The sequence below is a fragment of the Streptomyces sp. PsTaAH-137 genome, from assembly GCF_003259365.1.
Classification (GTDB): domain Bacteria; phylum Actinomycetota; class Actinomycetes; order Streptomycetales; family Streptomycetaceae; genus Streptomyces.
Genome location: NZ_QLLY01000027.1, coordinates 1 through 98,188, shown reverse-complemented (window position 1 = coordinate 98,188; position 98,188 = coordinate 1). Strand labels below are relative to the sequence as shown.

Sequence of the window (98,188 nt, the reverse complement as noted above, 5' to 3'; positions counted from 1 at the left end):
CAGTCGAGTCCGCCCTGAGCACCCAGTTCGTCCAGGACCAAGCGATGAAGCTTGGCCCACACGCGAGCCTCGGTCCACACAGTGAACCGGCGAAAGGCGGTCACACCCGACAGGCCGAAGCCGGGAGGCAGTTGGTTCCAGGTGCACCCCGAGGTGGCCACGAAGATGATCGCGGCCAGCACCTCGCGGTCTCCTCGGCGACGATGTCCTCCGCCTTTCGGGCGCTCCGGGGCCGGCGGGACCACCCGTTGGAACAACTCCCACAGATCATCCGGCGCCAACCGTTCGACAAGCGCAGCAGCCATCACCCCAGCCTGCCGCAAGATCACGCCAACTGAAATGGCGTCTTAGGCATGGCTGTACCAGTGTCGCAGACAAATGGCGGTGACCTGGGTTCGTCCCCCTGGGACTCTGTCACCGACGGTCGCCGTCAGTGACCGTCGAGCGGCGTCGGACGGCCCAGGGACGGCAGCAGGGCCCGGACCACGCGTCGTGGTCCGGGCCCTGCCCCGCGCGGTGCCGCCTCGCGGCGGTGGTGCGTCAGCTCTGCGCGGTGTCGTCGTCCGACTGCCCGGTGGCCTCGGCCGCGCCGGTCTTCTCGCGCATCTTGCGCAGCAGCTCGGCCTTCTGGTCGGCCGCGCGCCGGCGGTCGAGGTTGCGGTGCGGTCCGTGGTTCTGCCGTTCGGCGCGCGACTGCTTCTTGCGCTGGCCGCCGCCCTGGCCCACGGGGTTGTTGATGTTCTTGCTGTCGGTCACGGGTTCTCCCGGCGGTGATGTGAAGTGATCTGCGGATTCATCGGTGGTGACGCCGACAGGGCGGGCGTCCCGCAGGCGCCCGCCCCCTCGAACAGCTCGCTCGGCTCAGGCCGAACCGACGAACAGCACCAGCAGCAGCCACACCACCGGCGCCGTCGGCAGCAGGGAGTCGAGGCGGTCCATGATGCCGCCGTGGCCCGGCAGCAGGGTTCCCATGTCCTTGATGCCGAGGTCGCGCTTGATCATGGACTCGCCGAGGTCGCCCAGGGTCGCGCTGGCCGCGACGCAGGCGCCGATCACCAGGCCCTGCCACCAGGTCCCGTCGTCGATCAGGAACTGCATGCACAGGACGCCGGCCACCATCGCGAACAGCACCGCGCCGAAGAGCCCCTCGCGGGTCTTTCCGGGGCTGATGCGCGGTGCCAGCTTGTGCTTGCCGAAGCGCCAGCCGATCGCGTACGCGCCGGTGTCGCTGACCACCGTCAGGATCAGGAAGGTCAGGACCCGCCAGGCCCCGTCGTCCGCGGTGAGCATCATCGCCACGAACGTCGCGAGGAAGGGGACGTAGAAGGCGGCGAAGACCCCGGCCGTCACGTCCTTCAGATAACCGTCGGGCGGCTCGGTCATCCGCCACACCAGGACCGCGAGCGCGGTCAGCGCCATCGCCACCCACGCGCCCTCGGGCCCGCGCACGTACCCGGCGACGACCATCGCCGCGCCGCCGACCGCCAGCGGCACGAGCGGCGCCTTGATGCCCTTGCGCTCGTCGAGACGCGAGGTGAGCTCCCACAGGCCCACCACGACGGCGACCGCTATCACGCCGACGAACACCGCTTTGACGATGAACAGCGACGCGATGATCACGGCACCGAGCCCGACGCCGACCCCTATGGCCGCGCCGAGATCCCGCCCCGCGCTCTTCTTCTGCTGAGGCTGCGGCTGCGGCTCCGGCTCGGACTGCGAGTGAGGTGCTGCGCCGGTCATGGGCTCCTGCGGGGTCTGCGACGACGGCGCCGGCCGCTCGGCCTGCGGGGTCGCCTCGTCGCGGAACAGGGGACCGCTCAGCCGAGCAGCCCCCCGGTCGTCCTGGTGGTCACCGCCACCGGCGGGCACGTCGGGCATATCGGGCACGATGGGCATGGGCCGAGTCTCCTCAACCGCGTGCCGTTCGTACGCGGGACCCGCCGGAGCGTGTCCCTGGTCGTACGAGGGGCCCTGACCGTACGCGGGACCTGCCGGGCCGCGATCCTGATCAGCGGGCCCCCAGTACCCGGGCCCGGTCTGCGGCGCCCCCCAGGAAGAGTCGTTCACGGATTCCTCGAACCTCGATGTTCCGCTCGGCTCAGACTTCGAGCAGCTCGGCTTCCTTGTGCTTGAGCAGCTCGTCCACCTGGGCCACGTACTTGGCGGTGGTGTCGTCCAGCTCCTTCTCGCCGCGACGACCCTCGTCCTCGCCGATCTCGCCGTCCTTGATCGCCTTGTCGATGGCTTCCTTGGCCTTGCGGCGGACGGAACGGATGGACACCTTGCTGTCCTCCGCCTTGCCCTTGGCGACCTTGATGTAGTCGCGGCGGCGCTCCTCGGTGAGCTCGGGGAACGTCACACGAATGATGTTGCCGTCGTTGCTCGGGTTGACGCCCAGGTCCGAGTCACGGATCGCCTGCTCGATGTTGCGCAGGGCGCTCTTGTCGAACGGGGTCACCACGGCCATCCGCGGCTCCGGCACCGAGAAGGAGGCCAGCTGGTTGATCGGCGTCAGCGCGCCGTAGTAGTCGGCCACGATCTTGTTGAACATCGCCGGGTGCGCACGGCCGGTGCGGATCGCGGCGAAGTCCTCCTTGGCGACCACGACGGCCTTCTCCATCTTCTCCTCGGCCTCGAGGAGGGTCTCTTCGATCACCACTTGCTCCTGCGTGTCTTGAGTGAGGCCCGGCGTGCACGGGGGCGGCCGGCTGCGTCGCGTCTGTTGCTTCCCGCACGGTGTGCCCGCGCGGCTTCCTGCGGTGTCCTGCGGTCCTGCGGTGTCCTTGCACGGTGTCCGACCGGCAGGACATTGTCCATCCCCCGCGGGGTGTTGCGGACCTGAGGGTCAGGCGCGGGTGCCCTGCTCGCCCACCAGCGTCCCGATCTTCTCACCCTTGACCGCGCGCGCGATATTGCCCGACGTGAGGAGCTCGAAGACGAGGATCGGGAGCTTGTTGTCACGGCACAGGGTGATGGCGGTCATGTCGGCGACCTTCAGGTCGCGCGTGATGACCTCGCCGTAGCTGAGCGCGTCGAACTTCACGGCCCCGGGGTTGGTCTTCGGGTCCGAGTCGTAGACACCGTCGACACCGTTCTTGCCCATGAGCAGCGCCTCGGCGTCGATCTCCAGGGCGCGCTGCGCGGCGGTGGTGTCGGTGGAGAAGTACGGCATGCCCATGCCGGCACCGAAGATGACGACGCGGCCCTTCTCCAGGTGGCGTACGGCGCGCAGCGGGATGTACGGCTCGGCGACCTGGCCCATCGTGATGGCGGTCTGCACGCGGCTGTCGATGCCCTCCTTCTCCAGGAAGTCCTGGAGGGCCAGGCAGTTCATGACCGTACCGAGCATGCCCATGTAGTCCGAACGGGCCCGGTCCATGCCGCGCTGCTGGAGCTCGGCACCGCGGAAGAAGTTGCCGCCGCCGATGACGACGGCGATCTGGGCCCCGTCGCGGACGACGGCCGCGATCTCACGGGCGATGGCGTGCACCACGTCGGGGTCGACACCCAGACCCCCACCCCCGGCGAACGCCTCACCGGAGAGCTTCAGCAGAAAGCGCCCCGCGCCTTTGCCGTCGTCGCTCTTGTCGCCCTTGTCTGCTGCCTGGGTGCTGGTCATGGATTCTCGCCTCTTCTTGCTTGGCACACATACGAAGAAGGCCATTGCCGATGGGGTGTTTCGCATCCCATGTGCGGCAATGGCCTCCTCGTCACATCTGCGGTCGTCCGGTGCGTACCCGGACGACTGCTGTCGACCCTAGCCGGGTCTCGCGTCGGGCGCGGTACGGACTCAGATGCCGACCTTGATGCGCGAGAAGCGCTTCAGGGTGACACCGGCCTCCTGGAGGACCTTCTCGACCGACTTCTTGTTGTCGAGCGCGTACGGCTGACCGAGGAGGGTGGCCTCCTTGAAGAAGCCGTTGACGCGACCCTCGACGATCTTCGGGAGCGCGGCCTCGGGCTTGCCCTCGGCGCGGGTGGTCTCCTCGGCGACGCGACGCTCGGACTCGACGACCTCGGCCGGGACGTCGTCCTTGGTGAGGTACTTCGGCGCGAAGGCGGCGATGTGCTGCGCAACACCCTTGGCGAGGTCGGCGTCGGCCTTGTCCAGCTCGACCAGGACACCGATCTGCGGGGGCAGGTCGGGCATGGTGCGGTGCATGTAGGCCGTGACGTACGCGCCGGTGAACTGGGCGAAGCGCTCCAGGACGATCTTCTCGCCCAGGGTGGCGTTGGCCTCGTCGACGTACGCCTGGACGGTCTTGCCGGCCTCGATCTCGGAGGCGAGCAGGGCCTCGATGTCGGCGGGCGACGTCTTGGCGATGTGCGCGGCCAGCTCGTTGGCCACGGCCTGGAACTTCTCGCCCTTGGCGACGAAGTCCGTCTCGCACTTCAGCTCGACGATGACACCGGTGGAGTTGTCGTCGGCGATGAGGGAGACGACAGCGCCGTTCTCGGCGGAGCGGCCCTCGCGCTTGGCGACGCCCTTCTGGCCCTTGATGCGCAGCGCCTCGACGGCCTTGTCGACGTTGCCCTCGGCCTCGTCGAGCGCCTTCTTGCAGTCCATCATGCCGGCGCCCGTGAGCTCACGGAGCTTCTTGACGTCAGCGGCGGTGTAGTTCGCCATGATCCTGGTTTTCTCTCTACGAAGTCTGAGTGTCTGACGACGAAAGGTCACGCACGGACGGCCACGGGTGAACGGCGGGGGCCGATGAAGGCCCCCGCCGCGTCACTCATGAAACCGAATTCCGTGCGGGTCAGGCCTGCTCGGCAGCCGGGGCCTCGGCGGCCGGCGCCTCGGCGGCGGGGGCCTCGGCGGCAGCGGCGTCGGCGGCCGGAGCGGCCTCCTCAGCCTTCTCCTCGGCCTTCTCGTCGGCCTTCTTCTCGCCCTCGAGCAGGTCGCGCTCCCACTCGGCGAGCGGCTCGCCCTGGGCCTTCTCGCCCGGCTTCTGGTCGCCCGTGGCGACGCCGGAACGGGCGATGAGGCCCTCGGCGACGGCGTCGGCGATCACGCGGGTGAGCAGGGTGACGGAGCGGATCGCGTCGTCGTTGCCCGGGATCTTGTAGTCGACCTCGTCGGGGTCACAGTTCGTGTCGAGGATCGCGACGACCGGGATGTTGAGCTTCCGGGCCTCGCCGACAGCGATGTGCTCCTTCTTGGTGTCCACGATCCAGACGGCGCTGGGAACCTTGGACATCTCGCGGATACCGCCGAGGGTCTTCTCCAGCTTGGCCTTCTCGCGCGAGAGCACGAGAAGCTCCTTCTTGGTGAGACCGGACGCGGCGACGTCCTCGAAGTCGATCTGCTCGAGCTCCTTGAGGCGCTGCAGACGCTTGTAGACGGTCGAGAAGTTGGTGAGCATGCCGCCCAGCCAGCGCTGGTTCACGTAGGGCATGCCGACGCGGGTGGCCTGCTCGGCGATGGCCTCCTGCGCCTGCTTCTTCGTGCCGACGAACATGACCGTGCCGCCGTGGGCGACGGTCTCCTTGACGAACTCGTAGGCGCGGTCGATGTACGACAGCGACTGGAGCAGGTCGATGATGTAGATGCCGTTGCGCTCCGTGAAGATGAAGCGCTTCATCTTCGGGTTCCAACGACGGGTCTGGTGACCGAAGTGGACGCCGCTCTCCAGCAGCTCCCGCATCGTGACGACGGCCATGGCCGTACTCCTCTGAGTGTTCTCGGTTGTTTCCTGACGTCCCGAGCGCGCCTGCCTCGTGCGTGAGCACGGGACCGAAAGGCGCTGACACGAACCGGTGACGGCTCGGTGTCGGGGCGTGCGAAGTCGATCCGGTGGCCCGGATCGCCACATGAAGTGTACGGGACCCTGGAGGTACCGGGTGACGCCGCTGTCCACAACCGCCCGGTAGTCCACGTTTCCCGGCCAAGATCCCCCGGGACGAGCGCGGGCGCGGATCATCTCAGCCATGCGACGACTACTGTGCGTGATGTTTCTGCTGGCGGCGCTGTCCGTCGGAACCCCGGTGCACGCAGCCGATCTCTGGCCGGTGGGCGACCGACCCGCGGTGGTACGGGCCTGGTCCCCACCGGCGTCGGCCTACGGCCCGGGCCACCGCGGCGTGGACCTCGCGGCCCCGATCGGTGCCCCGGTGCGCGCCCAGGCCGCCGGCCGGGTCTCCTTCGCGGGCCGGGTGGCGGGCCGGGGCGTTGTCTCGGTGGAACTGACGGGCACCGGGGATCCGCCCCTGCGCACGACGTACGAGCCGGTGGCGGCGACGGTGCACAAGAACGTCGAGGTCACCCCCGGCACCATGCTCGGCACCCTGGAACTCCCCACGGGCCACTGCCCACCGACCGCCCCGTCGTGCCTGCACTGGGGCCTGATCAGGGGCGACACGTACCTGGACCCACTGTCCCTACTCTCCCCGTCCGCAACACGACGCCTCCCGCCACGCCTGCTGCCGGTATGGGGCATCGCCCCCGCGCCATTCTGGAACGGGGAGCCGCTCCCGACTCCCCCGCTCGTCTGGTCACAGACAACCCGGCTCGGCCCGCCTGCCTGGGGCAACCCGCCACCATCAGCGACCCTGCCGAGCCCGCCCGCCTGGGGCAATCCGCCGACAGCAACGATCCCACCCGGTCCGCCCGCCTAAGGCAACCGCCACCACTGACGACCCGGCCCAGCCCACCCGCCTTGGGCAACCCGCCGACAGCAACAATCCCGCCCGGTCCGCCCGCCTAGGACAACCGCCACCACCGAGGCCCCGGCCCAGCCCACCCGCCTTGGGCAATCTGCCGCCTGGGGCGGCAGGGTGGGCAAGGCGGCACCCCGGCGCGGGGTGAGCGCTCCGGGCACGGCCCCACCACGACCTGCCGGGCGCGGGACGACCACTCCGGGGGGGGCCGAGAAACGGCCGACATGGTGCGGGGTACGCCCTCCAAAAACGGGCCCCGCCACGACCACCCCGGCGCGGAAGCGCACAGCGGGCGTCAGCCCTGAACCCCCCGCAGCACCATGGCCACGGCAGCATCCACGATCGCACCCGGCTCCTCGGCGGCCCCGAGCTCGATCCGCCGCACCGCCGCATCGACAACCCCCTGCACCAGCATCGCCGCCAGCCGCGGCTGCCCGTGCCCCATCTCCCCGAGCGCCTCGACGATCATCGCGACGAGCCCCCCGTGCGCGGCCCGGATCTTCTCCCGGGCCCCGGCGTCCAGCTCACTCGCGGAGATGGCGACGACAGCCCGGTGCCGCCGGTCCCCGACCAGCGCCAGCTGCTCCCGCACATACGCCTCGACCTTGCCCTCGGGCGTCGCGGCCCGGGCCATCCCGGCCTCGACCTCGGCGGCCCACACCGGGAAGTCGACGGCGCACAGCTCCTCGACCACGGCCGCGCGGGACTTGAAGTACTCGTACACGGACGACCGCGCGAGCCCCGTCCGCTCCGCGAGCGCGGGGAACGTCAGCGCCTCCGTCCCACCCTCGGACAGCAGGGAACGCGCGGCATCCAGAAGAGCCGCGCGCTGCATCGACCGGTGCTCGGCCACAGAGGCCGCTCGAATCCTTGGCACACATCCACTGTACGGACGCGCCGCCCACTACGGGAGCCTCAGCGGCCACGGCTGCCGGTCACCGGGGCATGCGGCGGCCGTCACCCACGGCACGGCAGGGACGATTCGCCAGCGCCGGCCACCCGAAGATCCTCAGCGTCCGAAACTCGCCAGTTTCGCGCGCAGCTGCAGTACCGACTTCGTGTGGATCTGGCTGACCCGGCTCTCCGTCACGCCCAGCACGTTGCCGATCTCGGCGAGGGTGAGCCCCTCGTAGTAGTAGAGCGTGACGACGGTCTTCTCCCGCTCGGGCAGCGTATTGATCGCCCGTGCCAGAAGCCGCCGCAGCTCACGGTCCTCGGCGACCTCCACCGGATTGTCGGCGGCCTGGTCCTCCAGGGTGTCCATGAGGCTGAGCCGGTCGCCACCCTCGCCCCCGACATGCAGCAACTCCTCCAGCGCCACCACGTTCGCCAGCGACAACTGGCTGAAAACGGCGTGCAGTTCCTCCAGCGCGACGCCCATCTCCTCGGCCACCTCGCTCTCCGAGGGAGAGCGCCGCAGTTTGGCCTCCAGCGTGGCGTAGGCCCGCTCCACATTGCGTGCCTTCTGCCGCACGGAGCGGGGGATCCAGTCCAGGGCCCGCAGTTCGTCGATCATGGCGCCGCGGATCCGGGTGATCGCGTACGTCTCGAACTTGATCTCCCGCTCGATGTCGAACTTCTCGATCGCGTCGATCAGCCCGAACACCCCGGACGAGACGAAGTCGGCCTGCTCGACATTGGGCGGCAGTCCGACGCTCACCCGGCCCGCGACGTACTTCACCAGCGGCGAGTAGTGCAGGATCAACTGCTCCCGCAGGCGCTCGTCGCCCGTCGCCTTGTACGACCTCCACAGCTCATCGAGCGAGGAGGGGGCCGGTGGCCGCACGCTGGAGCCGCGGGCTGCGGGGGGAACCGCCGCCCGGTCGGATCCGGAGGTGTGCTGTGGCATGCGCCGCCTTGTGCCGTTCTGCTGCTTGCCGAGTGACTCGGAGAGGGTGCCCCGGGTCTGGGCCGGAGCCTGGACCTGTGCGCCCGTGGTCCGGGTCGTGGGAGCCGCTGGGATCTTTTTGCTGGTGAAGATGGAGTGTTGCCCGTCTAGTGATGACTGGTACCGAGCTGCCTGCCTGATTACGGATTGAGGTGACGAAACCCGAATCCTGGTGAGCGTAGCGTGACTGCGGCGTCGCAGTGTGCGAAGGGGCGGGGGTCATACGCGCGCAGATACGTTCCCTTGGGGGACTTGCGCGGACGGTTCCGGTACCGAACGCGATCGGGACAGAGCGTCAACTACCGGAATTGCCAAGGTCATCGAGGGGTCATCCGGACGGCGCAACACCGTGGGTCAGGATCCGCCTCCGTCCGCCGAGACCGACCGAATCGCCTGGCGTGTCAACTTCCAGCCGTCGCCGTGTCGTTCGACGAACCCCAACGAGCGCAGTTCGTACAACCGACCGGTCGTGTCGTCGTCGGTCGCACCGGCCTCCCGGGCGACCTCGGCGAGCGTCCGGGTCCCGCGCGCCGGCAGCGCCGCGAGTACGCGCGCGGTGGCCGGGGCCAGCAGGTCGCGCGGCACCACGGGTCCGCGTCGCTCCGGGGCGAGCTCCCCCATCTCACCGACCAGCTCGACGACTTCCTCGGCGTCCGTCACCAGCACCCCCTCCCTGCGCAACAGTTCGTGGACCCCGGCGGAGACGGCGCTGGTCGCGGGGCCCGGCACCCCCATCACATGCCGCCCCGTGCGCAGCGCCCAGCGCGCCGTGCCGAGCGCTCCGCTGCGGTAGGCCGCCTCGACGACGACCGTGCCGCGGGTGAGTGCGGCGATCACCCGGTTCCGCAGAATGAAGCGGCTGGGCGTGGGGTGAGCCCCGGGCGGCAACTCACCCACCACAAGACCCTGTTCCGCGACCCGGTCGATCAACTGCTCGTGTCCGCGCGGATAGGTGCGGTCGATGCCGCAGGCGAGGACCGCCACCGTGGCCCCGGTGGCGCCGAGGGCTCCGCGATGGGCCGCGGCGTCGATCCCGTACGCACCGCCCGACACGACCACCCAGCCGCGCTCGGCGAGCCCGGCGCCGAGGCTCGCGCCCATCCGCACCCCGTAGTCCGTGCAGGCCCGCGCGCCCACGACGGCCACCGAGCGCAGCGCCCACATCCGCAGGGACGGGCCGCCGCGCACCCACAGCCCGAGGGGCCGCGCGTCCCCCAGGTCGTCCAGCTGTCCCGGCCACTCGGGGTCCCCCGGGCACACGAAGCGCGCCCCGAGCCGGCCGGCCCGTGTCAGGTCGAGCTCCGCGGGCGGCGCTTCCCTGGCCCGCGCGACCAGGCCCGCCCAGCGCGCCTCGCGCACCCCGGGCAGCGCCGGATCCGCCGCCCCCTCGTCGGCCTCGTCGATGCGCCGGACCGTCTCCACCGCCCCGAACTCCCGCAGCCACCGACCGGCCGGTTCCCAGCCCGGCTCGACGATCCGGGTCAGCCGGGCCCGCGCGAGCCGCACCTCGTCCGGGACGCTCCGCCCGGTCATGTGCCGGACCCGATCGTCATGGGCGCCCCGCGCGAGATGCCGGTCCGCAGTTGCAGCGCGAGCGCCACGTCCTGTGCGCAGGGCCGGTCGCGTCCGCCGAGATCGGCCACGGTCCAGGCCACCCGCAGCACCCGGTCGAGCCCGCGTGCGGTCAGGAAGCCGCGCTCCAGGTCCAGTTCGGCCTCGTCCAGGGCGCCCGGGGCGGCCGGCCACCGGGTGCGCAGCGCGTGCCCCGGGACTTCGCTGTTGGTCCGCCACGGCGACTCCGCGAAGCGGGCCCCCGCCCGCTCCCTCGCCAGGCGCACCCGGTCGGCGACGACCTGGGTGGAGTCGCCGCGCGGCCCGTACCCCGCCAGTTCGTTGCGCGTGACGGGGTCCACCTCGACGCGCAGGTCGACCCGGTCGAGCAGCGGTCCGGAGAGCCGGGACTGATACCGCCGGACCATGGCCGGCGGGCAGTCGCACTCGCCGCCGTGGACCCGGAACTGCCCACAAGGACAAGGGTTCGCGGCGAGGGCCATCAGGAAGCGGGCGGGCAACCGCACCACTCCCGCGCTGCGGGCGATGACGACATGCCCCGCCTCCAGCGGCTGCCGCAGGGCATCGAGCGCCTGCCCGCTGAACTCCGGCGCCTCGTCCAGAAAGAGCACCCCGCGGTGGGACAACGAGACGGCCCCCGGCCGTGCCGTCCCCGGACCGCCGCCGACGAGGGACTGCATGGTCGCCGAGTGGTGCGGCGCGCAGTACGGCGCGACGTCGATCATCGACGTGCCCGGTGGCAGCATGCCCGCCACCGAGTGGATCGCGGTGACCTCCAGGGACTCCTCGCGGGTGAGCCGGGGCAGGATCGCGGGCAGTCGCTCGGCGAGCATGGTCTTGCCCGCGCCCGGCGGCCCGGACAGCATCACGTGGTGGCCGCCCGCGGCGGCGACCTCGATCGCGGTGCGGGCCGACAGCTGTCCGACGACATCGGCGAGATCGAGACCCGGCCCGTCGTGCGGCTGGCCGCCGATCCCGGTGCCCGCCCCGCTGCCGGGCATGCTCAGTCCGGCCAGCATGGGATCGGGGCGGCCGTGCGTCTCCGGCTCCTCGTCCGGCACCGGCTCGTCCGCGAGGACCGCGATGAGCTGGCGCAGGCTGCGCACGCCGAGGACGGAGATGCCCGGCACGAGCGCGGCCTCGCCCGCCGTGGACTCCGGGACCACCACCTGCTCGTAGCCCGCGTCGGCCGCGGCGAGCACGGCCGGGAGCACCCCGCGCACCGGCCGCACCCGTCCGTCGAGCCCCAGCTCCCCGATCATCACGATGTCGGAGAGGACCCGCGGGTCGATCCGCTCGGCTGCACCGAGTACGGCGCAAGCGACAGCAAGATCAAAGCCCGAGCCGCTCTTCGGCACGGACGCCGGACTGAGCCCCACGGTGAGCTTCTTCTGCGGCCAGTCCGCCCCGGAGTTGACCACGGCGGCCCTGACCCGGTCCCGGCTCTCCACCAGGCTCTTGTCGGGCAGCCCCACCAGCGTGAAGGCGGCGACCCCCGGCTCCAGGTCGGCCTGCACCTCGACGACGACGCCCTCGACACCCACCAGGGCCACGGAACACGTACGCGCGAATCCCATCAGGACACCCCCCGCACATGCTCGACGCGGGGCGCTCCGCGCTCCGGCAGCAGGACACCGACGAGATCGATGCGCACCCCGCCGGGTGGCGCCCCGCCGTGCTCCTGCACCCACCGCTCGGCGAGATCCCGCAGCCGCCGCGCCTTGACCGGCGTGATGGAGGCCATCGGGTCCTCGAAGGGGCTGCCCCGGCCTGATCCGCCCACGGCCCGGCGGGTCTTGACCTCGCACACGACGACGGCGTCGCCGTCCCGCGCCACGATGTCGATCTCGCCCGACCGGCCCGCACGCCAATTGCGTGCGAGCACCGTCATCCCGGCCTCGGCCAGCCGCCTCGCGGCCAGATCCTCGCCGTACTTTCCCAGTGCGCTCTGTGCGTTCACGTCGGCACCACCTCCGACGCCCACGCTGAGGCAGCGGCGACGATGAAGTGGATCTTGGTGAACTACCGGCAGGTTGTGGAAAACCCCGTCACCCGCAGGACGGGCAGCCGGTCGGACTCAGCTCCCCGGAAGCTCCAGGTCGCTCTTGTTCAGCTCCTCGATATTCACGTCCTTGAACGTGAGCACACGGACCTGCTTCACGAACCTGGCGGGCCGGTACATGTCCCACACCCAGGCGTCCGCCATCGACACCTCGAAGAACACCTCACCCTGGACCGAGTGCACCTGCATCTCGTAGTCGTTGGTGAGGTAAAAACGCCGCTCAGTCTCGATCACATATTTGAACAGACCGACGACGTCGCGGTACTCCCGGTAGAGCTTCAGCTCCATCTCGGTCTCGTACTTCTCGAGGTCCTCGGCGCTCATGGCATGTTCCCCTTCAGCCGTGCGTCCCCCTATTGTGCGCCAGTCTCTGGGGCCTCTAGACGATTTCCGTGTCGAGGACCAGCGGCCGGCTCGGGGGACCTTCGTCGAGCAGCCGGTTCAGCAGCTCGGCGAGTCTGGTCGGATACACCGTCTCATGCGCTTCGGTCAGTTCCCGGTACGTCCACCAGCGTGCTCCGACGACGCTGCGTCGTTCCAGGTCGGTCAGGCCCGATTCATTGATCATCGATCCCGCGTCCGAGGGCACCGGACGGCGGGTGCGGGCCAGGAAGTACCACTCGTCCTGATCCCAGCGCCGCCCGTCGAACGGGAAGGAGCACGAGCGCTGCCACAGCACCGGGCCCAGCTCGACGTCCGTCACGCCGGTCTCCTCGGCGAGTTCCCGCAGCGCCGCCTGCTCGCGCGTCTCGTCGCCCTCCAGGCCGCCGCCCGGGGTGAACCACCAGTCGTTCGCCGGGTCGTCCGGCTCGTGCCCGTGCAGCAGCAGAATGCGGTTCTCCGGGTCGAGCAGCACGACCCGGGCCACCTTGCGCAGTCCGTCGCCCGGCTCAGGCACGTACCGGCTCCGTACGGGGGGTCCGCGAGCGCCGCGAGCGCTTCGAGATCGGGCCGTACGCGGCCCCGCCCAGCACCAGCACCGCGCCGCCCACCACCGCGTACACCATCCACTTCAGCGGTCCGGGCTGCGAGATGCCGCCGGGCATCGCCTCGAAGCCGGTGGGCTTGGCCAGCATGCCGTTCAGGGGCCAGGCCACGGCGTCCACCCGGGCCTGTACGGCGCCGCGCTCCACCGAGCCGTTCTCCGAGTCGCCGAGGTGGACGCTGGAGTCCAGGGAGCCGCTGCGCTCGTCACCGAGCAGGAAGAGCCGGCCCTTGGGCACCGTCGTGGTCTTGATGCCGGTGAGCGAGGCGTTCTTGCCGGACGGCAGATACCGTTCGTCGATCTTCTTGCCGTTGACGGTCAGCTTGCCGTCGGTGCAGCAGGCGACCTTGTCGCCGCCGATCCCGACGACCCGCTTCACCATCGGCATGTCGCCCCAGGTGGCCTCCTGGAAGACGACGACGTCACCACGCTTGACCACGCTGCCGTCGATCCGCTGCGCGAGGACCCGGTCGCCCGCGCCGATCGTCGGCGTCATCGAGTCGGTGGGCACCGTGTACGGCTGGTACACGAAGGCACCCCACACGAATCCGCCGAGGAACAGCACACAGCCGAGGGCCACGGCTATGCCCGACAGCATGCTGCCGGCCTTGCCGTGGCCCTCGTCCGTACGACGTGTCCTGCTCATCCCAGTTGCTCCCCAGCGTCGGAGAAATCGACCTCGCGGCCCGGCCCCGCAATGGCGCGGACCACGGAAGATCGGCGATCTGGGACGGCACCCTACCCGGCGGTACCGGTCGCAGAAACCCTGGTGTTCCCCTCGGTAAGGCCCTTGTTGATCTTGCGCCTGCGCCAGATCACCAGCGGCACCGCGCCCGCGAGACCGAGCGCGCCCGGAGCCGCGCTCGCCGCCGCGTTGATACCGGACTGGTCGAAGGTGTCCGGGACGGGCAGCGTGGACCAGTGGGTGGGCGGCCAGGCGACGACGATCGCGCGGCCCACGACGTTGTCCACCGGGACGAAGCCGTCGTTCTTGTCGTTCTGGTGGTAGCGGGAGTCCATGGAGTCCTGGCGGTGGTCACCCATGACCCAAACTTTGCCCGCGGGTACCTTCACCTTGAACGTTCCGCCCGCGTTGTCCGCGCTGCACGGGGTGTTGCCCGCGTAGACGTACGACGACTCGTCGAGCGCCTTGCCGTTCACCTTGAGCGGGCCCGTGCCATTGCACTCGACGGTGTCGCCCGCGACACCGATGACGCGCTTGATGAGGTCCTTCTCGTCGGCGGACGGCATCAGACCGACCCAGCTCAGCACCTGCTGGATCGCGTTCGGATCCGCGGTCGGCTCGCCCTCCAGCCAGTCGGCCGGGTCGTGGAAGACGATGACCTCGCCACGGTCGGGCTTCGAGCCGAACCAGGGCGTGAGCTTGTCGACGAGCACCCGGTCGCCGATCTTCAGCGTGTTCTCCATGGACGCCGACGGGATCGAGAACGCCTGGACCAGGAACGTCTTGATCAGCAGGGCCAGGACCAGCGCGATACCGATGAGGAGCGGCAGCTCCTTCCAGAAGGAGCGGGGCTTCTTCTGCTGCCTGCCGGTGTCGTCACCGCCTCCGGTATCCGCCTGCACACCCTCACCGGCTGCGGGCCCCTGGTCCGTCACGGCCGGATTCGCCGCGTCGTCGGATCGCCCGGGCTGCTCTTCGGGCCCCTGCCCTGACCGTGCGCCGACCGCCAAGTCCCCCACATCCACTCCTCACTCCGTGCCGCTGCCTGATCCCTACGCGATGCAGGCCCACCACTCCCATAACGAGCGGGAGTTCCGCAGGGGTCGGGAGGGGGATCATTCCGTCCGAATCCGATGCGTTCGAACTCATGACGGCGCTGTTCGTGGTGGCCACCTTATGCGACGCGCCGGACGCGGCGGTCGATCCGTCACCTTGCGCGTCGGCCACGGCGGAGAACGTCTCGGGCTCGCCCAGGGTGGTCCAGTTGCCGATCGGCCAGACGATGGCGCGGGCCCGGCCGACCACCGAATCCTCGGAGACCGTGCCGTGGTAGGCCTCGGTGAGGTGATAGCGGGAGTCCGCCGAGTTGGCGCGGTGATCCCCCATGACGAACAGCCGGCCTTCGGGAACCTTCACCGAAAAATCGAACTTCGAGGGGGCGTTGCCGGGGTGGATGTACGAAGTCTCGTTCAGCGGCGTCCCGTTCACGGTGACGCGGCCCTGCTTGTCGCAGCACTTCACGGTGTCGCCGCCGACCCCGACGACCCGCTTGATCAGATCGCGGTCGTTGTCGGAGGGCAGCAGCCCGATCCAGGTCAGCCCCTCCTTGACCTGCTTGACGCCGACCGGCGGGTCCTTCTTCTGGCCGGCCTCCGCCGTCAGCCACCTGCCGGGGTCCTTGAAGACGACGACATCACCGCGGTGCGTCTCGGCGCCGAACCACGGGGTGAGCTTGTCCACCACGACCCGGTCGCCGATCTTGATCGTCTGCTCCATGGAGCCGGACGGGATCACGAAGGCCTGGACGAGGAACGTCTTGAGGACCAGGGCTATGAGCAGGGCCACGCCTATGAGGAGCGGTATCTCCTTGATGGCCGAGCGCCTGCGCCTGCGCTTCACCTTGCGCGCGAGCTTGCGCCGCTCCGCGCGCCCCGGGTGCGCGGGCCCGCTGGTGGGCCTGCTCCCGGTGGGCAGCAACTCGTCGCCCTCGCCGCCGCGCCCCCTGCCCCGCCTACCCATGCGAGCCGCCGGGTGCGGGCACGCGCGCGTAGACGTCAGGACGGGCCAGGGAGCGCCAGTGCCCGGTCGGCCAGGCGACCCATTCGGCCTTGCCGATCACATGGTCGAGCGGGAGGAAACCGCCGCCGGGCGCCCCCAGGAGTTCCCGGGAGTCCCGGGAGTCGCCGCGGTGGTCGCCGAGCAGGAAGAGGGTCCCGTCGGGGACCTTGATGTCGAACGACACCTCGGAGGGCGCGTCTCCGGCGTACAGCAGGGAGCGCTCGTCCACGGGTTGCCCGTTCACCTCGATCCTCCCCCTGCTGTCGCAGCAGACCACGTGGTCTCCCCCCACACCCACGACCCGCTTGATGTAGTCGGCCTCACCGAAGTACCCGTCGCCGTCGAAGACGATCACGTCGCCGCGCTCCGGTTCGGCACCGAAACGGTACGCCAACTTATTTACGAGAACGCGGTCCCCGACCCTCAATGTGGACTCCATGGAGCCGCTGGGGATCTGGAACGGCTGCATCACCAGGACGCTGAAGGCGAGCAGGAGCGCCAGGCAGCTGAGCACCGCGAGCGTCACGCGGCCGCCGGGCAGCCAGGCGGCGACCGCGTCGACGCCCCGGGACAGGGCGTTCCGGGAACGCAAAGAGGAGCGCGACCGGTCCTCCTCGCCCTCCGGGGTGTGTTCCGCGGGCTGGGAGGAGCGGTCGCGCTCCACGTGCTGTGCTTCGGTGTCCATCGAGGCCAGATGCTATCCGGCGACGCGACGACCCCGAACGCGAGATCAGTTCTCGCGCTTCTCCTTGATCTTCGCGGCCTTGCCGCGGAGCTCGCGCAGGTAGTAAAGCTTGGCGCGACGGACGTCACCCTTGGTGACGAGCTCGATCTTCTCGACGATCGGGGTGTGGACCGGGAAGGTGCGCTCCACACCGACGGAGAAGGAGACCTTGCGGACCGTGAAGGTCTCGCGGACACCGGCGCCCTGGCGGCGGATGACTACGCCCTTGAACTGCTGCACACGGGAGCGGTTGCCCTCGATGACGCGGACGTGGACGTTGACGGTGTCACCCGGGCGGAAGGCCGGGACGTCGCTGCGCAGCGACGCGGCGTCGACGGAGTCGAGCAGGTGAGACATGATCGTCTGCTTTCTTCGCCGATGCCACAGGTCATCGGCGGGAGGTATGCGATGAGTTTCGGTAGCTGATCGCGTCGGGCCTTGCGTCGTTCCCCCTGTGGCAGGGGCGCAGGTCGGACGTACAGCAGCGGCCTATTCTTCCACGGCCCCGGGCATTGGCCCAAATCGTCCGTCGGGGCCCGGGCCCCAGCCCAGGATCGAGAGCATTTCGCGGTCCTTCTTGTCGAAGGCCTTGGGGTCGGTGCGCTCGATCAGGTCGGGGCGGTGGCGCACGGTGCGGCGCAGCGCCTCGTCCCGCCGCCAGCGGGCGATCTTGCCGTGGTGGCCGCTGAGCAGCACGTCGGGGATGTCCCGGCCGCGCCACTCGGGCGGCTTGGTGTAGACGGGGCCTTCGAGGAGGTTCGCCATGTCGCCCGGCGCGAAGGAGTCGTCCTGGTGCGAGGCCGCGTTGCCGAGGACGCCGGGCAGCAGGCGCGCGACGGCCTCCGTGACGACCAGGACGGCCGCTTCCCCGCCCGCGAGGACGTAGTCGCCGATGGAGACCTCGTAGACCGGCATACGGGTCGCGTACTCGTCGATGACGCGGCGGTCGATGCCCTCGTAGCGCGCGGGCGTGAAGACCAGCCAGGGGCGCTCGGAGAGCTCGACGGCGAGTTCCTGGGTGAAGGGGCGCCCGGAGGGCGTGGGGACGACCAGGACGGGCCCGTGGGCGCCGCTCTCGTACCCGTCGGCGAGCACCTCGTCGAGGCAGTCTCCCCACGGCTCGGTCTTCATGACCATGCCGGGGCCGCCGCCGTAGGGGGTGTCGTCGACCGTGTTGTGGCGGTCGTGCGTCCACTGCCGCAAGTCGTGCGCGTGGACGTCGAGTTGGCCTCGCGCGCGGGCCTTGCCGACGAGGGAGACGTTCAGCGGTTCCAGGTACTCGGGGAAGATCGTGACGACGTCGAGCCTCATGCGGACGCGTCCTCGTCGGACTCGGCGTCCCGGCTGGAGGCGATCTCGGCGCGGTCGTCGATCAGGCCGGGCGGCGGGTCGATGACCGCCTTCTGCTCCTCGAGGTCGATCTCGGTGACGATCTCCTCGACGAACGGGATCATGACCTCGCTGCCGTCGGGCCGCTCCACGATGAACAGGTCCTGCGAGGGCAGGTGCGAGATCTCGGTGATCCGGCCGACCTCGGTGCCGTCGACCGTGATGACGTCGAGGTCCATGAGCTGGTGGTCGTAGAACTCGTCCTCGTTCTCCGGCAGCTCCTCCGGGTCGACCTCGGCGATCAGGATCGTGTTGCGCAGCGCCTCCGCCGCGTTCCGGTCGCGTACGCCCGCGAAGCGCAGCATCAGCCGGCCGGAGTGCACCCGGCCGGACTCGATGGTGAGCGGCCCGGTGGAGGCGGGGTCGGTGGCGAGCACCGCACCGGGGCCGAGCCGCAGCTCAGGCTCGTCGGTGCGCACCTCGACGGTGACTTCACCCTTGATGCCGTGGGCGCGGCCGATGCGCCCGACTACCAACTGCACGTCGGAAACTCTCCTGTCATACGACTAGGGCCGGGGACGGCCCGTAAGCCCTCCCCGGCCCGAGCCGGTGTTCAACTTTGTCAGCTGACCTGGTCCACGTCGACGAGGTCGACGCGGATACCGCGGCCGCCGATGGCGCCCACGACGGTCCGCAGAGCGCGCGCGGTGCGGCCGTTGCGGCCGATCACCTTGCCGAGGTCCTCGGGGTGGACCCGGACCTCGAGTACGCGCCCACGACGCAGGTTGCGCGAGGCGACCTGCACGTCGTCGGGGTTGTCGACAATGCCCTTCACGAGGTGCTCAAGAGCCTCCTCGAGCATGCTCAGGCCTCGGTCGACTCGGACGCAGCGGCCTCGGCCGTGTCGTCCTTCTTCTCAGCCTTCTTCTTCTGGGTGATGGCCTCACCCTTGGGCTCGTCGGCCGTGGCCAGCGCCTCGAAGGAGGGGCGGGCGGACTTCGGCTCGGCGACCTTCAGCGGCTCCGGGGCGGGCAGACCCTTGTGCTTCTGCCAGTCACCGGTGAGCTTCAGGATGGCCATGACCGGCTCGGTCGGCTGCGCGCCGACACCCAGCCAGTACTGCGCGCGCTCCGAGTCGACCTCGATGCGCGACGGGTTCTGCACCGGGTGGTACAGGCCGATCTCCTCGATGGCCCGGCCGTCACGGCGGGTACGGGAGTCGGCGACGACGATGCGGTAGTGAGGCGAACGGATCTTGCCCAGACGCTTCAGCTTGATCTTGACTGCCACGGGAGTGGTGTCTCCTGGTCTTGACGTGGGTGGGCACGGCGAGATTGCCGCGTGGGGTTGCGGTACCCGAGTGCCCGATGGACGCGTCAGCCGGAGGAGAGAGGGGTCCTGTGCGGCTGTCGAGTACAGCTAGCCATTGTGCCATATGCCGAGGGGGCGACCGAACCGGAGTACGGTCACCCCCCTTCACCCCACCAGGAGCGGGTATCCGCAGGTCACCCGGCGGCCGCACCCACCACTTCCGGGATGCGGAACGGCTTGCCGCAGCCGCCGCACACGATCGGCGCCTGGGCGAGCACCGACGGCACGACGCGGACATTGCGGCCGCAGTCGCAGACGGCCTTGACGCGGACCCCGCCCCCGGAGGAGCCGTGCCGTGCGGCCGGTCCGCGGAAGCTGCGCTTGGTGTCCGCGGCCGTGGCCGCGGTGTGGGCCTTCAGGGCGCGCTGGAGCCGCTCGATCGTCTGGCGGTAACGCTGCTTCGCCTCCGGGTTGAGCGTGACCAGTGAGAAGCCACTGCTCGGATGCGGCTCCTCGGGGTGATCGAGGCCGAGCTCCTCGGCGATGGCCAGGAATCTGCGGTTGTGGTACCGGCCGGCGCGCGAGGTGTCGCGGATTCCGCGCGCGGCTGCGATGCCATGGACTGCCTCGTGAAGCAGTCGCTCGAAGGAGAGCTCGTGTCCGCAGGCGGACGACGACTCCCCGATCAGGGATTCGGGCGCGGCAAGATCCGGCAGTTCGGGGTGGTGCCGCTGAATGTCGGCCCACGCCCCTGCCAGCTCTGCGGCGAGAACAGGTGGTGTCGTGCTCACGTCGTGACAACGAGCCGGGGTGCCTCCGTGTTCCTATTCCGGGGCATCCCAAATAATTTGCACGTACCAGTCAGTTGCCGCTGATGCGTCCTGACGAGGGCGGGTGCGCTGATCTGCGGAGAAGAAGCACAGCTCGCACCAAGGTGGTGCGTAGCGTCACGTACGCCCCGGCGCGTAGGCGGATCTACGCACCGGACGCCGGATGCGCAAGGGTCACTTTCGGCCTCGGCCGGTTCGAAGGACCTCAGTAGGCGCGCGCCACGAGGGCGACGTTACCCGGTGCGTCGTCCGCGTCCGGCACCGCCCCGTCCGCCGTGAGCAGGCACCGTACGGAGATCGCGTGCTCGGCGAGCCTCGCCTCGCCCGTCTCGCCGAGGGTGGCCCACGGGATGCGGGCCCAGCCGCCGGCCGTCACCGCCTCAATGGCCTCGTCGACCGTCGTCACGTCGGTCGTCCGGGACTCGCGGCGCTCGCGCGACTGCCGCAGCAGGAGTGCCTGGTCGGCTTCGAGGACGTTGGGCAGCAGGGCGGCGAGCCCGTCGATCGCGACCGGTTCCTTGCCGCCGGGAATGCGGCGGGCCAGCATCGCGGTCCCGTTCTCCAGGTCGCGCGGGCCGACCTCGACGCGGACCGGCACGCCCTTCAGCTCCCAGTCGACGGCGCGGCGCCCGAAGGGGGTGTCCGTGCGGTCGTCGACGTGGACCCGGATGCCGGCCGCCCTGAGCGACGTACCGATCTCGCGCACCTTGGCGAGCACGGCGGCGTCGTCCTTCACGGCGAGGACGACCACCTGGGTGGGCGCGAGGCGCGGCGGGACGCGCAGGCCGTTGTCGTCGCCGTGCATCATCACCAGGGCGCCGATCATGCGGGTCGTCGAGCCCCAGGAGGTCTGCCAGACGAGTTCCTGCCTGCCCTCCTTGGAGAGGTACCGGGTGTGGAACGCCTTGGCGAAGTTCTGGCCGAGTTCGTGGCTGGTGCCCATCTGGAGGGCCTTGCCGTCGCCCATCATCCCTTCGAGGGTCAGGGTGTTGACGGCGCCCGCGAAGCGCTCCTTCGGGGTCTTGCGGCCGAGAACGACGTCCATGGCGAGCACGTTCTCCATGAAGTCGGCGTACACGTGCCGGTGGATGCGCGCCGCGAAGTCGCGCGCCTCCTCATAGGTGGCGTGCGCCGTGTGGCCCTCCTGCCAGAGGAATTCCGTGGTGCGCAGGAAGAGCCGGGGCCGCAGTTCCCAGCGGACCACGTTGGCCCACTGGTTGATGAGCAGGGGCAGGTCGCGGTAGCTCTGGATCCACTTGGCGAAGTAGTCGTTGACGATCATCTCGGAGGTGGGGCGGACGACGGCGGGCTCCTCGAGCTCCTTGCCGCCGCCGTGGGTGACCACGGCCAGTTCGGGCGCGAAGCCCTCGACGTGGTCGGCCTCCTTGGTGAGGTAGGACTGCGGGATCAGGAGCGGGAAGTACGCGTTCTGCGTGCCGGTCTCCTTGATGCGCGCGTCCATGTCCTGCTGCATCCGCTCCCACAGGCCGTAGCCGTACGGTCGGATGACCATCGTGCCGCGCACCGGTCCGTTGTCCGCCAGTTCGGCCTTGGCGACGATGTCCTGGTACCAGCGCGGGAAGTCTTCCGCCTGGGGCGTGAGAACGGGTGCTTTGGGCATGGCGCGCATGCTACGGCGATGACTGCGGAGCACGGGAATCCTTTTCGCCCGTATGCCCAGGCGTGCACCCGTCATATGACCGTCGGGGGGCGCACGACGGTGCACGCGCGCATTGTCCGTACGCCTGCCCGACACCCCCTAGACGTGGCGGACGATGCGGAGTTTTCTGGCATACGGGGGGAGCGCGAGCAGGACGCGACAACGACACGTATCGGCGACAACTCTCGGCATCTCTCGGCGAATTGGGGAACTTTCCATGACTCCTACGCTCGTGCAGCGGCACCTGCCCCACGCGGCGTCCGTGCCGCGCGCGGACCTGTGCGCACGCGCGCGTGACTGGGCGGAGATCCAGGAACGAATGCTGGTCCCGCTCTACGAAGCGGTGTACGAGCGGCTTGAAGTCGGCTCCGGCACCCGTCTCCTGGGGCTCGGCTGCGGTTCCGGTCTCGCCCTCCTCATGGCCGCGTCCCGCGGCGCCGTCGTGACCGGCGTGGAGTCGGGCGAACCCGAGCGGCTCGCGCTCGCCCGCGAGCGGCTGCTGCCCGAGGCCTGGTCAGGACGGCGCGGGCCGCGGACCCGGCTCACGGACGGCAGCGACGACAGCGTCGTGGCCGCGCCCGGCGACAAGCCGTACGACATCATCACCGCGTTCGAACCGATCGGCTGCACGGCCGACGACTCGGAAGGACTGTCGGCGCTCCTGGAGAGCGCGGCGCCGCTGGCCGCGCGGGGCTCCGCCGTCGTGCTGGTCGGCTGGGGTCCTCCGGAGCGCTGCACCGCGTCGTCCGTGCTGCGGGTGGCGACGAAACTGGCCGATCCGCTGCGCACCGCGGTCAGCTGGCGCCCCGCCCTCCGCGACGACCTGGAGGAGGTCGCCCAGCGGGCCGGACTGCGGCCCGACGGCTCCGGCCGGGTGGCGTGCCCCTTCGGGTACGCGGACACGGAGAGCGCGCTGAAGGGGCTGCTGTCCACCGGTCTGTTCGACGCAGCCGTCGGAGCGACGGACCCGACCCAGGTCGACAAGGAGGTGACGGAGGCGCTCCAGCCGTACGTGCGCAGGGACGGCACGGTGTGGATGCCCAATGTCTTCCGGTATCTGATCGCCCGTACCGTCTGAGGCGTGCGGGCGGGTCAGTCCTTGGTGAACCGGGTGACGCCGGCGACCCGGTAGGCGTCGGCCTCCTCCAGGGTCTCGTTCTCCAGGAGCGCCGCCGCCAGGGCGTCCAGCTGGTCGCGGTGGTCGCGCAGTTTGCGGCACGCCTCCTCGTAGCACTCGTCCACGATGCGGCGCATCTCGCCGTCGATCGTGTCCAGGGTGTCGGGGGCGGCGGCGAGCCCGTACGCCTGCTGGGCGTCGTTCGGCAGCGCGGAGAGGCGGCCGACCTTCTCGCTCATGCCCCAGCGGGCGACCATGCCGCGGGCGATGTTGGTGACCTGCTCCAGGTCGTTCTCCGCGCCGGTCGTGACGACCCCGTAGACGACCTGCTCGGCCGCCATACCGCCGAGCGCGCCGATGATGCGGCCCCGGAGGTACTCCTCCGTGTACGCGTACTTGTCGGAGTCGGGCGTGGACAGGGTGACGCCGAGGGCGCGGCCGCGCGGCACGATCGTGATCTTGCGGACCGGGTCGGCGCCGGGCTGCAGCATGCCGAGCAGGGCGTGGCCGCTCTCGTGGTACGCGGTGCGGCGGCGCTCCTCGTCGGGCATCACCAGCGGCCGCTCGGCGCCCAGCTGGACCTTCTCCAGCGCCTCCGAGAGGTCGCTCTGGGTGACCTGCTTCTGCTTGCGCTTGACGGCGAGGAGAGCCGCCTCGTTGGCGAGGTTGGAGAGTTCGGCGCCGGTCATGCCCGGTGTCGTCCGGGCCACCTGCGCGAGGTTCACGTCGTCGGCGAGCGGGATCTGCCGCGTGTGGATCTTGAGGATGGACTCGCGGCCGTCACGGTCGGGCGGCGAGACGTTGACGATGCGGTCGAAGCGGCCCGGCCGGGTCAGGGCCGGGTCCAGGACGTCCGAGCGGTTGGTGGCGGCGATGACGATGACGCCCTCGGAGCCGGAGAAACCGTCCATCTCGGTGAGGATCTGGTTCAGGGTCTGCTCGCGCTCGTCGTGACCGCCCATGCCGGAGCCGCCGCCACGGGCGCGGCCGATGGTGTCGATCTCGTCGATGAAGATGATCGACGGCGCGACCTTGCGGGCCTCGGCGAAGAGTTCGCGGACCCGGGAGGCGCCGACGCCGACGATCATCTCGATGAACTCGGAGGCGGAGGCCGAGAAGAACGGGACGCCCGCCTCCCCCGCGACCGCTCGCGCGAGCAGCGTCTTACCGGTCCCGGGCGGGCCCGCGAGGAGCACGCCACCCGGCATCTTGGCGCCCATGGCGCGGTAGGCGTCGGGGTTCTTGAGGAAGTCGACGACATCGTTGAGCTCGCCCTCCACCTCGTCGATCCCTGCGACGTCGTCGAAGGTGGTGCGCTTCTTGCCGGGCTCCAGCTCGACCGGTTTCGGTGGCTGTTTGCGGCCGAGCATGCCGCCCGCGCCGCCGCCCATGCCCTGGCTCATTCGGCGCGCGATGAAGATCCACAGCACGACGAGGAGCAGCATCGGGGCGAGGGAGATGAGCAGGTTGGACAGGAAGCTGCGTTCCTGGACGACCGGTTCGGCCGTCACCGTGACGTCGTGCTTCTCCAGGTTCGCCCAGAGGTCGTCGTCGGCGAAGGAGGGCCGCTGCGTCGTGAACTTCGTGTAGTTCTTGGCCCGGCTGTCGCTGTCGTCCGGGGTGGGCTGCTCCTTCTTGAGCTGGCCCTGGATCGCGTCGCCCTTGGCGTAGATCTTGGTGACGTTGTCGCTGGCGACCTGCTTGCTGAACTCGGTGTACGAGATGGTCGGCTCGTCGCCCTGGTTGAAGAAGGACAGGACCAGGTTGGCGATGAGATAGACGATCAGGGCCGTCAGGATGAGGCCGCCCCAGCCGCCGGGCATCTTGCGCTTGGGCGGCGGCTGCGGGGGCGGGGGCGGCGCGCCCTCGGAACGCCAGGGCTGATCGGTGCGGTCGCGCGGGGGTACTGGGTTCGCCACGCCTGGTCCCTCCTGCCGGCTGCCCTGGTCCTTGATCCTTGGTCCTTGGGCCCATCAGCGCACAGATCAGGACGGGCCGCCAGCCGGGAGGAGCAGCGCGAAGGGCCCGGAACCGATCCGGTTCCGGGCCCTTCGCGCGCGCGTACGGGCAGGTCAGCCCATGAACTTCTTGAACTCGTCGGGGAGCTCGAAGTTCTTGTCCTGCTGGCCGGCGCCGGGCAGACCGAGCGCGCCGCCGGACTCGGCGGCGGCCGCGCGGCGGGCGGCCTCCTCCTGCTCCTGCTGCTTGCGCTTCATCGGGTTGCCGGAGCGCTGCTTGCCCTTGGCCTTCTTCGGCTGCTTCTTGGTGCGGCCTGCGCCGCCGCCCATGCCCGGCATCCCGGGCATCCCCGGCATGCCGCCGCCCTGGGCCATGCGGGACATCATCTTGCGGGCCTCGAAGAACCGCTCGACCAGGTTCTTGACCGCGCTGACCTCGACGCCGGAACCCCGGGCGATACGGGCACGGCGCGAGCCGTTGATGATCGTGGCGTCGGCGCGCTCGGCCGGGGTCATCGACTTGATGATGGCGGCCGTGCGGTCGACGTCGCGCTCGTCGAGGTTGTTGATCTGGTCCTTCATCTGCGCCATGCCGGGCAGCATGCCGAGCAGCTTGGAGATGGAGCCCATCTTCCTGACCTGCTCCATCTGCGCCAGGAAGTCGTCGAGCGTGAAGTCCTGGCCCTTCTTGGAGGCCAGCTTGGAGGCCATCTTCTCGGCCTCTTGCTGCGAGAAGGTCTGCTCGGCCTTCTCGATCAGCGTGAGCATGTCGCCCATGCCGAGGATGCGGGACGCCATGCGGTCCGGGTGGAACGCGTCGAACTCGTCCAGCTTCTCGCCGTTCGAGGCGAACATGATCTGCTTGCCGGTGACGTGGGCGATCGAGAGCGCCGCACCACCGCGCGCGTCACCGTCGAGCTTGGAGAGCACCACGCCGTCGAAGCCGACGCCGTCACGGAACGCCTCGGCCGTGTTGACCGCGTCCTGACCGATCATGGCGTCGACGACGAAGAGGACCTCGTCGGGGCTGACGGCGTCGCGGATGTCCGCGGCCTGCTGCATCAGCTCCTGGTCGATGCCGAGGCGACCGGCGGTGTCGACGACGACCACGTCGTACACCTTGGACTTGGCGTACTCGACGGAGTCCTTGGCGACCTGGACGGGGTCGCCCACGCCGTTGCCCGGCTGCGGGGCGTAGATGCCGACGCCGGCGCGCTCGGCGACGACGCTCAGCTGGTTCACGGCGTTCGGCCGCTGGAGGTCACAGGCGACGAGCAGCGGCGAGTGGCCCTGGGCCTTGAGCCACAGACCCAGCTTTCCGGCCAGGGTGGTCTTACCGGCACCCTGCAGACCCGCGAGCATGATCACGGTCGGGCCGGTCTTGGCGAAGCGCAGCCGGCGGGTCTCGCCGCCGAGGATGCCGATGAGCTCCTCGTTGACGATCTTGATGACCTGCTGGGCCGGGTTGAGCGCCTGGGAGACCTCGGCGCCGGTCGCGCGCTCCTTGACCTGCTTGATGAAGGCGCGGACGACGGGCAGGGCGACGTCGGCCTCGAGCAGCGCGATACGGATCTCGCGGGCCGTGGCGTCGATGTCCGCTTCGCTCAGCCGGCCTTTGCCGCGGAGGTTCTTGAATGTCGCTGCGAGGCGATCGGAAAGAGTGTCGAACACGGCGGTCGCGAATCCTCGGGTCGGTGGGCTGTACGGACAGGTCGCCCTCCAGGGTATCGGGCCGCGCGAGCTGGGTCTGCGGCCCGGTCGCACGAGTGCGGCGCGACGGGGCGCGGGCCACGGGGCGCCGCCCCGGACCCCGCTCCTCGATCGCCGGAGGGGCTTGGACTCCGCGCCTACCCTCGGAGCGCCCCCTCCAGCCCCTTCGCCACCGACGCCGCCTCCTCCGAGGGCAACGGCGCCCCGTCGACCCCGGTGACGTAGAACGCGTCCACCGCGTTGGCCCCCAGCGTCGACACATGCGCCGAGCGCACCTGGACGCCGGATTCCTCCAGTGCGCGCCCGATCCGGAACAGCAGCCCCGGCGCGTCCTGGGCCCGTACCTCGATCACCGTCGCGAGCCGGGATCCGGCCGATGCCACGGCGACCCGGGCCGGCGGTGCCACCACGCCCCGGCGCCGCGGATAGGCGGCGTCCCGCTCGGCGAGCCGGGACGCGACGTCGAGGGACCCGTCGAGGGCCCGTACGAGGTCGGCGCGGAGCCGGGCGGCCTGCGGCAGGGAGCCGTACTCGGCGGCGACCCGCCAGTTCAGCAGCAGTACGGCCCCCTCGACGCCCTCGGGCAGGGTCAGCGACCGCAGTTCGGCCGTGCGCACGGTCAGCCGGTGCATGGCGAGCACCCCGGCCACGGCGGGCAGCACGCCCGGCTGGTCCGGTACGGCGATCAGCAGTTCCACGCCCAGCGGTTCGGGTCCCTCGGCCGGGTCGGGGGCGGCCTCGGTCTGCGCGCGCAGGGAGAGCACGGGCCCGCCGGTGCGGAACGCCTCCACCGCGAGCCGTTCCTGCTCGGCCGTGGGATCGGCCGCGTTCGGATCGAGGGGCTCGTCCCCGGCGAGCACCGCCGAGACCCGCTTGACCAGGTCGGTGACGAGGGACCCTCGCCAGGACGACCAGGCGGCCGGGCCCGTCGCGAGGGCGTCGGCCTCGGTGAGCGCGTGCAGCAGTTCGAGGGTGCCGACCGAGCCGACCGCGTCGGCGACGGCCCGCACGGTCGCCGGGTCCTCCAGGTCCCTGCGCGTCGCGGTCTCTACGAGCAGCAGGTGGTGCCGGACGAGCGAGGAGAGCACGGCCACGTCGGCGCGGTCGAAGCCGATCCGCGCGGCCACGTCCCGGGTGATGATCTCGCCCGCGACCGAGTGGTCGCCGGGCCATCCCTTGCCGATGTCGTGCAGCAGCGCCGCGACGAGGAGGAGGTCGGGGCGGCCGACGCGGCGGGTCAGCTCGCTCGCGCGGACGGCCGTCTCGACCAGGTGCCGGTCGACGGTCCAGGTGTGCACGGCGTTGCGCTGCGGCCGGCACCGCACCCGCTCCCAGTCCGGGAGCAGCCGGGTGATCAGCCCTTCGGCCTCCAGCGCCTCCCACACGTCGACGGTCGAGCGGCCGGCGCCGAGCAGCGTCACGAGTTGTTCGCGGGCCTCCGCGGGCCAGGGAGTGGGCAGCGGCCGGGCGGCCGCGGCCATCCGGCGCACCGCGTGCAGCGACAGCGGCAGCCCCGCCTGGGCCGCGGCAGCGGCGGCGCGCAGCGGCAGGACCGGGTCGCGGTCGGGTTTCGCGGCCCGCGCGAGCACGGCCTCGCCATCCATCTCGACGACGCCCTCGGCGAGCGGCGAGCGCTCCACCGGCGCCGTCTTCCCGCCGCTCAGCATGGCGCGCAGCCGGGGCCGTACGGCACGCGACTGGAGGACCCGGCCGACCTCGCGCCAGGTGACGTCACTGGCGTACGAGATCGTGCGCGCAGCCTCGTACACCTGTCTGAGCAGGGTGTCGGCGTCCAGCAGGCCCAGTTCGGCGGCGACCTGGTCCTGCTCCTGGAGAGCGAGCCGGTCGGTCGCGCGGCCGGTGGTCAGGTGCAGCGCGTCCCGTACGTCGAGCAGTCGGCGCCGCGCGTCGGCGAGCCCCTCGCGCGGGGCGTCCGCGAGCCAGGAGGCGGCGACGGCCCGCAGCGCCGTCGCGTCGCGCAGGCCGCCGCGCGCCTCCTTCAGGTCGGGTTCGAGCAGATACTGCAGTTCGCCCTGGCGTTCGCCACGCTCCTCGCACATCTCGCGCAGTTCCGGGAGCCGCTTGGGCGCCTGGTTGCGCCAGTCAGCGAGGATCGCGGTGCGCAGTCCGGCCGTCAGGCCCAGGTCTCCCGCGATGTGCCGGGCGTCGAGCAGGCCGAGGTGCACCTTGAGGTCGTCGCCCGCGGTCTTGCGGGCCTCGGCGGGGGTGCGCACCGAGTGGTCGAGGGCGAGGCCCAGGTCCCAGACCGGGTACCAGACGCGGTCGGCGAGGGCGGCGATCTCGCCGGGGTCGGCGGTGCCGTCGTGCAGCAGGAGCAGATCGAGGTCGCTGCGCGGGGAGAGCTCACCGCGTCCGTAGCCGCCGACGGCCACCAGCGAGACGCCCTGGGCGCCCTGGCCGAACAGTCCGGTCAGCCAGTCGTCGGTCAGCTCGGCGAGGGCCGAACGGCGCGGCGGCCCGGACTGCGCTCCTCCTTGGAGGAGACGCAGCCGGGCCGCCGCGTAGCCGCTGGGTTTGTCGTCCGATGATTCGGTCCGTACGTCGTTCACACTCGTCACCCAGCGACTCCCGTCCTTGTGCCAGCCGGTAAGGCTCTTACAGCGCGTCCGGTCCGCGCTCGCCGGTCCTGACCCTCACGGCCGTCTCGACGGGGACCGCCCAGACCTTGCCGTCACCGATCTTGCCGGTCCGCGCCGCCTTCACCACGACGTCGATCAGCTGGTCGGCGTCGTCGTCCTCGACCAGGACCTCGATCCGGATCTTGGGCACCAGGTCGACGGTGTACTCGGCTCCACGGTAGACCTCGGTGTGTCCGCGCTGACGGCCGTAGCCGCTGGCCTCGGTCACGGTCAGCCCCTGGACGCCGAAGGCCTGGAGGGCTTCCTTGATCTCGTCGAGCCGGTGCGGCTTGACGACCGCGGTGATGAGCTTCATGCGTCCACCTTCTTGGATTCCTGGGCCACCGGGGCCGGCACGGAGCTACGGGCCGCGGCGCCGCCGCCCGCTCCGCTGAAGTCGTACGCGGTCTCGGCGTGCTCGGTCTGGTCGATGCCCGTGACCTCGTCGTCCTCACTGACCCGCATACCGATGGTCTTGTCGATGAGGAAGGCGAGGATCGCGGAGGCGATCAGCGAGTAGGCGAGGACGCCGCCGACACCGGCGCACTGCTTCCAGAACTGGGTGAGGCCGCCGCCGTAGAACAGGCCCTGCGCGTCGGACTGGCCGCCGCCGGTGGCGAAGAAGCCGATCAGGAGCGAGCCGACGATGCCGCCGACGAGGTGGACACCGACGACGTCGAGCGAGTCGTCGTAGCCGAACTTGTACTTGAGGCCCACGGCCATGGCGCAGAGGACACCGGCGATGGCGCCGACGGCGATCGCGCCGAGCGGCGAGACGGCGCCACCGGACGGGGTGATCGCGACGAGACCGGCGACGGCACCGGAGGCGGCGCCGAGCGAGGTGAACGCGCCGTGGCGCAGCTTCTCGTAGATGAGCCAGGCGAGCATCGCGGCGGCGGTGGCGACCTGCGTGTTGACGAACATCAGCGCGCCGACGCCGTCGTCGTTGCCCAGCCAGGAGCCGGCGTTGAACCCGAACCAGCCGAACCACAGCAGACCGGCGCCGAGCATCGTCCACGGCAGCGAGTGCGGCCGCATCGGGTCCTTCTTGAAGCCGACGCGCTTGCCGATGACGAGGATGACGCCGAGCGCCGCGGCACCGGCGTTGATGTGCACGGCCGTACCGCCGGCGAAGTCGATCACGCCGAGGTCGAAGGCCCAGCCGCCGGTCCCCCACACCCAGTGCGCGACCGGGAAGTAGACGATCGTGGCCCACAGCGCGATGAACAGCGACCAGGCGGTGAACTTGACGCGGTCGGCCAGGGCGCCGCTTATCAGGGCGGGCGTGATGATGGCGAACATCAGCTGGAAGACGGCGAAGACGTAGACCGGGATGGTGTAGCCGTCCCAGAGCTGGGTCAGCCCGATCCCGCTGAGTCCGACGTAGTCGCCGTCCCAGCCGAAGAGCGACCCCTTGTCCGTGCCGAACGCGACGGAGAAGCCGTACAGCACCCACAGGATCGTGATGATCCCGAGGCTGATGAAGCTCATCATCAGCATGTTGAGGGTGCTCTTGACGCGGACCATGCCTCCGTAGAAGAAGGCCAGGCCCGGGGTCATGAGCATCACCAGGGCGGAACAGATCAGCATGAAGCCTGTGTTCGCGGCAGAGAGCTTGGGCGCTTCTGCGGCGAGCGTGATGGCGGCTGGTGCCATCGGCGTCTCCTCGTCGTTGGTACGGCCCCGTGCGGGCGAAGCCTGAGCGGTCACATGAGGGGTGGGCCGGTTATGAGCCATGAGATTGGCGCAGGCCGGTTTCCGTGGGTGCCCCTCGATGTTTCGCCGCAGTGACGAAGAGGTCGTGGGTGTTACGCGTCCATGAACTGCCGGATGACGGGTTTGCCGATCGTTATCGTGGCGCAACCAAGCGACGGTCACGGTGTGGACATGGACCGGCCGCGGCCGCCGTCCTCGATGACCTGGCGCGGGGGAGCCGAGTCGGGCTGTTTCGGGACGGGCCGGTCGCGGCCGGGGTTCTCGGAGGTGCTCAGACCGCCGCTTCGGCGGTCTCGGGCAGCTGTGCGGCGAGCAGGTCGGTGAGATCGATGACCTCGGCGAGGTCGCCGAAGTCGCGGACGGCGGTGTCCACGGTCTTGCGGATACGGGTGTTGACCCGCTCCGAGCGGACCTTGCGGGCGATGCCGAGGGCCTGCTTGGCCATCACGGTCGCCTGCTCCGGCTCCTTCTGGAGCAGGTGCACGGTGGCCATCCCGATCAGGTTCAGCGCGTAGGAACGCTGGTGCTCGGCGTCCTGGCCGAACAGGTCGACGGCCCGCTGCATCAGCGGCTCGGACATCGACGCGTAGGCGGGGCTGCGGCCGGCGACGTAGGCGAGGTCGCGGAACGAGTGGCTGTTCTCCCCGTGCAGTTCGGCCGCGGAGAAGAAGCGGATCCAGTCGGGGTCCGGCTCGTCCCAGTCGTCGGCGTCGGTGAAGGTGTCCTCGGCCATGCGCACGGCCCGCTTGCACTTGCCGGGCTGCCCCATGTTGGCGTAGGCGCGGGCCTCCATCGCATACAGCATGGCCTGGGTACGCGGACTGGCGCAGTCGCGGCTGCCGTACTGGGCGAGGTGGATGAGCTCCAACGCGTCGTCGGGGCGGCCGAGATGGATCATCTGGCGGCTCATGCTGCTGAGAATGTACGAGCCCAGCGGCTTGTCGCCCGCTTCTTTTGCGGCGTGCAGGGCGAGCACGAAGTACTTCTGGGCGGTGGGCTGGAGCCCCACGTCGTAGCTCATCCAGCCGGCCAGCTCCGCCAGTTCGGCGGCGACCTTGAACAGGCGCTTGGTGGTGGCCTCGGGCTGCGGCTCCTGGAGGAGGTCGGTCACCTCGTGCAATTGGCCGACGACCGCCTTGCGGCGCAGCCCGCCGCCGCACTGGGCGTCCCACTGGCGGAACATGACGGTGGTGGACTCCAGGAGGTCCAGCTCCGGCTTCGAGAGCCGGTTCGCCCTGCGGTGCGCGACGGTCTCCTGGTCGGCGCGGCTCGACCCGGCGCCGGGGGTGGGCACCAGCCAGCGCTGCATCGGCTCGATGAGGGCGGGGCCCGCGGCGAGCGCGAGCGAACTGCCGAGGAAGCCCCGGCGCGCGAGCATCAGGTCGCTGCGCGAGAACTCACCGATGAGCGCGACGGTCTGCGGTCCGGTCCACGGCAGGTCGACGCCGGAGACGGAGGGGGCCTGGTGGGCGGCGCGCAGGCCGAGGTCCTCGACGGCGACGACACAGCCGAAACGCTCGGAGAACAGCTCGCTGAGGATTCTGGGGATCGGCTCGCGCGGGTTCTCCCCGTCGAGCCAGCGGCGCACCCGTGAGGTGTCCGTCGAGATGTGGTTGGCCCCCAACTGGCGGGCCCTCCGGTTCACTTGGCGGGCCAGCTCGCCCTTCGACCAGCCACTGCGCAGGAACCACGAGTTGAGCAGTTCGTTCGGGCGCTTCTCCGCGTTCGCCACGCTGCCGCCGCTGCCGCCCACTGGAACGCCCCCATTCCCTGAAGCCATCTACGCGATCTCTGTCGTCAAGCGATCCGTGCCGTCCGAGACGCCCGCCGTCCGAGACGCCCAACGCCAAAGCCCTGTCGGCCACTCACTGTCAGCAAGTTGTCAGCAAGCACTACCAGGATGCCGTCAACTACGGCTTCCCGTCCGGCAGTTGTCACTCCTCGAACAGGAATCCGGCTTGCCTCCGGCATACCCACGGGTGCATGTACCCCGAGGGTTCGCGCACTGAAAGTAATCCTACGATCACCCCTCTCGCGAGGGCGAACCCGGAAACGCCACCATTCGCCACCCCTTCGAATGAACTCAGTTGCGCTCACACACGATTCACTTGACATAGGACAGCCGGAGATGGGCGGAGCGTAGTGCGCCGGGGCGCGTGACCTCGCGGCGCACCACCCCGGATGCGGCTCACCGCCGCCCCGACCAAGCGGCGTGTGCATCGGGTCACGATCCGTATCCGTCGCGTAACCACCGGCGCGCGGGACCTGTTGGAGGGGGCATGGGCTTCACGATCGGCGGCATTCGCGAGATGCGTTCCGGCACACGACGCCGGGGCCGCGCGTCCGGCCGCGCTTCTGACTGCACCACCGTGGCGGAGTTCACCGGGCTCTGGGGCTGGGACGTGGTGCCCGGCGCGCGCGCCGCGGGCGGCGTCTGCTCCTGCGGCAAGGCGGACTGCCAGTCCCCCGGCGCCCATCCGCTCGACCCGGCCGCCTTCGTCCCGGCCGGCGCCACCCTCGACGAGGTGACGGCGGCCTGGGGGCAGTTCCCCGGCGCCGCGGTGCTGCTCCCCGTGGGGCGCGCCTTCGACATCCTGGACGTGCCCGAGGCGGCGGGCCGCCGGGCGCTGATCCGGCTGGAGCGCATGGGCGTCCCCCTCGGCCCGGTCGTCGCCACCCCGGAGGGCCGCGCGCACTTCTTCGTCGCCCCCGGCGCCGCGGCCGAACTGCCGACCCTGCTCTACCGCATGGGCTGGGACGGCGCCTCCCTCGACCTGCACGCGCTCGGCGCCGGTGAGCACATCACGGCCCCGCCGTCGGACCGCGCGGGCCTCGGCCCCGCCACCTGGCTGCGCGCCCCGTCCCTGGACACCGCGACACAGCCACCGCAGGCCCGCCTGCTGCTGGGCGCACTGGCGTACGTGGCCCACCGGTCGCCCTGCGCCTAGGGTCGGCCTCCGGCCGGCCCGCACAGAGAAAAGCCCGCGCAGAGAAAAGCCCGTACAGAGAAGCCCGTACAGAGAAAAGTGCGGGGAACCGCGTCTCCGCAGTTCCCCGCACTCTCCGTGTCGGCGGCGCCGAATCGATTACTCGCCGATCAGCGCGTCCACGAACGCCTCGGCCTCGAAGGGGGCCAGGTCGTCCGGGCCCTCGCCCAGGCCGATCAGCTTGACCGGCACGCCCAGCTCGCGCTGGACCGCGATCACGATGCCGCCCTTGGCGGTGCCGTCCAGCTTGGTCAGCACGATGCCGCTGATGTCGACGACCTCGGCGAAGACGCGGGCCTGGACCAGGCCGTTCTGCCCGGTCGTCGCGTCGAGCACGAGCAGGACCTCGTCGAGCGGCGCGTGCTTCTCCACGACGCGCTTGACCTTGCCGAGCTCGTCCATCAGGCCGGTCTTGGTGTGCAGCCGGCCGGCGGTGTCGATGAGGACGACGTCCGCGCCCGCCTCGATGCCTTCCTTCACGGCGTCGAAGGCGATGGACGCCGGGTCGCCGCCCTCGGGGCCGCGCACGGTGCGGGCGCCGACGCGCTCGCCCCAGGTCTGCAGCTGATCGGCGGCGGCGGCGCGGAACGTATCTGCGGCGCCGAGCACGACGTTCTTGCCGTCGGCGACGAGCACGCGCGCGAGCTTGCCGGTGGTGGTGGTCTTGCCGGTGCCGTTGACCCCGACGACCATCACGATGCCCGGCGTATCCAGGTTCGAGTCCGTCTTCACGGCACGGTCGAACTCGGGAACGAGCAGCTTGAGGAGCTCCTCGCGCAGCAGGCCGCGCAGCTCCTCGGGGGTGCGGGTGCCGAGGACCTTCACGCGCTCGCGCAGGTTCTCGACCAGCTCCTGGGTGGGCTGCACACCGACGTCGGCGGTGAGCAGGGTGTCCTCGATCTCCTCCCAGGTGTCCTCGTCGAGGTGCTCGCGCGACAGGAGCGTGAGCAGCCCCTTGCCGAGCGCGTTCTGCGAGCGCGACAGCCGGGCGCGCAGCCGCACCAGGCGGCCCGCGGTCGGCTCCGGTACCTCGACCTCGGGAGCGGCGGGCTCCTCGACCACCACAGGAGCCGCGGGCTCCTCGGTGACCGGAAGGTCCACCTCCTCGATCGTGCGCCGCGCTTCGTCGCGCGGCGTCTCGGCCTCGTCGCCTACGTGCGGCTCGGCGGGCGGGGCGGCGGTGATGTCGGGGGCCGACGGGGGAGGAGGCGGCAGCTGCTTCTTCTTGCGACCGCTGACCACCAGCCCGCTGACCGCGCCGATCACGACCACGGCGATGACTACAGCAAGGATGACGATTTCCATAACCCGTCCAGTATCAGTCATGGGCCCTGACCGGGGCGGTTCTCGTCGCTTCCTCCAAAGGACAAAGTGCCCTGGAGGGCATTACTCGGACTAAAGTACGATGGAAGAGGTCGCGTCAACGCGCGTAGAGTCCATCGAGATCGATTCGCCCCCCACTCCCCCACCGGCTCTCCTGTCCCCGTCGGAGCCGAGCGAGAGGCACGGAGCCCCACCGCCATGAGCAAGACCGCCGCATCCGAAGGCGCCCTGGAGACACGCGGCCTCGAGCCCGTCCCCGATTCCGAGCGCACCGCCAAGACCCGCGACCTCTTCCCGACCTGGGTCGGCGCCAACATCAGCGTCCTGCTGCTGACGATGGGCGCGAGCCTCGTCGTGGCGTACAAGCTCAACTTCTGGCAGGCCCTCGTCGTCGCGATCGCGGCGCCCATCGTGTCGTACGGCCTGGTCGGCCTGATCGGCATCGCGGGCAAGCGCGGCGGCGCTCCCGGCATGGCGCTGTCCCGCGCGGTCTTCGGCCAGCGCGGCAATCTGCTGCCCGGCTCACTGATCTGGATCGCGCGCTGGGGCTGGGAGACGATCAACGCGGTGACGGGCGCCTACGCCGTCCTGACGATCCTCAGCATTCTGTTCGACATCAAGAAGAACAACGTCCTGGTGATCGTCACCCTGCTCGCCTTCGTGGTCGCCACGTTCGTGATCTCCGGACTCGGCATCAACGCCGTACAGAAGTGCAACAAGTACGCGACGTACCTCTTCGGCCTCTTCTCGGTCCTGGTGCTGGTCTATCTGATCGTCGACACCGACTGGTCCGCGGTCTTCGGCCGGCCCGCCGGGCAGACCTCCCTGATGGTCGCGGGCATCGGCATGATCGCCGCGGGCGGCGTCAGCTGGATCCCGTCCTCCCCCGACTTCACCCGGTACCTGCCGCGCACCGCCTCCTCCCGGGCGATCGTCGGGACCTCCATCGGCGGCGCGGGCATCGTCGTGCTGCCCATGGTCCTGATGGGTGCCGTCATGGCGGTCTCCACGCCCGACCTGGCCTCGGCCTCCGACCCGGTCTCCTTCCTCGGTGAGCTGCTGCCCACCTGGATCGCGGTGCCGTACCTGCTGATCTCCCTGGTCGGCATGCTGCTGATCAACGCCATGTCGATGTACTCGGCCGGCTTCACCGCGCAGACCCTCGGGTTCAAGATCCCGCGCCACTGGGCCGTCTCGGTCAACGCGGTGATCTCGCTGGTCTTCGGCGGCATCCTGATGCTGGTCGCCACCAGCTTCATGGGCTCGTTCATCGCCTTCCTGTCGCTGCTCGCGGTCGCCTTCTCCGCCTGGGTGGGCGTCTTCGGCGCGGACATGTTCACGCGCAAGCACTACGACGCGGCGGCCATGCTCGACACCACCCGCACCAGCGCCTACTGGTACAAGGGCGGCTTCTCCCCCGCCGCCGTCGTCTCCTGGGCGGCGGGTCTCGCTGCGGGGCTGCTGTTCACCTCGTCGGACTGGTTCTCCGGCCCGCTGGCCGGCAACAACTTCATCGGGGAGTACGGGCTGGGCTGGATCGTCACGATCGTCGTCTCGGGCCTGCTCTACCTGGCGCTGCCGAAGCCGGCGGACACCACCACAGCGCCGGACGCCGCCGACGAAGCACCCCGGGAGCCCGAGACCATGGCTATCTGACGCAGCGTCAGCTACCGTCCCCCTTCACCCGAGCCCGAGCCCCGAGCCCGCTGAAGGGGGACTTTTCCATGCCTGTCTCCGTCGTACGGTTCAATCTGGTCGACCCCGACGGCACGCCGGAGTCGCTCAGCGCCCGCTATCAGGCGGCCGTGGAGATGGCGGTGTACGCCGACGAGCGGGGCATCGACACCGTGCAGACCGAGGAGCACCACGGCGTCGCCAACAACTGGCTGTCCTCGCCGTTCACCTTCGCCGGCGCGGTCCTCGGCGCCACCCGCCGGATCGCGGTCACGGTCTCCGCGATCATCGGCCCGCTGCACGACCCGCTGCGCCTCGCCGAGGACATCGCCGTCCTGGACCTGCTCAGCGGCGGCCGCCTGGTGACGGTCGCCGGGATCGGCTACCGGCCCGAGGAGTACGCGCAGTTCGACGTGGAGTGGAAGCGGCGCGGCAAGCTCCAGGACGAACTCCTGGAGACGCTGCTGAAGGCCTGGTCCGGCGAGGAGTTCACCTTCCGCGGGCGCCGGGTCCGGGTCACTCCCCGGCCGTTCACCCAGCCTCATCCCCTGCTCCTGGTCGGCGGTTCCTCGCAGGCGGCCGCGCGCCGGGCGGCCCGGCTCGGGCTGCCGCTCTTCCCGAGCGCGCACCTCCCGGAGCTTGAGACGTACTACAAGGAGAAGCTCGTCGAGTACGGGACCGAGGGCTGGACCATGATGCCCACGGAGACCACCCCGCTGCTGCACCTCTCCGAGGACCCGGACCGCAGCTGGGCCGAGTACGGCAAGCACTTCCTGCACGAGGCCCGCACGTACGCGTCCTGGCAGTCGGGCGACATCAAGTCGGCCGTGAAGTCGGCGGCCTCGACCGTCGACGAACTGCGCGCCGAGGGCGTCTACCGGATCCTCACGCCGGCGGAGTGCGTGGCGCAGAGCCTCGACAACTACGTACTGCACCCGCTGTCGGGCGGCATGCCCCTGGAGGAGGGCTGGCGCAGCCTGCGGCTGTTCGCGGAGGAGGTCATCCCGGCGATGTCCGGTGGCTGAGCCGCGGCCGCGGGTGGTGCACTGCGGGGATGAGCCTGCTGGTGTAAGTCTTCGTCCGTAATCGGACGGCGAGAGAGCTGCCGTACGGCGCCGGAGATCGGCGGCGGCGTGCTGGTCCGGTGATCCGCGGAACGACGGCGCCGCCCCCGGAGGACCGGAGGCGGCGGAGTCGACGGGGAGACGGCGGCGGGGGATGAGAAGCCGTCTCCCCGGGTCGTGCGGGGAGCGGGCGGGTCAGCCCATCTCCTCCAGCGCCTTGCCCTTGGTCTCCTTGACGAACTTGAGCACGAAGGGGATGGAGAGCGCGGCGAACACCGTGTAGATGATGTACGTCGCCGACAGGTTCCAGTCGGCCAGGGACGGGAAGCTCGCGGTGATCGCCCAGTTGGCGATCCACTGCGCCGAGGCGGCCACGCCCAGTGCGGCGGCACGGATCCGGTTCGGGAACATCTCGCCGAGGAAGACCCAGACGACGACACCCCACGACAGGGCGAAGAAGAGGACGAACACGTGGGCCGCGACCAGGGCCACCCAGCCCTGCGTGGCCGGCAGCTTGCCGTCCACCAGGTCGTAGGAGAACGCCCACGCCTCCAGGCCGAGACCGATGACCATACCGACGGAACCGATCAGGGCCAGCGGCTTGCGGCCGATCCGGTCCACGAAGATCATCGCGATGACCGTACCGACGATGTTGATGATCGACGTCGTGAAGGAGTAGAAGAACGAGTCCGACGGGTCGATGCCGACGGACTGCCACAGCGTCGACGAGTAGTAGAACGCGACGTTGATGCCGACGAACTGCTGGAAGACCGACAGACCGATACCGATCCAGACGATCGGCTTGAAGAAGAAGCTGCCGCCGAGCAGGTCCTTGAAACTCGACTTGTGCTCGCTGCGCATGGCGTTCTCGATCTCGCTCACGCGCGCGTCGAGGTCGATCCTGTCGCCCTCGACCTCTTCGAGAACCTTCTTCGCCCGGTCGGTCTTGCCCACCGAGATCAGGAAGCGCGGCGACTCCGGGATCGCGAAGGACAGCAGCCCGTAGAGCACGGCCGGAATCACCATGACGCCGAGCATGACCTGCCAGGCCTCGAGACCCATCAGCTTGCCGCGCTGGTCACCGCCCGCCGCGTTCAGCAGACCCCAGTTGACCAACTGGGAGATGGCGATACCGATGACGATCGCCGCCTGCTGGAAGGAGCCGAGCCGGCCGCGGTAGGCGGGCGGGGCGACCTCGGCGATGTAGGCCGGGCCGATCACCGAGGCCATACCGATGGCGAAGCCACCGATGATGCGCCAGAACGCCAGGTCCCACAGGGCGAAGGGGAGCGCCGAGCCGACGGCGCTGATGGTGAACAGGACCGCCGCGATCTGCATGCACCGGATCCGCCCGATCCGGTCGGCGATCCGCCCCGCGGTGGCGGCACCGATGGCACAGCCGATCAGCGCGATGGCGATCACCTGTGCGAGCCCGGCGGAGCCGATGTCGTACCGGTCGCGGATGGCCTCGACGGCGCCGTTGATCACGGAACTGTCGTAGCCGAACAGGAAGCCGCCCATCGCGGCCGCGGCCGCGATGAAAATGACATGGCCCAGATGCTCGGGCTGAGCGTCCCGGGCTCCGGAACTGGGTGCCGCTGTATCGGTCACGTGTACTCCTCGGGCCACCGGCTTCACTGCCGGGGGTGGGGGCGAGAGCCCTTCCAGTGGCGCACACGATGACGCGGCTCACCACCTGAAGGTAAAAGCAACGTTGCAGAGACTATGCGTTCAAGTTTCGAAGTCAATACTTGGGGTGCTGTGAACTTTTGGGCACAGCAGAGCCCAGTTGTGTTCAACTCTTGAATGACAGTGAAGGCCCTGAAGGGCATCGGAGGAGTACCGCCGGACGGGCGCCTACCGCAGCCGCTGGCTGATCACCTTCGACACCCCGTCGCCCTGCATGGAGACGCCGTACAGCGCGTCGGCGACCTCCATCGTGCGCTTCTGGTGCGTGATCACGATGAGCTGCGAGGCCTCCTGAAGCTCCTGCATGATGCGGATCAGGCGCTGCAGATTGGTGTCGTCGAGAGCGGCCTCGACCTCGTCCATCACGTAGAACGGGCTGGGCCGCGCCTTGAAGATGGAGACCAGCATCGCCACGGCGGTCAGCGAGCGCTCGCCGCCGGAGAGCAGGCTCAGCCGCTTGACCTTCTTGCCCGGCGGGCGGGCCTCGACGTCCACGCCCGTGGTGAGCATGTTGTCGGGGTCGGTCAGGATCAGCCGTCCCTCGCCGCCCGGGAACAGCCGGCTGAAGACGCCCTCGAACTCCCGCGCCGTGTCCCGGTACGCCTCGGTGAACACCTGCTCGACGCGCTCGTCCACCTCCTTCACCACTTGAAGGAGGTCGGTACGGGTCTTCTTCAGGTCCTCCAGCTGCTCACTGAGGAACTTGTGGCGCTCTTCGAGCGCCGCGAACTCCTCCAGGGCAAGGGGGTTGACCTTGCCCAGCTGCTGATAGGCGCGCTCGGCGGACTTGAGCCGTTTCTCCTGCTCCGAACGGACGAACGGCCGCGGCTGGTTGCGCGGATGCTCCGGGTCCTCGGGCAGTTCCTCGCCCTCGGCGGGGAGCGAGGGCGGCACGAGCTTGCCGGGACCGTAGTCCGCGACGAGTCCGGCCGGCTCGACACCCAGTTCCTCCAGGGCCTTGGTCTCCAGCTGCTCGATCCGCAGCCGCTTCTCCGCCCCCAGTACCTCGCCGCGGTGAACCGAATCAGTGAGTTTGTCGAGTTCCGCCTTGAGATCCCGGCCGCGGCCCCGCTCGGCGACGAGTTCCTGCTCCCGTACGGCCTTGGCCCGCTCGGCGAGCGTGCGCTCCGCGTCGGCCCGCGCGATGGAGACCTCGACGTGCACGAGCAGCTGCCGGGCGCCGGACGCGACGGCCTCGGCGACCGCGGCCTCGTGCCGGAGCCGGACCCGCTGCCGCTCGGCACGCGCGCGTGCCTCTCGTTCGGCGCGGGCGGCCCGGTCGAGCGAGTCGGCGCGCCCCGCGAGCCCCTTGACCCGCTCCTCGTGCGTACGCACCTGAAGACGGGCCTCCATCTCCGTCTGCCGCGCGTTGGCCCCGTCGGCGGAGAGCCGGTCGCGCACGGACGTGTCCGGCTCCTCGCCCCCGTCGCCGTGGGCGGACTGCTCCTCGGCCACGGCAAGCCGCTCGGCCAGTTCCTCGGCGTCCATCGCGGCCTTCTCCAGCGCGTCCTGCGCCTTGGCCGCCGCGGCCGCGCTCCGCTCGGCCTCGCCCGCGGCGCCCCGCGCCTGCCCGGCGAGCCGCCCGAGCTGCTGCGCCCGGCCGGAGCGCTCCCGCTCCGTGGCCCGCTGCCGCTGCCCCAGCTCCTCGACGAGCGCGGCGCACTCCTTGCGCCGCGCCCCCGCCGCCTGCTGGACCTCGGCCAGTTCCTCGCACTGGGCGGCCAGCCGCTCCAGCTCGGCCGCGGCCTCGTCGACGGAGGCCTGGACCTCCAGGAGGCTGGGCGCCCCGGCGGACCCGCCGTGCGCGAAGTGCGCACCGAGCAGATCTCCCTCAGCGGTGACCGCGGTCAGCTCGGGCCGGGCGTAGACCAGGTCCTCGGCGTCCTCCAGGGTCCCGACGACAACGATGCCGCGCAGCAGCCTGCGCACCGCGGGCAGCAACTCGGACGGTCCGCGGACCAGTTCGGCGGCGTAGGGCGGACTGCCCGGCCCCGCCGCCTCCGGCTCGCCGGAGGCCTCCCCCGCGAGCAGCAGGGCGGCCCGGCCCGCGTCCTGCTTGCGCAGGAGGCGAATCGCTTCGGCAGCGGCGGTCGGCGAGGTCACGGCGATGGCGTCGGCCGCCGCCCCGAAGGCCGCCGCCACGGGTACCTCGAACCCGGGTTCCACGGAGAGCAGTTCGGCGGCGGGTCCGAGCAGCCCGCTCAGCCGTTCCTTCGCCCCGAGCAGCGCCCCCGTACCGTCCTTCCTGCGCAGCCCGAGCGCGAGCGCCTCGTGCCGGGCGGCGACGGCGGCCCGCTTGCGCTCGGCGGAGGTGGCGGCCTCCCGGGCGGCGGACAGCGCGGACTCGGCACCGGAGAGCCCGGTCTTCGCCTCCTCCAGGCGCGCTCCGAGCTCTTCGTCACCGGCGTCGAGCCCGTCGACCTCGGCCTTGAGCTGCTCGTACTCCTCCTGCGCCGCGACGGACCGCTGCTCGGCCTCGTCCCGCGCGGCGGCGAGCCGGTCGATCTCGGCCCGGGCGGAGGCGGCCCGCGAGTGCGCCGCGTTGACCTGCCCCTGCAGTCGGGCCAGGCCCTCCCGGCGGTCGGCGATGGCCCGGGCGACATCCTTGAGCCGGCGCTCCTCGACCGCCAGTTCGCGCTCCAGGTCGGCCCGGTGGGACACCGTCTCGTCGAGGGCGGTCTGCGCCGCCTCCAGGGCGGCCTCCAGCTCGGCCTCCTGCTCCCGTACCCGGGCCGCCTCGCGCTCCAGGTCCTCGGGGTCGCGGCCGCGCCGCTCCTCGGCGGGTGCGGACCGGGCGCTCGTCACCCGCGCGTCGGCCAGCGAGACGGTCCCGCGCACACGCTCGGCGAGCTGGGACAGCTCCACCCAGGTCTGCTGTGCGCGCTGCAACCGCGGCGTGAGCTGCCGGACCTCGTCCTCCAGGTGCCCCTCGCGCAACAGGGCCTTCTTCAGCTCGTCCTCAGCGGCCTCCTTGCGCCGCTTCAGCTCGGCCTCGTCGGCGACCTCGGCGCTGAGCGCCTCCCGCAGCCGTACGAGATCGTCGGCGAGCAGGCGCAGCCGTGCGTCGCGCAGATCGGCCTGGATGACGGCGGCCCGCCGGGCGACGGCCGCCTGGCGGCCGAGCGGCTTGAGCTGCCGCCGCAGTTCGTCGGTGAGGTCCTGGACGCGGGAGAGGTTGGCCTGCATCGCGTCGAGCTTCCGCAGCGCCTTCTCCTTGCGCTTGCGGTGCTTGAGGACGCCGGCGGCCTCCTCGATGAAGGCGCGGCGGCCCATGGGGTCGGCGTGCAGGACGGAGTCGAGCTGGCCCTGCCCGACGATGACGTGCATCTCGCGGCCGATGCCGGAGTCGGAGAGCAGGTCCTGGATGTCGAGGAGGCGGCAGGTGTCGCCGTTGATCTGGTACTCGCTGCCGCCGTTGCGGAACATGATCCGCGTGATGGTGACCTCTGCGTACTCGATGGGCAGGGCCCCGTCGGAGTTGTCGATGGTCAGCGACACCTCGGCGCGGCCGAGCGGCGGCCGGCCGGTGGTACCGGCGAAGATGACGTCCTCCATCTTGCCGCCGCGCAGCGACTTGGCGCCCTGCTCGCCCATGACCCAGCTGAGAGCGTCCACGACATTGGACTTGCCCGAGCCGTTGGGCCCCACGACACAGGTGATGCCCGGCTCGAACCGCAGCGTGGTGGCCGAGGCGAACGATTTGAACCCGCGCAGGGTCAGAGCCTTGAGGTGCACGCCGTCGGACTCTACCGGGCGCCCCCGTCTCACTCCATGAACCCACGGTTTCACCGATGAAGGTGCAGGGCACATCAGACGTTAAGAAAGCGCTTCGGTGCGCGGGGGCTCACCGACCGGGGCGGGCCGGGAGGGAAGAAAGAAGGGACGCCGAAGCGTCCCTTGCATATCTGGTGCGTTGCTCTGTCAAGCGGTGGTTACGAGCAGCCGGACCGCGTGCGCCGTTGAATGCGGTCAGGTGAGCGCGGGCTCCGCCTGGGGTACGTCGACCTCGATGAGAGCGTCGTGAGAAGCGGCAGCCGCGAGCGCGTCGTTCTCCGCCTGGATCCGGCCAAGCTCGGATTCCAGGTCCTGGACACGCTGCTGGAGCCGTCGCATCTCGGCGAGAAGTCGCGGGTCGCTGCCGCCGACGTAACCGAGAAGCGCCTTTGCCATGATGGATGGTCCTCCACACTGAGTGACCGACCGTAGCGATGGTGGGTCGTGAGGTTTGAAGGGGAAAACGCACCCGCGGTGCTTGGCACTTCTTGTCTTGCCGGCCGTTCTCACATGCCAAACAGCTAAGGTGCGCGGGGATTCCAGAGTCTCACCAAAAAGTTTGACGGTCAACACGATCACACCCCGTATTGGCGGGCATCCCGGGGGCTCTGCGCCGTGGATCGTGCGGCGCGGCCTCACCGTCGGGGCCCTGGGGGTGTGGAGATCATCCGTTCATCCGGAGCCTGCCACGACTCCCCCGCGTTGGCAACCACCAGGGCGTTTCTGCCCGGAGCAGTTGCCCACGGCACCTCCGCGCCGCTCGTTCGCCGTCGGCCTGCGGCGACGGTTCAGCGGATGGCAAATCCGTCGTAGCCGCCTCGGGGTGTGTCCCAGATCTCGGTGACACCGTCGACGCGTCCGGGTGTGTCGTCACCGTGGAGCCAGTCGAGCAGTTGCTGACATGCCGTGCGCGGTCCTTCGGCGACCACTTGTACGCGACCGTCGTCCAAATTGAGAGCAAAACCACTCAGGCCGCCGATCTCCAGGGCCCGCGCCCGCGTGAACCAGCGGAAACCCACACGTTGGACGCGTCCTCGCACCCACGCGACCAGGCGCACATCTTCATTCATGGCTGCACGCTAACCGGCCAATTGCTCTCTGAGCACTTCCTCCCCTTGCGTTCTGGGGTACCGTCGCGGACCGATGAGTCTCACCCGTACGGGTGAGTCGCATCGACGACCGCGAGGATCGAGGAAGGCCACAGACATGGGACGCCACCGACGCTCCGACGCCGGCCGCGCCGCCACGGGCCGCGCTACGGGCACTCCGGAGGAGCAGCACTCCGAGGGCTGGTACACCGAAGGATACGGCGAGGCGTACGGCGTTGATCACGCTGGGGCGTACGAGGAGCGGACCTCCTCCTACCCCTCACATTCCGCGCACTCCGCGTACGCCCCGACGCCCTCCTACACACAGGCGCCGTCCTCGTACGCCACATCGCCCTACGCGCCGCAGGACGAGACCGTCACGGCCGCCTACGGCACCGTGGGGGCTCACGCGGACGGCGGGTCCGACGAGCCTCCGCGCGGGCACGCCCACCGCCGCCGCAAGAAGCGCGACGGTGTCCCGCTGCGCACCGGCCTCCTCGGCGCCTCGGCGTGCGTGGCCATGGGCGCGGTCGCGGTGGCCTCGGGGCTGATCCCGGGCTCCGACACCTTCAAGCTCGGTGGCGACCACGGCGGAAACAAGGTGCAGGCCGCGGGCTCCCCGAGCGTCGAGGCGCAGGGCGGCACCGACGGCACGGTCGAGGACCGCGCATCGGAGTCCGCCGCGAGCCGCGACGACCAGCGCTCGGCCTCCCCGTCCGCCTCCCCCTCGAAGTCCTCCGAGTCGGCCGAGCCGTCCGCGAAGCCGTCGAAGACCCCGGTCGAGACCAAGAGCGCCGGCACCGTCACGAAGCCGAAGACCGCGAGCCCGTCGGCGTCCGCCGAGGAGAAGACCTCGGCGCCCACCACGAAGGCGGCGACGACCACCTCCGACGAGGCGGCGGCCGCGGCCCAGGTGCTCACGCTGGTCAACCAGGAGCGCGCCAAGGTCGGCTGTTCCCCGGTGACCGCGGACAGTGGGCTGGCCGCCCTGGCGAGCGACTTCAGCGAGGACATGGCCGCGCGGAACTTCTTCGACCACACGGACCCGGACGGCGCGACGCCGTGGGACCGCGCCAAGAAGGCCGGCATCACCAATCTGGGCGGCGAGAACATCGCCCGCGGACAGGCCAACGCCCAGTCCGTGATGGACGCCTGGATGAACAGCGAGGGCCACAAGGCCAACATCCTCAACTGCGACTTCAAGACCCTCGGCGTCGGGGTGCACTTCGGCTCCGGCGGCCCGTGGTGGACGCAGGACTTCGGCTACTAGGCCCCGGACAGTCACCACTTATTCCCGGTTAGCGCACCCCTTGAGTGAGCGCTAACCGGGAGTATGCTGCGTTCATGACCTCGACCGACAGCGCCACCGTGAGTGTCACGGACAGTGCCTACGACGTGTTCGCCCGGGCCTGCCCGTCGCGCGGCACGCTCGAACACGTGACGGGCCGCTGGGGCGCCCTCACGCTCGGAGCGCTGCACGAGGGCTCGTTCCGCTTCAACGAACTGCGCCGCCGGGTCGACGGCGTGAGCGAGAAGATGCTGTCCCAGACGCTGCAGGCGCTGGAGCGCGACGGCCTGGTGCACCGCGAGGCCCAGCCGACGAACCCGCCGCGCGTGGACTACGAACTCACCCCGCTGGGCCACGAGGTGGCCGGCCGGCTCCTCGCCCTGATCGAGTTCGTCGAGGGCCGCATGGACGAGGTACTGGTGGCGCGCGAGCGCTACGACGCGACGCGCGGCGGCCGCTGACAGCGCGGGCAGAAGTAGCTGGACCGGTTCATCCACGGGCGGCGCCGCATCGGCGTGGCACACCGCCGGCAGGGCAGTCCCTCCCGGCCGTACGCGTCGAGGGACCGGTCGAAGTATCCCGACTCCCCGTTCACATTGACGTAGAGCGAGTCGAAGCTGGTCCCGCCGACGGACAGCGCCGCGTTCATCACGTCCCTGATGTGGCCGAGGAGTTCGGCCGTGCGCGGGCTCGTGAACGTGGCGGTGGGCCGCTCGTAGTGCAGCTTCGCGCGCCAGAGCGCCTCGTCCGCGTAGATGTTGCCGACACCGCTGATGAGCGACTGATCGAGCAGTGCGCGCTTGATGGTGGTGCGCTTGCGGCGCAGGGACTCGTGGAACGCGGCGTCGTCGAAGAGCGGGTCGAGCGGGTCGCGGGCGATGTGCGCGATGATGTCGGGCAGCCCGTCGGCGGTGGTGTCGTGCAGCGAAAGACCGCCGAAGGTGCGCTGGTCGACGAAGCGCAGTTCGGTACCGAGGTCGTCGTCGAACCGGACCCTGATCCGCAGGTGCTTCTCGTCCGGGGCGTCGTGCGGCTGCACCAGCAACTGCCCGCTCATACCGAGGTGCGCGAGCACGGAGGTGTGGGTCGTCTCCAGCGGCAGCCAGAGGTACTTGCCGCGGCGGCTCGGCTCCCCGATCCGCTGCCCCTTGAGGCGGTGCGCGAAGTCCTCACCGCCCGCGATGTGCCGGCGCACGGCGCGCGGGTGCCGTACTTCGGCCTCGGCGACGGTCCGCCGCGCCACCCACCGCGCGAGCCCCCGCCGCACCACTTCGACCTCGGGAAGTTCCGGCACAAATCCTCCATGGCTTACTGCGCCCCGAAGGGGCGCGGGGAACGGCGCGACCGGCCCCCACCGGTCCGCATAAGTCAACGATAGGAAAACGCCCGCCCCCACCGGCGGAAACCGGTGAGAACGGGCGCTCCAGGAAACGAAGAGCTACACCCCGGGGGCGCTGTCGGCACCCGCCCCCTCGGACGCGGCGGCCTTGGCCCGCTCGTCCGCGGCGGCCCGGATGGCCCGCCAGGCGGACTCCGCGGCCTGCTGCTCCGCTTCCTTCTTGCTGCGGCCGGTGCCGGTGCCGTACGAGACGCCTCCGACGCGGGCGGCAGCAGTGAAGGTCTTCTCGTGATCGGGACCGGTCTCGGAGACCAGGTACTCGGGAACACCGAGCCCCTCGGTCGCCGTGAGTTCCTGGAGACTGGTCTTCCAGTCCAGGCCGGCACCCAGATTCGAGGACTTCTCGATCAGCGGGTCGAAGAGCCGGTGCACCAGCTCACCCGCCGCGTCCAGACCTTGGTCCAGATAGACGGCGCCGATCACCGCTTCAAGGGTGTCGGCGAGGATGGACGCCTTGTCCCGGCCGCCCGTGCCCTCTTCGCCCCGGCCGAGCCGGATGAAGGAGCCCAGGTCGAGCCCACGGCTGACCTCCGCAAGCGCACGCGAATTGACCACCGCGGCCCGCAGCTTGGCCAGCTGGCCCTCGGGCAGGTCGGGGTGGGTTCGGTAGAGGGTGTCCGTGACGACCAGACCGAGCACGGAGTCCCCGAGGAACTCCAGCCGCTCGTTGGTCGGCAGGCCACCGTTCTCGTACGCGTACGAGCGATGGGTCAGCGCACGCACCAGAAGGGCGGACTCGAGTTTGTACCCGAGCCGCCCTTCCAGAAGCGTGTGGGACGAGGCTGTGGTGTCCGCCTTTTTCTTGGCGTCATCCGCCGATTTATGGCTAGCCACTGTGCCTCTCACCAGCCGCTCAGACCTCGAGGACCTGGCGCTTGTTGTAGGTGCCGCAAGCGGGGCACGCGATGTGCTGCAGCTTGGGCTCCTGGCAACGCTCACACGAAACCAGGGTGGGGACCGCAGCCTTCCACTGCGACCGGCGGTGGCGCGTGTTGCTGCGCGACATCTTCCGCTTCGGAACAGCCACGGCTACTTCTCCTGCTTCTCGTCGACGCCCGCTTCCGCTTCGGCGCCGCTCATCTCGTCCTTCTCGCCGTCCTGGATGGTGCCAGCGAGTCCCTGCAATGCCGCCCAACGGATGTCGACGGCGTCGTGGTGGTGGCCCGGCTGGTCCGAAAGCCGCACTCCGCACTCGGAGCACAGACCCTCGCAGTCTTCCTGGCACACCGGCTGCATCGGCAGTGCGAGCACCACCGCATCACGCAGCACAGGCTCGAGGTCGAACAGGCCGTCCTCGAGAAAGAGCCTGTCCTCGTCGTCCTCGGCGTCGTCGCCCGGTTCCGCCTTTACGCGGCCACGGTCATCGGCGTCAGGGTACGAGAACATCTCCTGGAAGTCCGCGTCGACCTCGAGGCCGAGCGGCTCCAGACACCTTACGCACTCCCCCTTGGCCGATGCACGGGCGGTGCCTGTGACAAGCACACCTTCCATGACCGACTCCAGGCGGAGCTCGATCTCCACCGGGGCGCCTTCCGGCACCTCGATGACTCCCTGGATACCGAAGTCCTTGGGAGCGTCGATCGTGCGGGTCAGCCGCTGCATGGCACCAGGACGCCGGCCCAGCTCGTGTGTGTCGAACACAAGAGGGTTGCGGTGGTCGAGGTGGGTATTCAGGGCTGGTCCTGCTTTCGATCTACGAGGTTCGTGAAGAAGCTCCGGAGAGCGGCTGCCGCGGCGTTCCGGAGAACCGTTCCGGGCAGCTCGGAACGCACGGGTACGCGCGACCGAACAGCCAGGATACTGGACCATTCGCTCACGGCCCAATCCGGTCCCGGCCACCTTGGCGCGACCGGGATCCGGCCCGGTTCAGCGGCCCTGGTCGTACTGCCGCTCGTACTCCCGCACCTGATCCATGCTGATCATGCTGGTGTCGAAGAGGCTGGTCTCGTCGAGGGCGGCGGCCTGCGGCTGCTGGGGCTGCTAGGCCTCGGGGTGGTAGCCGTACTGGTACTGGTCCTGCTGCTGGGCCGCGTACGGGTCCTGCTGCTGATACCCGTACGGATCCTGCTGCTGGTACATGGCGTACGGGTCCTGCTGGGCCGCGTACGGATCCTGCTGCTGGTACCCGTACTGGTCCTGCTGCACGTCCTGTGCGTACGCGGGCTGCTGCGCCGGGATCTGCGGCGCCTGGGGCGTCTGGGGCTCCTGCGCGGCGGGCTGGAGGTCCTGGCCGCCGATCTCCGCGAGACCCGCGAGGTAGTCGGCGTCGCTGGTGTGCGCCTGCGCGCCGCCCTCGCCGTCGACGTGCAGCGCGCCCAGGTCGTCCGTGGCGATGCGGCCGTGCAGCTTCTGGCGGCCCTTGCCGACGGCCTCCAGGGTCTTGGCGAGCACCGCCTCGAAGGCGCCGAGCTTGACGTCCACGTAGGCGTCCGCGTCGCGGCGCAGCGTCTCCGGGTCGTGGCTGCGCTCGGGAGCGTCCTCGTCCTCGTAGCCCTGCTCGTCGACCCCGGGCCCCGTGCCGAGCAGCTTCTCGCGGCCGCGGCCGACCGAGCCGAGGGTCTTGGTGAGGACGACCTCGAAGTTGGCCAGCTTGGAGTCGACGTAGTCGTCGGCCTCCGCGCGGACCTCCTCGGCCTCCTGCCGGGCCTCGCCGAGGATCCGGTCCGCCTCGTTCTGCGAGCGGCGGGCGATCTCGGTGTCCGAGATCAGGCTGCCGCGCTCGGCGTGCGCGGTCTCGATGATCCGGTCGGCCTCGGCGCGGGCCTGCTCGACCATCTGCTCGCGGCCGCCGATGAGCTCCTGAGCCTGGGCCAGGGAGCCGGGCAGCGCCTGGCGCACTTCTTCGAGCATCGAGAGAAGGTCGGCGCGGTTGACCACGCACGAGGCCGACATGGGCATGGAGCGGGCGTTGCCGACCGCGGCGACGATCTCGTCGAGCTTCTTCTGCACGTCCACCGTGTGCTCGCCACTCTCTCGTCTGCTCACAGGAATGTGAGGGGTGTTGGAGACGGACGGGACGACTGTATGCCCAACTGGTGTGTGCGTGTCACTTCTTGGGGAGGCGCTCGGTCAGTGACGCGTGCACGACCGGCGGGACCAGGTGCGACACGTCGCCGCCCCAGGCCGCGACCTCCTTGACGAGCGAGGAGGACAGGAAGCTGTAGGTGGGGTTGGTGGGGACGAAGAGCGTCTCCACCCCGGAGAGGCCGATGTTCATCTGGGCCATCTGCAGCTCGTAGTCGAAGTCGCTGACGGCGCGCAGGCCCTTCACGATGGCGGGAATGTCGCGCTGCTTGCAGAAGTCGACGAGGAGACCGTGGAAGGCCTCCACCTCCACGTTGCCGAACTCGCCGGTGACCTCGCGGATCAGCTCGATGCGCTCGTCGACGGTGAAAAGGCCCTGCTTCGACTTGTTGATCATCACCGCGACATGCACCACGTCGTACAGCTTCGAGGCGCGGGCGATGATGTCGAGGTGGCCGTTGGTGATGGGGTCGAACGACCCGGGACAGACTGCGCGGCGCACGGGAAGTCCCTCGCTCTCCGGTCCGGTCATCGTGCGTCGTCGCACGTGAGGGTGGTGTTCAAGGCGGCGCGACCGTACCAAAACGTGCCCTCGCCGTATCGACGGGACCTCAGCCCCTCGAACCCGTCCGGCCACCGGAATTCGCCGCCTCTGGTGCTGCGTTCAACGGTGACGAGCGCTTCGTCCACGAGCCACCCCTGGGCCCGGAGTGTGAGCAGGATCTCCCGAAGATCGTCGTCGGAGACGGCGTACGGGGGGTCGAGAAAGACCAGGTCGTAGGGTGCGGCCGGCGGCGGGCCCGCGACGACTTGTTCCGCTTTTCCGGTACGTGCCTCGGCTCCCGGCAGACCGAGCGCCTTGATGTTCTCGCGGACGGTGCGGGCCGCCTTGGCGTCGGCCTCGACGAGCAGCGCGTGCGCGGCACCGCGGGAGAGCGCCTCCAGGCCGACGGCTCCGGAGCCCGCGTAGAGGTCGGCGATGCGGGTGCCGTCGAGGGTGCCGAGCAGGGCCTGCCAGGTGGAGAAGAGGCCCTCGCGCGCCCGGTCGGAGGTGGGGCGGGTGCCGTTCCCCGGCGGCACGGCCAGTCGGCGTCCGCCTGCGCGCCCGGCAATCACGCGGGTCATCTCGGTTCTGGGTCCTTGTCCGTCGAGGTGCTGGTCACTGTGGGTCCAGTGTGTCAGGGCACCGGTACGGGCCGCTCGTCGGTCGCACCGCCCCACCGAGAGGTGACCGTCACCCCTTGTCCAGGTACTGCTCCCGCTCGGCGTCCAGCAGCGCGTCCAGCGCCGTCCGCAGCCCCGGCAGTGCCTCCAGCTCCGGATCCCCGGCGACCACCTTCGTCGCCTCCTCCCGCGCCTCGGCGATGATCTCCTCGTCCTCGATGACGGTGAGCATCCGCAGCGACGACCGCACCCCGGACTGGGCCTGCCCGAGCACATCGCCCTCGCGCCGCTGCTCCAGGTCGATCCGGGACAGCTCGAACCCGTCCAGCGTGGAGGCGACCGCGCCGAGCCGGGCGCGCGCGGGGCTCGCCTCCGGCATCTCGGTGACCAGCAGGCACAGCCCGGCCGCCGAGCCGCGCCCGACGCGGCCGCGCAGCTGGTGGAGCTGGGAGACGCCGAAGCGGTCGGCGTCCATGATCACCATGGCTGTGGCGTTCGGCACGTTCACCCCGACCTCGATGACGGTCGTGGCGACCAGCACGTCGGTCTCCCCCGCGGCGAACCGCCGCATCACCGCGTCCTTGTCGTCGGGGTGCATCCGCCCGTGCAGCACCTCGACCTTGAGCCCCTGGAGCGGGCCGTGCGCCAGCTCCTCGGCGACGTCGAGCACCGCGAGCGGCGGACGCTTCTCCGCCTCGTCCTCGGCGGACTTCTTCTTGCCCTTCTTGGGCTTGTCGTCCTCGTCGTCGCCGATGCGCGGGCAGACGACGTACGCCTGATGCCCGTTCTCCACTTCCTCTCGCACGCGCTCCCACGCGCGCGCGAGGAAGTGCGGCTTGTCGGCGGCGGGCACGACATGGCTGGCGATCGGCGAGCGTCCGGCGGGCAGCTGGTCGAGGACCGAGGTCTCCAGGTCGCCGAAGACGGTCATGGCGACCGTGCGCGGGATCGGCGTCGCGGTCATGACCAGCAGGTGCGGGGGCTGCTTGCCCTTGGAGCGCAGGGCGTCGCGCTGCTCGACGCCGAACCGGTGCTGCTCGTCCACCACGACCAGGCCCAGGTCGAGGAACTGCACCTTGTCCTCGATCAGCGCGTGCGTGCCGATGACGATGCCGGCCTCACCGGTGACGAGATCGAGCAGCGCCTGCTTGCGGGCGGCGGTGCCCATGGAACCGGTGAGCAGCACCACCTTGGTGGAGTGCTCGGAGCCGCCGAGCATGCCGCCCTCGGCCAGCTCGCCCATCATCTCGGTGATCGAGCGGTGGTGCTGCTGGGCGAGGACCTCGGTGGGCGCGAGCATGGCGGCCTGGCCACCCGCGTCGACGACGGCGAGCATGGCGCGCAAGGCGACCATCGTCTTGCCGGAGCCAACCTCGCCCTGGAGCAGTCGGTGCATCGGGTGCTCGGTGGCCAGGTCGTCGAAGATCTCCTTGGAGACCTTCTGCTGGCCGTCGGTGAGCGTGAACGGCAGCTTGGCGTCGAAGGCCGTCAGCAGTCCGTCCGGCTTCGGCTCGCGGGCGACGGCGGTCAGCTGGGTGTCCGCGAACCGGCGTCGGGCGAGGGCGACCTGGAGGACGAACGCCTCGTCCCATTTGAGGCGGGCGCGGGCGTCGGCGATGTCCGCTTTCGCGTGCGGCCGGTGGATCTTGAGCAGCGCCTCGGGGAGCGGCACCAGGCCGCGGCCCTCGCGCAGCGACTCCGGGAGCGGGTCGATCGCCTCCGGTGCGCTGGGCAGCGCCAGGTCGACGGCCTTGGCGATCTTCCAGGACTCCAGCTTGGCGGTGGCCGGGTAGATCGGAAGGAGGGCGCCCGCCCAGGAGCCGACTGCTTCGGCGGCCTCGGCGGAGTCCTCGGCGGTGTCGGCGCGCAGCAACTGGTACGCAGGGTGCGCCAGTTGCATCTTGCGGTTGAACACCGAGACCTTGCCGGCGAACATCGCGCGCGTGCCCGGCAGCAGGTCCTTGTGCGGCTTGTGGATGCCCTTGCCGAAGAAGACGAGCTGGATCTGGCCGCTGCCGTCGGTGATGGTGACTTCGAGGCGCTGTCCGCTGCCGCCGTTGAACCTCAGGACGCGGGCGGTCGCGACCTGGGCGACGACGGTGACGTGCTCGTCGAGCGGCAGCTCGGCGAGACGGGTCAGCTCACCGCGCTCGGCGTATCTGCGCGGGTAGTGGTGGAGCAGATCACCGACGGTGTGCAGGTCCAGGTGCTCGGCCATCACCTTCGCGGTGGCGGGGCCGAGCACCTTCTTCAGCGGTTCTTCGAGCACGGGCACGAGATCCATTGCACACCACGCCACTGACAATCCTCGGCAGGTCCCCGGAACCCGCGGCCCGCGATCCTCGAAAACCCCTGGTCGGAAGGGGCTTCCCGGCCCTAGGATGACCGCCTTCCGACCCTTTTCGCGGTCACCTCACGCAGGGCCGCCCGACCCGCGCCGTCGCCTGTCCCCCCACCGGCGCAGCGACGATGGATTCCCAGACTTCTCACGATGCCCAGCGCGCCCAGGCGCCGCACACGTTCCAGGTCGACCTGCGCGGTCTCGTCGATCTACTCTCCCACCACCTGTACTCCAGTCCGAAGGTCTATCTGCGCGAGCTGCTGCAGAACGCGGTGGACGCCATCACCGCCCGGCGTGCCGAGGAGCCCGACGCCCCGGCCACCGTGCGGCTGTTCGCCGAGGGCGGCGCGCTGCGGGTCGAGGACTCCGGCATCGGTCTGACCGAGTCGGACGTGCACAGCCTGCTCGCGACGATCGGCCGCAGCTCCAAGCGCGGCGACGGCCTGGAATCGGCCCGCGCCGACTTCCTGGGCCAGTTCGGCATCGGGCTGCTCGCGTGCTTCGTGGTCGCCGAGCGGATCCGGGTGGTCAGCCGCAGCGCCCGCACGCCGGACGCGCCGCCCGTCGAGTGGACGGCCCGCGACGACGGCTCGTACACGGTCCGTACGCTCCCCGACGCGGCCCGCGCCGAGCCGGGGACGACCGTGCACCTGGAGGCTCGCGCGGGCGCCGCCGACTGGCTGTCCGAGGAGCGGGTGCTGTCGCTCGCGCGGGACTTCGGTTCGCTGCTGCCGTACGACGTGCGGGTGGGCGAGACGCCGGTGACGGATCTGCCGGCCGTCTGGAACCGCGCGTATCCGACGCCGGCCGGCCGCCGGGTGGCGCTGGCCCGCCACTGCCACGACCTGTTCGGCTTCACGCCGCTGGACTCCATCGACCTGGACGTGCCGCTCGCGGGCGTCCGGGGTGTCGCGCACGTCCTGCCGCAGGCGGTCAGCCCGGCCCAGCGCGCGGGCCACCGGGTGCACCTGAAGGGCATGCTGCTGACGGAGCGGGCCGAGCAGTTGCTGCCCGACTGGGCGTTCTTCGTGCGCTGTGTGATCGACACGGACAGCCTGCGGCCCACCGCCTCGCGCGAGTCCCTGTACGAGGACGAGACCCTGGCCGCCGTCCGGGAGGCTCTGGGCGAGCGCATCCGGGAGTGGCTCACGACGCTCGCGGCGGGCGATCCGGAGCGTCTCGGCGCCTTCTTGTCGGTGCACCACCTCGGGGTGAAGTCCCTGGCGCGGCACGACAAGGAGATGCTGCGCACGATGCTTCCCTGGCTGCCGTTCGAGACGACGGACGGGCGGCTCTCCCTGGAGGAGTTCGCGCAGCGCCATCCCGTCGTGCACTTCACGCGGACCGTGGAGGAGTTCCGGCAGGTCGCGCCGATCGCGTCGGCGCAGGGCATCGGTGTCGTCAACGGCGGCTACACGTACGACGCCGATCTGGTCGAGGCGCTGCCCACGGTCCGTCCGGGCACGCCGGTGGCGGAGCTGGACGCGGACACCGTGACCGCGCACCTGGACTCGATCGACCCGGCCGAGGAGCTGGCCCTGTCGGCGTTCCTCGCGGCGGCCCGGGCCCGGCTCGACCCGCTGGGCTGCGACGTCGTCCTGCGGGCCTTCCATCCGCTGACGGTGCCCGCGCTGCATCTGGACGACCGTGCGGCCCGCCACGAGCAGGCTCGCGCGGACGCCGAGGCGCAGGCCGACGATCTGTGGGCGGGCATCCTGGGCTCGCTGCGCGGCAGCGCCCCACGCGCGCGTCTCGTCCTCAACCACCTCAACCCACTGATCCGCAGGGTGAGTTCCCTGGGCGACGCGGAGCTGGTCGGAACGGCCGCCGAGGCCCTCTACGGGCAGGCCCTGCTGATGGCGCAGCGCCCGCTGCGGCCCGCCGACTCGGCGCTCCTCAACCGCTCGTTCATCGGCCTCCTGGAGTGGGCCACGCACCCCGGCACCGGAAAGGACGACACCCGATGAACGGGACTGACGAGATCATCGACCTGGACTCCCTGCGGCGCGCGATGGCGGAGAACGCCGCGCAGCCCGAGGGCCCGGCCCGGGGCGCCCGCGCGGAGCAGCTGCTCGCGGGGGCGGAGAAGCTCTCCGAGACCCTCGCGGTCATCGAGGCGCTCGGCCATCAGCTGCAGATGTACAACTACAGCTCCGAGAAGGACAAGATGTTCGTCCCCTTCGCGCGCCTGCTGCGCATGTGGGACGAGCACCCGGAGGAGTTCGACGCCTACGAGGCGCACTCGCTGCACTGGGTCTTCAAGTGGATGTCGGGCGGCATGCTCAACCAGCCGCACATCCCGCTCGCCTCCATGGAGAAGTGGCTCGGCGAGATGGAGCACCGCTACCGGGTGGCCGGGCACTCCGAACGGGCCGTGCGGATGAGCGAGTTCTACGTCGCCGACCACATCGGCGACGAGGAGCGGGCCACGCGCGCGTACGAGGCGTGGCTGGCCGCCGACCGCGACGAGATGGCGGACTGCCACGCCTGTGAGCTGAACGGCCAGGGTGTCCGCCAGTCCGACCTGCGCGACGACGAGCGGGCCCTGGAGCTGTGGCGGCCCGTCCTGGAGGGCGAGCACACGTGCGCCCACGAGCCGCACGCCACGCTCGCGGCCTCGCTGCTGCCCTTGCTGCGGCTGGGCCGCCCCGAGGAGGCCCGCGCGAACCATCTGCGCGGCTATCGCCTGGTCCGGCAGATGGAGTCGATGCGGGGCGCGTTCGCCTCGCACGTGGAGTTCTGCGCCCTGACCGGCAACGAGGCCCGCGCCATCGAACTGCTCGCCGAACGCCCCGCGTACTTCACCGACAGCGGCAACCCGGACGGCCTGATGGACTTCCTGTCCGTGACGGCTCTGGTGATGGACCGGCTGGTCGAGCTCGGCCTGGGCGAGCAGAGCGTTCCGGGCCCCTCGGAGCGGGCCTGGTCGGCGGCCGAACTCGCGGTGCACGCGCGCGTGGAGGCACTGTCCCTCGCGGCCCGGTTCGACGAGCGCAACGGCACCGACCGGGTGGGGCGCCGGGTGCGGGAGCGCATGGACCAGCGGCCGCTGCTCGACCGGCTCCCGCTGGGCGTCCGGGTCGTACGGCCGTCGGCCACGCGTCCGGTGACAGCGGTGACGGCGCCCGCCGAGCAGCCCGCCGACGCGTCGGCGCTGGTCGCCGAGGCCCGCCGGCTCTCCGCCGAGCAGGGCGGCCCGGACGCCGGTCTCGCCTGGGAGCGGGCCGCGCGTGCCGCGGAGGCGGAGGGTCTTGAGCTCACCGTCCACGACCGGGCCGAGATCGCCGACTACAGCGCGATGGGATCGGCCGACGACGGCGTCGAACAGTTCGCCCGCGCGGCCGAGTTGTACGAGGCGAGCGGCGATCCGGAGGAGGCCAAGGCGGCACGCGCGCGTGGCGCGTACGCGCTGTCCCACGCGGGCCGGACGGAAGAGGCGCTGGCCGCGATCCGGGAACCGTACGAGCAGGTGCTCACGGCCCTCCCCGGCCTGGACGCCACGACGGCCCGCCCGGCGGCGGCCGTCCTGGCGTGCCGGGCGCGCATCCTGCTCCAGGCACACTCCGGCGACGCCGAGATCGACGAGGCGGAGGCGTGCGTACGGCAGCTGCTGACGCTCGTCGAGCCGTTCACGGACGTGCCGAGGCTCGCCTCGCAGGCCGCGGCGGCCCGGTCGATGCTCGGGGACATCGCGCTGCACCGGGGTGACACGGAAGCGGCCACGGAGCTGTACGCGCGGGCGACCGCCGAACATGTGGCGACGGGGCGGCCCTGGCTGGCCGTCGAGGGCGAGATGCGCCTCGCCGGGCTCGCCCGTGACCGGGACGACGTCCAGGGCGCCGAGCGGGCGCTGCGGGCCGCTCTGGAGCACGGGGCCGGATACCTGGAACCGGTGGGAGCGGCCCGGCTCCACCTCCAGCTGGCCGATGTCCTCGCGGCGGGCGGGCAGTTCGCGGCCGCGTCCGACCACGCCCTGGAGGCCACGCACTGGGCCGACGAGGCCGGTGAGAGCGCGGGGATCGGTGCCTGGGCCCGGTTCCAGCTGGGTGGTCATCTGCTGCGCGCGGAGCGCACGGCCGAGGCCGCGGAGGTCCTGGAGTCGGCGCTGCTCGACCTGTCCGCCGACGACCACGGCGACGGAACGATCGTGCAGGCTCTCTGGTGGCTCGGCGACTGTGCCCGCGCGCTCGGCGAGCATGTGCAGGCCGCGCAGGCCTGGCTGAGGGCCGCGGAGCTCGCCCAGCACTGGCCCGAACAGCGCGACCACGCGATGCTCGCGAACCTGGCGGCGGACGCCCTGGACCGGGCGGGCCGTCCGGAGGAGGCGGACCGGGCCTATGTGCGCGCGGGCGAACTGTGGGCCTCCTTGGGACAGGTGCCCGCCGTGGTGCGGTGCCTGCGCGCGCGTGCCTGGCTGGACTCCGCGTCAGCGGGCGACGAGCGGGAGCTGATGGGCGCGGCGATCCGCACCTGCGAGGAGGCGCTGCCGTCGGCCGAGGAGGATGTCCGGCTCGCTGTGCTGCCAGACCTGGGCCACACGCACCGGCAGTTCGCGGAACTGCTGGAGCGGCGCGGCGAGGTCGCGGACACCGAGGCGCACCTGCGGTCCGCCGCCGTGGCGTTCGGCGAGGCCGGTGACGAGGAGCGCCGGGCCGAGGCGGAGGAGGCCCTGGCCGCGCTGCGGGCGCGCTGAGCGGGGCCTACTCGACCCCGATGAGCAACAGCGCGGACTGCCGCCCACCGCGGTAGACCACGGTGTCGACGGCCAGATGAGCCTCGCGGACGTGCCGTTCCAGCGCGTCCGCGACCTCGTCGGGCACGTCGTCGCCCAGGACGAGCGTGACGAGTTCGCCGCCCGCCGCGAGCATCCGGTCGAGCACCGTGCGGGCGGTCGCCGGGACCTCCGAGCCGATGACGGCCACATCGCCGTCGATGAGCCCCAGGACGTCCCCGGCCTGGCAGATGCCGGCCATGGTCCAGGACTGCCGCTCGGCGACGGCCAGTTCGGCGTAACGGGTGGCGCCCGCGGCCGAGGTCATGGCGACGACGTCCTCGTCGAAGCGCCGGTCGGGCTCGTGCACGGCCAGCGCGGCGATGCCCTGGACCGCGGAGCGGGTGGGGATCAGGGCGACCCGTACGCCTTCGGAGCGGGCCTGCTCGGCGGCCGCGGCGGCGGTGTGCCGCAGTTCGGCGTCGTTGGGCAGCAGCACCACCTCGCGCGCGTGGGCGCGCCGGATCGCGTCGACCAGCTCACCGCTGGCGGGCGGTTCGCCGGGCCGGTCGGGCACCGTGGTCGCGCCGGCCTCCGCGTACAGCCCCGCGAGTCCGTCCCCCGGCACGACGGCGACCACGGCCCGCTGCGCCCGCTCGCGGGGCGGTGCGGCGGCGCGGCCGGCGTGTGCGTCGCCGAGGCCGAAGTGCGTGATGCGGATGCGGTGGGGCCGGCCGGCCTCGACACCCGCCTCGACGGCCGCGCCCGCGTCGTCGACGTGCACATGCACGTTCCACAGCCCTTCCCCGCCGACGACGACCAGGGAGTCGCCGAGGGCATCGAGCCGGGTGCGCAGCCGGGCGACGGCCCGGTCGTCGGCTTCCAGGAGGTAGATGACCTCGAAGGCGGGCCCGGTGACGCCGTGCTCGTCGGGGCACTCCAGTTCGGCGTCGAGGGAACCGGTGTCCACGCGCGCGTGCCCGTCCATGTGCCGCTGCCGCCATACCGGCACTGCGTTGCCGGAGACGGCCTGGCTGAGCGCCCCGAGTACGGCGACGAGCCCCCTCCCTCCGGCGTCCACGACCCCGGCGCTGCCGAGCGCCGCGAGCTGCCCGGGCGTCGCGTCGAGCGCCGCGCAGGCGCCGTCGTAGGCGGCCCGCGCCACGGCCCCGCAGTCGCCGTCCGTACCGGTCGCGGCGTCGGCGGCCGCCGTCGCGACGGTGAGGACCGTGCCTTCGACGGGGTGGGCGACCGCCTCACGTGCGGACTCGGCGGCCCGTCGCAGGGCCAGCCGCAGCGCCGTCCCGTCGGCAGGACCCGCGTGATCTCCCTCACTCGGATGTCCGTCAGCGAGCACCTGGGACATGCCGCGGAGCAGCTGGGCGAGGATCGTCCCGGAGTTGCCGCGGGCGCCGATGAGGGCGCCGTGCGCCATGGCGCGCATCACGTCGGGCAGCGCGGGAGCGGCCGGTTCGAGCCCGGTGAAGACCGCCTCGACCGCCTGATGGGCGGACTCCACGGTCAGATAGAGGTTGGTGCCGGTGTCCCCGTCCGCCACGGGGTACACATTGATGGCGTCGATCTCAGCGCGCTCTCTGCCGAGCGCTTCCAGAGCCAGTGAGCACCAGGCGCGTACCGCGGCTACGTCGAGTACGTGTCGCACATGCGGCACCTGCGGCACCTAACGCCTCCTTCGAGCGGCGGGACTGGCACGCAGAGTAGACCCCGGCGCGGAGCCGCCCGGGAAGAGGGCCTGGTCCGGGGCCCGGGGACGGCGGCCCGGGCAACCATGGTAGTTTCGTTGTATCGAAGCAGCCGTTGTATGCTGCTCCGGTTGCCCGATAACCATCGGGCCATCCCCCTGGCACCGCCACTCAGATCCCTTTCGATCTCGATCCCGGCATGCCGGGATTAACCGTAAGTGCATCTGAAGTCTTTGGAGTGACCCGTGGCTGCCAACTGCGACGTCTGCGGCAAGGGGCCGGGCTTCGGCAACAACATTTCGCACTCGCACCGCCGTACGTCTCGCCGCTGGAACCCGAACATCCAGCGTGTGCGTGCAGTGGTCGGGCGGACGCCGAAGCGGCTCAACGTCTGCACCTCGTGCATCAAGGCCGGCAAGGTCTCGCGCTGACGTTACGCGTAGCGCGGCCACCTCGCTGGTTGCTTGAAGAAGCCGGTCCCCTCGGGGACCGGCTTCTTCGTTTTCCCCGTGCGCACCGCCGGGGGATCGGTGATCGCGCCCGCGACTGTCAGTGGCGGCTGCCAGACTCTGCGCATGCGGTTCGGCATCCTCGGCCCTCTCGACGTACGGGCCTCTGACGGCAGCCCTCTGGACCCCGGCGGGCCGCGGCCGCGTGCCCTGCTGACCCTGCTGCTCCTGGACGCGGGCCGCACCGTATCGGCGGAGCGCCTGATCGACGGCCTGTACGGGGAGGACCCACCGGCCGGGGCGGCGAACGCCCTGCAGTCGCAGATCTCCCGGCTGCGCAAGCGCCTGGATCTGGAGATCGAGTCGGGTCCGGCCGGATACCGGCTCGCGGTCGCCCCGGACACTGTGGACCTGCATCGCTTCGAGCGCCTTGCACGCGAGGGCGCGCAGGCGCTGTCCACCGGGGACCCCGCGCGCGCCACAGCTCTGCTGCGCGAGGGGCTGGGCCTGTGGCGCGGTCCGGCACCGGTCGATCTGCCGCGTCTGGACGAGCTGCGGCTCGGCGCGACGCAGGACCGGATCGAGGCGGACCTCATACTGGGCGGCGGCGCCGACCTGGTCGCCGAGGTCCGGGACCTGCTCACCCTGCATCCCCTCAGCGAGCGCCTGTACGGGCTGCTGATGCGCACGCTGCACGCGGCGGGCCGTTCCGCGGAGGCACTGCGGGTCTACGAGGAGGCGCGGCGCACACTCGCCGACGAGCTGGGAGCCGACCCGTCCGCGGAGCTTTCGGCGCTCCACCTGGAGCTGTTGCAGGGGCAGGAGCCCGTTCGCGTACGGGGTGTGCCCGCGCAGCTGACGCGGTTCGTGGGGCGGGCGGACGAGCTGTCCCGGATCGACGAGCTGCTTGCCGAGGCGCGTCTGGTGACACTGACCGGCCCCGGTGGCGCGGGGAAGACCCGGCTTGCCTGCGAGGCCGCCCGCTCACGCGCGGAGGTCTGTTACGTCGAGCTGGCACCCCTCACCGAAGGGTCCCGGATCCCGTACGCGATCCTCACCGCGCTCGGGGTGCGCGAAGGACTGCGCGGGCCGCACGGTACGGACGTCACGGACCGCCTCACAGCAGCTCTGGAGGACCGGGACCTGCTGCTCGTGCTCGACAACTGCGAGCATGTGATCGAGGACGCCGCCGAGGTGACGGGCCTGCTCCTGGGCGCCTGCCCCGGGCTGCGCGTCCTGGCGACGAGCCGGGAAGGGCTCGGCCTCACCGGAGAGGCGCTGTGTCCGGTGCCGCCGCTCGCCTCGGGCCCGGCGGCCCAGCTGTTCCGGGACCGGGCCGCGGCGGTGCGGCCCGACTTCGAGGCGCACGGGCACGCGCGCGTGGCCTCGATCGACGACATCTGCTCCGCCCTGGACGGGTTGCCCTTGGCGATCGAGCTGGCCGCGGCCCGACTGCGCACGCTCACGGTGGCCGAACTCGCGGAACGGCTGGGCGACCGGTTCCGCGTGCTGTCCCGGGGTGATCGCACCAAGGCGCCGCGGCACCGCACCCTGCGCGCTGTCGTGGAGTGGAGCTGGGAACTCCTCGACGAGGAGGAGCAGGACCTGGCGTGCAGGCTGACCGTGTTCGCCGGCGGCGGCCTGTCCGGGGGCGCGACGCTGGAGGCGGTGGAGGAGGTGTGCGGCGTCCCGTACCCGGAGGATCTTCTCGCCTCCCTCGCCGAGAAGTCGTTCCTCGAGAAGTCGTTCCTGGGGGCGGCCGACGGTCGCTATCGGATGCTGGAGACGATCCGCGCCTTCTGCGCCGAGCAGCTTCAGGACCGCACGCTCAAGGAGCTGCGTGACGCGCACGCCGCGTACTACCTGCACTTGGCGGAGGAGGCCGAGCCGCAGCTGCGCGGGCACGGTCAGCTTCCCTGGCTGGCCAGGCTCTCCGCCGAGCAGGGCAATCTGGACGCGGCCCTGCGCCACCTCGTCGCGGCGGCTCCGCATGACGGGCTGCGTCTCATGGCGGCCCTGTCGTGGTTCTGGCGGCTGCACGGTCTGGCGGGCGAGCGGGTGCCGCTCGCCCGCGCCCTGGTCGACGCGGTGGGGCCGACTCCCCCGCGCGGCCTGGAGGAGGAGTACGCGCTGTGCGGGCTGAACGCGGTGATGTCCGTGACCGGCAGCGAGGACGAGGACCGGCTCGCCCGCGCCGATCAGGTCCTGGCCACGATCGACCGGCAGCTGAGACTGCCCTTCACCGTGGTTCTGTGGACCCTCGCGGTCGGTCCCGAGAGGTCGCGGGACGAGCGGGTCAGGGCACAGGTCGGGGACGACCCGTGGGGGCGGGCGCTGCTGAACATCGGGCTCGGTTTCCAGGAGCAGTTCGCGGGACGTCCCGCCGCGTCGGAGGCGCTGTTCGCCAAGGCGTTGGAAGGGTTCCGGGAGACCGGCGACCGCTGGGGCATGGCCAACTCCCTCGACCAGCTGGGGATGTTCGCGGACTGGCGCGGTGAGCGAGCGCGCGCCCTGGACCTGCTCGACGAAGCGCTCCGCTGTGCCAGGGAGCTGGCGGCCCCGGAGGAGACCGCCGACCTGTTGTGCCGGCGCGGCGCCGTCCTGCTGCGCAGTGCCCGCTACGAGGAGGCGAGCACCGATTTCGCACGGGCGGCCGATCTGGCGCGGGCCGCCGGTGCGCCGGAGAAGGTGGCGGGCGCCCACTGGGGCATGGGCGACGCGGCGCGGCTGGCCGGGGACCGGGCACGCGCGCGCGAGCATTACGAGACGGCACTGGGATTGAACGCACGGTCCTGGTACAGCGTGGGCCAGACCGTGCACGTCTTCCTCGGCCTGGGCCGCACCGCCCTTGCCGAGGGCCGCACGGAAGAGGCCGACGACTGGTTCCGGCAAGCCCGCACGCTGTCCACCGACGGTGTGGCGCAGGGTCTCGAACTGGCGGTGGTGGCCGAGGCGTTGGCCGCCCGCGCGGACGGCCCCGAGCGGGCCGTGACGCTGCTCGGCGCGGCGTCGGCGCTGCGCGGCCGCCTGATCGTCGACGACCCGGATGTGACACCGCTCGAACAGCGGCTACGGAGGGTGCTGGCCCCCGAGGTGTTCAAGAAGGCCTTCGAGCTGGGCGTGAGCCTGCGGGAAGCCGCCATCGTGAACCTGTGACGCCGCGGTGCCTTCGGGCCGCCCTGGTTGAGCGTGGGAGGGCGTCTCGGCGCGGCCGTCAGTCTGCGGCCCCTGGTCACGGATCACAGATCACAGATCACGGACCACCGGTCAGGCGTCAGCCACCAGCGGTCAGCGGTCAGCGGTCAGCGGTCAGCGGTCAGCGGTCAGCGGCACATTGCCGACGGTCAGCAGCCGGTAAGGCACGGTCAGCAAGCGGTCAGCGAACGGTAAGCGCCCGGCCGCAAGCTCACTGCCATGACGAAGCAGACGCACGACACCGCAGCTCACACGGGCACCATCCACACCGACCTTGCAGCTCACACGGACACCGCCCACACCGACGAGTCCCGCGCCACCGAACCACACACCACTGATCCCCACACCACTGAACCCCACACCACCGACTCCCTCGCCCACCTCGACGTCCTGGTCTCCGGCGCCAGCGTCGCCGGGCCCGCGATCGCCTTCTGGCTCTCCCGCCAGGGCGCCCGCGTCACGGTCGTCGAGAAGGCGGCGGCGCTGCGCGAGGGTGGCTTCGCGGTTGACTTCCGCGGTGACGTCCACCGCACCGTCCTGACCCGCATGGGCATCTGGGACGACCTGCACCGCATCCAGACCGACATGGGCCGCCAGACCATCGTGAACGCCGACGACACCGACCGGGTGGACCTGCCCGCGCACCTGATGAGCGGCGACGTCGAGGTGTTCCGGGGCGACCTCTCCGAGCTTCTCTACGAGCGCACGAAGAACACGGTCGAGTACGTCTTCGGCGACTCGATAGCCTCGCTCACCGAGTCCGCCACGGGAGTCGACATCACCTTCGACCACGGCGCTCCCCGCACCTTCGACCTGGTCGTCGGCGCGGACGGCCTGCACTCGCACACGCGCCGGCTCGTCTTCGGCGACGAGTCGCGGTACCTGCGCTTCTTCGGCTACTACGTCGCCGGGTTCGACATGCCCAACCATCTGGGCCTGGACCGCACGGCCCGCCTGTACACCGAGCCCGGCCGCACCGCGATGATCAGCAACTACGACGGCGCCCCCGACCGGGCCGGCGCGGGCATCGTCTTCGAGTCGGAGCAGCTCGCGTACGACCGCCGGGACAGCGCTCAGCTGAAGCGGATCGTCGCCGACAAGCTGCGCGGCATGGCCTGGCCGCACGTGGAGGAGATGATCGCCGCTCTCGACACCGCGGACGACCTGTACTTCGACTCGATCGCCCAGATCCACATGGACCGGCTTTCCAAGGGCCGTGTGATCCTGCTCGGCGACGCGGGGTACGGAGCCACGATGGGCGGCATAGGAACCGGCACGGCGCTGGTGTCGGCGTACGTCCTGGCGGGCGAGCTGGTGGCGGCACGGGGCGACCACCGCACCGCGTTCGCTGCCTACGAAGCGGAGATCACGAAGTACGCGAAGGGCTGCCAGAAGATATCCGGCAACGCGGGCCCGTTCTTCGCCCCGCCGACCGAGAGGAAGATCCGCAGCCGTGACCGGGCGTACCGGATGCTCAGCTCACGCTTCCTGGCGGGCTTCTTCAAGCGCCTGACCGAGAAGGCCGCGAGCGCTCTGGTCCTGAAGGACTACGGCCTGGCGGGAGAGTCGGCCCCCACTGCCCTGAACCGCCACCCGTGATCCACGGGCCCGATGCCGTCGCCCAGCGCGAACCCGGCGGCGATCGCCCCGGTCACGTACTCCTTGGCCGCGCGCACGGCCTCGGGCACCGACTGCCCCTTGGCCAGCTGGGCCGCGATCGCGGAGGCGAGGGTGCAGCCCGTGCCGTGCGTGTGGCGGTTGTCGTGGCGCGGAGCGCGCAGCCAGTGCTCCTCGGTCCCGTCCGTCAGCAGGTCCACGGCCTCCGCGGAGCCGCCCCCTGGGCCACGGGGCGTCGAGCCACCGGCCTCCGCATCAGACAACTCCGTCCCAGCCCCTGAACCACCGGAGCCCAGATGTCCCCCCTTGATGACCACCCATCGCGGTCCGAAGGCGAGCACAGCCGCAGCGGCCCTGCGCATCTCCGACTCCGACTCCACGTGGACGCCGGTGAGTTGTGCGACCTCGTCGAGGTTGGGGGTCGCCACGGTGGCGGTCGGCAGCAGCTTGGTGCGGACGGCGTCCAGTGCCGAGGCGGCGAGCAGCGCGTCCCCGTGCTTGGAGACGCCGACCGGGTCGACGACGACCGGCGCATCGGTGCCGGCCAGCAACTCGGCGACGCACTCGACGAGTTCCGGAGAGGCCAGCATCCCGGTCTTGACGGCCTGCACACCGATGTCGTCGACGACACTGCGGTACTGGGCACGCACCGCTTCCACCGGAAGCTCCCAGGCACCCTGCACACCGAGGGAGTTCTGCGCGGTGACGGCGGCGATGACGCTCATGCCGTGGGTGCCGAGCGCCAGCATGGTCTTCAGGTCGGCCTGGATACCGGCGCCGCCCCCGGAGTCGGACCCGGCGACGGTCAGCACCCGCACCGGCCGAGCGGCATCGGCGCTCATGACTCGATCTCCCCGCCGAAGCCGCCGGAGAGGCCGTCCCCGAAGTGGTCCCAGCCACCCGTGCTGGTCCAGGGCGCTCCATCGACGGTCACCTGGGGCAGGGCCGAGGGGTTGAGGACCTCACCGATCACCTTCCAGCGGGCCGGCAGCTTCACGTCCTTCGGGAAGGTGGCCACGATCGCGTGGTCCTCTCCCCCGGTGAGCACCCACTGGAGCGGGTCCACGCCGACGGCCTGGCCGATGTCCTTCATCTGGGACGGCACGTCCACGTTGGCGGACGTGATGTCGATGCGGCACTTGCTGGCCTCGGCGATGTGGCCCAGGTCGGCGATGAGCCCGTCGCTCACGTCGCACATGGCGGTGGCACCGAGCCCGGCCGCGGCGGGCCCGGCGTCGTACGGGGGCTCGGGCCTGCGGTGCGCCTCGACGAAGGCGCGCGGGGAGCGGAAGCCCCGGGAGAGCACGGCGTATCCGGCCGCGGACCAGCCGAGCCAGCCGGTGACGGCGACGACGTCGCCGGGCTGGGCGCCGGCCCGGGTCACCGGGTCGTGGTTGCGCAGATCGCCGAGGGCGGTGATGGCGATGGTGATCGTGTCGCCGCGCACCACGTCACCGCCGACGACGGCGGCGCCCGCCACCTGGCACTCGTCGCGCAGTCCGTCCATGAGTTCCGAGGGCCAGGACGCCGGCAGTTCGGCCGGGACCACCAGGCCGAGGAGCAGCGCGGTGGGCACGGCGCCCATGGCGGCGATGTCGGCGAGGTTCTGGGCGGCGGCCTTGCGGCCGACGTCGTACGCCGTGGACCAGTCGCGCCTGAAGTGCCGGTTCTCCAGCAGGACGTCGGTGCTGGCGACGACCCTGCGGTCCGGTGCCGCGACCACGGCGGCGTCGTCACCGGGGCCGATCCGTACGGCCGGAGTGGTGGTGAGCCGTGAGGTCAGCTCTCTGATGAGGCCGAACTCCCCCAGCTCGCCGACGGTGCCCTTCATGTGCGTGCTGCCCTTTCTGTTCCGACCGGTTCCCGGCCCGATGCCGGCTCCGCCCCGACCCACTCACGATCCCGAACCATCCCAGGGCCGGCCATCCGTACGCCGCCCGCCCCCTTCACAACCATCTCAACGCCGCCCGCCTCACGGCGACCGTCCCCGCACCGGCAGTCCTTGCGCCACTGATCGGCACGACGCCCGTCCTTATGGCGCCCGCCCCCACTCCCCCGACACGCGCCACTGCGCCCCCGAGGTTCACCTCGCCCCCGGGATTCACCTCGCGCCCGATGTTCCGCGCCTCCCCGCCCGTCCCCGGCTCCCTCACGGCGGAGCCACCGGTCAGCGTCCGACGGCCCACCCCACCGCTCGGCGCGCGGTCGCGGGGCGCCCGCGTCCTGGGTACCGTTTGCATCAGGGGTGCGCCCGCGGGCGTTTCCGCGGCCCCGCCGACTCGGGCGGCGTCCGCCGCGGCTCCCACGGTCACGCCCGCAGAGGCCCCCACGGCCATGCCTTCCGCTTCCTTCGCTCTTCCCGAGGAGCCGCCCCGACGACCGGCTGCGATCCCGCGTTCTCCCGGCCCGTATCCGGCGAGTGCGCCACAGCCGCCCCGGGTCTCCCCGCGACGAGCGGTGACGCGATACCGTGGCGTCCCTTCTCCCCACATGATCCTCGTGGCCGCCCTGGAGGTTCCGTGGTACAGGCGTACATCCTGATCCAGACCGAAGTCGGCAAGGCGTCGACCGTCGCCGAGCTGATCGGCAAGATTCCGGGAGTCATCCAGGCCGAGGACGTCACCGGCCCCTACGACGTGATCGTGCGCGCGCAAGCGGACACCGTCGACGAACTGGGTCGCATGGTGGTCGCCAAGGTCCAGCAAGTGGACGGCATCACGCGCACCCTGACCTGCCCGGTCGTCCACCTGTAGCCCCCGTCTACCCTGTGCCGGTGAACTCTTTCCGTCACCGGCGCCGTCCTGGCCGCGTCCACCGCGTTCTTGTCGGGGCACCCGCACTGTCGTTGCTGGTCGCCGCCGTCGCAGGGTGTTCCACGACGGACGATGCTCCTGAGGCCGCGGTTCCCACGCCGGAGGCGTCGGTCGCGAAGCTGTGCCGGAACCTGGACGAGGTGCTGCCGCAGAAGCTCGACGGACTCGATCGCAACGATCCCGAACCGAGTTCCGAGCTCACCGCGGCGTGGGGAAGCCCCGCGATCATACTGCGCTGCGGTGTGCCCTGGCCCGACGCGGCAGCCGACAACGACAGCAACCCGGCGACCATCAACGGCGTGGAGTGGATCGTCGAGGAACTCGACGGCGGCGCGCAGCGGATGACGACGGGCAGCCGCCTCGCCTACATCGAGGTGACGATCCCCAAGGACCAGGTCGCCCGGGGCGGCGCGGGTCCGCTGGTCGACCTGGCCGGGCCCATCAAGAAGGCGATCCCCAAGGGGATCGCCGACTAGAGCGGGTGTCGCCCGGATCCGCCTACCGCAGGCCCGTCGAGCGGCGCAGCGCGGCCTGGAGGAGCTTGTCCACCAGCTCCGGGTAGCTGACGCCGGTCTCCTGCCACATGCGCGGGTACATGGAGATCGGGGTGAAGCCGGGCAGGGTGTTGATCTCGTTGATCACGAACTCCCCGTCCTCCGTGAGGAAGAAGTCCGCGCGGACGATCCCCTCGCAGGACACCGCCTCGAACGCCTCGACGGCGAGCCGCCGCACCTCGGCCGTCTCCTCATCGGTCAGCGGCGCGGGCACGAGCCCGGTCGCGGAGTCGATGTACTTGGCCTCGAAGTCGTAGAAGTCGTGCGCCTGCACCGGCGGGATCTCGGCCGGGACCGAGGCGCGCGGCCCGTCCTCGAACTCCAGGACACCGCACTCGATCTCGCGCCCGACGATGCCCGCCTCGATGATGACCTTCGGGTCGTGGGCGCGCGCCGTCTCCATCGCCTCGTCGAAGCCGTCGAAGGACTCGACCTTGGTGATGCCGAACGACGAGCCGGCCCGCGCGGGCTTCACGAAGAGCGGCCACCCGTGCTCGCCCACGAAGTCGGCGACGCGGCGGCGGGCGCCCTCCTGCTCACGCTCCCACTCGCGCGGCCGGATCACCAGATACGGGCCGACCTTCAGCCCGAAGGAGGTGAAGATCCGCTTCATGTACTCCTTGTCCTGGCCGACGGCCGAGGAGAGCACACCACAGCCCACGTACGGCGTCCCGGACAGGTCCAGGAGCCCCTGGAGCGTGCCGTCCTCGCCGTACGGGCCGTGCAGCACCGGGAAGACCACGTCCACGTCGCCGAGCGCCTTGGGCACGGAGCCGGGCTCGGTGTAGACGACCTCGCGCGACGACGGGTCGACCGGGAGCACCACGCCGCCCTCGGGCGACTCGGCGAGGTCCGCTACGTCCGGGACCCGCCGGTCGCTGATCGCCATCCGCTCGGGGTCGTCCGCGGTCAGCGCCCAACGGCCCTCGCGCGTGATGCCGATCGGCAGGACGTCGTACTTGGAGCGGTCGATCGCGCGGAGCACGGCGCCCGCCGTGACGACGGAGACCCCGTGCTCGGAGCTGCGGCCGCCGAAGACCACGGCGACCCGCGGCTTCTGCCCGGTCGACGAAGCGTCCGGCGAGGCGCCCGAGGACGCGGTGGACGCGGGGCTCTGGGGAAGGTTCTCGCTGCTCATATCGCGTTGAGCGTACCTGCTGGTACTACGAGAGTCAGCGCCCCCGGAGGCCAGGTCGTGGCGCGGCCCGCGGGCCGTCGCTCAGCGTCGTTCGGGCTTGGCGGAGCGCGACATCAGCTCCTTGACGGCGACCACCGGCGGCTTGCCCTCGTGGACGATCGCGACGACGGTCTCCGTGATCGGCATGTCGACGCCGTGGCGGCGCGCCAGTTCCAGCACGGACTCGCAGGACTTGACGCCCTCGGCGGTCTGCTTGGTGACCGCGATGGTCTCCTCCAGCGTCATGCCCTTGCCGAGGTTGGTGCCGAAGGTGTGGTTGCGCGACAGCGGGGAGGAGCAGGTGGCCACCAGGTCACCGAGTCCGGCGAGGCCGGAGAAGGTGAGCGGGTCGGCGCCCATGGCGAGGCCGAGCCGGGTCGTCTCGGCGAGCCCGCGCGTGATGAGCGACCCCTTGGTGTTGTCCCCCAGGCCCATGCCGTCCGCGATGCCGACGGCGAGCCCGATGACGTTCTTGACCGCGCCGCCGAGTTCGCAGCCGACCACGTCGGTGTTGGTGTAGGGCCTGAAGTACGGGGTGTGGCAAGCGACTTGGAGGCGCTGGGCAACCGCTTCGTCGCGGCAGGCGACCACCGCGGCGGCGGGCTGCCGGGCGGCGATCTCCCGGGCGAGGTTCGGCCCGGTCACGATCGCGATCCGCTCCTGCGGCACCTTCGCGACATCGGCGATGACCTCGCTCATGCGCATCGCCGAGCCGAGCTCGACACCCTTCATGAGCGAGACGAGCACGGTGTCGGGAGCCAGCAGCGGCGCCCAGTCCGCGAGGTTCTCCCGCAGGGTCTGCGACGGCACCGCGAGCACCGTGAAATCGGCGTCCGCGGCGGCCTCGGCGGCGTCCGCCGTCGCCCGCACGTTCGCCGGGAGTTCCACACCGGGCAGGTAATCCGGGTTCATGCGGGTGGAGTTGATGGCCTCGGCGAGCTCGGCGCGGCGGCCCCACAGCGTGACATCGCACCCCGCGTCCGCCAGCACCATGCCGAACGCCGTGCCCCAGGAACCGGTCCCGAAGACGGCGGCCTTCACGGGTCGGGTCACTTGCTGCTCTCCTCCGTCGTACCGCCTGATGCCGAACTCCCGCTGCTCGCCTGCGACTTGTCGCGGTCCTGGACGGTGTCGCCGTCCTGCGACCGGTCACCGTCCTGCAGCTTGCGACGCTGCGCGATGCGCGCCTCACGCGGGTCGTACCGCTTCGGCGGAGCCTTCTCGCCGCGCAGGTGCTCCACCTCGGCGGTGATCGCGGTCATGATGACCTCGGTCGCCTCCTTGAGCAGATCCGGCGTGATCTCTTTGTCGTAGAAAGCCGTCAGATCGACGGGTTCACCCGCGAGGACATGGTGGGTCTTACGGGGGAAGAAGTGCGGCTTCTTCGCATAGGGCGCCAGTGCGTCGGTGGCCCCCCACTGGCCCACGGGAATCACCGGGCATTTCGTCTGCAGGGCCACCCGTGCGACTCCGGTCTTACCGGTCATCGGCCACAGTTCGGGATCCCGGGTGAGCGTTCCCTCCGGATAGAAGGCCACGCACTCCCCGCGCTCCACGGCGTCGATCGCGGCACGGAACGCGCTCAGTGCGTTCGTGGACTCGCGATAGACGGGAATCTGCCCGGTGCCCCGCATCGCGGCACCGACGAACCCCTTCTTGAAGAGGCCGTGCTTGGCGAGGAAACGCGGGACTCGTCCCGTGTTGTACTGAAAGTGCGCGTAGAGGAACGGGTCCAGATGCGAATTGTGGTTCACCGCGGTGATAAATCCGCCGTCGGCAGGAATGTTCTCCATTCCGCGCCAGTCCCGCTTGAACAGAACCACCAGCGGCGGTTTGCACAGGACCGCAGCGAAGCGGTACCAGAAGCCGATTCTGCGGCGGGACACTCGGACACCTTCCTCTAGGACCATGCAGGCAGGGGCTGGCGGAGCCGCACAAGTGTCGCCCCGGGCCACTGGTCTGTCGAGAACACCGTACGCCCGCCCGAACGGGCGCACCTCATGCACAGGTCACAATAGGCGCGTGCAGTGGACCCTGGTGATACCGCTGAAACCGTTGGTGCGTGCCAAAAGCAGGCTCGCGCCCGCGGCCGGCGACGCCCTGCGGCCCGGTCTCGCCCTGGCATTCGCCCAGGACACCGTGGCCGCCGCGGTGGCCTGCGCGGCGGTGAGCGATGTGGTGGTCGTCACGGACGACGCCCGCGCGGGGCGCGAACTGGCGGGCCTCGGCGCCCTGGTCGTGCCCGACACGCCGCAGGCGGGCCTCAATGCCGCTCTCGCGCACGGAGAGACGGTTGTACGTGCCACACGTCCCCGGGCGCCCCTGGCGGCCCTGAACGCCGATCTGCCGTCGCTGCGCCCCGCGGAATTGGCCCGCGTTCTCACCGCGGCCGCCGCTTTTCCCCGGGCTTTTCTGCCCGACGCGGCGGGAATCGGCACCACCCTGTTGTCCGCGGCGCCCGGCACGGAATTGCTCCCCGCTTTCGGCGCGGCCTCCCGCGCCCGCCACCGTGCGTCCGGCGCCGTGGAACTGCCTCTCGACGGCGTCGGCTCGGTCCGCCAGGACGTGGACACCGGCGACGACCTGCGGACGGCGCTGACCCTCGGGGTCGGCCCGCACACGGCGAAGGTCACGGCCGGGCTCCTCCTGGTCGACTGAGTGCGCCGGCTGAGTACGCTGCCCGTATGCAGGCCACCGCGTACACGTACGACCCCGAGACCCGCTCCGGCAGCGTCCTTCTGGACGACGGCACCCCGGTGCCCTTCGACGCCGACGCCTTCGACGCGGGCGGGCTGCGCCTGCTCCGCCCCGGCCAGCGGGTCCGCATCGAGGTACAGCCCACGAAGGACACGCCGACCATCACGCTCATCACCCTGCAGACCTTCTGAGCCCCTGAAACACCGCGGGCCGGGCTCCCCGAGGGGAGCCCGGCCCGGCGCGTGAGCAGCCTTGTGGCATACGCCCAAGAAGGCGACCTTGGAGAAAAGGTCTTACTTCTTGCGAGCGGTGGCCTTCTTGGCGGTGGTCTTGCGCGCAGTCGACTTCTTGGCGGGCGCCTTCTTGGCCGTGGCCTTCTTGGCGGGAGCCGTCTTCTTCGCGGTGGCCTTCTTGGCGGTGGCCGCCTTCTTGGCCGGAGCCGCCTTCTTCGCCGCGGCCGTGGTCTTCTTCGCCGCCGCGGAGGTCTTCTTGGCGGTGGCGGTGGCCTTCTTCGCGGTGGCCTTCTTCGCGGCGGCCGCCGTGGTCTTCTTCGTGGCGGTGGTCTTCTTCGCCGGGGTGGCCTTCTTGGCGGCGGCCTTCTTGGCCGTCGTCTTCTTGGCCGCGGCCTTCTTGACCGTCGCCGAGGCGCCACCGGTCAGGCTGCCCTTGGGCGCCTTCTTGACCGCGACATCGTTCTTCGGGAGCTTCTTCGAACCCGCGACGAGGTCCTTGAAGCCCTGGCCCGCGCGGAATCGCGGCACCGAGGTCTTCTTGACCCGCACGCGCTCACCCGTCTGCGGGTTACGGGCGTAACGGGCCGGACGGTCGACCTTCTCGAACGAACCGAAGCCGGTGACCGAGACGCGGTCGCCACTGACCACGGCACGGACGATGGCGTCGAGGACCGCGTCAACGGCCTCCGCGGCCTGCTGACGGCCGCCGACCTTGTCGGCAATCGCTTCTACGAGCTGCGCCTTGTTCACGTCTTCCCCTTCGGAGACATTGCCGGAGCGAATCTCTTTCGACCCGGCTTTTTCGCACGTTAGGCAGATATATACCGCAAATCAAACGCGAAACGGGCTAATCACCCTTGTGCCGCAACGAACTGGGCTGTCTCAGAGTTCCTCTTCAGAGCCGGAGCCCTCGTCGAAGTCGTCGAGGTCCGCCATGAATCGCTCCAGACGCCTTGCCGCGGCGGCGAGATCGTGTTTGGCCACGGCCGTAATGGCCAGCAGCTTCCGGGTCAGCGCCATCCGTACGCCCTCCGGGACTTGCAGTGCGCGCACTCGGTGGTGCGCTTCCTTGAGTTGGTCCGCGACCGCCGCGTACAGCTGGAGTTGGCCGTCGTGTTCCATGCACAGATTGTGCCATCTGGGGCGAGTTGTCGCCTCCGCAGGGTGTAACTCCCGCCCCACAAGGGCCTCCTGAGCCCTTCGGCTACGCGCCCGCCGGAAGCGGCGCCCAGACCCGCTTACCCCGGGAACACCCAGCGCATTCACGGGAGTTGGGACCTCGCGAAGACCACCCGTTCAGGTCAGCGGAGGGCTCCCGGGGCCGGATACAGAAGTACCCCCAACCGGTGCACGATTGGGGGTACGAGGCCTGCTGAAGTGGCCTGAATAAGCCTTGCCCAGGGGCGGGTCAGACCTGGATGGTCTGCGGCTTGAAAGAGGGACGCTTTGCCTCGTAAGTGGCGATGTCCGACTCGTTCTGCAGGGTGATGCTGATGTCGTCGAGCCCGTTCAGCAGACGCCAGCGGGAATTCTCGTCGAGCTCGAAGGAGGCGGTGACGCCCTCGGCCCGAACTTCCCGCGCCTCCAGGTCCACCGTGATCTCGGCCTGCGGGTCGCTCTCCACGAGCTCCCAGAGCGCGTCCACGACCTTCTGGTCCAGAACGACGGTCAGCAGACCGTTCTTGAGGGAGTTGCCGCGGAAGATGTCCGCGAACCGGGCGGAGATCACGGTCTTGAAGCCGTAGTTCTGCAGCGCCCACACGGCGTGCTCGCGCGACGAACCCGTACCGAAGTCGGGACCGGCGACCAGCACCGTGGCGCCCTCGCGCTCCGGTTTGTTGAGCACGAACTCCGGGTCCTTGCGCCAGGCCTCGAACAGACCGTCCTCGAACCCGTCCCGCGTCACCTTCTTGAGCCAGTGAGCAGGGATGATCTGGTCGGTGTCCACGTTCGAACGGCGCAGCGGGACGGCCCGGCCGGTGTGCTTGGTGAATGCTTCCATGACTGATCAGACTCCAGCGGGCGTACGGTCGGCGGGCGAATCCGAGAGGTCCGCCGGGGAGGCGAGGTGGCCCAGCACGGCGGTGGCGGCGGCGACCTGGGGCGAGACCAGGTGGGTACGGCCGCCCTTGCCCTGCCGGCCCTCGAAGTTGCGGTTGGAGGTGGACGCGGAGCGCTCGCCGGGGGCGAGTTGGTCCGGGTTCATGCCCAGGCACATGGAACAGCCCGCGTACCGCCATTCGGCGCCGGCGTCCTTGAACACCTGGTCCAGGCCCTCGGCGGCGGCCTCGAGACCGACCCGGGCCGAGCCCGGGACGACCAGCATCCGTACGCCGTCGGCGACTTTGCGGCCCTTGACGATGTCGGCCACGGCCCGCAGGTCCTCGATGCGGCCGTTGGTGCACGAACCTACGAAGACGGTGTCGACCTTGACGTCGCGCAGCGCCTGCCCGGCCTCCAACCCCATGTACTCCAGGGCCTTTTCGGCGGCGAGGCGCTCCGAAGCGTCTTCGTACGAAGCCGGATCGGGGACGTTCGCGGAAAGCGGCGCACCCTGACCGGGGTTGGTGCCCCAGGTGACGAACGGGGACAGCTCGTCGGCCTTGATGAAGACCTCGGCGTCGAAGACCGCGTCGTCGTCGGAGCGCAGCGTCTTCCAGTACGCGACGGCGGCGTCCCAGTCCTCGCCCTTGGGGGCGTGCTCGCGGCCCTCCAGATAGGCGAACGTGGTCGCGTCCGGGGCGATCATGCCCGCGCGGGCGCCGGCCTCGATCGACATGTTGCAGATGGTCATGCGGGCTTCCATCGACAGCTGCTCGATGGCGGAGCCGCGGTACTCCAGGACGTAGCCCTGGCCGCCGCCCGTCCCGATCTTCGCGATGATGGCGAGGATCAGGTCCTTGGCGGTGACGCCGTCGGGCAGTTCGCCGTCGACCGTGATGGCCATGGTCTTCGGGCGGGTCATCGGCAGCGTCTGGGTGGCGAGCACGTGCTCGACCTGGGAGGTGCCGATACCGAACGCCAGACCGCCGAAGGCGCCGTGCGTGGACGTGTGCGAGTCGCCGCAGACGACCGTCATGCCCGGCTGCGTCAGGCCCAGCTGCGGGCCCACGACGTGCACGACGCCCTGCTCGACGTCGCCCAGGGAGTGCAGGCGCACCCCGAACTCGGCGGCGTTCTTGCGCAGCGTCTCCAGCTGCACGCGCGAGACCGGGTCGGCGATCGGCTTGTCGATGTCGAGGGTCGGGGTGTTGTGATCCTCGGTGGCGATGGTGAGGTCGAGCCGCCGCACCTGGCGACCGGCGTTGCGCAGGCCGTCGAAGGCCTGCGGGCTGGTCACCTCGTGCAGCAGGTGCAGATCGATGAAGAGGAGATCGGGCTCGCCCTCGGCGCGCCGGACGACGTGGTCGTCCCAGACCTTCTCCGCGAGTGTCCTACCCATCGCTTTCCCTCCGGCCGGCGAGTCGTGAGCCGGCCCAACTAGAGATTTCGGGATCGCCGACATCCGTACCCCTCGTACCGGACGTCGGCGGCCGGGCCCGTTCGGTCAGCGGGCCGCTGTGACATCCAGAGTGGCAAGTTCCACGGGAAATTGAACTTGCGTTTCACAGAGTGAGACGGGAGTATCGACGCATGGACAACAGTAGCGGCGTCGGCGTTCTGGACAAGGCAGCCCTTGTCCTGGGCGCCCTGGAGTCCGGACCCGCGACCCTAGCTGGCCTTGTCGCGGCCACCGGATTGGCAAGACCCACAGCACATCGCCTGGCGGTGGCCCTGGAGCACCACCGCATGGTGGCCCGCGACATGCAGGGCCGCTTCATTCTCGGCCCGCGCCTCGCGGAGCTCGCGGCGGCGGCCGGCGAGGACCGCCTGCTCGCGACCGCGGGCCCGGTGCTCACGCATCTGCGGGACGTGACGGGCGAGAGCGCCCAGCTCTATCGCCGCCAGGGCGACATGCGCATCTGCGTCGCCGCGGCGGAGCGGCTGTCCGGACTGCGGGACACCGTGCCGGTCGGCTCGACGCTCACCATGAAGGCCGGATCCTCCGCGCAGATCCTGATGGCCTGGGAGGAGCCGGAGCGCCTGCACCGCGGCCTCCAGGGAGCCCGCTTCACGGCGACGGCCCTGTCGGGCGTACGACGCCGTGGCTGGGCCCAGTCGATCGGTGAGCGCGAGCCGGGCGTCGCGTCCGTCTCGGCGCCGGTGCGCGGCCCGTCGAACCGGGTGGTGGCCGCCGTGTCGGTCTCCGGTCCGATCGAGCGCCTGACGCGTCACCCGGGCCGGATGCACGCCCAGGCCGTCATCGACGCCGCGGGCCGCCTCTCCGAGGCGCTGCGCCGCACTGGCTGACCCACAACTCCCTCTCCACCTCTGCCAATTCCCGGCCGGTCGCTTCAACGCCGCAGCGACCGGCCGGAGTTGTGTCCGGGGCGGATCAACGACCGTACGCGAAGAGGCCCTTCCCGCACTCGGGAAGGGCCTCTTCGTCTTGTACCCCCGACCGGATTCGAACCGGCGCTACCGCCTTGAGAGGGCGGCGTGCTAGGCCGCTACACAACGGGGGCCCTGCGGATCAGATCCGCGGTTTGCAGATGAGCTCTGCGAGCTGGCCTACCAGGACTCGAACCTAGAATGACGGTACCAGAAACCGTAGTGTTGCCAATTACACCATAGGCCATGGTGGTTTAGACCATATTGGTTTAGACCAGTACCCCCGACCGGATTCGAACCGGCGCTACCGCCTTGAGAGGGCGGCGTGCTAGGCCGCTACACAACGGGGGCCCTAGCGATCCTGCATCAAGGTCGGCGGGAGCTACCCATAGCCGTCCTCGCGGGAAGGATCTGTACCCCCGACCGGATTCGAACCGGCGCTACTGCCTTGAGAGGGCAGCGTGCTAGGCCGCTACACAACGGGGGCTTTGTGGATCTGGAATCCACGGTTGCAGATGAGCTCTGCGAGCTGGCCTACCAGGACTCGAACCTAGACTAACGGAACCAGAAACCGTCGTGCTGCCAATTACACCATAGGCCACCGTGACGCCATCCCCTGGGGGACTTTGCTCGGCTTGCGCTTCCGGTTCCGGGGCTTTCGGCCCGCTCCCCTCGGCGCAGGAAGAACATTACCCGAAGGTGTCCGGCGCTCCAAAACGGGTTACCCGGCCAGCAGTGGAGCCAGCTGGTCAAGGCCGGTGATGCGGGTGAGTTCGGGCCGTCCGCCCTGTTCCGCGCGGTCGAGCCAGATGCCGGTGAGGCCCGCCTCGACCGCTCCCCTGGCGTCGGTGTCCGGCTGGTCACCGACGTACGCGACCTCGTGCGGGGCCAGGGACAGCGCGGCGCAGACGGCGTGGAAGCCGGCGGCCTCCGGTTTGGCGACGCCCAGTTCGGCCGCGCAGACCACCGCCTCGAAGCGGTCCCGTACGCCGAGGACGCGCAGCTTGCGGTCCTGGTTGTGCAGCGAGGAGTTGGAGAGCACCGCGTGACGGTGGGTGCCCGCGAGGGCGTCGAGGGCCGGCACGGTGTCCGGAAAGAGCGCCCAGGCCGCCTCGTAGTGGCCCAGGTAGCGGGTGAACCAGGCGTCGGCGTCCGGGTCGGTCAGCGCGCTCCCCACGAAGGCGCGCACCCGGTCCCTGCGCTGGTTCTCCCAGTCCGTCTCGCCCGCCTCGAACCGCGCCCAGTGCTCGCGCGTGAGGGCCTTCCAGCGGCTGAGCGCGCGCTCGGCGGTTCCGTAGACACCGAGCAGGCCCTCGGTGGCCAGGTGGGCGCGCATGCCGGTGGTGTCGGCGGTCGCGTAGTCGAAGATCGTGTCGTCGATGTCCCAGACGACGGCGCGGAGGGGCATGACACGAACGTACGTCGATCAGTCGCCTTCGGGGTCCTGGATCACGAAGAAGTCCGTGACGAAGCAGGCGACCTCGCCGGTGGCGGTGCGGCCGATCCAGGTCGGATAGGCGCCGTCGCCCCAGCCGGAGCCGAACGCGGCCACCGTGTGGCCGGTGGACGGGGACGTGACCAGGTAGGGGCCGGGCGCGTGGTCGTGCTCCTCGAAGGCGTCCCAGAGCGGGCCCTCGTCGCCCTCGCACTCGGGGAAGGAGTCGTCGGACTCGGCGTCGTAGAAGCAGCCGGCGCCCGCGTCGACGCCGTAGCCGAAGTACTCGTCGTCGGCGAGGTCGGCCGTGTCCTGACCGGCCTGCACGGCGTGCTCCCAGGCGGCGACGGGCTCGTCGCGTATGACGAGGCGGGCGGCCGCGACGCGTTCGTGCGGGGCGTCGGTTGGTGGCTCGGCGGGGTTGGTCAGGGTCGCGACGGCGGCGTCGACGCGGTAGCAGCCGGGCTCGACGCCGACCGTGAACGGCTCGCACTCGCCGCCGCCGAGGGTGAGGAACGGGTCGGAGGCGACGACGCGCCCCGAGGGCAGCCACAGGTCTCCGGCGGGGCGGACGGTGATCATGCCGACCGTGCCCGTCTCGAACGTGAAGGTGTGGCCGGGGGTGAAGTAGCGCGCGTAGTCACGTGCGGGCATGGGCATGGCAGTGCCTTCTCGGGGTCGAATCTCGGCGGACTGCCACGGGCGGCAGCGGACTTCGGCACCGTAACCCGGGCCACCGACAACGTCCGGCAGCGCCGAAAGAGGGAAAACATCCTCCCCGTCAGCCTCAGCCATCTAAGATCCGTCGACAGTCAGTTCGACTTTTACACCAGGGGGACTCATGTCAACTTTCAAGCGGCGCACCTTCGCCGGGACCGGCGCGGCAGCTGCGCTGACCGCTGCCATGGCCTTCGCGGCCACGCCGGCTTCGGCAGTCCAATACTCGGTCGACTCAAACGCGAGTGGCAAGTACTCCTCCCCCGGTCAGGGCTCCATACATTTCCAGAACGACGGTGACGACTTCCGCGTCTGCGACAACTGGCCTGACGGCGCCGGGGTGATCGGCTACTGGAAGGTCGGAAGCGGCGGCACGGTGCACTCGATCTACAACGGTGGGGGCGCGCAGACCTGCGAGGAGCGGAACGAGAACGTCAGCGAGCCCGCGACCGTCTACCTCAAGGTTTGTCTCCGTGACAACGGAACCGTCGTCACGGGCACCTGCAGCAGCTGGCGAGGTGTGTCCGCCGGGTGACAAGGCTTCGCATGGCATGAGGGAGGGGCGACGACCGCGATGGTCGTCGCCCCTCCCTCATGCCATGCCGATCAGGACAAAAGCTTCGCCAGCGCCGCGTCGATGCGGGACAGCGTCTTGTCCTTGCCCAGGATCTCCAGGGACTCGAACAGGGGCAGGCCGACCGTGCGGCCGGTGACGGCGACGCGGACCGGGGCCTGGGCCTTGCCGAGCTTGAGGCCGTGGGCCTCGCCGGCGGCCAGGACCGCTTCCTTCAGGGACTCGGGGGACGTCCAGTCGGCCGCTTCGAGCTTCTCGCGGGCGGTGACGAGCAGGGCGTCGGAGCCCTCCTTCATCGCCTTCGTCCAGCTCGCCTCGTCCGTGGCGGGCTCGGCGAGGAAGAGGAAGTCGACGTTGTCCGTGATCTCGGAGAGGACCTTGAGGCGGGTCTGGGCGTGCGGGGCGATCGCCGCCCACTTGGCCTCGTCGAAGTCCTCCGGGGCCCACGGCGCGAAGGGGGCCTTCAGCCACGGCTCGCAGCGGGACGCGAAGTCCTTGGGGTCGAGCAGGCGGATGTGGTCGCCGTTGATCGACTCGCACTTCTTGAGGTCGAAGCGGGCCGGGTTCGGCTGGACGTCCTTCACGTCGAAGGCCGCCACCATCTCGTCGATCGAGAAGATGTCGCGGTCCGCCGAGAGGGACCAGCCGAGCAGCGAGAGGTAGTTGAGCAGCCCCTCGGGGAGGAAGCCGCGCTCGCGGTAGAGGTTCAGCGAGGACTGCGGGTCGCGCTTCGAGAGCTTCTTGTTGCCCTCGCCCATGACGTACGGGAGGTGGCCGAAGAGGGGCGTGAACTTCGCCAGGCCCAGCTCGGTCAGCGCCTCGTACAGGGCGATCTGCCGCGGCGTGGAGGAGAGCAGGTCCTCGCCGCGCAGGACGTGGGTGATCTCCATCAGGGCGTCGTCGACCGGGTTGACGAGCGTGTACAGCGGGGCGCCGTTCGCGCGGACGATGCCGTAGTCCGGGACGTTCTCCGGCTCGTACGAGATGTCGCCGCGGACCAGGTCCGTGAACGTGATCGTCTTGTCGGGCATCCGGAAGCGGACGATCGGCTTGCGGCCCTCGGCCTCGTAGGCCGCCTTCTGCTCGGCGGACAGGTCGCGGCAGTGGCCGTCGTAGCCGGACGGCTTGCCGGCGGCGCGGGCGGCGTCGCGGCGGGCGTCCAGCTCCTCCGTGGAGCAGTAGCAGGGGTAGGCCTTGCCGGCGGCGAGCAGCTTGTCGGCGACATCCTTGTAGATGTCCATGCGCTGCGACTGCCGGTACGGGGCGTGCGGGCCGCCGACCTCGGGGCCCTCGTCCCAGTCGAAGCCCAGCCAGCGCATCGCGTCGAGGAGCTGCTCGTACGACTCCTCGCTGTCGCGGGCCGCGTCGGTGTCCTCGATGCGGAAGACCAGGGTGCCCTGGTTGTGGCGCGCGAAGGCCCAGTTGAACAGGGCGGTGCGGACCAGGCCCACGTGGGGGTTACCGGTGGGGGAAGGGCAGAAACGGACGCGTACGGGTGCGCTAGCCACGCTTGACAACCTTGTTGGTGAGAGTGCCGATGCCTTCGATGGTGACGGCGACCTCGTCGCCGACGTTCAGGGGGCCGACCCCTTCCGGGGTGCCCGTGAGGATGACGTCGCCCGGCAGGAGCGTCATGGCCTCGGAGATGTTGACGATCAGGTCCTCGATGGACGTGATCATGTCCGACGTACGCCCCAGCTGGCGCTGCGTGCCGTTGACCGTGCACTGGATCGTGAGGTCGGAGGCCTGCGCGAGGGAGAGGTCCGTCTCGACCCAGGGGCCCAGCGGGCAGGACGTGTCGAAGCCCTTCGCGCGGGCCCACTGCTTCTCGCGCTTCTGGACGTCGCGGGCGGTCACGTCGTTGGCGGCCGTGTAGCCGAAGATGACGTCCTTGACGCGCTCGCGCGGGACCTCGCGGCACATGCGGCCGATGACCACGGCCAGCTCGGCCTCGTGGTGCAGTTCCTCGGAGAAGCCCGGGTACTGGATCTCGTCGCCCGGGCCGATGACCGAGGTCGACGGCTTGAAGAAGGCGAAGGGGGCGTCCGGGACCTCGTTGCCCAGTTCCTTCGCGTGCTCCGCGTAGTTGCGGCCGAAGGCGATCACCTTGTTCGGGAGCACCGGGGGCAGCAGCCGGACCTTGTTGACCGGGACCTTCGTGCCGGAGAGCTCGAAGTCCGCGAAGGGGATGCCCTTGATGATGTCGAGGACGAGCCCCTCGGTCGTCCCGGGTGGACTGTCGCCTTCGACCGCGCCGAAGGCGACGTTCCCGTCGATGGAGAATCTGGCGATGCGCACGGGTGGCTGCGCCCCTTTTGCTTGCGTTGGGCCCGGGTGGGATATGACCGGTCCAGGCTAACGCGGTGGGGCCCCGCCGGGCGCGTCAGGCGGCCTCAGGCGGCCGGGGTGATCTCCGGGGCGACCATCAGGATCGTGCGGCGCGGGTTGGCCGTGTTCGTGGGGAGCCCGGCCGAGTGCTCCGGGAGGGCCGGTGCGGCCTGGATCTCGTCGGCGTCCTTGAGGTGCGCCAGCGTCGTGCGGCGCGGGTTGGCAAGGTTGAGGGAGATCATCGTCGTCTTCATGACAGTGCTCAGGAACCTTCTCGGTTGTCGGGCGGGCCATCCCTGTAAAGCGTCAGGCTAAACATCTGATTCCCGTCGAAAGCCGGGAAGTTGCGATCCAGCGCATGTGAGTTTGCTCACGAGCAGGTAGGCAAAAGGGGCACTTCGCCCGGCCAATCCCGCACAGAGAAACGGACATTGCGTACCTGAAGCCACCATTCCGCTGCCGATCATGGCGACTGGGACACCCCCCTGCCGTAAGTGAAACGCCCGGCGATGCCCGTTTTCTACTAGATCATCTTCTACGTCTTGTGACCCTCCCTGCACAAGCCGTCACGGCGGGTGTGCCGTGCCCCTCGGGCCTTGTTGGAGATCCGGCACTGTGCTGGAATTCCCGGGACCGTCGCGGGATCGAACCGGCGCACCGGGCGCGAGACCGCGCCGGACTGCGGCGGGGAGGGGGAGCCAGCGCCGGTCACTCACGACCAAACTGGGGGGCGTTCAGGTCGCCCCTCGAACTACGCCGACACCGTCTTGTCCGTCCTCGCGGGCGAGGCGCCTGGTCCAGAGGTTGCGACGCTAGTGCAGGGACGTAAGAACAGGGATGGCAGCGCTGCGGCGGAGCCGGAGCCGCACGGCGGGACCGGCCCGATAGCCGGCGGTTCCCAGCCCCCGCACGCCCAGAACCCGGGACGCACGGCGTCCGTCGACGTCGGCGAGCGCGAGACGCGCTCGGCCACGACGGGCGGCCCGGCCGCGCCCGCGGAGCCCCAGGCCGCCAAGCCCAAGGCACCCACGGGACCCGGCTCCCGAATAGCGCTGCGCAACTGGCGCATCTCGACCCGTCTGGTGTCGCTGCTCGCCCTGCCCGTCGTCGCGGCCACCTCGCTCGGCGCGCTGCGCATCGCCGAGTCCATGAACGACATCGATCAGCTCGACAACATGAAGTTGTTGACCGAGATGACGAAGCAGGCCACCTCGCTGGCCTCGGCGCTGCAGACCGAGCGCGACCAGTCGGCGGGCCCGCTGGCCAACGACCCCAAGGCCGCCTCGACCAACTACGACGTCAAGCAGGCGCGTCAGCAGACCGACACCGCCGAGGAGGCGTTCCTCGACGGGACGTACGCCGTCGACGGCGACAACGAGTCGAGCCTCAAGGGCGTCCGCGACCACGCCGTGCAGATCGCCACACAGCTCGGCCAGTTGAAGAAGATCCGCGCCGCGGCCTACGCCGAGGGCCGCCCCACCTCGCAGACCGTCGAGGCGTACAGCCGCATCATCGACAACCTGCTCTCGCTCTCCACCGACATGGCGCAGGCGACCAGCAGCCCGGAGATGATCGACCGCACGCGTTCGCTGGCCGCGTTCTCCAACGCCAAGGAGTACGCCTCCGAGCAGCGCGCCGTCATCGCGGCCGCCCTGCCGGAGAACGGCAAGACGTTCGGCTCGCTGAGCGACACCGACCGGCTCTACGGCCAGGCCGCCCTCAGCGACCAGAAGAACGCGATCACCACGTTCCAGTCGGTGTACGGCCCCGTCGCCGCCGAGGAACTGCTCAAGCCGCTCACGGACAACAACGCCACCATCAAGGCGGCGGACAACTACGCGGAGCGGGTCTTCACCCGTACCGACGGCATCAAGACGCAGGACAAGCGGTCGTACAGGGACTGGTACGACGCCGACACCGCGCGCATCACGCAGATGTCGACCATCGAGACGACCCTGCTCAACGAGATGGAGCAGCAGGCCCGCGAGCTGCGCAGCGCCTCCGAGCGCCAGGCGATCATCAACGGTGCGCTGATCCTGCTTGTGCTCGGCGTCTCGCTCGTCGGCGCGTTCGTCGTGGCCCGCTCCATGATCCGCTCGCTGCGCCGGCTCCAGGACACCGCGACCAAGGTCGCCCAGGAGCGGCTGCCCGAGCTGGTCTCCCAGCTGTCCGAGTCGGACCCGCAGGACGTCGACACCTCGGTCGAGTCGGTCGGTGTGCACTCCCGGGACGAGATCGGCCAGGTGGCCGCGGCCTTCGACGACGTGCACCGCGAGGCCGTGCGTCTCGCCGCCGAGCAGGCCCTCCTGCGGGGCAACGTCAACGCGATGTTCACCAACCTCTCGCGCCGCTCCCAGGGCCTCATCCAGCGTCAGCTCTCGCTCATCTCCGAGCTGGAGTCCCGCGAGGCCGACCCCGACCAGCTCTCCTCGCTGTTCAAGCTCGACCACCTCGCGACCCGCATGCGCCGTAACGGTGAGAACCTGCTCGTTCTCGCCGGTGAGGAGCCCGGCCGCCGCTGGACGCGGCCCGTGCCGCTCGTCGACGTGCTGCGTGCCGCCGCGTCCGAGGTGGAGCAGTACGAGCGCATCGAGCTGGCCTCCGTGCCCGCCACGGACGTCGCCGGCCGCGTCGTCAACGACCTCGTGCACCTGCTCGCCGAGCTGCTGGAGAACGCGACGTCGTTCTCGTCGCCGCAGACCAAGGTCAAGGTCACCGGTCACGCGCTGCCCGACGGCCGCGTGCTCATCGAGATCCACGACACCGGCATCGGCCTCTCCCCCGAGGACCTCGCCGCGATCAACGAGCGGCTCGCGTCGCCGCCCACCGTGGACGTGTCGGTCTCCCGCCGCATGGGTCTGTTCGTGGTCGGCCGGCTGTCCCAGCGACACGGCATCCGCATCCAGCTCCGTCCCTCGGACTCCGGCGGTACGACGGCGCTGGTCATGCTCCCCGTCGACGTCGCCCAGGGCAAGAAGCTTCCCGGCAAGCCCGGTGGCCCGGGCGGCTCCGGCGGTCCCGCCGCCGCGCAGGCCGCGGCCGGTGCCGCCGCCGCGCGCCGCGGTGTCGGTCCCGGTGGTCCCGGCGGCCCCGCTCTCGGCGGTCCCGGCGCGGGTGGTCCCGGCAACGGCTCCGCGGGCCGGCTTGGTGCCGGTCCCGGTGCGTCGCGGCCGCAGGTCGGCGCGGGCCAGAGCGGTCCGCGGGCGGCGCTGCCCGCCCGCGACGGCGGCTCCCCCGCCCCGCAGAACCCGCAGGCGCCCCAGGCCCCGCAGCCCGTACGGGCCCCGCAGCCCGTACGGGCCCAGCAGAACGACCCGCAGAACACCGGCGCCTTCAACGCGCCGGCTCCCGTCCCGCCGCAGCAGCGCACCCACAGCGCCCCCGGCGACCAGGGCCGCGGTCAGCAGAACCAGGGCCGGGGCGGCCGTCCCGTGCTGCCTCCGCGCGGCGGCCCGCGCGCCGAGCTGCCGGGCGGCAACCCGGCGCCGCGCGTGCCGAGCTGGAGCGACGAGAACGCGCAGCCGAACCTCGACGCGCCGCGTGGCCACGAGGAGACCGACTCCCTCGGCGCCGTCGACTCCACCACCCAGTTCCCGCGGATCGAGGACGAGCCGCAGGGCCGGCGTCCCGGTCAGGGCCAGGGTCAGGGCCGGGGCACCGGTCAGTTCGTCCGCTCGGACGTGTTCGGCGGTGCCCCGGGCAATGCCGCCCCGGCCCCGCAGAACAACGGCGGTTCGTACAACGGTGGCGCGTACGACAACGGCCAGGACTTCGGCGCCTTCCGTGACAACGGGCGGCAGGGCCGTCAGGACCAGCCCGCGCCGACGGGCCAGTTCCAGACGGGCCAGTTCCAGACCGGCCAGTACGAGACGGGCCAGGGCCAGTACGACACCGGCCGCAACGGCCAGTACGACACGGGCCAGTACGAGCGTCCGCAGGACCCCGCGAGCACCGGCCAGTTCGAGCGCCCGGCCGCCCCGCGCCAGCGTGGCGACTACGGCAACCAGGGCAATCAGGGCTTCGACAACCAGGGCTTCGGCGGTCAGAACCGCGGTCAGGACCAGGGCATCCCGGCGCAGCCCGCCCAGCAGCAGGGCTACCTGCCGCCGGCGGACCAGCCGGGTGACGGGCGTACGCCGCTGTACGACACCCTGGAGACCAACTGGTTCCACGGCCAGCAGCAGGCCCAGCAAGCACAGCAGGGTCAGCAGGGTCAGCAGGGTCAGCAGCAGAGCCGGCCGCAGGACCAGCAGCCGCACCAGGGGCAGCAGCTCCCGCAGCGCGGTGGTCCGCAGCAGTCCGCGGCGCCGTCCCGGCCGCAGGCCCCCGCCGAGCCGCAGCGTCTGCGGGCGCGGGCCCCCGAGCCCACGTCGGCCGCGCCGGCCGTGCCCGACGCCGGGCAGGACCAGGCGAACTGGCGACAGTCCCCGAACGACGAGCTGATGCGTCAGGCCGAGCGGGTACGCAAGCCCGCCGCGGGCGGCGTCACCGTCTCGGGTCTGCCGCGCCGTGTCCCGCGGGCGAACCTCGTGGCGGGCACGGCCCAGGAACAACAGCAGCACCAGGCCGGACCCCAGGTCTCTCGCGCGCCCGACGACGTGCGCGGACGGCTGACCAATCTCCGTCGGGGCATCCAGCAGGGCCGGCAGGCCGGAAACAGCGGCCAGACCGGCAGCTACCCTCGCCCCACTCACCAGCAGGAGCGTTAGTTGAGCCAGATGAGCCAGGCGGCACAGAACCTGAACTGGTTGATCACCAACTTCGTGGACAACACACCGGGTGTCTCGCACACGGTGGTGGTGTCCGCGGACGGTCTGCTGCTCGCGATGTCGGAAGGGTTCCCGCGCGACCGCGCGGACCAACTGGCGGCCGTCGCCTCGGGGTTGACCTCGCTGACGGCCGGGGCCTCGAGAATCTTCGAGGGCGGACCCGTGAATCAGACGGTCGTGGAGATGGAGCGCGGCTTCCTCTTCATCATGTCCGTCTCGGACGGCTCGTCGCTGGCCGTGCTCGCGCATCCCGAGTGCGACATCGGCCTCGTCGGGTACGAGATGGCGCTCCTCGTCGACCGCGCGGGCGCCGTCCTCACCCCGGATCTCCGTGCCGAGCTGCAGGGCACCCTGCTCCACTGACCGACCCAGGGCGCGTGTGACGGCCGGTAACCCCGGCCACGCACCAAGTCTTACGCACCAACAGGCCCGAATGCCACAGCACTTACGTAACCCCCGTCCGGCCGTCACAACTCCCCCACCGGCCCACCCTCAGACGGCAGGCCCCGACCCCGCCGTCCCGCCCGGAGGATCCATGACCCCGCCCACCGCTCCTCACGATCCGTACGGCAGTGCCGCACATGCCGGCTACGGACATGAGGGCGACCAGCCGCTGGTCCGCCCCTACGCGATGACCGGCGGCCGGACCAGGCCGCGCTACCAGCTCGCCATCGAGGCGCTCGTCTCCACCACCGCCGACCCGGCGCAGCTGGTGACCCTGCTCCCCGAGCACCAGCGCATCTGCCACCTGTGCCGCGAGGTCAAGTCGGTGGCCGAGGTGTCGGCGCTGCTGTCGATGCCGCTCGGTGTGGCCCGGATCCTCGTCGCGGACCTCGCGGAGGCCGGGCTCGTCGCCATCCACCAGCCGGGTGGCGACGAGGCCAACGGCGGTGCGCCGGACGTGACTCTGCTCGAAAGGGTGCTCAGTGGACTTCGCAAGCTCTGACGGCGCGCTCGGCGCGGACCCCCGTCCCACCACATCGGCGAAGATCGTGGTGGCGGGCGGCTTCGGCGTCGGCAAGACGACCTTCGTCGGTGCGGTCTCCGAGATCAATCCGCTGCGCACCGAGGCCGTGATGACCTCGGCCAGTGCCGGGATCGACGACCTCACGCACACCGGCGGCAAGACGACCACCACGGTCGCCATGGACTTCGGCCGCATCACGCTCGACCAGGACCTGATCCTGTACCTGTTCGGCACCCCCGGCCAGGACCGCTTCTGGTTCATGTGGGACGACCTGGTCCGCGGCGCCATCGGCGCCGTCGTCCTCGTCGACACCCGCCGCCTCGCCGACTGCTTCCCCGCGGTCGACTACTTCGAGAACTCCGGCCTGCCCTTCGTCATCGCCCTCAACGGCTTCGACGGACACCAGCCCTACACGCCCGACGAGGTCCGCGAGGCGCTCCAGATCGGGCCCGACTCGCCGATCATCACCACCGACGCGCGACACCGTGCGGATGCAAAGAGCGCGCTGATCACGCTGGTCGAGCACGCGCTGATGGCCCGGCTGAAGTAGCCGCGGGCGGCTGAAAACCGGTCATCAAGTGGCTGGATCCATACGGCAGTTGTCGTAGGCCCTCCGGAGGCCCCTGTGGCCTTTGACACGCGGGGCCCCTGTGTTCATAACGTTTCGACAGAGAATTCCAGGGGTCCCACCACGGGTCGCGCACACCCGGTTCCACTGCGCTCACAAGAGCCCCGCCTTTTGGCGGGGCTCGCTCTTTATGACCGTTTTATCTGGGGCATGGATCACTGCGGGGTTCCGCTTCCGACTGTTTGGAAGTGCGCCTCCTGACGTGCTGGAATGCGCTGAACTGCCCAGTAAGAACGGGCCTGGAGACATACCGCGGCACAACGTAGGTGCCGACGCCGAGAGGTTGTTGGTCGAGTGAGGCGAAGCAAGAACGGCCCCGAGCCCGCGTCCGCGGCACGGGGCAACTTCACCCCGCCGCCGCGCACAGCGGCGCCGGCCGCACCCGTGGCCGAGACCGTGGCGCCGGCACCGTCCGGCGGACGGATGTCCCCGCGCAACTGGCGGGTGCCCACCAAGCTGAACGCGATTCTGCTCATACCGGTACTGGTCGCCCTCGTCATGGGCGGCTTTCAGGTCAAGGGCTCGATCGACACCCTGAACGAGGCCCGGGACGCGGAGAAGACGGCCAAGATCGTCAAGGCCGCCGCCGCGTACGGGCAGGCGCTGCTCAACGAGCGCGACCTGTCGGCCGAGCCGATCCTGTCGGGCGAGCGCGACTCCGCGGCCGTGAAGAAGCTGTACGCCGCCACGGACGAGGCGAAGGCCGCGTTCGCCGAGGAGATCAAGGGCGCCCCCGACAACGCCGGCCTCCAGCGCCGCCTCGGACTCATCGAGAAGGCCGAGCCGCAGCTCGCCGTCCTGCGCAAGAAGGCGTACGGGCGCGACATGGACCCGGTGAAGACGGAGGAGGGCTATGTCTCCGTCCAGCACTACCTCATGGAAGTCGCCAACGAGCTGAACCTCGGCAACAGCAACGTGACCGCGTACGGCCGCACGGTCTACGCGATCCAGCTGGCCAAGGCCGCCGAGTCGCTCAACCGCTCCATCGGCATGCACCTGCTGGTGCGTCCCAGCACCGACAAGGCGACGTTCCAGCGCCAGGTCGTCTCCTTCAACTCGTACACGTACCTCGAGGGCATCGCGTTGCAGGAGTTCGTCTCCGGCGCCGAGCCCGCGGACGTGGCCAAGCTCAAGCAGGTCTTCAAGGAGAAGGCCGCCGAGGGCGTCAAGGAGTACCCGGCGCTCGTCCAGAAGGCGGCCGCCGCCGGCAAGAAGCTGCCCACGAAGCTGCCCAGCAAGGACGGCAGCGTCTACGACGGCATGGTCGCCGCGGTCGCCCAGGGCCAGACCCCGCCGGCCCTCGCCGCGAAGGGCGTCACCCCGGAGACCTGGCAGTACGCGACCACGAGCAAGTTCGACGGCTACACCGAGGTCGAGAACGAGCTGATCGACCGGGCCGTGAACGACGCCTCCGGCATCGCCGACGACGCCCAGCGCGACGCGTACATCACCGCGGGCGCCACCGTGCTCGCCGTCCTCGCCGCGTTCCTCATCGCCGGGCTCATGGCCCGCCAGATGTCCCGCTCGATGCGCCGCCTGCGCTCCGCCGCCTTCGACGTGGCCGAGCAGCGGCTGCCGTCGCTGGTCGACCAGCTCTCGCGCACCGAGCCGGGCCGCGTCGACACCCGCGTCCAGCCGATCCCGATCACCACCACCGACGAGATCGGCGAGGTCGCCCGCGCCTTCGACCAGGTGCACCGCGAGGCCGTCCGGCTCGCCGCCGAGCAGGCCCTCCTGCGCGGCAACATCAACGCGATCTTCACCAACCTGTCGCGCCGCAACCAGTCGCTGATCGAGGGCCAGCTGACCCTCATCACCGACCTGGAGAACAACGAGGCCGACCCGGACCAGCTGGAGAGCCTCTTCCGCCTGGACCACCTCGCGACCCGTATGCGCCGCAACGGCGAGAACCTCCTGGTCCTCGCCGGCGAGGAGCCCGGCCGCCGCTGGGACCAGCCGGTCCCGCTGGTCGACGTGCTGCGTGCCGCCACCTCCGAGGTGGAGCAGTACGAGCGCATCGAGCTGCAGGGCGTGCCGGAGGCCGAGATCCACGGCCGCGCGGTCACCGACCTCGTGCACCTGCTCGCCGAGCTGCTGGAGAACGCGACCTCGTTCTCCTCGCCGCAGACCAAGGTCCGCGTCACCGCGACCCGTCTCCCCGACGGCCGCGTCATGATCGAGATCCACGACAAGGGCATCGGCCTCACCGCCGAGGACTTCGCGGACATCAACCACAAGCTGGCCAACCCGCCGACCGTGGACGCCGCGATCTCCCAGCGCATGGGCCTGTTCGTGGTCGGCCGGCTGTCCGACCGGCACGGCATCCGCGTCCAGCTGCGCCCCTCGGGCGAGCAGGCGGGCACGACCTCGCTGGTCATGCTCCCGGACGTGATCACGCACGGCGGTGGCGGCGACCACCAGCAGGGCGGCTCGGGCGAGTACGGCGAGTTCACCGTCTCCACGATGATCCCGCAGCAGCCGGCCTTCGAGAAGGCGCCGCTGCGCACCGCCGCCGAACTCGGTTTCGACGACAGCCGCTACGAGGTCCCGGACGACGCCCGCGAGCTCGACCCGGTCGGCCGTTCCCTGATGCGCGAGGAGCGCCGTGCGGCCCTGGAGGCCCAGACGCAGGGCGCGGACGATCAGGACCGCCCGCTGTTCCGCGACGAGGTCCAGCCCCAGCAGCCGCAGCAGGACCAGCGGCAGCCCGGCTACCCCGAACAGAACTCGTACGACGGTCAGCAGTTCGGGTACGACAACCAGCAGCAGATCGCGTACGACGAACAGCAGCAGTCGGCCTACGACAGCCAGCCGCAGGGCGGGTACGACGATGCGCAGCAGTCGGGCTACGACTTCTCCGCACCGGCCCAGCACGGCCACCCCGTCGGTCCGCAGGGCGGCTACGAGGCGGACTACGGGCGGCAGGGCGGCTATGCGGAGGCTCAGCCGAGCACCTTCAGCGCCTTCCAGGAACCGCAGCGGCAGTCCGACTGGCAGGCCCAGGAGGGCTACCGGGGCGACTTCCACTCCTCCTACGCCCCGGAAGCGGAATCCGCGCAGGACCCTGCCGCGGCGGAGCGGGACAGCGTAGGCTTCGACCCGCACACTCCCGCGACCCCGGCCGGTCCCTCCCCGTCCGTCCCGCGCGATCTGACCGACGCCGGTCTGCCGCGCCGCGGATCCAGCGCCCCCCAGCGCGAGGAAACCCCGGCACAGGACACCGGTGAAGGCGACAGTGACACCTGGCGCTCGGCCAACGACGAGCGCTGGGAGCGTGCGGAGGGCCTGAAGAAGCCGAAGGCGGGCGGAGTCACCTCCTCCGGTCTTCCGCGCCGGGTGCCCAAGGCCAACCTGGTCGAGGGCACCGCGGAGGCGACACCCCAGGGTGGTCCCCAGATCTCCCGCGCCCCCGAGGACGTACGGGGCAGGCTGAGCAACCTGCGCCGTGGTGTGCAGCGGGGCCGCAGTGAAGGCAACAGTGATACGAACGGCCAGGTCAGCGGGTATCCCGATGGGCCTGACAGCACCTACAACCAGGAGCGTTAGTGTGAGCCCGATGAGCCAGGCGGCACAGAACCTGAACTGGTTGATCACCAACTTCGTGGACAACACCCCCGGGGTGTCCCACACGGTGGTGGTCTCCGCCGACGGACTCCTTCTGGCGATGTCCGAAGGGTTCCCCCGCGACCGTGCCGACCAGCTGGCGGCGGTCGCGTCGGGTCTGACCTCGTTGACCGCGGGCGCGTCCCGCATCTTCGAGGGTGGCTCGGTGAACCAGACAGTTGTGGAGATGGAGCGAGGATTCCTCTTCATCATGTCCATTTCCGATGGTTCTTCGCTCGCCGTCCTCGCACACCCGGAGGCGGACATCGGCCTCGTCGGGTACGAAATGGCCCTTCTTGTCGACCGCGCGGGCACGGTTCTCACGCCCGACCTGCGTGCGGAGCTTCAGGGGAGCCTTCTCAACTAGCAGACAGGCGGTGCGTTTTCGCGCCTCGTGGCCGTAAGGTTTCGGGACGCGGCTCCACAGTGATGGTGCCCAGCGCAGTCGGAGGAGGAAGTACGTGTCTGGTTCAGCAACACCCCCGAGCGGTTCGTCGGCCCAGTGGCCGCCCTACGGCCCTGCCCAGGGCCAGACCGGCGCGGGCGGCCGTGGTCGCGGCCACGAGGACGGGTCGCAGAACCGGTACAACTTCCCCTCCGCGCCGAGCCACGCCCGGCCGACCCGGCAGCCCGGTCCCTACGACCAGCCGTCGGCACCGCGCATCCAGCCCGTGCAGCCGCAGCCGCGCCCCGACGCGAATCCCGCACCCCCTGCGAAGAACAATCCCCTGGTGCGCCCGTACGCCATGACGGGCGGCCGCACCAGGCCGCGATACCAGCTCGCCATCGAGGCGCTGGTGCACACCACCGCGCAGCCGCACCAGTTGCAGGGCCAACTGCCCGAGCACCAGCGGATCTGCCACCTGTGCCGGGAGATCAAGTCGGTGGCCGAGATCTCGGCCCTCCTCACGATCCCTCTCGGTGTGGCCAGGATTCTCGTCGCGGACCTCGCGGAGGCGGGCCTGGTCGCCATCCATCAGCCCGGCGGCGACGAGAGCGCCGGCGGTCAGCCAGACGTGACATTGCTCGAAAGGGTGCTCAGTGGACTTCGCAAGCTCTAGCGGAGGGCCGGCAACTCCAAGTCGTTCCACCACGTCCGCGAAGATCGTGGTGGCGGGCGGTTTCGGCGTCGGCAAGACGACCTTCGTCGGCGCCGTGTCGGAGATCAACCCGCTGCGCACCGAAGCCGTGATGACCTCGGCGAGTGCGGGGATCGACGATCTGACGCACACCGGGGACAAGACGACCACGACGGTCGCCATGGACTTCGGCCGCATCACGCTCGACCAGGACCTGATCCTGTACCTGTTCGGCACCCCCGGCCAGGACCGCTTCTGGTTCATGTGGGACGACCTGGTCCGCGGCGCCATCGGCGCCGTCGTCCTCGTCGACACCCGCCGCCTCGCCGACTGCTTCCCCGCGGTCGACTACTTCGAGAACTCCGGCCTGCCCTTCGTCATCGCCCTCAACGGCTTCGACGGCAGCCAGCCGTACAACCCGGACGAGGTGCGCGAGGCACTCCAGATCGGCCCGGACACCCCGATCATCACGACGGACGCCCGGCACCGCGCGGACGCCAAGTCGACACTGATCACGCTCGTCGAGCACGCGCTCATGGCGCGGCTGCGCTAGCCGCACGGCGATCACGCTCGCACCTTCGCCCCGCCGGTCCGTACCGGCGGGGCGTTGTCGTTCCCGCTTCCCGCCGGTTTCCGGAGGCCGTTCCTCTGCTTCTCGGCCATGCTGCACGAGCGTTCACAGCCTCCCTTCGCGCGGCTGTCCCAAGGGTCGCGCCCCCGATAGCAGTGAGTACGCGCAGTAACACCTTTGGTTATAGGTGGAGTTCAGTCGAGATGTCCGCAGGGCACAACTGACCGAATCCCCATACCTGCCGCTGTGATGTTTTCGCGCGCTCTCGCGCTCACCTCATGGGGGCGGGACGATGTATGGCGCCCGCCCGTCTCAGGGCGAACTGAGCAGGAAGCGGAGCCATCCGATGAGCTTGTCGTACTCGGGCACCGCGGTCACCGGAACAGGTGCCGCGGTCGCGCGATCCGAACGGCCTCCTAGTACCACCCGGCAGAGAGCGGCGCAGACCACCATCCGCGAGGCGGAGTGCTGCCTCCTGCACGACGCGGTCCAGCAGGCACAGGAAGGGGACGAAGGCGCCTTTCGCACCGTGTACCAGACGCTGCATCCACGGCTGCTCGCCTACGGACGGGCCCTGGTGGGCGCGACGGAGGCCGAGGACGTCCTGTCGGACAGCTGGCTGCAGATCGCCCGGGACCTGCACACGTTCCGGGGTGACGGCGCCGGCTTCCACGGCTGGTGCAGCCGGATCGTGCGCAACAGGGCGCTGGACCACGTCCGCTGGCACAAGCGCCGGCCCGAGGCCCTGGACGACCTGAGCAAGGTCCAGGAGCGGCCCGCGCCCGACGACACCCCGACGCAGGTCCTGGACACCATGGGCACCGAGCGTGCCCTCGCCCTCGTGGCCCAGTTGCCGCGGCAGCAGGCCGAGGCGGTGATCCTTCTCGCCGTCGTCGGGCTGGACGCCAAGCGCGCGGCCGACATCCTCGGCAAGCGGGTCGGCGCCGTCCGCACCGCCGCCCACCGCGGCATCCGCAGGCTTTCCGGTCTCGTGACGGAGACCGCGCACACCTAGTGCTTCCGCGCGACGGGGCCCCACCCCTTGCTCGCGCAAACGACCGGTCCCGCGTCGCCCCTGCCCCGGCGACGCCCTCCTGACCGTCCTCCGGGCTTCCCGGCCGCCCACCCGGTGCGCCGAGCCCCTTCAGCGACGTCCGCCTCGTGCGGACCCGGCGCCCAGGCCCCCGGCGCAGCACGGCAGCCGCCGGCTTCCCGCCGCCGCGAACTCATCGCGACGCAGGGCCTGTTCGACGGCAGCCACCCGTGCGGGACAGCCCCGTGGCCCCGCGTCGCCCGCCCTGCGGGCCGTACGCGCCCCGTTCCGGTCCCGCTCGGCCGTCCCGCCCGTTCGTGCCCGCCCGCCCGTCCCGGCCGCCCGTGCGGCCCGTGCCGGAGGCGGCACCGACGCACGTCCGCGTTCGACCACACAGAGGATTCGCATGACCACGCACAGATGCAGAATGGTGCCACCCTCACCGCCGTCCGTGAGGACGACGGCCAGGGCGACACCCGGTCTCCTGCGGGGGGCCGGCGGACCGGCCCCTGCGTCATCAGTCGCAACCACCCGCGTCCACGTCCCCCAGGCCCAGCTCGGCCCAGACCACCTTTCCGGTGGGCGTCGGTGTCATGCCGAAGGCCGAGGCGTGGGCGGCGACCAGGAACAGGCCGCGCCCTCCGGTCTGGAAGAAGTCCGGGGGCTCCGTGGGCACGGGGACCATCTCGGGCGACGTGTCCGCCACCTCGAGGCGCACGCCGTCGGCGGTCCGGCTGATGACGAAGTCGAACGTGCTGTCGTCGCAGTGCCGCACATTGCTGCACAGCTCCGTGGCCACGAACGACGTGTCGTGCACGAGCTTGTGCAGTCCCCAGCAGCGCAGGCGGGCGCCCACGATTCTGCGGATCTGCTCCAGTCGGTGCGGGCTGTACTCCATACGGATCGCGCACGGCCGATCGAGCATGTCCAACAGCTCGATCTCATCCGTCGGCTGGTCCGGCATTACCCCTCCGGGGGTTCCTTGGCGGTCAACTCGCTTGCGGACAACGGGCGTTGCCTCACCAGCATGGCGCCGAAACTATGCCCTAGGCAAGTATTACGTGCGAGTATGTTGCCGCTGCGAAGGGATTGCATATGACAGTTGTGTGGCCCGAGGGGGCGGGACATCATGTGGCCATGTCCCAGAGCGAGATGCCCACGATGCGCAGCCGCCGACTCGGAGCAGAACTGCGGCGGCTGCGCAATGAAGCCGGCCTGAAGGTCAACGACGCCGCCCTGGCACTGGAGTGCGGGCAGCCGAAGATCAGTCAGATCGAGACCGGCAAACGCGGCATCCGCCAGCTCGACCTGACGACCCTGCTCAACCTGTACGGAGTCACGGACGAACAGCAGCGGGCCAACCTCAAGCGACTGGCCCGGGACGTCCACAAAGTCGACTGGTGGTCCGGCCAGGGCCCCCTGTTGAGTGACGACCTGCGCGACTACCTCACCCTGGAGGCTGATTCCTCGCTCGTCCGGTCCTTCGAGCCTTCCGTTCTTCCTGGTCTTCTGCAGACCGAGGCATATATGCGCGAGATATTCACCGCGGCAGCCGACGCGGATAAGGTGGAACCTCTTGTGAAGACTCGGATGAGACGCAAGGATCTGCTCAGCGGAACCAACGAATTCCGTTTGAGAGTGGTCATCGACACACCCGCGCTGCACCGTATCCCCGGTCCGCGGAAGCTGATCCGTGAGCAGTTCGAACACCTCATGGAGACCGGCGAGCTGCCCAATGTCACCATTCAGATCCTGCCATTGGAGATCACACTTCCGCTCTCCCAGTACGCTCCCTATACGCTCTTCACCATGCGCGGCGAACCGCCCGTACAAGTGGCATGGCTGGAGCACATGACCGGCGGCACGCTCCTTGAACAGCGGCCCGACGTGGAGACTTACACCAAGGCGTGGGACGACCTGACGGCCGCCGCGCTTTCTCCGGCAGAGTCCCGCCGGTACCTCAGTGACCGAATCAAGCAAGAGAGCGAATCATGATGCCCCCCACTTCCGCACCCACCGCCTCGCTCCGCGAGATCGGGTCGGCGGCCTGGCACAAAAGCACGTTCAGTGGCGCGTCCAACGGCTGCGTGGAGCACGCGAAACTCACCGGTAACCGCCGAGCGGTCCGGGACACGAAAAACCGCGGGTTCGGCGCGATCGTGTTCGATTCACCTTCTTGGGGCGCATTCATTTCAAGCGTCAACTCAGGAGTTCTTCCGCTATGAGTACACGTATGGATCCGGACATCGAGAAAGAACGGCTCTACGCTCTCGATCTCTCCGGTGCCGATTGGCTGAGAGCCCCGGGAGACGCCTCCCGCGGCCCGGTGGAGGTCGCCTCGCTCGGAGGCGGCGCGGTGGCCATGCGCAACCCGGCGGCGCCCCACGGGCCCGTCCTGCGCTTCACCGCCCACGAGTGGGAGGCGTTCAAACTCGGGGCGCTGCACGGCGAGTTCGACTGATCCGCTGAGAGACAGCAGACAAGGCGTGAGCCCCGTCCCGGGAGGGACGGGGCTCACGCCTTGGCGGGTGCGCTCCGCTGCGGTGCGGCCGGGCTAGCCCTGCCAGGAGTGCGGGGCGCGGAAGCCGTGCTGGCGCTCCAGACGGCGCCAGCCAGCGCGGGACTGGCGGGCCGCCTCCGGGGCGGACGGCTGGGCGGCGGCGCGAGCGACCAGGAGGGCGGTGATGGCCGCGACCTCTTCGGGCTCGGCGTTGCCCTTCTCTACGCGGATGTCGGGCATGGACATGGGGCAGGTCTCCTAGGACTGGGGGCCGCTACTGCGGCGGGTTGCCGTGCTTGCGGGACGGCAGGTCGGCGTGCTTGGTGCGCAGCATGGCCAGGGACTTGATGAGCACCTCGCGGGTCTCGGCGGGGTCGATGACGTCGTCGACCAGGCCGCGCTCGGCCGCGTAGTACGGGTGCATCAGTTCGGCCTTGTACTCCTTGACCATCTTCTGGCGCATGGCCTCGGAGTCCTCGGCCTCGGCGATCTGGCGGCGGAAGATCACGTTGGCCGCGCCCTCGGCGCCCATGACCGCGATCTCGTTGGTGGGCCAGGCGTAGGTGAGGTCGGCGCCGATGGACTGGGAGTCCATGACGATGTAGGCACCTCCGTACGCCTTGCGGAGAATCAGCGAGATCCGCGGCACGGTGGCGTTGCAGTACGCGTACAGCAGCTTCGCGCCGTG

89 protein-coding genes, 5 tRNA genes and 3 pseudogenes are annotated in these 98,188 nt (G+C 70.5%); 30 read left to right on the top strand and 67 right to left on the bottom strand.

Annotated elements, in window-relative coordinates; genetic code table 11:
- From K377_RS38080 to rpsB, 7 genes are all read right to left on the bottom strand, one after another.
- Window positions 1-305 (bottom strand): transposase (locus K377_RS38080; protein WP_146614826.1); only part of this gene is annotated, 305 nt, incomplete at its 3' end.
- A gap of 235 nt (window positions 306-540) precedes the next feature.
- Complete coding sequence (locus K377_RS38075) at window positions 541-756, bottom strand: DUF6243 family protein (protein ID WP_111668223.1); 216 nt, start codon at window positions 754-756, stop codon at window positions 541-543.
- 105 nt (window positions 757-861) lie between these two features.
- The gene (locus K377_RS38070) at window positions 862-2,067 is read right to left on the bottom strand and encodes a phosphatidate cytidylyltransferase (RefSeq protein ID WP_111668222.1); all 1,206 of its coding nucleotides are present in this window, start codon (window positions 2,065-2,067) and stop codon (window positions 862-864) included.
- 31 nt (window positions 2,068-2,098) lie between these two features.
- A complete protein-coding gene (frr, locus tag K377_RS38065) occupies window positions 2,099-2,656 on the bottom strand; it encodes a ribosome recycling factor (RefSeq protein ID WP_111668221.1) in 558 nt (185 codons plus the stop codon).
- A 189-nt stretch (window positions 2,657-2,845) separates the two neighbouring features.
- The gene (gene pyrH / locus K377_RS38060; RefSeq protein WP_111668220.1) at window positions 2,846-3,619 is read right to left on the bottom strand and encodes a UMP kinase; all 774 of its coding nucleotides are present in this window, start codon (window positions 3,617-3,619) and stop codon (window positions 2,846-2,848) included.
- 171 nt (window positions 3,620-3,790) lie between these two features.
- A complete protein-coding gene (gene tsf / locus K377_RS38055) occupies window positions 3,791-4,627 on the bottom strand; it encodes a translation elongation factor Ts (RefSeq protein ID WP_111668219.1) in 837 nt (278 codons plus the stop codon).
- Window positions 4,628-4,757: 130 nt separating this feature from the next.
- Window positions 4,758-5,660, bottom strand: coding sequence for a 30S ribosomal protein S2 (gene rpsB / locus K377_RS38050; protein ID WP_111668218.1), 903 nt, complete (start codon window positions 5,658-5,660; stop codon window positions 4,758-4,760).
- A gap of 289 nt (window positions 5,661-5,949) precedes the next feature.
- Here rpsB and K377_RS38045 point away from each other — a divergent pair.
- A pseudogene (locus tag K377_RS38045) lies at window positions 5,950-6,438 on the top strand (M23 family metallopeptidase); the annotation flags it as partial.
- Between the two features lie 514 nt (window positions 6,439-6,952).
- Here K377_RS38045 and K377_RS38040 read toward each other — a convergent pair.
- The 18 genes from K377_RS38040 to proS form a co-directional block, all read right to left on the bottom strand.
- Window positions 6,953-7,510 carry a TetR/AcrR family transcriptional regulator gene (locus K377_RS38040; protein ID WP_111668216.1) on the bottom strand — a complete coding sequence of 186 codons (558 nt, stop codon included), beginning with the start codon at window positions 7,508-7,510 and terminating at the stop codon, window positions 6,953-6,955.
- Window positions 7,511-7,666: 156 nt separating this feature from the next.
- Complete coding sequence (gene whiG, locus K377_RS38035) at window positions 7,667-8,506, bottom strand: RNA polymerase sigma factor WhiG (protein WP_111668215.1); 840 nt, start codon at window positions 8,504-8,506, stop codon at window positions 7,667-7,669.
- A gap of 393 nt (window positions 8,507-8,899) precedes the next feature.
- On the bottom strand, window positions 8,900-10,078 hold the full coding sequence (dprA, locus tag K377_RS38030; RefSeq protein WP_111668214.1) for a DNA-processing protein DprA: 1,179 nt from the start codon (window positions 10,076-10,078) through the stop codon (window positions 8,900-8,902).
- Entirely contained in the window at window positions 10,075-11,694 is a 1,620-nt protein-coding gene (locus K377_RS38025; RefSeq protein ID WP_111668213.1) for a YifB family Mg chelatase-like AAA ATPase, read from the bottom strand. The genes dprA and K377_RS38025 overlap by 4 nt, the downstream gene beginning before the upstream one ends.
- A complete protein-coding gene (locus tag K377_RS38020) occupies window positions 11,694-12,077 on the bottom strand; it encodes a YraN family protein (RefSeq protein ID WP_181512750.1) in 384 nt (127 codons plus the stop codon). Before K377_RS38020 ends, K377_RS38025 begins: the two co-directional genes overlap by 1 nt.
- Before the next feature lie 117 nt (window positions 12,078-12,194).
- Window positions 12,195-12,503: a DUF2469 domain-containing protein gene (locus tag K377_RS38015; protein WP_005311352.1), complete on the bottom strand. Its 309-nt coding sequence runs from the start codon at window positions 12,501-12,503 to the stop codon at window positions 12,195-12,197.
- 55 nt (window positions 12,504-12,558) lie between these two features.
- Window positions 12,559-13,077, bottom strand: coding sequence for an NUDIX hydrolase (locus tag K377_RS38010; protein WP_111668211.1), 519 nt, complete (start codon window positions 13,075-13,077; stop codon window positions 12,559-12,561).
- Window positions 13,070-13,810, bottom strand: a complete 741-nt coding sequence (gene lepB, locus K377_RS38005; protein ID WP_111668210.1) for a signal peptidase I — start codon at window positions 13,808-13,810, stop codon at window positions 13,070-13,072. Before lepB (K377_RS38005) ends, K377_RS38010 begins: the two co-directional genes overlap by 8 nt.
- A gap of 92 nt (window positions 13,811-13,902) precedes the next feature.
- The gene (gene lepB, locus K377_RS38000) at window positions 13,903-14,868 is read right to left on the bottom strand and encodes a signal peptidase I (RefSeq protein ID WP_111668232.1); all 966 of its coding nucleotides are present in this window, start codon (window positions 14,866-14,868) and stop codon (window positions 13,903-13,905) included.
- Window positions 14,756-15,868: a signal peptidase I gene (gene lepB, locus K377_RS37995; RefSeq protein WP_111668209.1), complete on the bottom strand. Its 1,113-nt coding sequence runs from the start codon at window positions 15,866-15,868 to the stop codon at window positions 14,756-14,758. The genes lepB (K377_RS38000) and lepB (K377_RS37995) overlap by 113 nt, the downstream gene beginning before the upstream one ends.
- Entirely contained in the window at window positions 15,861-16,592 is a 732-nt protein-coding gene (gene lepB, locus K377_RS37990; RefSeq protein WP_111668208.1) for a signal peptidase I, read from the bottom strand. Before lepB (K377_RS37990) ends, lepB (K377_RS37995) begins: the two co-directional genes overlap by 8 nt.
- A 45-nt stretch (window positions 16,593-16,637) precedes the next feature.
- Window positions 16,638-16,988: a 50S ribosomal protein L19 gene (gene rplS / locus K377_RS37985; protein ID WP_018531094.1), complete on the bottom strand. Its 351-nt coding sequence runs from the start codon at window positions 16,986-16,988 to the stop codon at window positions 16,638-16,640.
- 132 nt (window positions 16,989-17,120) lie between these two features.
- Window positions 17,121-17,942: a tRNA (guanosine(37)-N1)-methyltransferase TrmD gene (trmD, locus tag K377_RS37980; RefSeq protein WP_111668207.1), complete on the bottom strand. Its 822-nt coding sequence runs from the start codon at window positions 17,940-17,942 to the stop codon at window positions 17,121-17,123.
- A complete protein-coding gene (gene rimM, locus K377_RS37975) occupies window positions 17,939-18,502 on the bottom strand; it encodes a ribosome maturation factor RimM (RefSeq protein ID WP_111668206.1) in 564 nt (187 codons plus the stop codon). The genes trmD and rimM overlap by 4 nt, the downstream gene beginning before the upstream one ends.
- Before the next feature lie 80 nt (window positions 18,503-18,582).
- Entirely contained in the window at window positions 18,583-18,822 is a 240-nt protein-coding gene (locus K377_RS37970; protein ID WP_111668205.1) for an RNA-binding protein, read from the bottom strand.
- 2 nt (window positions 18,823-18,824) lie between these two features.
- On the bottom strand, window positions 18,825-19,250 hold the full coding sequence (gene rpsP, locus K377_RS37965; RefSeq protein ID WP_111668204.1) for a 30S ribosomal protein S16: 426 nt from the start codon (window positions 19,248-19,250) through the stop codon (window positions 18,825-18,827).
- Between the two features lie 215 nt (window positions 19,251-19,465).
- Window positions 19,466-20,062, bottom strand: a complete 597-nt coding sequence (locus tag K377_RS37960; protein ID WP_111668203.1) for a hypothetical protein — start codon at window positions 20,060-20,062, stop codon at window positions 19,466-19,468.
- A gap of 244 nt (window positions 20,063-20,306) precedes the next feature.
- A complete protein-coding gene (proS, locus tag K377_RS37955) occupies window positions 20,307-21,722 on the bottom strand; it encodes a proline--tRNA ligase (protein ID WP_111668231.1) in 1,416 nt (471 codons plus the stop codon).
- A 256-nt stretch (window positions 21,723-21,978) separates the two neighbouring features.
- On the opposite strand from proS, the gene K377_RS37950 reads away from it, so the two are divergent.
- Window positions 21,979-22,839, top strand: a complete 861-nt coding sequence (locus K377_RS37950; protein ID WP_111668202.1) for an SAM-dependent methyltransferase — start codon at window positions 21,979-21,981, stop codon at window positions 22,837-22,839.
- 14 nt (window positions 22,840-22,853) lie between these two features.
- Here K377_RS37950 and ftsH read toward each other — a convergent pair whose 3' ends face one another.
- The 6 genes from ftsH to K377_RS37920 all read right to left on the bottom strand — a co-directional run bounded on the left by ftsH (window position 22,854) and on the right by K377_RS37920 (window position 32,681).
- Window positions 22,854-24,797: an ATP-dependent zinc metalloprotease FtsH gene (gene ftsH / locus K377_RS37945; RefSeq protein ID WP_111668201.1), complete on the bottom strand. Its 1,944-nt coding sequence runs from the start codon at window positions 24,795-24,797 to the stop codon at window positions 22,854-22,856.
- 153 nt (window positions 24,798-24,950) lie between these two features.
- Window positions 24,951-26,507: a signal recognition particle protein gene (gene ffh, locus K377_RS37940; protein ID WP_111668200.1), complete on the bottom strand. Its 1,557-nt coding sequence runs from the start codon at window positions 26,505-26,507 to the stop codon at window positions 24,951-24,953.
- A gap of 176 nt (window positions 26,508-26,683) precedes the next feature.
- On the bottom strand, window positions 26,684-29,125 hold the full coding sequence (locus K377_RS37935) for a [protein-PII] uridylyltransferase (protein ID WP_111668199.1): 2,442 nt from the start codon (window positions 29,123-29,125) through the stop codon (window positions 26,684-26,686).
- A gap of 37 nt (window positions 29,126-29,162) precedes the next feature.
- Window positions 29,163-29,501 (bottom strand): P-II family nitrogen regulator, encoded by a 339-nt coding sequence (locus K377_RS37930; RefSeq protein WP_111668198.1) that lies wholly within the window; start codon window positions 29,499-29,501, stop codon window positions 29,163-29,165.
- A complete protein-coding gene (locus K377_RS37925) occupies window positions 29,498-30,841 on the bottom strand; it encodes an ammonium transporter (protein ID WP_111668197.1) in 1,344 nt (447 codons plus the stop codon). Before K377_RS37925 ends, K377_RS37930 begins: the two co-directional genes overlap by 4 nt.
- A 331-nt stretch (window positions 30,842-31,172) precedes the next feature.
- Entirely contained in the window at window positions 31,173-32,681 is a 1,509-nt protein-coding gene (locus K377_RS37920; RefSeq protein ID WP_111668196.1) for a hypothetical protein, read from the bottom strand.
- A 499-nt stretch (window positions 32,682-33,180) separates the two neighbouring features.
- On the opposite strand from K377_RS37920, the gene K377_RS37915 reads away from it, so the two are divergent.
- On the top strand, window positions 33,181-33,849 hold the full coding sequence (locus K377_RS37915) for a bifunctional DNA primase/polymerase (RefSeq protein ID WP_111668195.1): 669 nt from the start codon (window positions 33,181-33,183) through the stop codon (window positions 33,847-33,849).
- A 138-nt stretch (window positions 33,850-33,987) separates the two neighbouring features.
- Here the strand turns inward: K377_RS37915 and ftsY are convergent, their stop codons facing one another.
- On the bottom strand, window positions 33,988-35,193 hold the full coding sequence (ftsY, locus tag K377_RS37910) for a signal recognition particle-docking protein FtsY (protein WP_111668194.1): 1,206 nt from the start codon (window positions 35,191-35,193) through the stop codon (window positions 33,988-33,990).
- Between the two features lie 216 nt (window positions 35,194-35,409).
- Between ftsY and K377_RS37905 the strand changes: the two genes are divergently transcribed.
- The gene (locus K377_RS37905; protein ID WP_111668193.1) at window positions 35,410-36,867 is read left to right on the top strand and encodes a cytosine permease; all 1,458 of its coding nucleotides are present in this window, start codon (window positions 35,410-35,412) and stop codon (window positions 36,865-36,867) included.
- A gap of 68 nt (window positions 36,868-36,935) precedes the next feature.
- On the top strand, window positions 36,936-37,910 hold the full coding sequence (locus tag K377_RS37900; protein WP_111668192.1) for an LLM class flavin-dependent oxidoreductase: 975 nt from the start codon (window positions 36,936-36,938) through the stop codon (window positions 37,908-37,910).
- Between the two features lie 234 nt (window positions 37,911-38,144).
- On the opposite strand, the gene K377_RS37895 is transcribed toward K377_RS37900, so the two are convergent.
- The 4 genes from K377_RS37895 to K377_RS37880 all read right to left on the bottom strand — a co-directional run bounded on the left by K377_RS37895 (window position 38,145) and on the right by K377_RS37880 (window position 44,482).
- Complete coding sequence (locus tag K377_RS37895) at window positions 38,145-39,560, bottom strand: sugar porter family MFS transporter (RefSeq protein ID WP_111668191.1); 1,416 nt, start codon at window positions 39,558-39,560, stop codon at window positions 38,145-38,147.
- Window positions 39,561-39,806: 246 nt separating this feature from the next.
- Complete coding sequence (gene smc / locus K377_RS37890) at window positions 39,807-43,373, bottom strand: chromosome segregation protein SMC (protein WP_111668190.1); 3,567 nt, start codon at window positions 43,371-43,373, stop codon at window positions 39,807-39,809.
- Between the two features lie 234 nt (window positions 43,374-43,607).
- On the bottom strand, window positions 43,608-43,808 hold the full coding sequence (locus K377_RS37885; protein WP_111668230.1) for a hypothetical protein: 201 nt from the start codon (window positions 43,806-43,808) through the stop codon (window positions 43,608-43,610).
- 392 nt (window positions 43,809-44,200) lie between these two features.
- On the bottom strand, window positions 44,201-44,482 hold the full coding sequence (locus tag K377_RS37880; RefSeq protein WP_111668189.1) for an acylphosphatase: 282 nt from the start codon (window positions 44,480-44,482) through the stop codon (window positions 44,201-44,203).
- Window positions 44,483-44,618: 136 nt separating this feature from the next.
- On the opposite strand from K377_RS37880, the gene K377_RS37875 reads away from it, so the two are divergent.
- The gene (locus K377_RS37875) at window positions 44,619-45,770 is read left to right on the top strand and encodes a CAP domain-containing protein (RefSeq protein ID WP_111668188.1); all 1,152 of its coding nucleotides are present in this window, start codon (window positions 44,619-44,621) and stop codon (window positions 45,768-45,770) included.
- Between the two features lie 74 nt (window positions 45,771-45,844).
- Window positions 45,845-46,249, top strand: a complete 405-nt coding sequence (locus tag K377_RS37870) for a helix-turn-helix domain-containing protein (protein ID WP_111668187.1) — start codon at window positions 45,845-45,847, stop codon at window positions 46,247-46,249.
- On the opposite strand, the gene mutM is transcribed toward K377_RS37870, so the two are convergent.
- The 8 genes and pseudogenes from mutM to recG form a co-directional block, all read right to left on the bottom strand.
- Window positions 46,222-47,082, bottom strand: coding sequence for a bifunctional DNA-formamidopyrimidine glycosylase/DNA-(apurinic or apyrimidinic site) lyase (gene mutM, locus K377_RS37865; RefSeq protein WP_111668186.1), 861 nt, complete (start codon window positions 47,080-47,082; stop codon window positions 46,222-46,224). The genes K377_RS37870 and mutM overlap by 28 nt on opposite strands.
- 144 nt (window positions 47,083-47,226) lie before the next feature.
- Window positions 47,227-48,033, bottom strand: coding sequence for a ribonuclease III (gene rnc, locus K377_RS37860; protein WP_181512749.1), 807 nt, complete (start codon window positions 48,031-48,033; stop codon window positions 47,227-47,229).
- A gap of 7 nt (window positions 48,034-48,040) precedes the next feature.
- Window positions 48,041-48,214 carry a 50S ribosomal protein L32 gene (gene rpmF, locus K377_RS37855; protein WP_030361955.1) on the bottom strand — a complete coding sequence of 58 codons (174 nt, stop codon included), beginning with the start codon at window positions 48,212-48,214 and terminating at the stop codon, window positions 48,041-48,043.
- Window positions 48,215-48,216: 2 nt separating this feature from the next.
- Window positions 48,217-48,861 (bottom strand): DUF177 domain-containing protein, encoded by a 645-nt coding sequence (locus tag K377_RS37850; protein ID WP_237551931.1) that lies wholly within the window; start codon window positions 48,859-48,861, stop codon window positions 48,217-48,219.
- A 192-nt stretch (window positions 48,862-49,053) separates the two neighbouring features.
- A pseudogene (locus tag K377_RS37845) lies at window positions 49,054-50,142 on the bottom strand (ATP synthase F0 subunit B).
- Window positions 50,143-50,233: 91 nt separating this feature from the next.
- Complete coding sequence (coaD, locus tag K377_RS37840) at window positions 50,234-50,713, bottom strand: pantetheine-phosphate adenylyltransferase (protein WP_181512748.1); 480 nt, start codon at window positions 50,711-50,713, stop codon at window positions 50,234-50,236.
- 26 nt (window positions 50,714-50,739) lie between these two features.
- Entirely contained in the window at window positions 50,740-51,336 is a 597-nt protein-coding gene (rsmD, locus tag K377_RS37835) for a 16S rRNA (guanine(966)-N(2))-methyltransferase RsmD (protein WP_111668182.1), read from the bottom strand.
- A 109-nt stretch (window positions 51,337-51,445) separates the two neighbouring features.
- Complete coding sequence (gene recG / locus K377_RS37830; RefSeq protein WP_111668181.1) at window positions 51,446-53,659, bottom strand: ATP-dependent DNA helicase RecG; 2,214 nt, start codon at window positions 53,657-53,659, stop codon at window positions 51,446-51,448.
- 185 nt (window positions 53,660-53,844) lie between these two features.
- Here recG and K377_RS37825 point away from each other — a divergent pair, with 185 nt between their 5' ends.
- Window positions 53,845-55,683: an HSP90 family protein gene (locus K377_RS37825; protein WP_111668180.1), complete on the top strand. Its 1,839-nt coding sequence runs from the start codon at window positions 53,845-53,847 to the stop codon at window positions 55,681-55,683.
- Complete coding sequence (locus tag K377_RS37820; RefSeq protein ID WP_202455833.1) at window positions 55,680-58,409, top strand: tetratricopeptide repeat protein; 2,730 nt, start codon at window positions 55,680-55,682, stop codon at window positions 58,407-58,409. Before K377_RS37825 ends, K377_RS37820 begins: the two co-directional genes overlap by 4 nt.
- Before the next feature lie 7 nt (window positions 58,410-58,416).
- On the opposite strand, the gene K377_RS37815 is transcribed toward K377_RS37820, so the two are convergent.
- Window positions 58,417-60,090 (bottom strand): DAK2 domain-containing protein, encoded by a 1,674-nt coding sequence (locus K377_RS37815; protein ID WP_258395276.1) that lies wholly within the window; start codon window positions 60,088-60,090, stop codon window positions 58,417-58,419.
- A gap of 285 nt (window positions 60,091-60,375) precedes the next feature.
- On the opposite strand from K377_RS37815, the gene rpmB reads away from it, so the two are divergent.
- From rpmB to K377_RS37795, 3 genes are all read left to right on the top strand, one after another.
- Window positions 60,376-60,561 (top strand): 50S ribosomal protein L28, encoded by a 186-nt coding sequence (rpmB, locus tag K377_RS37810; protein WP_003957616.1) that lies wholly within the window; start codon window positions 60,376-60,378, stop codon window positions 60,559-60,561.
- A gap of 144 nt (window positions 60,562-60,705) precedes the next feature.
- A complete protein-coding gene (locus tag K377_RS37805) occupies window positions 60,706-63,735 on the top strand; it encodes a BTAD domain-containing putative transcriptional regulator (protein ID WP_111668227.1) in 3,030 nt (1,009 codons plus the stop codon).
- Between the two features lie 258 nt (window positions 63,736-63,993).
- Window positions 63,994-65,373, top strand: a complete 1,380-nt coding sequence (locus tag K377_RS37795) for an FAD-dependent monooxygenase (protein ID WP_111668178.1) — start codon at window positions 63,994-63,996, stop codon at window positions 65,371-65,373.
- Here the strand turns inward: K377_RS37795 and thiD are convergent.
- Both thiD and K377_RS37785 read right to left on the bottom strand, forming a co-directional pair.
- Window positions 65,322-66,233 (bottom strand): bifunctional hydroxymethylpyrimidine kinase/phosphomethylpyrimidine kinase, encoded by a 912-nt coding sequence (gene thiD, locus K377_RS37790; protein WP_111668177.1) that lies wholly within the window; start codon window positions 66,231-66,233, stop codon window positions 65,322-65,324. The genes K377_RS37795 and thiD overlap by 52 nt on opposite strands.
- On the bottom strand, window positions 66,230-67,222 hold the full coding sequence (locus K377_RS37785; protein ID WP_111668176.1) for a thiamine-phosphate kinase: 993 nt from the start codon (window positions 67,220-67,222) through the stop codon (window positions 66,230-66,232). Before K377_RS37785 ends, thiD begins: the two co-directional genes overlap by 4 nt.
- Before the next feature lie 688 nt (window positions 67,223-67,910).
- On the opposite strand from K377_RS37785, the gene K377_RS37775 reads away from it, so the two are divergent.
- On the top strand, window positions 67,911-68,144 hold the full coding sequence (locus K377_RS37775) for an Lrp/AsnC family transcriptional regulator (RefSeq protein WP_016642988.1): 234 nt from the start codon (window positions 67,911-67,913) through the stop codon (window positions 68,142-68,144).
- Window positions 68,145-68,164: 20 nt separating this feature from the next.
- Window positions 68,165-68,680, top strand: coding sequence for a DUF3515 domain-containing protein (locus tag K377_RS37770; protein WP_111668226.1), 516 nt, complete (start codon window positions 68,165-68,167; stop codon window positions 68,678-68,680).
- A gap of 22 nt (window positions 68,681-68,702) precedes the next feature.
- Here K377_RS37770 and K377_RS37765 read toward each other — a convergent pair whose 3' ends face one another.
- The 3 genes from K377_RS37765 to K377_RS37755 all read right to left on the bottom strand — a co-directional run bounded on the left by K377_RS37765 (window position 68,703) and on the right by K377_RS37755 (window position 71,821).
- Complete coding sequence (locus K377_RS37765; protein WP_111668174.1) at window positions 68,703-69,896, bottom strand: D-alanine--D-alanine ligase family protein; 1,194 nt, start codon at window positions 69,894-69,896, stop codon at window positions 68,703-68,705.
- Window positions 69,897-69,977: 81 nt separating this feature from the next.
- On the bottom strand, window positions 69,978-70,988 hold the full coding sequence (locus K377_RS37760) for an NAD(P)H-dependent glycerol-3-phosphate dehydrogenase (RefSeq protein ID WP_111668173.1): 1,011 nt from the start codon (window positions 70,986-70,988) through the stop codon (window positions 69,978-69,980).
- Window positions 70,985-71,821 (bottom strand): 1-acyl-sn-glycerol-3-phosphate acyltransferase, encoded by an 837-nt coding sequence (locus K377_RS37755; protein ID WP_111668172.1) that lies wholly within the window; start codon window positions 71,819-71,821, stop codon window positions 70,985-70,987. The genes K377_RS37760 and K377_RS37755 overlap by 4 nt, the downstream gene beginning before the upstream one ends.
- 136 nt (window positions 71,822-71,957) lie before the next feature.
- Between K377_RS37755 and cofC the strand changes: the two genes are divergently transcribed.
- Both cofC and K377_RS42095 read left to right on the top strand, forming a co-directional pair.
- Window positions 71,958-72,593 (top strand): 2-phospho-L-lactate guanylyltransferase, encoded by a 636-nt coding sequence (gene cofC, locus K377_RS37750; RefSeq protein ID WP_220093193.1) that lies wholly within the window; start codon window positions 71,958-71,960, stop codon window positions 72,591-72,593.
- Window positions 72,594-72,619: 26 nt separating this feature from the next.
- Window positions 72,620-72,823 (top strand): hypothetical protein, encoded by a 204-nt coding sequence (locus K377_RS42095; RefSeq protein ID WP_202455830.1) that lies wholly within the window; start codon window positions 72,620-72,622, stop codon window positions 72,821-72,823.
- A 102-nt stretch (window positions 72,824-72,925) separates the two neighbouring features.
- Here K377_RS42095 and K377_RS37745 read toward each other — a convergent pair whose 3' ends face one another.
- The 4 genes from K377_RS37745 to leuC all read right to left on the bottom strand — a co-directional run bounded on the left by K377_RS37745 (window position 72,926) and on the right by leuC (window position 76,307).
- Entirely contained in the window at window positions 72,926-73,615 is a 690-nt protein-coding gene (locus tag K377_RS37745; RefSeq protein ID WP_111668171.1) for an HU family DNA-binding protein, read from the bottom strand.
- A gap of 132 nt (window positions 73,616-73,747) precedes the next feature.
- On the bottom strand, window positions 73,748-73,987 hold the full coding sequence (locus K377_RS37740; RefSeq protein ID WP_111668170.1) for a hypothetical protein: 240 nt from the start codon (window positions 73,985-73,987) through the stop codon (window positions 73,748-73,750).
- Window positions 73,988-74,273: 286 nt separating this feature from the next.
- Complete coding sequence (gene leuD / locus K377_RS37735; RefSeq protein ID WP_111668169.1) at window positions 74,274-74,867, bottom strand: 3-isopropylmalate dehydratase small subunit; 594 nt, start codon at window positions 74,865-74,867, stop codon at window positions 74,274-74,276.
- A gap of 6 nt (window positions 74,868-74,873) precedes the next feature.
- A complete protein-coding gene (gene leuC / locus K377_RS37730) occupies window positions 74,874-76,307 on the bottom strand; it encodes a 3-isopropylmalate dehydratase large subunit (protein ID WP_111668168.1) in 1,434 nt (477 codons plus the stop codon).
- A 191-nt stretch (window positions 76,308-76,498) separates the two neighbouring features.
- Between leuC and ndgR the strand changes: the two genes are divergently transcribed.
- The gene (gene ndgR / locus K377_RS37725) at window positions 76,499-77,215 is read left to right on the top strand and encodes an IclR family transcriptional regulator NdgR (protein WP_055552755.1); all 717 of its coding nucleotides are present in this window, start codon (window positions 76,499-76,501) and stop codon (window positions 77,213-77,215) included.
- 142 nt (window positions 77,216-77,357) lie between these two features.
- On the opposite strand, the gene K377_RS37720 is transcribed toward ndgR, so the two are convergent.
- The 7 genes and pseudogenes from K377_RS37720 to K377_RS37690 all read right to left on the bottom strand — a co-directional run bounded on the left by K377_RS37720 (window position 77,358) and on the right by K377_RS37690 (window position 79,391).
- A tRNA-Glu gene (locus K377_RS37720) sits at window positions 77,358-77,430 on the bottom strand.
- A gap of 41 nt (window positions 77,431-77,471) precedes the next feature.
- Window positions 77,472-77,543, bottom strand: a tRNA-Gln gene (locus tag K377_RS37715).
- A gap of 31 nt (window positions 77,544-77,574) precedes the next feature.
- A tRNA-Glu gene (locus K377_RS37710) sits at window positions 77,575-77,647 on the bottom strand.
- Between the two features lie 63 nt (window positions 77,648-77,710).
- Window positions 77,711-77,783, bottom strand: a tRNA-Glu gene (locus K377_RS37705).
- A 42-nt stretch (window positions 77,784-77,825) separates the two neighbouring features.
- Window positions 77,826-77,897 (bottom strand) — tRNA-Gln (locus K377_RS37700).
- Between the two features lie 88 nt (window positions 77,898-77,985).
- Window positions 77,986-78,704, bottom strand: a pseudogene (locus K377_RS37695) (HAD family hydrolase).
- A gap of 18 nt (window positions 78,705-78,722) precedes the next feature.
- The gene (locus K377_RS37690; protein ID WP_111668167.1) at window positions 78,723-79,391 is read right to left on the bottom strand and encodes a DUF4241 domain-containing protein; all 669 of its coding nucleotides are present in this window, start codon (window positions 79,389-79,391) and stop codon (window positions 78,723-78,725) included.
- A 181-nt stretch (window positions 79,392-79,572) separates the two neighbouring features.
- Here K377_RS37690 and K377_RS37685 point away from each other — a divergent pair, with 181 nt between their 5' ends.
- Entirely contained in the window at window positions 79,573-79,983 is a 411-nt protein-coding gene (locus K377_RS37685) for a hypothetical protein (RefSeq protein WP_146614825.1), read from the top strand.
- Between the two features lie 71 nt (window positions 79,984-80,054).
- Here the strand turns inward: K377_RS37685 and gltX are convergent, their stop codons facing one another.
- The 3 genes from gltX to K377_RS37670 form a co-directional block, all read right to left on the bottom strand.
- The gene (gene gltX, locus K377_RS37680) at window positions 80,055-81,539 is read right to left on the bottom strand and encodes a glutamate--tRNA ligase (protein ID WP_111668165.1); all 1,485 of its coding nucleotides are present in this window, start codon (window positions 81,537-81,539) and stop codon (window positions 80,055-80,057) included.
- Entirely contained in the window at window positions 81,523-82,320 is a 798-nt protein-coding gene (locus tag K377_RS37675; protein ID WP_111668164.1) for a fumarylacetoacetate hydrolase family protein, read from the bottom strand. The genes gltX and K377_RS37675 overlap by 17 nt, the downstream gene beginning before the upstream one ends.
- A 95-nt stretch (window positions 82,321-82,415) precedes the next feature.
- Window positions 82,416-82,604, bottom strand: coding sequence for a hypothetical protein (locus K377_RS37670; protein ID WP_111668163.1), 189 nt, complete (start codon window positions 82,602-82,604; stop codon window positions 82,416-82,418).
- A 561-nt stretch (window positions 82,605-83,165) separates the two neighbouring features.
- Here K377_RS37670 and K377_RS37665 point away from each other — a divergent pair.
- From K377_RS37665 to K377_RS37625, 9 genes are all read left to right on the top strand, one after another.
- Window positions 83,166-87,059 (top strand): nitrate- and nitrite sensing domain-containing protein, encoded by a 3,894-nt coding sequence (locus tag K377_RS37665; protein WP_111668162.1) that lies wholly within the window; start codon window positions 83,166-83,168, stop codon window positions 87,057-87,059.
- A 9-nt stretch (window positions 87,060-87,068) separates the two neighbouring features.
- Window positions 87,069-87,482 carry a roadblock/LC7 domain-containing protein gene (locus K377_RS37660; protein ID WP_111668161.1) on the top strand — a complete coding sequence of 138 codons (414 nt, stop codon included), beginning with the start codon at window positions 87,069-87,071 and terminating at the stop codon, window positions 87,480-87,482.
- Between the two features lie 172 nt (window positions 87,483-87,654).
- Entirely contained in the window at window positions 87,655-88,065 is a 411-nt protein-coding gene (locus K377_RS37655) for a DUF742 domain-containing protein (RefSeq protein WP_111668160.1), read from the top strand.
- Window positions 88,046-88,636 carry an ATP/GTP-binding protein gene (locus K377_RS37650; RefSeq protein ID WP_111668159.1) on the top strand — a complete coding sequence of 197 codons (591 nt, stop codon included), beginning with the start codon at window positions 88,046-88,048 and terminating at the stop codon, window positions 88,634-88,636. The genes K377_RS37655 and K377_RS37650 overlap by 20 nt, the downstream gene beginning before the upstream one ends.
- Before the next feature lie 372 nt (window positions 88,637-89,008).
- Entirely contained in the window at window positions 89,009-92,260 is a 3,252-nt protein-coding gene (locus tag K377_RS37645; protein WP_111668158.1) for a nitrate- and nitrite sensing domain-containing protein, read from the top strand.
- Window positions 92,261-92,270: 10 nt separating this feature from the next.
- Window positions 92,271-92,684: a roadblock/LC7 domain-containing protein gene (locus K377_RS37640; RefSeq protein ID WP_033321188.1), complete on the top strand. Its 414-nt coding sequence runs from the start codon at window positions 92,271-92,273 to the stop codon at window positions 92,682-92,684.
- Between the two features lie 94 nt (window positions 92,685-92,778).
- On the top strand, window positions 92,779-93,378 hold the full coding sequence (locus tag K377_RS37635) for a DUF742 domain-containing protein (protein ID WP_111668157.1): 600 nt from the start codon (window positions 92,779-92,781) through the stop codon (window positions 93,376-93,378).
- Window positions 93,359-93,949 (top strand): ATP/GTP-binding protein, encoded by a 591-nt coding sequence (locus K377_RS37630; protein ID WP_111668156.1) that lies wholly within the window; start codon window positions 93,359-93,361, stop codon window positions 93,947-93,949. Before K377_RS37635 ends, K377_RS37630 begins: the two co-directional genes overlap by 20 nt.
- A 364-nt stretch (window positions 93,950-94,313) precedes the next feature.
- Window positions 94,314-94,982 (top strand): RNA polymerase sigma factor, encoded by a 669-nt coding sequence (locus K377_RS37625; RefSeq protein WP_111668155.1) that lies wholly within the window; start codon window positions 94,314-94,316, stop codon window positions 94,980-94,982.
- A gap of 535 nt (window positions 94,983-95,517) precedes the next feature.
- Here the strand turns inward: K377_RS37625 and K377_RS37620 are convergent.
- Window positions 95,518-95,964 carry an ATP-binding protein gene (locus K377_RS37620; protein ID WP_111668154.1) on the bottom strand — a complete coding sequence of 149 codons (447 nt, stop codon included), beginning with the start codon at window positions 95,962-95,964 and terminating at the stop codon, window positions 95,518-95,520.
- Window positions 95,965-96,137: 173 nt separating this feature from the next.
- Between K377_RS37620 and K377_RS37615 the strand changes: the two genes are divergently transcribed.
- From K377_RS37615 to K377_RS37605, 3 genes are read left to right on the top strand one after another with little or no spacing between them, the layout of a single operon-like run.
- Complete coding sequence (locus K377_RS37615) at window positions 96,138-96,995, top strand: helix-turn-helix transcriptional regulator (RefSeq protein WP_111668225.1); 858 nt, start codon at window positions 96,138-96,140, stop codon at window positions 96,993-96,995.
- The gene (locus K377_RS37610; RefSeq protein ID WP_309252265.1) at window positions 96,992-97,225 is read left to right on the top strand and encodes a DUF397 domain-containing protein; all 234 of its coding nucleotides are present in this window, start codon (window positions 96,992-96,994) and stop codon (window positions 97,223-97,225) included. Before K377_RS37615 ends, K377_RS37610 begins: the two co-directional genes overlap by 4 nt.
- On the top strand, window positions 97,222-97,461 hold the full coding sequence (locus K377_RS37605) for a DUF397 domain-containing protein (protein ID WP_237551928.1): 240 nt from the start codon (window positions 97,222-97,224) through the stop codon (window positions 97,459-97,461). The genes K377_RS37610 and K377_RS37605 overlap by 4 nt, the downstream gene beginning before the upstream one ends.
- A gap of 93 nt (window positions 97,462-97,554) precedes the next feature.
- Here K377_RS37605 and K377_RS37600 read toward each other — a convergent pair whose 3' ends face one another.
- Window positions 97,555-97,746, bottom strand: coding sequence for an acyl-CoA carboxylase subunit epsilon (locus K377_RS37600; RefSeq protein WP_111668152.1), 192 nt, complete (start codon window positions 97,744-97,746; stop codon window positions 97,555-97,557).
- A 28-nt stretch (window positions 97,747-97,774) separates the two neighbouring features.
- The coding region (locus tag K377_RS37595; protein WP_272920631.1) for a carboxyl transferase domain-containing protein at window positions 97,775-98,188 on the bottom strand (414 nt) is incomplete at its 5' end.

Coding starts and splice junctions, on each gene's coding strand:
- K377_RS37925 (WP_111668197.1), bottom strand. CDS start 30,841: ATGGCACCAGCCGCCATCACGCTCGCCGCAGAAGCGCCCAAGCTCTCT.
- thiD (WP_111668177.1), bottom strand. CDS start 66,233: ATGAGCGCCGATGCCGCTCGGCCGGTGCGGGTGCTGACCGTCGCCGGG.
- tsf (WP_111668219.1), bottom strand. CDS start 4,627: ATGGCGAACTACACCGCCGCTGACGTCAAGAAGCTCCGTGAGCTCACG.
- K377_RS37605 (WP_237551928.1), top strand. CDS start 97,222: ATGAGTACACGTATGGATCCGGACATCGAGAAAGAACGGCTCTACGCT.
- K377_RS37765 (WP_111668174.1), bottom strand. CDS start 69,896: ATGAGCAGCGAGAACCTTCCCCAGAGCCCCGCGTCCACCGCGTCCTCG.
- K377_RS37805 (WP_111668227.1), top strand. CDS start 60,706: ATGCGGTTCGGCATCCTCGGCCCTCTCGACGTACGGGCCTCTGACGGC.
- rsmD (WP_111668182.1), bottom strand. CDS start 51,336: ATGACCCGCGTGATTGCCGGGCGCGCAGGCGGACGCCGACTGGCCGTG.
- K377_RS37825 (WP_111668180.1), top strand. CDS start 53,845: ATGGATTCCCAGACTTCTCACGATGCCCAGCGCGCCCAGGCGCCGCAC.
- lepB (WP_111668208.1), bottom strand. CDS start 16,592: ATGGACACCGAAGCACAGCACGTGGAGCGCGACCGCTCCTCCCAGCCC.
- K377_RS37670 (WP_111668163.1), bottom strand. CDS start 82,604: ATGAAGACGACGATGATCTCCCTCAACCTTGCCAACCCGCGCCGCACG.
- K377_RS37970 (WP_111668205.1), bottom strand. CDS start 18,822: ATGCTCGAGGAGGCTCTTGAGCACCTCGTGAAGGGCATTGTCGACAAC.
- dprA (WP_111668214.1), bottom strand. CDS start 10,078: ATGACCGGGCGGAGCGTCCCGGACGAGGTGCGGCTCGCGCGGGCCCGG.
- recG (WP_111668181.1), bottom strand. CDS start 53,659: ATGGATCTCGTGCCCGTGCTCGAAGAACCGCTGAAGAAGGTGCTCGGC.
- pyrH (WP_111668220.1), bottom strand. CDS start 3,619: ATGACCAGCACCCAGGCAGCAGACAAGGGCGACAAGAGCGACGACGGC.
- K377_RS37920 (WP_111668196.1), bottom strand. CDS start 32,681: ATGGCTTCAGGGAATGGGGGCGTTCCAGTGGGCGGCAGCGGCGGCAGC.
- rpsB (WP_111668218.1), bottom strand. CDS start 5,660: ATGGCCGTCGTCACGATGCGGGAGCTGCTGGAGAGCGGCGTCCACTTC.
- K377_RS37640 (WP_033321188.1), top strand. CDS start 92,271: ATGAGCCAGGCGGCACAGAACCTGAACTGGTTGATCACCAACTTCGTG.
- K377_RS37870 (WP_111668187.1), top strand. CDS start 45,845: ATGACCTCGACCGACAGCGCCACCGTGAGTGTCACGGACAGTGCCTAC.
- K377_RS37785 (WP_111668176.1), bottom strand. CDS start 67,222: ATGAAGGGCACCGTCGGCGAGCTGGGGGAGTTCGGCCTCATCAGAGAG.
- K377_RS37615 (WP_111668225.1), top strand. CDS start 96,138: ATGTCCCAGAGCGAGATGCCCACGATGCGCAGCCGCCGACTCGGAGCA.
- K377_RS37915 (WP_111668195.1), top strand. CDS start 33,181: ATGGGCTTCACGATCGGCGGCATTCGCGAGATGCGTTCCGGCACACGA.
- rplS (WP_018531094.1), bottom strand. CDS start 16,988: ATGTCTCACCTGCTCGACTCCGTCGACGCCGCGTCGCTGCGCAGCGAC.
- lepB (WP_111668209.1), bottom strand. CDS start 15,868: ATGGGTAGGCGGGGCAGGGGGCGCGGCGGCGAGGGCGACGAGTTGCTG.
- ftsY (WP_111668194.1), bottom strand. CDS start 35,193: ATGGAAATCGTCATCCTTGCTGTAGTCATCGCCGTGGTCGTGATCGGC.
- K377_RS37660 (WP_111668161.1), top strand. CDS start 87,069: ATGAGCCAGGCGGCACAGAACCTGAACTGGTTGATCACCAACTTCGTG.
- whiG (WP_111668215.1), bottom strand. CDS start 8,506: ATGCCACAGCACACCTCCGGATCCGACCGGGCGGCGGTTCCCCCCGCA.
- K377_RS37905 (WP_111668193.1), top strand. CDS start 35,410: ATGAGCAAGACCGCCGCATCCGAAGGCGCCCTGGAGACACGCGGCCTC.
- leuC (WP_111668168.1), bottom strand. CDS start 76,307: ATGGGTAGGACACTCGCGGAGAAGGTCTGGGACGACCACGTCGTCCGG.
- K377_RS37610 (WP_309252265.1), top strand. CDS start 96,992: ATGATGCCCCCCACTTCCGCACCCACCGCCTCGCTCCGCGAGATCGGG.
- ndgR (WP_055552755.1), top strand. CDS start 76,499: ATGGACAACAGTAGCGGCGTCGGCGTTCTGGACAAGGCAGCCCTTGTC.
- K377_RS38015 (WP_005311352.1), bottom strand. CDS start 12,503: ATGAGCGCCGAGGACCTCGAGAAGTACGAGACCGAGATGGAGCTGAAG.
- K377_RS37950 (WP_111668202.1), top strand. CDS start 21,979: ATGACTCCTACGCTCGTGCAGCGGCACCTGCCCCACGCGGCGTCCGTG.
- K377_RS37875 (WP_111668188.1), top strand. CDS start 44,619: ATGGGACGCCACCGACGCTCCGACGCCGGCCGCGCCGCCACGGGCCGC.
- K377_RS37930 (WP_111668198.1), bottom strand. CDS start 29,501: ATGAAGCTCATCACCGCGGTCGTCAAGCCGCACCGGCTCGACGAGATC.
- lepB (WP_111668210.1), bottom strand. CDS start 13,810: ATGAGCAGGACACGTCGTACGGACGAGGGCCACGGCAAGGCCGGCAGC.
- K377_RS42095 (WP_202455830.1), top strand. CDS start 72,620: ATGCAGGCCACCGCGTACACGTACGACCCCGAGACCCGCTCCGGCAGC.
- K377_RS37820 (WP_202455833.1), top strand. CDS start 55,680: ATGAACGGGACTGACGAGATCATCGACCTGGACTCCCTGCGGCGCGCG.
- K377_RS37655 (WP_111668160.1), top strand. CDS start 87,655: ATGACCCCGCCCACCGCTCCTCACGATCCGTACGGCAGTGCCGCACAT.
- K377_RS37600 (WP_111668152.1), bottom strand. CDS start 97,746: ATGTCCATGCCCGACATCCGCGTAGAGAAGGGCAACGCCGAGCCCGAA.
- K377_RS37795 (WP_111668178.1), top strand. CDS start 63,994: ATGACGAAGCAGACGCACGACACCGCAGCTCACACGGGCACCATCCAC.
- K377_RS38025 (WP_111668213.1), bottom strand. CDS start 11,694: ATGGGATTCGCGCGTACGTGTTCCGTGGCCCTGGTGGGTGTCGAGGGC.
- proS (WP_111668231.1), bottom strand. CDS start 21,722: ATGCCCAAAGCACCCGTTCTCACGCCCCAGGCGGAAGACTTCCCGCGC.
- K377_RS37740 (WP_111668170.1), bottom strand. CDS start 73,987: ATGGAACACGACGGCCAACTCCAGCTGTACGCGGCGGTCGCGGACCAA.
- K377_RS37685 (WP_146614825.1), top strand. CDS start 79,573: ATGTCAACTTTCAAGCGGCGCACCTTCGCCGGGACCGGCGCGGCAGCT.
- trmD (WP_111668207.1), bottom strand. CDS start 17,942: ATGAGGCTCGACGTCGTCACGATCTTCCCCGAGTACCTGGAACCGCTG.
- K377_RS37900 (WP_111668192.1), top strand. CDS start 36,936: ATGCCTGTCTCCGTCGTACGGTTCAATCTGGTCGACCCCGACGGCACG.
- K377_RS37625 (WP_111668155.1), top strand. CDS start 94,314: ATGAGCTTGTCGTACTCGGGCACCGCGGTCACCGGAACAGGTGCCGCG.
- K377_RS37620 (WP_111668154.1), bottom strand. CDS start 95,964: ATGCCGGACCAGCCGACGGATGAGATCGAGCTGTTGGACATGCTCGAT.
- K377_RS37885 (WP_111668230.1), bottom strand. CDS start 43,808: ATGGCAAAGGCGCTTCTCGGTTACGTCGGCGGCAGCGACCCGCGACTT.
- K377_RS37880 (WP_111668189.1), bottom strand. CDS start 44,482: ATGAATGAAGATGTGCGCCTGGTCGCGTGGGTGCGAGGACGCGTCCAA.
- leuD (WP_111668169.1), bottom strand. CDS start 74,867: ATGGAAGCATTCACCAAGCACACCGGCCGGGCCGTCCCGCTGCGCCGT.
- K377_RS37690 (WP_111668167.1), bottom strand. CDS start 79,391: ATGCCCATGCCCGCACGTGACTACGCGCGCTACTTCACCCCCGGCCAC.